The sequence below is a fragment of the Nocardioides dongkuii genome, assembly GCF_014127485.1.
GTDB lineage: Bacteria > Actinomycetota > Actinomycetes > Propionibacteriales > Nocardioidaceae > Nocardioides > Nocardioides dongkuii.
This window is the reverse complement of record NZ_CP059903.1, coordinates 3,215,836-3,326,606: the sequence shown is the minus strand read 5'-3', so window position 1 is coordinate 3,326,606 and position 110,771 is coordinate 3,215,836. Positions and strand designations below refer to the sequence as shown.

Annotated in this window: 116 protein-coding genes, 1 tRNA gene and 1 other RNA gene (2 of these 118 only partly in view); 76 read left to right on the top strand and 42 right to left on the bottom strand. The window is 72.1% G+C overall.

Annotation, left to right across the window (positions count from 1 at the left end):
• The 5 genes in view from H4O22_RS16070 to H4O22_RS16050 are tightly spaced (at most 16 nt apart) and all read right to left on the bottom strand, a layout consistent with a single transcriptional unit that may run on beyond the window.
• On the bottom strand, positions 1 to 258 hold the 5' portion of the coding sequence (locus H4O22_RS16070) for a PH domain-containing protein (protein WP_182524348.1). 219 nt of this gene lie to the left of the window's left edge; only the first 258 of its 477 coding nucleotides appear in the window; the start codon lies at positions 256 to 258; the stop codon falls past the left edge of the window.
• A gap of 16 nt (positions 259 to 274) precedes the next feature.
• Positions 275 to 1,453, bottom strand: a complete 1,179-nt coding sequence (locus H4O22_RS16065; RefSeq protein WP_182524347.1) for a hypothetical protein — start codon at positions 1,451 to 1,453, stop codon at positions 275 to 277.
• The gene (locus tag H4O22_RS16060; protein WP_182524346.1) at positions 1,444 to 2,109 is read right to left on the bottom strand and encodes a hypothetical protein; all 666 of its coding nucleotides are present in this window, start codon (positions 2,107 to 2,109) and stop codon (positions 1,444 to 1,446) included. The genes H4O22_RS16065 and H4O22_RS16060 overlap by 10 nt, the downstream gene beginning before the upstream one ends.
• On the bottom strand, positions 2,106 to 3,284 hold the full coding sequence (locus H4O22_RS16055) for a hypothetical protein (RefSeq protein WP_182524345.1): 1,179 nt from the start codon (positions 3,282 to 3,284) through the stop codon (positions 2,106 to 2,108). The genes H4O22_RS16060 and H4O22_RS16055 overlap by 4 nt, the downstream gene beginning before the upstream one ends.
• Entirely contained in the window at positions 3,281 to 5,071 is a 1,791-nt protein-coding gene (locus H4O22_RS16050; protein WP_182524344.1) for an acetyl/propionyl/methylcrotonyl-CoA carboxylase subunit alpha, read from the bottom strand. The genes H4O22_RS16055 and H4O22_RS16050 overlap by 4 nt, the downstream gene beginning before the upstream one ends.
• A gap of 133 nt (positions 5,072 to 5,204) precedes the next feature.
• Between H4O22_RS16050 and H4O22_RS16045 the strand changes: the two genes are divergently transcribed.
• From H4O22_RS16045 to H4O22_RS16035, 3 genes are read left to right on the top strand one after another with little or no spacing between them, the layout of a single operon-like run.
• Positions 5,205 to 6,404, top strand: a complete 1,200-nt coding sequence (locus H4O22_RS16045) for an acyl-CoA dehydrogenase family protein (protein WP_182524343.1) — start codon at positions 5,205 to 5,207, stop codon at positions 6,402 to 6,404.
• A gap of 39 nt (positions 6,405 to 6,443) precedes the next feature.
• Positions 6,444 to 7,688, top strand: a complete 1,245-nt coding sequence (locus H4O22_RS16040) for a glucose-1-phosphate adenylyltransferase family protein (protein WP_182524342.1) — start codon at positions 6,444 to 6,446, stop codon at positions 7,686 to 7,688.
• A gap of 37 nt (positions 7,689 to 7,725) precedes the next feature.
• Positions 7,726 to 8,262, top strand: a complete 537-nt coding sequence (locus H4O22_RS16035) for a GtrA family protein (RefSeq protein ID WP_182524341.1) — start codon at positions 7,726 to 7,728, stop codon at positions 8,260 to 8,262.
• On the opposite strand, the gene H4O22_RS16030 is transcribed toward H4O22_RS16035, so the two are convergent.
• Positions 8,171 to 8,806 carry a Maf family protein gene (locus H4O22_RS16030; protein ID WP_182524340.1) on the bottom strand — a complete coding sequence of 212 codons (636 nt, stop codon included), beginning with the start codon at positions 8,804 to 8,806 and terminating at the stop codon, positions 8,171 to 8,173. The two genes, H4O22_RS16035 and H4O22_RS16030, sit on opposite strands and share 92 nt — an antisense overlap.
• Before the next feature lie 9 nt (positions 8,807 to 8,815).
• Positions 8,816 to 9,517 (bottom strand): Ig-like domain-containing protein, encoded by a 702-nt coding sequence (locus H4O22_RS16025; RefSeq protein WP_182524339.1) that lies wholly within the window; start codon positions 9,515 to 9,517, stop codon positions 8,816 to 8,818.
• A 101-nt stretch (positions 9,518 to 9,618) separates the two neighbouring features.
• Between H4O22_RS16025 and H4O22_RS16020 the strand changes: the two genes are divergently transcribed.
• Entirely contained in the window at positions 9,619 to 10,653 is a 1,035-nt protein-coding gene (locus tag H4O22_RS16020; RefSeq protein ID WP_182524338.1) for a response regulator transcription factor, read from the top strand.
• Between the two features lie 235 nt (positions 10,654 to 10,888).
• On the opposite strand, the gene H4O22_RS16015 is transcribed toward H4O22_RS16020, so the two are convergent.
• Positions 10,889 to 11,107, bottom strand: a complete 219-nt coding sequence (locus H4O22_RS16015; RefSeq protein ID WP_182524337.1) for an acyl-CoA carboxylase subunit epsilon — start codon at positions 11,105 to 11,107, stop codon at positions 10,889 to 10,891.
• A complete protein-coding gene (locus H4O22_RS16010; RefSeq protein WP_182524336.1) occupies positions 11,104 to 12,732 on the bottom strand; it encodes an acyl-CoA carboxylase subunit beta in 1,629 nt (542 codons plus the stop codon). The genes H4O22_RS16015 and H4O22_RS16010 overlap by 4 nt, the downstream gene beginning before the upstream one ends.
• 55 nt (positions 12,733 to 12,787) lie before the next feature.
• Here H4O22_RS16010 and H4O22_RS16005 point away from each other — a divergent pair, with 55 nt between their 5' ends.
• The 7 genes from H4O22_RS16005 (at position 12,788) to H4O22_RS15975 (ending at position 18,388) form a co-directional block, all read left to right on the top strand.
• Positions 12,788 to 13,618, top strand: coding sequence for a biotin--[acetyl-CoA-carboxylase] ligase (locus H4O22_RS16005; protein ID WP_244962998.1), 831 nt, complete (start codon positions 12,788 to 12,790; stop codon positions 13,616 to 13,618).
• Positions 13,619 to 13,643: 25 nt separating this feature from the next.
• Entirely contained in the window at positions 13,644 to 14,150 is a 507-nt protein-coding gene (locus H4O22_RS16000; RefSeq protein ID WP_182524335.1) for a PH domain-containing protein, read from the top strand.
• Positions 14,137 to 15,123: an adenylate/guanylate cyclase domain-containing protein gene (locus H4O22_RS15995; protein WP_182524334.1), complete on the top strand. Its 987-nt coding sequence runs from the start codon at positions 14,137 to 14,139 to the stop codon at positions 15,121 to 15,123. The genes H4O22_RS16000 and H4O22_RS15995 overlap by 14 nt, the downstream gene beginning before the upstream one ends.
• Before the next feature lie 118 nt (positions 15,124 to 15,241).
• Positions 15,242 to 15,559 carry a winged helix-turn-helix domain-containing protein gene (locus tag H4O22_RS15990; protein ID WP_182524333.1) on the top strand — a complete coding sequence of 106 codons (318 nt, stop codon included), beginning with the start codon at positions 15,242 to 15,244 and terminating at the stop codon, positions 15,557 to 15,559.
• Between the two features lie 27 nt (positions 15,560 to 15,586).
• Complete coding sequence (locus tag H4O22_RS15985; RefSeq protein ID WP_182524332.1) at positions 15,587 to 16,747, top strand: 5-(carboxyamino)imidazole ribonucleotide synthase; 1,161 nt, start codon at positions 15,587 to 15,589, stop codon at positions 16,745 to 16,747.
• A 1-nt stretch (position 16,748) separates the two neighbouring features.
• The gene (gene purE, locus H4O22_RS15980; RefSeq protein ID WP_182524331.1) at positions 16,749 to 17,258 is read left to right on the top strand and encodes a 5-(carboxyamino)imidazole ribonucleotide mutase; all 510 of its coding nucleotides are present in this window, start codon (positions 16,749 to 16,751) and stop codon (positions 17,256 to 17,258) included.
• A 2-nt stretch (positions 17,259 to 17,260) separates the two neighbouring features.
• On the top strand, positions 17,261 to 18,388 hold the full coding sequence (locus tag H4O22_RS15975) for a heparan-alpha-glucosaminide N-acetyltransferase domain-containing protein (RefSeq protein ID WP_182524330.1): 1,128 nt from the start codon (positions 17,261 to 17,263) through the stop codon (positions 18,386 to 18,388).
• Positions 18,389 to 18,391: 3 nt separating this feature from the next.
• Here the strand turns inward: H4O22_RS15975 and H4O22_RS15970 are convergent, their stop codons facing one another.
• The 4 genes from H4O22_RS15970 to H4O22_RS15955 are packed head-to-tail and all read right to left on the bottom strand — an operon-like array spanning position 18,392 to position 22,474.
• A complete protein-coding gene (locus H4O22_RS15970) occupies positions 18,392 to 20,497 on the bottom strand; it encodes a xanthine dehydrogenase family protein molybdopterin-binding subunit (protein WP_182524329.1) in 2,106 nt (701 codons plus the stop codon).
• On the bottom strand, positions 20,494 to 21,498 hold the full coding sequence (locus H4O22_RS15965) for an FAD binding domain-containing protein (protein WP_182524328.1): 1,005 nt from the start codon (positions 21,496 to 21,498) through the stop codon (positions 20,494 to 20,496). Before H4O22_RS15965 ends, H4O22_RS15970 begins: the two co-directional genes overlap by 4 nt.
• Complete coding sequence (locus H4O22_RS15960) at positions 21,495 to 22,016, bottom strand: 2Fe-2S iron-sulfur cluster-binding protein (RefSeq protein WP_182524327.1); 522 nt, start codon at positions 22,014 to 22,016, stop codon at positions 21,495 to 21,497. The genes H4O22_RS15965 and H4O22_RS15960 overlap by 4 nt, the downstream gene beginning before the upstream one ends.
• A gap of 29 nt (positions 22,017 to 22,045) precedes the next feature.
• A complete protein-coding gene (locus tag H4O22_RS15955) occupies positions 22,046 to 22,474 on the bottom strand; it encodes a CoA-binding protein (protein ID WP_182524326.1) in 429 nt (142 codons plus the stop codon).
• Between the two features lie 58 nt (positions 22,475 to 22,532).
• Between H4O22_RS15955 and H4O22_RS15950 the strand changes: the two genes are divergently transcribed.
• Positions 22,533 to 23,705, top strand: coding sequence for an acyl-CoA dehydrogenase family protein (locus H4O22_RS15950; protein ID WP_182524325.1), 1,173 nt, complete (start codon positions 22,533 to 22,535; stop codon positions 23,703 to 23,705).
• Between the two features lie 107 nt (positions 23,706 to 23,812).
• Entirely contained in the window at positions 23,813 to 24,259 is a 447-nt protein-coding gene (locus H4O22_RS15945) for an acyl-CoA thioesterase (protein WP_182524324.1), read from the top strand.
• Here the strand turns inward: H4O22_RS15945 and H4O22_RS15940 are convergent.
• Entirely contained in the window at positions 24,245 to 25,006 is a 762-nt protein-coding gene (locus H4O22_RS15940) for a FadR/GntR family transcriptional regulator (protein WP_182524323.1), read from the bottom strand. The genes H4O22_RS15945 and H4O22_RS15940 overlap by 15 nt on opposite strands.
• Before the next feature lie 101 nt (positions 25,007 to 25,107).
• Between H4O22_RS15940 and H4O22_RS15935 the strand changes: the two genes are divergently transcribed.
• The 11 genes from H4O22_RS15935 (at position 25,108) to H4O22_RS15885 (ending at position 38,712) form a co-directional block, all read left to right on the top strand.
• Complete coding sequence (locus H4O22_RS15935; protein ID WP_182524322.1) at positions 25,108 to 25,935, top strand: NAD-binding protein; 828 nt, start codon at positions 25,108 to 25,110, stop codon at positions 25,933 to 25,935.
• Entirely contained in the window at positions 25,932 to 26,816 is an 885-nt protein-coding gene (locus H4O22_RS15930; protein ID WP_182524321.1) for a TIGR03619 family F420-dependent LLM class oxidoreductase, read from the top strand. The genes H4O22_RS15935 and H4O22_RS15930 overlap by 4 nt, the downstream gene beginning before the upstream one ends.
• A gap of 82 nt (positions 26,817 to 26,898) precedes the next feature.
• Complete coding sequence (locus tag H4O22_RS15925; RefSeq protein WP_182524320.1) at positions 26,899 to 28,089, top strand: ABC transporter substrate-binding protein; 1,191 nt, start codon at positions 26,899 to 26,901, stop codon at positions 28,087 to 28,089.
• Positions 28,090 to 28,140: 51 nt separating this feature from the next.
• Positions 28,141 to 29,010 (top strand): branched-chain amino acid ABC transporter permease, encoded by an 870-nt coding sequence (locus H4O22_RS15920; protein ID WP_182524319.1) that lies wholly within the window; start codon positions 28,141 to 28,143, stop codon positions 29,008 to 29,010.
• Positions 29,007 to 30,050, top strand: a complete 1,044-nt coding sequence (locus H4O22_RS15915) for a branched-chain amino acid ABC transporter permease (protein WP_182524318.1) — start codon at positions 29,007 to 29,009, stop codon at positions 30,048 to 30,050. Before H4O22_RS15920 ends, H4O22_RS15915 begins: the two co-directional genes overlap by 4 nt.
• On the top strand, positions 30,047 to 30,820 hold the full coding sequence (locus H4O22_RS15910) for an ABC transporter ATP-binding protein (protein ID WP_220451187.1): 774 nt from the start codon (positions 30,047 to 30,049) through the stop codon (positions 30,818 to 30,820). Before H4O22_RS15915 ends, H4O22_RS15910 begins: the two co-directional genes overlap by 4 nt.
• A gap of 28 nt (positions 30,821 to 30,848) precedes the next feature.
• Positions 30,849 to 31,565 (top strand): ATP-binding cassette domain-containing protein, encoded by a 717-nt coding sequence (locus tag H4O22_RS15905; protein WP_182524317.1) that lies wholly within the window; start codon positions 30,849 to 30,851, stop codon positions 31,563 to 31,565.
• A gap of 43 nt (positions 31,566 to 31,608) precedes the next feature.
• On the top strand, positions 31,609 to 33,282 hold the full coding sequence (locus H4O22_RS15900) for a class I adenylate-forming enzyme family protein (RefSeq protein WP_182524316.1): 1,674 nt from the start codon (positions 31,609 to 31,611) through the stop codon (positions 33,280 to 33,282).
• Positions 33,275 to 34,003 carry an SDR family NAD(P)-dependent oxidoreductase gene (locus H4O22_RS15895; RefSeq protein WP_182524315.1) on the top strand — a complete coding sequence of 243 codons (729 nt, stop codon included), beginning with the start codon at positions 33,275 to 33,277 and terminating at the stop codon, positions 34,001 to 34,003. The genes H4O22_RS15900 and H4O22_RS15895 overlap by 8 nt, the downstream gene beginning before the upstream one ends.
• 55 nt (positions 34,004 to 34,058) lie before the next feature.
• Positions 34,059 to 35,717, top strand: coding sequence for a class I adenylate-forming enzyme family protein (locus H4O22_RS15890; RefSeq protein WP_182524314.1), 1,659 nt, complete (start codon positions 34,059 to 34,061; stop codon positions 35,715 to 35,717).
• Between the two features lie 79 nt (positions 35,718 to 35,796).
• Positions 35,797 to 38,712, top strand: a complete 2,916-nt coding sequence (locus H4O22_RS15885; protein ID WP_244962997.1) for a DEAD/DEAH box helicase family protein — start codon at positions 35,797 to 35,799, stop codon at positions 38,710 to 38,712.
• Positions 38,713 to 38,746: 34 nt separating this feature from the next.
• Here H4O22_RS15885 and H4O22_RS15880 read toward each other — a convergent pair whose 3' ends face one another.
• On the bottom strand, positions 38,747 to 39,409 hold the full coding sequence (locus tag H4O22_RS15880; RefSeq protein ID WP_182524313.1) for a maleylpyruvate isomerase family mycothiol-dependent enzyme: 663 nt from the start codon (positions 39,407 to 39,409) through the stop codon (positions 38,747 to 38,749).
• A gap of 72 nt (positions 39,410 to 39,481) precedes the next feature.
• Between H4O22_RS15880 and H4O22_RS15875 the strand changes: the two genes are divergently transcribed.
• Positions 39,482 to 39,931 carry a MarR family winged helix-turn-helix transcriptional regulator gene (locus tag H4O22_RS15875; protein ID WP_182524312.1) on the top strand — a complete coding sequence of 150 codons (450 nt, stop codon included), beginning with the start codon at positions 39,482 to 39,484 and terminating at the stop codon, positions 39,929 to 39,931.
• 21 nt (positions 39,932 to 39,952) lie between these two features.
• On the opposite strand, the gene H4O22_RS15870 is transcribed toward H4O22_RS15875, so the two are convergent.
• From H4O22_RS15870 to H4O22_RS15850, 5 genes are all read right to left on the bottom strand, one after another.
• On the bottom strand, positions 39,953 to 41,320 hold the full coding sequence (locus H4O22_RS15870; RefSeq protein ID WP_182524311.1) for a GntP family permease: 1,368 nt from the start codon (positions 41,318 to 41,320) through the stop codon (positions 39,953 to 39,955).
• A gap of 74 nt (positions 41,321 to 41,394) precedes the next feature.
• Positions 41,395 to 42,015: a class I SAM-dependent methyltransferase gene (locus tag H4O22_RS15865; protein WP_182524310.1), complete on the bottom strand. Its 621-nt coding sequence runs from the start codon at positions 42,013 to 42,015 to the stop codon at positions 41,395 to 41,397.
• 11 nt (positions 42,016 to 42,026) lie between these two features.
• The gene (locus H4O22_RS15860) at positions 42,027 to 42,371 is read right to left on the bottom strand and encodes a cupin domain-containing protein (protein ID WP_182524309.1); all 345 of its coding nucleotides are present in this window, start codon (positions 42,369 to 42,371) and stop codon (positions 42,027 to 42,029) included.
• Between the two features lie 175 nt (positions 42,372 to 42,546).
• Positions 42,547 to 43,506 carry a TIGR03557 family F420-dependent LLM class oxidoreductase gene (locus tag H4O22_RS15855; RefSeq protein ID WP_182524308.1) on the bottom strand — a complete coding sequence of 320 codons (960 nt, stop codon included), beginning with the start codon at positions 43,504 to 43,506 and terminating at the stop codon, positions 42,547 to 42,549.
• Positions 43,503 to 43,667: a hypothetical protein gene (locus H4O22_RS15850; protein WP_182524307.1), complete on the bottom strand. Its 165-nt coding sequence runs from the start codon at positions 43,665 to 43,667 to the stop codon at positions 43,503 to 43,505. Before H4O22_RS15850 ends, H4O22_RS15855 begins: the two co-directional genes overlap by 4 nt.
• A gap of 50 nt (positions 43,668 to 43,717) precedes the next feature.
• Here H4O22_RS15850 and H4O22_RS15845 point away from each other — a divergent pair, with 50 nt between their 5' ends.
• The gene (locus H4O22_RS15845; RefSeq protein WP_182524306.1) at positions 43,718 to 44,275 is read left to right on the top strand and encodes a Dps family protein; all 558 of its coding nucleotides are present in this window, start codon (positions 43,718 to 43,720) and stop codon (positions 44,273 to 44,275) included.
• A gap of 12 nt (positions 44,276 to 44,287) precedes the next feature.
• Here H4O22_RS15845 and H4O22_RS15840 read toward each other — a convergent pair whose 3' ends face one another.
• Positions 44,288 to 44,974 carry an HAD family hydrolase gene (locus tag H4O22_RS15840; protein WP_182524305.1) on the bottom strand — a complete coding sequence of 229 codons (687 nt, stop codon included), beginning with the start codon at positions 44,972 to 44,974 and terminating at the stop codon, positions 44,288 to 44,290.
• Between the two features lie 168 nt (positions 44,975 to 45,142).
• On the opposite strand from H4O22_RS15840, the gene H4O22_RS15835 reads away from it, so the two are divergent.
• On the top strand, positions 45,143 to 45,943 hold the full coding sequence (locus H4O22_RS15835; protein ID WP_182524304.1) for a sigma-70 family RNA polymerase sigma factor: 801 nt from the start codon (positions 45,143 to 45,145) through the stop codon (positions 45,941 to 45,943).
• 34 nt (positions 45,944 to 45,977) lie between these two features.
• On the opposite strand, the gene H4O22_RS15830 is transcribed toward H4O22_RS15835, so the two are convergent.
• Together H4O22_RS15830 and H4O22_RS15825 are read right to left on the bottom strand one after the other, a co-directional pair.
• Complete coding sequence (locus H4O22_RS15830; RefSeq protein ID WP_182524303.1) at positions 45,978 to 46,850, bottom strand: crotonase/enoyl-CoA hydratase family protein; 873 nt, start codon at positions 46,848 to 46,850, stop codon at positions 45,978 to 45,980.
• Complete coding sequence (locus tag H4O22_RS15825) at positions 46,847 to 48,109, bottom strand: LCP family protein (protein ID WP_182524302.1); 1,263 nt, start codon at positions 48,107 to 48,109, stop codon at positions 46,847 to 46,849. The genes H4O22_RS15830 and H4O22_RS15825 overlap by 4 nt, the downstream gene beginning before the upstream one ends.
• Positions 48,110 to 48,133: 24 nt before the next feature.
• Here H4O22_RS15825 and H4O22_RS15820 point away from each other — a divergent pair, with 24 nt between their 5' ends.
• The 7 genes from H4O22_RS15820 to ssrA all read left to right on the top strand — a co-directional run bounded on the left by H4O22_RS15820 (position 48,134) and on the right by ssrA (position 54,494).
• Positions 48,134 to 48,643: an acyl-CoA thioesterase gene (locus H4O22_RS15820; RefSeq protein WP_182524301.1), complete on the top strand. Its 510-nt coding sequence runs from the start codon at positions 48,134 to 48,136 to the stop codon at positions 48,641 to 48,643.
• A gap of 5 nt (positions 48,644 to 48,648) precedes the next feature.
• Positions 48,649 to 49,239 (top strand): GNAT family N-acetyltransferase, encoded by a 591-nt coding sequence (locus H4O22_RS15815; RefSeq protein ID WP_182524300.1) that lies wholly within the window; start codon positions 48,649 to 48,651, stop codon positions 49,237 to 49,239.
• An 87-nt stretch (positions 49,240 to 49,326) separates the two neighbouring features.
• On the top strand, positions 49,327 to 50,790 hold the full coding sequence (locus H4O22_RS15810; protein ID WP_182524299.1) for an LCP family protein: 1,464 nt from the start codon (positions 49,327 to 49,329) through the stop codon (positions 50,788 to 50,790).
• Between the two features lie 555 nt (positions 50,791 to 51,345).
• A complete protein-coding gene (smpB, locus tag H4O22_RS15805) occupies positions 51,346 to 51,825 on the top strand; it encodes an SsrA-binding protein SmpB (RefSeq protein ID WP_182524298.1) in 480 nt (159 codons plus the stop codon).
• The gene (locus H4O22_RS15800) at positions 51,818 to 52,705 is read left to right on the top strand and encodes an amidohydrolase family protein (RefSeq protein WP_182524297.1); all 888 of its coding nucleotides are present in this window, start codon (positions 51,818 to 51,820) and stop codon (positions 52,703 to 52,705) included. Before smpB ends, H4O22_RS15800 begins: the two co-directional genes overlap by 8 nt.
• A gap of 24 nt (positions 52,706 to 52,729) precedes the next feature.
• Complete coding sequence (locus tag H4O22_RS15795; protein WP_182524296.1) at positions 52,730 to 54,028, top strand: hemolysin family protein; 1,299 nt, start codon at positions 52,730 to 52,732, stop codon at positions 54,026 to 54,028.
• 96 nt (positions 54,029 to 54,124) lie between these two features.
• Positions 54,125 to 54,494: a transfer-messenger RNA gene (gene ssrA / locus H4O22_RS15790) on the top strand.
• A 164-nt stretch (positions 54,495 to 54,658) separates the two neighbouring features.
• Here the strand turns inward: ssrA and H4O22_RS15785 are convergent.
• Positions 54,659 to 55,378 carry a transporter substrate-binding domain-containing protein gene (locus H4O22_RS15785; RefSeq protein WP_220451186.1) on the bottom strand — a complete coding sequence of 240 codons (720 nt, stop codon included), beginning with the start codon at positions 55,376 to 55,378 and terminating at the stop codon, positions 54,659 to 54,661.
• Between the two features lie 303 nt (positions 55,379 to 55,681).
• Between H4O22_RS15785 and H4O22_RS15780 the strand changes: the two genes are divergently transcribed.
• From H4O22_RS15780 to H4O22_RS15730, 11 genes are all read left to right on the top strand, one after another.
• A complete protein-coding gene (locus H4O22_RS15780; protein ID WP_182524294.1) occupies positions 55,682 to 57,139 on the top strand; it encodes a type I restriction-modification system subunit M in 1,458 nt (485 codons plus the stop codon).
• Complete coding sequence (locus H4O22_RS15775) at positions 57,136 to 58,260, top strand: restriction endonuclease subunit S (protein ID WP_182524293.1); 1,125 nt, start codon at positions 57,136 to 57,138, stop codon at positions 58,258 to 58,260. Before H4O22_RS15780 ends, H4O22_RS15775 begins: the two co-directional genes overlap by 4 nt.
• Positions 58,261 to 58,263: 3 nt before the next feature.
• Positions 58,264 to 59,346 (top strand): PDDEXK family nuclease, encoded by a 1,083-nt coding sequence (locus H4O22_RS15770; protein WP_182524292.1) that lies wholly within the window; start codon positions 58,264 to 58,266, stop codon positions 59,344 to 59,346.
• A gap of 83 nt (positions 59,347 to 59,429) precedes the next feature.
• A complete protein-coding gene (locus tag H4O22_RS15765) occupies positions 59,430 to 59,786 on the top strand; it encodes a RusA family crossover junction endodeoxyribonuclease (protein ID WP_182524291.1) in 357 nt (118 codons plus the stop codon).
• Positions 59,787 to 59,833: 47 nt separating this feature from the next.
• Positions 59,834 to 63,250: a DEAD/DEAH box helicase family protein gene (locus H4O22_RS15760; protein ID WP_182524290.1), complete on the top strand. Its 3,417-nt coding sequence runs from the start codon at positions 59,834 to 59,836 to the stop codon at positions 63,248 to 63,250.
• A gap of 328 nt (positions 63,251 to 63,578) precedes the next feature.
• Positions 63,579 to 63,845, top strand: a complete 267-nt coding sequence (locus H4O22_RS15755; protein ID WP_182524289.1) for a hypothetical protein — start codon at positions 63,579 to 63,581, stop codon at positions 63,843 to 63,845.
• 143 nt (positions 63,846 to 63,988) lie between these two features.
• Positions 63,989 to 65,872: an ATP-dependent nuclease gene (locus H4O22_RS15750; RefSeq protein ID WP_182524288.1), complete on the top strand. Its 1,884-nt coding sequence runs from the start codon at positions 63,989 to 63,991 to the stop codon at positions 65,870 to 65,872.
• Complete coding sequence (locus H4O22_RS15745; RefSeq protein WP_182524287.1) at positions 65,872 to 67,680, top strand: ATP-dependent helicase; 1,809 nt, start codon at positions 65,872 to 65,874, stop codon at positions 67,678 to 67,680. Before H4O22_RS15750 ends, H4O22_RS15745 begins: the two co-directional genes overlap by 1 nt.
• Positions 67,681 to 68,408: 728 nt before the next feature.
• Positions 68,409 to 69,545, top strand: a complete 1,137-nt coding sequence (locus H4O22_RS15740) for a threonine aldolase family protein (RefSeq protein WP_182524286.1) — start codon at positions 68,409 to 68,411, stop codon at positions 69,543 to 69,545.
• Between the two features lie 147 nt (positions 69,546 to 69,692).
• A complete protein-coding gene (locus H4O22_RS15735) occupies positions 69,693 to 69,914 on the top strand; it encodes a hypothetical protein (RefSeq protein WP_182524285.1) in 222 nt (73 codons plus the stop codon).
• Between the two features lie 20 nt (positions 69,915 to 69,934).
• Complete coding sequence (locus tag H4O22_RS15730; protein ID WP_182524284.1) at positions 69,935 to 70,270, top strand: hypothetical protein; 336 nt, start codon at positions 69,935 to 69,937, stop codon at positions 70,268 to 70,270.
• Positions 70,271 to 70,282: 12 nt separating this feature from the next.
• Here H4O22_RS15730 and H4O22_RS15725 read toward each other — a convergent pair whose 3' ends face one another.
• Positions 70,283 to 71,032, bottom strand: a complete 750-nt coding sequence (locus H4O22_RS15725; protein ID WP_182524283.1) for an alpha/beta fold hydrolase — start codon at positions 71,030 to 71,032, stop codon at positions 70,283 to 70,285.
• A 26-nt stretch (positions 71,033 to 71,058) separates the two neighbouring features.
• Complete coding sequence (locus H4O22_RS15720; protein ID WP_182524282.1) at positions 71,059 to 71,412, bottom strand: nuclear transport factor 2-like protein; 354 nt, start codon at positions 71,410 to 71,412, stop codon at positions 71,059 to 71,061.
• A 78-nt stretch (positions 71,413 to 71,490) separates the two neighbouring features.
• On the opposite strand from H4O22_RS15720, the gene H4O22_RS15715 reads away from it, so the two are divergent.
• Both H4O22_RS15715 and H4O22_RS15710 read left to right on the top strand, forming a co-directional pair.
• Positions 71,491 to 72,309 (top strand): MerR family transcriptional regulator, encoded by an 819-nt coding sequence (locus H4O22_RS15715; RefSeq protein WP_182524281.1) that lies wholly within the window; start codon positions 71,491 to 71,493, stop codon positions 72,307 to 72,309.
• A gap of 10 nt (positions 72,310 to 72,319) precedes the next feature.
• The gene (locus H4O22_RS15710; protein ID WP_182524280.1) at positions 72,320 to 73,192 is read left to right on the top strand and encodes an SDR family oxidoreductase; all 873 of its coding nucleotides are present in this window, start codon (positions 72,320 to 72,322) and stop codon (positions 73,190 to 73,192) included.
• On the opposite strand, the gene H4O22_RS15705 is transcribed toward H4O22_RS15710, so the two are convergent.
• A complete protein-coding gene (locus tag H4O22_RS15705; protein ID WP_182524279.1) occupies positions 73,179 to 74,474 on the bottom strand; it encodes a hypothetical protein in 1,296 nt (431 codons plus the stop codon). The two genes, H4O22_RS15710 and H4O22_RS15705, sit on opposite strands and share 14 nt — an antisense overlap.
• A gap of 49 nt (positions 74,475 to 74,523) precedes the next feature.
• Between H4O22_RS15705 and H4O22_RS15700 the strand changes: the two genes are divergently transcribed.
• From H4O22_RS15700 to H4O22_RS15685, 4 genes are all read left to right on the top strand, one after another.
• Positions 74,524 to 75,933: a M15 family metallopeptidase gene (locus H4O22_RS15700; protein WP_182524278.1), complete on the top strand. Its 1,410-nt coding sequence runs from the start codon at positions 74,524 to 74,526 to the stop codon at positions 75,931 to 75,933.
• Complete coding sequence (locus tag H4O22_RS15695; RefSeq protein ID WP_182524277.1) at positions 75,930 to 76,343, top strand: HIT family protein; 414 nt, start codon at positions 75,930 to 75,932, stop codon at positions 76,341 to 76,343. Before H4O22_RS15700 ends, H4O22_RS15695 begins: the two co-directional genes overlap by 4 nt.
• 35 nt (positions 76,344 to 76,378) lie before the next feature.
• A complete protein-coding gene (locus H4O22_RS15690) occupies positions 76,379 to 77,134 on the top strand; it encodes a glucose 1-dehydrogenase (protein ID WP_182524276.1) in 756 nt (251 codons plus the stop codon).
• A gap of 103 nt (positions 77,135 to 77,237) precedes the next feature.
• The gene (locus H4O22_RS15685; protein ID WP_182524275.1) at positions 77,238 to 78,248 is read left to right on the top strand and encodes a DUF3048 domain-containing protein; all 1,011 of its coding nucleotides are present in this window, start codon (positions 77,238 to 77,240) and stop codon (positions 78,246 to 78,248) included.
• Positions 78,249 to 78,585: 337 nt separating this feature from the next.
• Here H4O22_RS15685 and H4O22_RS15680 read toward each other — a convergent pair whose 3' ends face one another.
• Complete coding sequence (locus tag H4O22_RS15680; protein WP_182524274.1) at positions 78,586 to 79,299, bottom strand: TetR/AcrR family transcriptional regulator; 714 nt, start codon at positions 79,297 to 79,299, stop codon at positions 78,586 to 78,588.
• Between the two features lie 132 nt (positions 79,300 to 79,431).
• Here H4O22_RS15680 and H4O22_RS15675 point away from each other — a divergent pair, with 132 nt between their 5' ends.
• The 5 genes from H4O22_RS15675 to H4O22_RS15655 all read left to right on the top strand — a co-directional run bounded on the left by H4O22_RS15675 (position 79,432) and on the right by H4O22_RS15655 (position 83,366).
• Positions 79,432 to 79,959: a hypothetical protein gene (locus tag H4O22_RS15675; protein ID WP_182524273.1), complete on the top strand. Its 528-nt coding sequence runs from the start codon at positions 79,432 to 79,434 to the stop codon at positions 79,957 to 79,959.
• 40 nt (positions 79,960 to 79,999) lie between these two features.
• Positions 80,000 to 80,569: a YqgE/AlgH family protein gene (locus H4O22_RS15670; protein ID WP_182524272.1), complete on the top strand. Its 570-nt coding sequence runs from the start codon at positions 80,000 to 80,002 to the stop codon at positions 80,567 to 80,569.
• A 26-nt stretch (positions 80,570 to 80,595) separates the two neighbouring features.
• The gene (locus H4O22_RS15665) at positions 80,596 to 80,868 is read left to right on the top strand and encodes a DUF3039 domain-containing protein (RefSeq protein ID WP_244962996.1); all 273 of its coding nucleotides are present in this window, start codon (positions 80,596 to 80,598) and stop codon (positions 80,866 to 80,868) included.
• A 107-nt stretch (positions 80,869 to 80,975) separates the two neighbouring features.
• Positions 80,976 to 82,673, top strand: coding sequence for a DEAD/DEAH box helicase (locus tag H4O22_RS15660; protein ID WP_244963216.1), 1,698 nt, complete (start codon positions 80,976 to 80,978; stop codon positions 82,671 to 82,673).
• A gap of 48 nt (positions 82,674 to 82,721) precedes the next feature.
• A complete protein-coding gene (locus H4O22_RS15655) occupies positions 82,722 to 83,366 on the top strand; it encodes an IclR family transcriptional regulator (protein ID WP_182524270.1) in 645 nt (214 codons plus the stop codon).
• On the opposite strand, the gene H4O22_RS15650 is transcribed toward H4O22_RS15655, so the two are convergent.
• A complete protein-coding gene (locus H4O22_RS15650) occupies positions 83,363 to 83,842 on the bottom strand; it encodes an Lrp/AsnC family transcriptional regulator (protein WP_182524269.1) in 480 nt (159 codons plus the stop codon). The genes H4O22_RS15655 and H4O22_RS15650 overlap by 4 nt on opposite strands.
• A gap of 93 nt (positions 83,843 to 83,935) precedes the next feature.
• On the opposite strand from H4O22_RS15650, the gene hppD reads away from it, so the two are divergent.
• Together hppD and H4O22_RS15640 are read left to right on the top strand one after the other, a co-directional pair.
• Positions 83,936 to 85,129 (top strand): 4-hydroxyphenylpyruvate dioxygenase, encoded by a 1,194-nt coding sequence (gene hppD / locus H4O22_RS15645; protein WP_182524268.1) that lies wholly within the window; start codon positions 83,936 to 83,938, stop codon positions 85,127 to 85,129.
• A gap of 194 nt (positions 85,130 to 85,323) precedes the next feature.
• The gene (locus H4O22_RS15640; protein WP_182524267.1) at positions 85,324 to 85,848 is read left to right on the top strand and encodes a DUF1697 domain-containing protein; all 525 of its coding nucleotides are present in this window, start codon (positions 85,324 to 85,326) and stop codon (positions 85,846 to 85,848) included.
• Here H4O22_RS15640 and H4O22_RS15635 read toward each other — a convergent pair.
• The 5 genes from H4O22_RS15635 to H4O22_RS15615 form a co-directional block, all read right to left on the bottom strand.
• The gene (locus H4O22_RS15635; RefSeq protein WP_182524266.1) at positions 85,817 to 87,058 is read right to left on the bottom strand and encodes an MFS transporter; all 1,242 of its coding nucleotides are present in this window, start codon (positions 87,056 to 87,058) and stop codon (positions 85,817 to 85,819) included. The genes H4O22_RS15640 and H4O22_RS15635 overlap by 32 nt on opposite strands.
• Complete coding sequence (locus tag H4O22_RS15630) at positions 87,055 to 87,585, bottom strand: ArsR/SmtB family transcription factor (protein ID WP_182524265.1); 531 nt, start codon at positions 87,583 to 87,585, stop codon at positions 87,055 to 87,057. The genes H4O22_RS15635 and H4O22_RS15630 overlap by 4 nt, the downstream gene beginning before the upstream one ends.
• Before the next feature lie 90 nt (positions 87,586 to 87,675).
• Positions 87,676 to 88,458 (bottom strand): enoyl-CoA hydratase-related protein, encoded by a 783-nt coding sequence (locus H4O22_RS15625; protein WP_244962995.1) that lies wholly within the window; start codon positions 88,456 to 88,458, stop codon positions 87,676 to 87,678.
• Complete coding sequence (locus H4O22_RS15620; protein ID WP_182524264.1) at positions 88,448 to 89,020, bottom strand: isochorismatase family protein; 573 nt, start codon at positions 89,018 to 89,020, stop codon at positions 88,448 to 88,450. Before H4O22_RS15620 ends, H4O22_RS15625 begins: the two co-directional genes overlap by 11 nt.
• Positions 89,021 to 89,039: 19 nt before the next feature.
• On the bottom strand, positions 89,040 to 90,335 hold the full coding sequence (locus H4O22_RS15615; protein ID WP_280530164.1) for a nicotinate phosphoribosyltransferase: 1,296 nt from the start codon (positions 90,333 to 90,335) through the stop codon (positions 89,040 to 89,042).
• Positions 90,336 to 90,353: 18 nt separating this feature from the next.
• On the opposite strand from H4O22_RS15615, the gene clpS reads away from it, so the two are divergent.
• From clpS to H4O22_RS15605, 3 genes are all read left to right on the top strand, one after another.
• Positions 90,354 to 90,656, top strand: a complete 303-nt coding sequence (gene clpS / locus H4O22_RS20435) for an ATP-dependent Clp protease adapter ClpS (protein WP_220451185.1) — start codon at positions 90,354 to 90,356, stop codon at positions 90,654 to 90,656.
• Between the two features lie 7 nt (positions 90,657 to 90,663).
• On the top strand, positions 90,664 to 91,248 hold the full coding sequence (locus tag H4O22_RS15610; RefSeq protein WP_182524262.1) for a DUF2017 domain-containing protein: 585 nt from the start codon (positions 90,664 to 90,666) through the stop codon (positions 91,246 to 91,248).
• Between the two features lie 330 nt (positions 91,249 to 91,578).
• Positions 91,579 to 92,547 (top strand): esterase/lipase family protein, encoded by a 969-nt coding sequence (locus tag H4O22_RS15605; protein ID WP_182524261.1) that lies wholly within the window; start codon positions 91,579 to 91,581, stop codon positions 92,545 to 92,547.
• Between the two features lie 378 nt (positions 92,548 to 92,925).
• Here the strand turns inward: H4O22_RS15605 and gdhA are convergent, their stop codons facing one another.
• A complete protein-coding gene (gene gdhA, locus H4O22_RS15600; protein WP_220451422.1) occupies positions 92,926 to 94,263 on the bottom strand; it encodes an NADP-specific glutamate dehydrogenase in 1,338 nt (445 codons plus the stop codon).
• A gap of 67 nt (positions 94,264 to 94,330) precedes the next feature.
• On the opposite strand from gdhA, the gene H4O22_RS15595 reads away from it, so the two are divergent.
• From H4O22_RS15595 to H4O22_RS15570, 6 genes are read left to right on the top strand one after another with little or no spacing between them, the layout of a single operon-like run.
• Positions 94,331 to 94,798 carry an NUDIX hydrolase gene (locus tag H4O22_RS15595; RefSeq protein ID WP_182524259.1) on the top strand — a complete coding sequence of 156 codons (468 nt, stop codon included), beginning with the start codon at positions 94,331 to 94,333 and terminating at the stop codon, positions 94,796 to 94,798.
• A gap of 18 nt (positions 94,799 to 94,816) precedes the next feature.
• Entirely contained in the window at positions 94,817 to 95,251 is a 435-nt protein-coding gene (locus H4O22_RS15590; RefSeq protein WP_182524258.1) for a M67 family metallopeptidase, read from the top strand.
• A gap of 26 nt (positions 95,252 to 95,277) precedes the next feature.
• Complete coding sequence (locus H4O22_RS15585) at positions 95,278 to 95,550, top strand: MoaD/ThiS family protein (protein ID WP_182524257.1); 273 nt, start codon at positions 95,278 to 95,280, stop codon at positions 95,548 to 95,550.
• A 7-nt stretch (positions 95,551 to 95,557) separates the two neighbouring features.
• A complete protein-coding gene (locus tag H4O22_RS15580) occupies positions 95,558 to 96,112 on the top strand; it encodes an NYN domain-containing protein (protein ID WP_182524256.1) in 555 nt (184 codons plus the stop codon).
• Between the two features lie 21 nt (positions 96,113 to 96,133).
• Positions 96,134 to 97,081 (top strand): PLP-dependent cysteine synthase family protein, encoded by a 948-nt coding sequence (locus tag H4O22_RS15575; protein WP_182524255.1) that lies wholly within the window; start codon positions 96,134 to 96,136, stop codon positions 97,079 to 97,081.
• On the top strand, positions 97,072 to 98,181 hold the full coding sequence (locus tag H4O22_RS15570) for a DUF3152 domain-containing protein (protein WP_182524254.1): 1,110 nt from the start codon (positions 97,072 to 97,074) through the stop codon (positions 98,179 to 98,181). Before H4O22_RS15575 ends, H4O22_RS15570 begins: the two co-directional genes overlap by 10 nt.
• Here H4O22_RS15570 and H4O22_RS15565 read toward each other — a convergent pair.
• Positions 98,178 to 99,194, bottom strand: coding sequence for an alkaline phosphatase family protein (locus H4O22_RS15565; protein WP_182524253.1), 1,017 nt, complete (start codon positions 99,192 to 99,194; stop codon positions 98,178 to 98,180). The two genes, H4O22_RS15570 and H4O22_RS15565, sit on opposite strands and share 4 nt — an antisense overlap.
• Before the next feature lie 95 nt (positions 99,195 to 99,289).
• On the opposite strand from H4O22_RS15565, the gene murI reads away from it, so the two are divergent.
• The 3 genes from murI (at position 99,290) to H4O22_RS15550 (ending at position 102,139) form a co-directional block, all read left to right on the top strand.
• Positions 99,290 to 100,111 carry a glutamate racemase gene (gene murI / locus H4O22_RS15560; RefSeq protein WP_182524252.1) on the top strand — a complete coding sequence of 274 codons (822 nt, stop codon included), beginning with the start codon at positions 99,290 to 99,292 and terminating at the stop codon, positions 100,109 to 100,111.
• A complete protein-coding gene (locus tag H4O22_RS15555) occupies positions 100,108 to 100,884 on the top strand; it encodes an MBL fold metallo-hydrolase (RefSeq protein ID WP_182524251.1) in 777 nt (258 codons plus the stop codon). The genes murI and H4O22_RS15555 overlap by 4 nt, the downstream gene beginning before the upstream one ends.
• 253 nt (positions 100,885 to 101,137) lie before the next feature.
• The gene (locus H4O22_RS15550; RefSeq protein ID WP_182523469.1) at positions 101,138 to 102,139 is read left to right on the top strand and encodes an IS481 family transposase; all 1,002 of its coding nucleotides are present in this window, start codon (positions 101,138 to 101,140) and stop codon (positions 102,137 to 102,139) included.
• Positions 102,140 to 102,386: 247 nt separating this feature from the next.
• On the opposite strand, the gene H4O22_RS15545 is transcribed toward H4O22_RS15550, so the two are convergent.
• Together H4O22_RS15545 and H4O22_RS15540 are read right to left on the bottom strand one after the other, a co-directional pair.
• Entirely contained in the window at positions 102,387 to 103,040 is a 654-nt protein-coding gene (locus H4O22_RS15545) for a response regulator (protein WP_182524250.1), read from the bottom strand.
• Positions 103,037 to 104,191: a sensor histidine kinase gene (locus tag H4O22_RS15540; protein WP_182524249.1), complete on the bottom strand. Its 1,155-nt coding sequence runs from the start codon at positions 104,189 to 104,191 to the stop codon at positions 103,037 to 103,039. Before H4O22_RS15540 ends, H4O22_RS15545 begins: the two co-directional genes overlap by 4 nt.
• Before the next feature lie 130 nt (positions 104,192 to 104,321).
• Here H4O22_RS15540 and H4O22_RS15535 point away from each other — a divergent pair, with 130 nt between their 5' ends.
• The 4 genes from H4O22_RS15535 (at position 104,322) to H4O22_RS15520 (ending at position 107,482) form a co-directional block, all read left to right on the top strand.
• On the top strand, positions 104,322 to 105,254 hold the full coding sequence (locus H4O22_RS15535) for an ABC transporter ATP-binding protein (protein ID WP_182524248.1): 933 nt from the start codon (positions 104,322 to 104,324) through the stop codon (positions 105,252 to 105,254).
• The gene (locus H4O22_RS15530; RefSeq protein WP_182524247.1) at positions 105,251 to 106,060 is read left to right on the top strand and encodes an ABC transporter permease; all 810 of its coding nucleotides are present in this window, start codon (positions 105,251 to 105,253) and stop codon (positions 106,058 to 106,060) included. The genes H4O22_RS15535 and H4O22_RS15530 overlap by 4 nt, the downstream gene beginning before the upstream one ends.
• A gap of 88 nt (positions 106,061 to 106,148) precedes the next feature.
• Positions 106,149 to 106,865, top strand: a complete 717-nt coding sequence (gene rph / locus H4O22_RS15525; protein ID WP_182524246.1) for a ribonuclease PH — start codon at positions 106,149 to 106,151, stop codon at positions 106,863 to 106,865.
• Positions 106,866 to 106,918: 53 nt separating this feature from the next.
• Positions 106,919 to 107,482, top strand: coding sequence for a non-canonical purine NTP pyrophosphatase (locus H4O22_RS15520; protein WP_182527180.1), 564 nt, complete (start codon positions 106,919 to 106,921; stop codon positions 107,480 to 107,482).
• Here H4O22_RS15520 and H4O22_RS15515 read toward each other — a convergent pair.
• On the bottom strand, positions 107,433 to 108,314 hold the full coding sequence (locus H4O22_RS15515; RefSeq protein ID WP_182524245.1) for a bile acid:sodium symporter family protein: 882 nt from the start codon (positions 108,312 to 108,314) through the stop codon (positions 107,433 to 107,435). The genes H4O22_RS15520 and H4O22_RS15515 overlap by 50 nt on opposite strands.
• Before the next feature lie 40 nt (positions 108,315 to 108,354).
• Positions 108,355 to 109,152, bottom strand: a complete 798-nt coding sequence (locus H4O22_RS15510; protein ID WP_182524244.1) for an SDR family NAD(P)-dependent oxidoreductase — start codon at positions 109,150 to 109,152, stop codon at positions 108,355 to 108,357.
• Between the two features lie 51 nt (positions 109,153 to 109,203).
• Between H4O22_RS15510 and H4O22_RS15505 the strand changes: the two genes are divergently transcribed.
• On the top strand, positions 109,204 to 109,791 hold the full coding sequence (locus H4O22_RS15505; protein WP_182524243.1) for a 1-acyl-sn-glycerol-3-phosphate acyltransferase: 588 nt from the start codon (positions 109,204 to 109,206) through the stop codon (positions 109,789 to 109,791).
• 9 nt (positions 109,792 to 109,800) lie between these two features.
• On the opposite strand, the gene H4O22_RS15500 is transcribed toward H4O22_RS15505, so the two are convergent.
• Positions 109,801 to 109,882: transfer RNA gene (locus H4O22_RS15500), tRNA-Leu, on the bottom strand.
• 99 nt (positions 109,883 to 109,981) lie between these two features.
• On the bottom strand, positions 109,982 to 110,494 hold the full coding sequence (gene bcp, locus H4O22_RS15495; protein ID WP_182524242.1) for a thioredoxin-dependent thiol peroxidase: 513 nt from the start codon (positions 110,492 to 110,494) through the stop codon (positions 109,982 to 109,984).
• Positions 110,495 to 110,607: 113 nt separating this feature from the next.
• On the opposite strand from bcp, the gene H4O22_RS15490 reads away from it, so the two are divergent.
• Positions 110,608 to 110,771 carry the 5' end (the start) of an energy-coupling factor ABC transporter permease gene (locus tag H4O22_RS15490; RefSeq protein ID WP_182524241.1) on the top strand. The gene runs 523 nt beyond the window's last position, so the window shows 164 of its 687 coding nt (coding positions 1-164); the start codon lies at positions 110,608 to 110,610; its stop codon lies off the right edge, out of view.

Below are 110,771 nucleotides of genomic sequence, written 5' to 3'. Positions count from 1 at the left end.
CCACCCGGTCTGGGTGTGCACGGCCGTCTCGGTGACCTCCCACCGGTGCACGCGGTAGCGCCACGGCGGCACGACCGCGACGTACGCCGCCAGCGCGACGCCGACCAGGACCCACGCCCACCAGGGCAGGTCCAGCGGGGTGACGGCCTCGAGGAAGGCCAGCACCGCGGCCGCGGCACCGCCCTGGGCCAGGGCCGAGCCCGCCCACAGCCAGCGGGCCCGCGGGCTGACCCGCTCCGACGGCTCGCGCAGGTTCACGAGCCGACCCTAGGCCTCACCGACGCTGGTGCAGCGCGCCGACCAGCCCGGTGCCGAGGGACCCGTAGGCGGTCGAGGCCCAGGGCTCGACGCCGGAGTCGACGTAGAGCACCGCTCGCCGGCCGCGCGGGACCCGCAGGGCGTCGGGGTCCCGGTGCGCCTTCAGGTCGGCGCGGCAGGTCGAGCAGACCGGCACCGTCAGGGTCCGGCCGTGCTGCTCGAGCCGCAGCGGCGCCTTGGTCGGCGCGTCGTGCAGCGGGTTGAGGTAGCACAGCCGCAGCGGCACGAACGGGTGCCCGGAGGTCGCCGCGTCGAGGGCCGCGCGTCCCTGGCGGGCGAGCACGAGCGCCCCGACGGCGTCGAGGATCCCCAGGTCCTGGGACCGGTCCAGCACGCGGGTGGCCGCCTCGTAGTGGTCCAGGGCGGCCTGCCAGGCGCCGGCGTCGTGGTCGGCGTCCAGGTCGGAGCGGTGCACCGCCTCGCCCAGCTCCAGCACCAGGGTGCGGGCCTGCTGCTCGACCCGGTCGGCGTGCGCCTCGCGGAGCTGGTCGACCACGGAGTCGGGGAGCGTGAAGGTGCGCGGCTTGCGCCGGCGTACGACGACCGCCGCGACCAGCAGCACCGCGAGCCCGGCGCCGACGAGGCCGAGGACCGGGGGGCCGTCGTCGGGGGAGGTGGCGGTGCCGCCCGGGTCGGTGGTGGTGGTGAGCGTCGGCTGGACCTCCTCCTCCCACGCCTCCTGGGCGTCGCCGTCGGAGACCAGCCGGGCGACGTCGGCGAGGTAGGCGCCCAGGTCGTCGATGCGCCCCTCGCCGTCGCCGTGCCGGTGCTCGGCCACGGAGCCGGCCTGCCAGGCGTCGACCTCGCTGCCCCAGGCGCGGTCCACGAGGTTCACGTGATCGGGGCCGCCGAAGAACTGCGGGGCGAGGTAGACGCCGTCGGCGCCGAAGTCGTCGTGCAGCTGGGTCAGGAGCTCCGCGGGGTCGCCGCCGAACGCGTCGCCGTCGCGGAGCGGCTGGACCACGACGTAGAGCGGCACCGGCGAGTCGGCGACGGCGTCCTGGATCTCGGCCAGGTCCTCCGCCGCGACCTCGCGGGCCAGCTCGGGCGCGACCCAGACGCCCGTGGTGTCCAGGGCCGTCCAGATCGAGGTGAGCAGCTCGTCGTCCGCTCGCGCCGCGCCGGTCATCGCCATCCGCCCACCATCTGGAACCTCCGTCGCAGCGCCAGCCGCCCCAGGCCGATGAGGACCAGCGTCGCCGGGATCGTCCCGGCCGCGTGCAGCACGCCGGCCGCGACCGCACCGCCCGGCCCGCCCCAGTAGTCCCAGTCGTCCGGCGTCCCGCTCCGGGTCTCGCCCACGGCCGTCAGGATCTCCTCCAGCCGGAGGGCCGGGTCGCCGTGGAAGTCCTCGGGGATCTCGCCCTCCAGCGGGTCCTCCAGCGAGTCGTCCACCAGGCCGTCGCCGGGCCCGCGGTAGACCACGAAGACCGCCTCCTCGTCGACCAGGCGCTCGAGCTGGCCCACGGCGTCCCAGATCCCGCCGTACCCGGCGTGGCTGCTCTTCTCCCACACCGTCAGGTAGACCGGTGTCTCGGAGGCGTCGGCCAGCGCCTCGAGCCGGGTCTCCAGCTCGGGCGGCACCAGGTCGTGGGCGTCGGGGGCGACGTAGACGCGGTCGCCGGCCCGGAGGGCGTCCGCGGCGTGCTGCACCCGGTCGCCGACGGGCGCGAGGTCCGGGGCCCGCAGGTCGGTCCAGAGCTCGTGGACCGCGACGCCGCCGCCGGCCGCGAGGCCGCCGGCGAGCAGCGCGAGCACGGCGTCGCGCAGCCGACCGCCCGGGGGCGTCATCGGGTCCGCTCCGCGAGCCTGCGCCACAGGTCGGGGTCGATCGACCCCAGGCCGGTCTCGGCCCAGACCGAGTCGCCCTTCCAGTACGGCTGCCGGCCGCCGTCGACGCTCAGCGAGTCCGGCTCGCGGCCCGCCGCGACGGCCGCGGCGCAGGCAGCGCAGGCCGGCACCGACACCCCGGAGACCGTCGTGGTCCGCGCGCTGGCGCCGTGGCGGGGGTCGAAGTAGCACCGGACCGGCAGGGGCTCGCCCCGCAGCCGGGCCGTGCCCTGCTCGGCGAGCACCAGCGAGGCGACGACCTCCAGGCGGGAGCGGGACCCGACCAGGTCCTCGGCGGCCTCCAGGCAGCCGTAGACCTCGTCCGGGACCAGCTCGATGCTGCGGTCCACCTCCTCGCGCAGGGCGGACACGGACGCCGGGGCCTGGACCGCGGTCTGGTCGGCCCGAGCGACCCGGGGGCGCGGCTGCTTCTTCTGCTGTCCCTGCTTCTTCGTCTTCGTGTCCTGCTGCTCCTGCGGGCCGGCGGCCAGGGCGGCCCGGGCGCGCAGCAGCCGCCACCCGACCACGACTGCGGTCAGGCCGCAGGTGACGGCGACGACCACGGGGGTCAGCGGCTCGCCCTGGGCGTCCTCGAGCTCGTAGGGGAGCGGCTCCTCGCCGTACGCCGCGATCCAGGGGCCGCTCGTGACCAGGTCCTCGGCCTCGCCCGGCGTCAGCGTCGCGTCCTCCTTGGCCGCGGCGCTCAGCAGGATCGCGGCCTCGCCGGCGGCCGCCAGGAACTCGCCCTCGGGCAGGTCCTCCCTGACGGCGGGGACGGCGTCGTAGCGGGCCAGGCTCAGGTCCGTGGCGTCCAGCGGCACGCCGTACGTCGCGACGGCGGGCTGCCCGTCCGGCGTGCTGACGACGTAGAGCCCGGGCCGGTCGAGGTCGGCGTGGATCAGCCGGAGCAGGTCGTCGCTGGAGTCCCGGGTGGCCAGCTCGACGTTCGGCGTCTGCACGAGCGCGACGTACGCCGGGACCCCCGCGTCGGCCAGGTCGTCGACCAGGGCGACGAGCCCGTCGTGGACCTCCTCGGTCCGCCCGTTGCCCATCGACTCGTGCACGACCACGGGGTCGGCGCGCAGCGCCTCCGCGATCCCGGAGACGGTGTCCGCCTCCGGGGCGCGGTCGGTCACTTGATCTCGCAGATGACCGCTCCGTTGGTGACGGTGGCGCCGGCCTCGGCCTGCAGGCCGGTGACCGTGCCGGCCTTGTGGGCCTTGAGCGGCTGCTCCATCTTCATCGCCTCGATGACGACCACGGTGTCGCCCTCGGCGACCTCCTGGCCCTCCTCGACGACGACCTTGACGACCGTGCCCTGCATCGGGCTGGTCACCGCGTCGCCCGAGGCGGCCGCGCCGGCCGACTTGCCGGCCGTGCGCTTCGGCTTCTTCGCGCTGCCGCCGCCGGCCGCGCCGTTCGCCAGGCCGCCGAGACCCGCGGGGATCACGACGTCCAGCCGCTTGCCGCCGACCTCGACCACGACGGTCTGCCGCTCGCCGGCCTCCTCCGCCTCCGCGGAGTCCCCGGCGTACGGCGCGATCCGGTTGTCGAACTCGGTCTCGATCCACTGCGTGTAGACCTCGAAGGAGCCCTCGCCGGTGGGGGTCGAGGCGCCGACGTACGCCGGGTCGCGGACGACCACCCGGTGGAACGGGATGACCGTCGGCATGCCGTCGACGACGAACTCGTCGAGGGCCCGCCGCGAGCGCTCCAGCGCCTGGGTGCGGTCGCGGCCGGTGACGATCAGCTTGGCGATGAGGGAGTCGAACGAGCCGGGGATGGTCTCGCCGTTCTCGTAGCCGCCGTCGAGCCGGACGCCGGGACCGCCGGGCGGGCTCCACGCGGAGAGGGTGCCGGGCGCGGGCATGAAGTTGCGGCCGCCGTCCTCGGCGTTGATGCGGAACTCGATGGAGTGACCGCGGATCTCCGGGTCGGCGTACCCCAGCTCCTCGCCGGCCGCGATCCGGAACATCTCGCGGACCAGGTCGATGCCGGTGACCTCCTCGGAGACGCAGTGCTCGACCTGGAGGCGGGTGTTGACCTCGAGGAAGGAGATCGTGCCGTCCTGGGCGACCAGGAACTCGCAGGTGCCGGCGCCGTAGTAGCCGGCCTCCCGCAGGATCCGCTTGGAGGACTCGTAGAGCTCGCTGACCTGCTCCTCGCTGAGGAACGGCGCGGGCGCCTCCTCGACCAGCTTCTGGTTGCGGCGCTGCAGCGAGCAGTCGCGGGTGGAGACCACCACGACGTTGCCGTGCTGGTCTGCGAGGCACTGGGTCTCGACGTGGCGGGGCTTGTCGAGGAACTTCTCGACCAGGCACTCGCCGCGGCCGAAGGCGGTGACCGCCTCGCGGACCGCCGACTCGTAGGCGTCCGGGATCTCCTCGAGCGTGCGGGCGACCTTGAGGCCGCGGCCGCCGCCGCCGAAGACCGCCTTGATGGCGACCGGCAGCCCGTTGGCCTTGGCGAACTCGACGACCTCGTCGGCGTCCTTGACCGGGTCCTTGGTGCCGGGGGCGAGCGGCGCGTTCGCCTTGTCGGCGATGTGCTTGGCCTTGGCCTTGTCGCCCAGCGCCTCGATCGCCGCGGGCGGCGGGCCGATCCAGGTCAGCCCGGCGTCGATGACGGCCTGGGCGAACTCGGCGTTCTCGGCGAGGAAGCCGTAGCCGGGGTGCACGGAGTCGGCGCCGGCCTTCTCCGCGACCGCGATGATCTTGGCGATGTCGAGGTAGGACTCGGCCGGGGTCGCGCCCCCGAGCGAGTGCGCCTCGTCGGCGAGCCGGACGAAGAGGGCGTCGCGGTCGGGCTCGGCGTACACCGCCACGCTGCCGATGCCGGCGTCCTTGCAGGCCCGTACGACCCGGACCGCGATCTCACCGCGGTTGGCGATGAGGACCTTCTGCAGGGGCTTGCTCTCCGGCACCTTGTGACACTCCTGATGATCGTGACGCGTGGGATCTCCGCGCGGCAGGGTACCGCCTGACCGCGCGGACGCTACGTCACCCGGATCACATCGGCGGTTAACAGGTGTTAACCACGCGGCTACGATCGGCGGCATGACCACGTCGACGACCTACGAGCTGTCCCGCGAGCACGAGGAGTTCCGCCGGAGCGTGCGCGAGTTCGCCCGCGCCGAGATAGCGCCGCACGCGGCGCAGTGGGACCGCGACCACCACTTCCCGGTCGACGTGGTGCAGCGGATGGGCGCGCTCGGGCTGTTCGGCCTCACCGCCCCCGAGGAGTACGGCGGCGCGGGGGAGGACGGCGACTTCACCAGCCTCTGCGTCGCGATCGAGGAGATCGGCCGGGTCGACCAGTCGATGGGCATCACCCTCGAGGCCGCGGTGGGTCTCGGCATCAACCCGATCCTGACCTTCGGCACCGACGAGCAGCGCCGGACCTGGCTGCCCGACCTGGTCGCGGGCCGCCGGGTCGCGGGCTTCGGCCTCACCGAGCCGGGCGCCGGCTCGGACGCCGGGGCCACGCGCACCAAGGCGGTCCTCGAGGGCGGCGAGTGGGTGGTCGACGGCGCGAAGCAGTTCATCACCAACTCCGGCTCCGAGATCACCAGCGTCGTGGCCGTCACCGCGCGCACCGGCGACCGGCCCGACGGCCGCCCCGAGCTCTCGGCGATCCTGGTCCCGTCGGGCACGCCCGGATTCACCGCCGAGAAGCCGTACGACAAGCTCGGCTGGCACGCCTCCGACACCCACCCGCTCAGCTTCGCGGGGGCGCGGGTCCCCGAGGCCAACCTGCTCGGCGAGCGCGGCCGCGGCTACGCCCAGTTCCTCGCCACGCTCGACGACGGCCGGGTGGCCATCGCCGCGCTCGCGGTCGGCTGCATCCAGGCCTGCCTGGACATGAGCCTGGAGTACGCCGGGGAGCGCCAGACCTTCGGCGGCCCGATCGGCCGCAAGCAGGGCGTCGCCTTCCAGATCGCCGACCTCGAGGTGATGCTGCACGCCAGCCGGCTGCTCACCTACCGCGCCGCCGCGATGAAGGACTCGATGGCCGACGGGCACGGCGCCTCGATGAAGGAGTTCAAGCAGGCCGCCGCGGTCGCCAAGCTCTACGCCACCGAGTCCGCGGTGACCGCGACGCGCATCGCGACCCAGGTCTTCGGCGGCTACGGCTTCATGGAGGAGTACCCCGTCGCCCGGTTCTACCGGGACGCCAAGGTGCTCGAGATCGGCGAGGGCACCTCCGAGGTGCAGCGGATGCTCATCGCCCGCGGGCTCGGCCTGCCCGTCGAGTGAGGGCGCGGCGCTGCTTGGGGTCCATGTGAGACTCGCCCCATGACCCGCGAACGCGTCCTCGCCATCATCCAGGCCGGCGGCGCCGGCGGCCGCATGGACGTGCTGACCCGCGAGCGCGCCAAGCCCGCGCTGCCGTACGCCGGGGTCTTCCAGCTCGTCGACCTGCCGCTGTCCAACCTGGCGCACAGCGGCATCTCCGACGTGTGGCTCTCGGTGCAGTTCCAGGGCGCGAGCCTCGAGGAGCAGGTGGCCAACGGGCGGCCCTGGGACCTGGACCGCAACCACGGCGGGCTGCGGCTGCTGATGCCGCAGGAGGGGACCGGCAGCCTCGACGAGGACGGGTTCGCGAAGGGCAACGCCGACGAGCTCTACCGAATCCGCGACCAGGTCACGGGGCACGCACCCGACGTGCTGGTGGTCGTGAGCGCCGACCACGTCTACCGCTTCGACTTCGCCGACGCGCTCGAGACCCACCGGCGCACCGGCGCCGAGTGCACGGTCGTCACGACGACGGTGCCGGTCGGCGACCAGGCCTCGGACCACGCGGTCGTCGAGGTGGACGGCGAGGGCCGGGTCACCGGGTTCGAGTACAAGCCCGAGGAGCCGGCGAGCGACGTCATCGCCACCGAGATCTTCCTCTACGACCCCCTCGTGCTGGTCGAGGTGCTCCAGGACCTGCACCGCGAGCTCTCCGCCGACCCGGAGGCCGGCGAGGAGCCCGGCGACACCGGGCTGGGCGACTTCGGCGACCACCTGCTGCCGCGGCTGGTCGAGCGCGGCAAGGTCGTGGCCCACGTGCACGACGGCTACTGGCGCGACGTCGGCCAGCCGCACCTCTACCTGCTCGCGCACCAGGAGGTGCTGACCGACGACGTCGGCGTGCTCGGCGTACGGGAGTGGCCGGTGCTGACCCGTCAGCCGCAGCGCCAGCCCGCGCGGGTGCTCGACGGCGCCGAGGTGGTCGACAGCATGCTCAGCCCGGGCTGCCGCGTGGCCGGCACCGTGCGCCGCAGCGTGCTCGGCCCGGGCGTGGTGGTCGAGGCCGGGGCCGAGGTCGTCGACAGCGTGGTCTACGCCGACTGCGTCGTCCGGTCGGGTGCGGTCGTGGCGTGGGCCATCGTGGACGGGGAGTCCACGGTTGAGCGGGACGCCCGCGTCGGCGACCCGGGCGCACCCGCGCTCGACGACCCCGATGCCGTCACCCTCGTCGGCCAGGGCTCCGTCGTGGGCGAGGGCGTGCACCTGGCCCCCGGCAGCCGGCTGGAGCCGGGCACGACCGCCTGAATGCTCTGCCGGGCCGGCGGCGGTTAGCCTTGGCGCCGTGTCCAGCCGGAGCCAGCGCGTCCTCGCCGAAGCGGGTCGGTTCCTCGCCGTCGGCGGACTGGCCACGATGGTCGCGCTGTTCCTGTTCAACCTGATGGTGCACGGCTTCGTCCCGGGCCGCGACGCGCTGCTGGCCGACCAGCCGATCCTCGCCTACGTCCTCGCCAACACCGTGGGCATGGGGATCAGCTACCACGGCAGCCGCAACTGGGCGTTCCGCGACCGGCCGCCGCGGCACGCCGACGGCGGGCTCACGGCGTACGTCGCCATCAACGTGCTGACGATGACGCTGCCGATCGCCTGCCTGATGATCAGCCGCGACGTGCTCGGGCTCGACGACCCGGTCTCCGACAACATCGCCGCCAACGTGATCGGGCTGCTGCTCGGCCTGGGGGCGCGGTTCTACCTGTTCCGCACCTTCGTCTTCCACCGGCCGATCAACCTCAACGACCTGTACCTGCCGGAGGGTGCGGAGCCGGACGCGGCGACCACAGAGCCGTCCAGGAGTGTCCCAGCTCCGCCGTCAGCTCCCTGAGCAGCGGCAGGCTCACCCCGACCACGTTGTGGTGGTCGCCCTCGATGCCGGTCACGAACGCGCCGCCGAGGCCGTCGACGGTGAACGCGCCGGCCACCAGCAGCGGCTCGCCGGTCGCGACGTACGCCGCGATCTCGTCGTCGCTGACGTCGGCGAAGTGGACGGTGGTGGACGCGGTCGCCGAGACGGTGCGGCCGGTCGCGGTGTCGCGCAGGCAGTGGCCGGTGCGCAGCACCCCGCTGCGCCCGCGCATCGCGTGCCAGCGGCGTACCGCCTCCTCGGCGTCCGCGGGCTTCCCCAGCGCCTCGCCGTCCAGCTCGAGCACCGAGTCGCAGCCCAGGACCAGCGCGCCCTCGGGCAGGTCGTCGCGCTGCGCCACCGCGGCGCACTTGAGCTCGGCGAGGCCGCGCGCGAGGTCCGCCGGCGCGAGCCCCTCGAGCTGGGACTCGTCGACGCCGGACACGATCACGACGGGTTCGACGCCCGCGCTGCGGAGCGTCGCGAGGCGGGCGGGGGAGGCGGAGGCCAGGACGAGCGAGGTCACCGGGAGAGGCTAGTGGCGGCGCTTCTGCACGAGGATCCTGGTGCTCCTCACGGATGCTTCGGTGCTGGAGCCGGGGGCCGGCTTGAACCTCACGGTGACCTTGTAGACGCCGACCTTGCGCAGCCGGGGTAGCCGGACCTTGACCGTCTCGTCCTGGTAGTCCCGGCCGACCCGCCACCGGGTGCCCGGACCCTGCAGCCTCAGGGCGACGCGACCGGTGGCGGCGGGGGCGTTCCCCTTGATCCGCACGCTGACCTTGAGCGTCGGGCGGGCGCCCGGGGAGACCACTCTCTTGCTGCTGATCTGGAGGGACGTCGGCTGGCAGAACGACCCGCGGCAGTCGTAGGGGTGGCGGACGACCACCGTCGTCGCGGACTCGGACCCCTGGAACGCGGCGTCACCGACGTACGTCGCGACGTACGTGTGCTCGCCGACGCTCGTCGAGACCGTCGTGGCGGCGCGCCCGTCGGTGAGGACGGCCGTCGCGACGACGTCCTCGCCCTCGCGCACCTCGACCGACCCGGTGGGCACCGACCCGTCCTCGGCCCGCACCTCCATGTCGAGGGTGACCTGCAGCGGCCCGGTCACCCTCGCCGTCAGCGTGGTCGTGGTGGGCACGGCGGCCACGTCGGCTGCCTGCGCGGGCAGCACGGGGGCGACCAGCAGCAGGGACGTCAGGGAGATCACCAGGGCGAGCACGGAGCGGGGCACCGGCACATCGTGCCCGAGGATTCCGCGTCACGCTGCGACTTCCGGCAAGCAATGGCGCGGTACGGCGTCGCGGACCCGATCGCGTTGTTAGGCTCCCGCCCATGGATGCGGGCAACCAGTGGACCGCGGTCATCATCGAGGACGACCCGGACGTCCGCGACCTGATCGACATCGTGCTCACGCAATCGGGCTTCAAGACCGTCGTCGCCGAGAACGGTCCCCTCGGTGTCGACGCCGTGCGCGACCACAACCCGTTGATCACCACGCTCGACGTGAACATGCCCGGCATGGACGGCTTCGCGGTCGCCAAGCGGCTGCGGGAGTTCAGCAGCACCTACCTGATCATGATCACCGCGCTCGCCGACGAGATCGACGTCGTCCAGGGGTTCGAGGCCGGTGCCGACGACTACCTGGTCAAGCCGTTCCGCCCGCGCGAGCTGCGCGCCCGCGCCGACTCGATGCTGCGGCGCCCGCGCGCCCGGTACGACGTGCCGCCGAGCGCGCCCGAGGAGCCACCGGCCCGTGCCCCGGAGCCCGAGCCCTCGGTCGACTCCTGGGCCGCCGAGGCCGCGCGTGACCTGGAGACCGGCGAGCCGGCACTCTCGCCGTACGGCGGGGCCGGCAAGCGCCGCGGCGCGCCCGAGCCGCGGTACCCGTACCTGCCCCCGGTGGACGAGCAGCCCCTGCCCCCGGCCCCGCCCGAGCCGGCCGCCCAGCCGGTCCAGCAGCACGCGGCGACGCCGCCGCCCGCCCCCGTCCGGACCGAGGCCCCGCGGTCCGGGTCGCTCGCGGAGCGGATGGCCGTCACCAGCTGGCTGCGTCTCAACGGGCTGGCGCTCGACCGCGAGACCCGGATCGTCACCCTCGACGGCGTCACGGTCGAGCTGTCGCAGGCGGAGTTCGACCTGCTGGCCTCGTTGCTGGAGACCGGTCGCCGGGTGCGCAGCAAGGCCGACCTGGTGCTGACCATGCGCGGCCAGCAGTACGTCACGTCGTACTTCGTCAGCGAGGCCGACAAGCGCTCGGTCGAGGTGAACGTCGCCAACCTGCGCCGCAAGCTCGGCGACGAGGGCCCGACCGCGCGCTACATCGAGACGGTCAAGGGCGTCGGCTACCGGATGGCCGAGGCGGTCTGACCGCCGGCGCTCGCCCGCGCCGCGCCGCGGCGTACTGGACCGACGGACCTTCCCCTGGACCGACGAAGCTCTGTCGGTCAAGCGCAAGATTCACCGGTCGACCGGTGAATCCTCCCGCCGAGGCCGTGCCGCGGCGTACTGGACCGACAGACCTTCCGCTTGACCGACGAAGCTCCGTCGGTCAAGGGTCAGATTCACCGGTCGACCGGTGAATCTGACCCTGCCGAACCATCCCTCAGCGCGGCATCGAGCTCGCGCGCCAGCCGCCGGGGCCGTGGGGGAGGGTACGGCGGACCTGGCGGTGCGGGGCCGACCACGACGGCACGAGGCGGCTCGCGGGCGGGGCGCCGCCGCCCAGCGAGGAGAGGACGGCGACGACCGCCGCCACCTCCTCGGGGGTCGCGTCGGGGTTGACCACCCGGAGGTACGGCGCCGGGCTCGCGTCCGCGGTCACAGCGGGATGTTCCCGTGCTTCTTGGCCGGCAGCGTCTCGCGCTTGGAGCGCAGCAGGCGCAGCGCCCGGACGATGTCGAGCCGCGTCTCGTGCGGCTGGATGACGGCGTCGATGTAGCCCCGCTCGGCGGCGATGTAGGGGTTGGCGAGCGTCGTCTCGTACTCGTCGATGAGCTCGGCGCGCTTGGCCTCGACGTCCCCGCCGTCGGCCTCGATCGCGGCGAGCGTCTTGCGGTGCACGATGTTGGCGGCGCCCTGGGCGCCCATCACGGCGATCTGCGCGGTCGGCCAGGCGACGTTCATGTCGGCGCCGAGGTGCTTGGAGCCCATCACGTCGTACGCGCCGCCGTAGGCCTTGCGGGTGATCACCGTGACCAGCGGGACGGTGGCCTCCGCGTAGGCGTAGATCAGCTTCGCGCCGCGGCGGATGATGCCGTTCCACTCCTGGTCGGTGCCGGGCAGGAAGCCGGGGACGTCGACGAAGGTCAGCACCGGGATGTTGAAGGCGTCGCAGAACCGCACGAACCGCGCGGCCTTCTCGGAGGCGTCGATGTCGAGGGTGCCGGCGAACTGCATCGGCTGGTTGGCCACGACGCCGACCGAGCGGCCCTCGACCCGGCCGAAGCCGATGATCAGGTTGGGCGCGAAGAGCTCCTGGACCTCGAGGAACTCCTCGTCGTCGAGCACGGCGGTGATCACGTCGTGCATGTCGTAGGGCTGGTTCGGGCTGTCCGGGATGATCGTGTCGAGCGTGCGGTCCAGCTCGGTGATCTCGGTGACGGCGGCGTCGTCGTACGTCGGCGACTCGTCGAGGTTGTTCTGCGGCAGGAACGACAGCAGCGCCTTGACGTACTCCAGCGCGTCGTCCTCGTCGGAGGCCATGTAGTGGGCGTTGCCCGACTTGGTGTTGTGGGTGCGCGCGCCGCCGAGGTCCTCCATCGAGACGTCCTCGCCGGTGACGGTCTTGATCACGTCGGGGCCGGTGATGAACATCGCCGAGGTCTGGTCGACCATCACGGTGAAGTCGGTGACCGCGGGGGAGTAGACGTGGCCGCCCGCGCAGTTGCCCATGATCAGGCTGATCTGCGGGATGACGCCCGAGGCGTGCACGTTGCGGCGGAAGATCTCGCCGTACAGGCCGAGGGAGACCACGCCCTCCTGGATGCGGGCGCCGGCGCCCTCGTTGATGCCGATGATCGGGCAGCCGGTCTTGATGGCGAGGTCCATGACCTTGACGATCTTCTCGCCGTACACCTCGCCGAGCGAGCCGCCGAAGACCGTGAAGTCCTGGGAGAACACGCACACCTGGCGGCCGTCGATCGAGCCGTACCCGGTGATCACGCCGTCGCCGTAGGGCCGGGTCTTCTCCAGGCCGAACGCCGTGGAGCGGTGCCGGGCGAGCTCGTCGAGCTCGACGAAGGAGCCCTCGTCGAAGAGCAGCTCGATCCGCTCGCGGGCGGTCTTGCGGCCCTTCGCGTGCTGCTTCTCGACCGCCTTCGCCGAGCCCGCGTGCACCGCCTCGTCGAGGCGCCGATCGAGGTCGGCCAGCTTGCCGGCGGTGGTGTGGATGTCGGGGGCGTCGGGTCCGTCCGGGACCTCGGTGCCTTCGCCGGGCTGTGCGCTCACTGGTGCTCGTCTCCTCGTTGGCGTCCGTGCATGGCCGTGGGTCAATGTAGTGCCCGTGAACGCCGAGTCGACGTGGTGCCCGTCACCCTCCCGTCCGCCGCTCGACCCGGACCGCCTGGCCGCGGCGCCCGAGCGGGCCCCGGGCACCCGGGTCGAGGTCGTCGAGGAGGTCGCCTCCACCAACGCCACCGTCGTCGAGCGCGCCGGGTCCGGGGAGCCGGAGGGCCTGGTGGTGGCGGCCGAGCACCAGACCGCGGCGCGCGGCCGGCTGGACCGCACCTGGGAGGCCCCGGCCCGGTCGGCGCTGGTCTTCTCGGTGCTGCTCCGGCCCGCGGTGCCGGCGCGCTCCTGGCCGTGGCTCCCGCTGCTGACCGGGTACGCCGTGGGCCGGGCGCTGCGCGCACGCGGGTACGACGCCGGCGTGAAGTGGCCCAACGACGTGCTCCTCGGCGACCGGAAGGTGGCCGGGATCCTGGTGGAGCGGGTCGAGTCGCCGGTGGGCCCGGCCGCGGTCGTGGGGATCGGCCTGAACGTCTCCATGACCGCCGACGAGCTCCCCGTCCCGACCGCGACCTCGCTGCTGCTCGCGGGCGGCACCGCGCCGGACCGCACCGAGCTGCTCGTCGACCTGCTCGCCGCCCTGCGCACGGCGTACGACGGGTGGCAGGCGGGCGGCGAGCGCGGCGACGCCGAGCTGCGCGCGGCGTACACGGAGGCCTGCGTGACCGTGGGCCGGGACGTCCGTGTCCAGCTGCCCGGCGGGGCGGACCTGATCGGCCGGGCCACCGGCATCGACCCCGGCGGCCGGCTCGTGGTGGCCGGCCCCGACGGGCCGACGGCGGTGGGCGCCGGGGACGTCGTGCACGTGCGACCGGCCGGACGCTGAGCGGCATTGGTGACATGATCCGTCCGTGGCCATCTCACCGAAGCTGCTGACCGAGGGCGAGCGCGTCGTCGTCAGCACCCGCACGCACCCCAAGGCGCTCCTGCTGCCGCTGCTGGCGCTGGTCGCCTTCCTGGCCCTCGGCGTCGCGGTGCAGGTGCTCATCGACCAGGAGGTCGTCACCCTCGTCGGGTGGGTCGTGGCCGGGCTCGGGATCCTGCGTTTCACGGTCTGGCCGTTCCTGGGCTGGCTGACCGACCACTACACGTTCACCGACCGCCGGCTGATCACCCGCACCGGCGTGCTGACCCGCCGCGGCCACGACATCCCGCTGTCGCGGATCAGCGACATCGAGATCGAGCTGCACGTCATCGACCGGCTGCTCGGCTGCGGCACGCTGGTGGTCAGCGACGCCAGCACCCACGGCCGGGTCGTGCTGCCCGACATCCCGCGCGTCGAGGAGACCAAGCGACGCGTGCACCTGCTGCTCCACGACCAGGCCACGGAGGCCACGGCTCGCGATGAAGGAATCTGACCCCGACCCCGAGGGCCTCGAGCACGCGATCCTCGGGGAGGAGCCGGTCTTCGACGCCGCCGACGTGGCGGCCGAGACCGGCATCACTGTGGACCAGGCCCGCCGGCTCTGGCGGGCGCTCGGGTTCCCGGAGCACGGCGCGGCGACCGCCTTCAACAAGGCCGACACCGACGCCGTCCGGATCGTCAGCGGGCTCGTCGACAGCGGACTGATCGACTTCGACCTCGCGGTCACCCTGACCCGGGCCGTCGGCCAGACCATGGCGCGGCTCGCCGACTGGGAGACCACCGCCTTGCTGCACCGCGTCGAGCAGCTCGCCGCCGAGCAGGGCGGCGACCTCCACATCGGTCGGGTCAGCTCGGCGCTGCGGATGATCGAGGAGTTCTCCGGACCGTTCGAGGACCTGCTGGTCTACGTCTGGCGGCGCCACCTTGCCGCCTCGGTCGCCCGCGTCGAGGCGCTCGGGGCCAAGGAGGAGGACCTGCACACGACCGAGCTCACGATCGGCTTCGCCGACATCGTCGCGTTCACGGCGCTGTCCAACGAGCTCACCGAGGACCGGATCGGCGACCTCGTCGAGCTCTTCGAGTCCCGGTGCGCCGACGTGGTCGCCGCCCAGCGCGGCCGGGTGATCAAGAGCATCGGCGACTCGGTGCTGTTCGTGAACGACGACCCGATCCGCGCCTACGACACCGCCGAGGGGATCATCAACGTCGTCGGCCGCGACCCGCGGATGCCCGACGTCCGGCTCGGGCTGGCGACCGGGTCGGTCGTGATGCGGCTCGGCGACGTCTTCGGCCCGCCGGTCAACATGGCCGCCCGGCTCACCGCCGTCGCCCGGCGCAACCGGATCATCATCGACCCGCGCACCGCCGACCTGCTGCCCCCCGACCAGTTCGAGACCCGCCGGCTGCCGGCCCGCCCGGTCCGCGGCTTCGGCCTGGTCGAGCCGCTCGCCGTACGACGGCACTGAGACGGCAGGGACCGGCCGCGGCCGGTGCGGCCGCGCCGCGACCAGGTGGCAGGAAGTGGCCACTGTCATTTTCTGACATCGGCGGCGGACGCCGTCCGATCCTCGTACCGTGGTCGGGGTGTTGGAGGTGCAGGAGATCCGGGTCGACCCGGAGGCCCGTCGTGCGTGGCGGGGCGACGACGAGGTGGTGCTGTCGCGCAAGGAGTTCGACCTCGTGCACGCGCTCATCTCCCGCGCGGGCGAGGTCGTCACCCGCGACGAGCTGATGCGCGACGTGTGGGGGACGACGTTCTGGACGTCCTCGAAGACCATCGACGTGCACCTGGGCTGGGTGCGCCGCAAGCTCGGCGACGACACCCGCCACCCGCACCTGATCACCACGATCCGGGGCCAGGGCCTGCGGTTCGAGACGCAGGGTCCGGTCGCCCAGGGCTGATCGGGACCGATCCTCTAGGGTTTCGGCGTGCCCGACGCCGCTCCCACCCTCGCCGTCATCGGCGGCGGCCAGCTGGCCCGGATGATGGCCCAGCCCGCCAACGCGATGGGCCTCCCGCTCCGTCTCCTGGCCGAGGCCGAGGGCGTGTCCGCGGCGCAGGTCGTGCCCGACCACGTGGTGGGCGACTACCGCGACCTCGAGACCCTGCGGAGGGTCACCGACGGCTGCGCGGTGGTCACCTTCGACCACGAGCACGTGCCGACCGACCACCTGCACGCGCTGGAGGCCGACGGGGTCGCGGTGCGGCCCGGCCCGGGGGCGCTCGTGCACGCCCAGGACAAGGGCGTGATGCGCGAGCGGCTCGCCGAGCTCGGCGTCCCGTGCCCGCGCAACGCCCTGGTGGCCGACGTCGCCGAGGTCGAGGCGTTCGGCTTCCCCTGCGTCCTGAAGACCACGCGCGGCGGGTACGACGGCAAGGGCGTGTGGTTCGTGGGCTCCGCGGCGGAGTGCGCCGAGCCGTTCCGCGTCGCGGCGGAGTCCGGCGTGCGCCTGCTGGCCGAGGAGCGGGTCGACTTCCGCCGCGAGCTGTCCGCCCTCGTCGCGCGCTCCCCGAGCGGCCAGGCCGCGGCGTACCCCGTCGTCTGGAGCACGCAGCGCGACGGGATCTGCCACGAGGTCGTGGCGCCCGCGCCCGACCTGGACCCCGCGCTGGCGGGGCAGGCCCAGGAGGTGGCGCTGCGGATCGCCGGCGCGCTCGACGTCACCGGCATCCTCGCCGTCGAGCTGTTCGAGACCACCGACGGCCGGATCCTGGTCAACGAGCTCGCGATGCGCCCGCACAACACCGGCCACTGGACCCAGGACGGCGCGGTCACCTCGCAGTTCGAGAACCACCTGCGCGCGGTCCTGGACCTGCCGCTCGGGTCGCCGGCGCCGCGGGCCCGCTGGACGGTGATGGTCAACATCCTCGGCGGCGAGCACCCCGAGGTCGGCCGGCTCTACGACGGGTACCCGCACGCGCTGGCCCGCGACCCGTACCTCCGGGTGCACCTGTACGGCAAGGACCTGCGCCCCGGGCGCAAGGTCGGCCACGTCAACGCCTACGGCGACGACCTCGAGGACTGCCTGGAGCGGGCGCGGCACGCCGCCGCCTGGTTCCGCGGCGACCTCGGCAACGAGAGCGAGTGACATGACCAGCGTGGGCATCGTGATGGGCTCCGACTCCGACTGGCCCGTGATGCGGGCGGCGGGGGAGGCGCTGGCCGAGTTCGACATCGCCTACGAGGCCGACGTGGTCTCCGCGCACCGGATGCCGGAGGAGATGCTCGCCTACGGCAAGGAGGCCGCCGGCCGCGGGCTGTCGGTGATCATCGCGGGCGCCGGCGGCGCGGCCCACCTGCCGGGCATGCTCGCCGCGGTCACCCCGCTGCCGGTGATCGGCGTGCCGGTGCCGCTCAAGCACCTCGACGGCCTCGACTCGCTGCTCTCGATCGTGCAGATGCCGGCGGGCGTCCCGGTGGCCACCGTGGCCGTCGGCGGGGCCCGCAACGCCGGGCTGCTCGCCGTCCGCATCCTGGCCGCCACGGACCCGGCGCTGCAGCAGCGGATGACCGACTTCCAGGCCGAGCTCAAGGCCACCGCCCAGGAGAAGGGCGCGACGGTCCGGCGGGACGCCGCGCCGCGCCGACTCGGGTTCTGACCGTGGCGGGGCCGAGCAGCCGGGTACGGCTCGTCGGCCTCGACGTCGCGCGCTGCGTGGCCCTGCTCGGGATGGTCGCCACCCACGTCCTCGACGAGCGCGACCCCGACGGGACGCTGACTCTGGGTCAGTGGCTCGCGGGCGGCCGGGCCTCGGCCCTCTTCGCGGTGCTCGCCGGCGTCACCCTCGCGCTCTCCACGGGGGGTCGTACGCCGGTCGCGGGGCGCGAGCGCGCGGCCCGCACCGTCGGGATCGTGGTCCGCGCGCTGCTGGTCGCCGTCCTCGGGCTGGCCCTGGCGCTCGCCGACTCCGGCCTGGCGGTGATCCTGACCTACTACGGCCTGCTCTTCTGCGTCGGCGCCGTCTTCGTCGGGCTGCGGACGCGGGCGCTGCTGGTGCTGGCCGCGGCCTGGGTCGTGGTGGTCCCGGTGCTCTCGCACGCGGTGCGCCCGCACCTGCCCGAGCGCGGGTACGACAGCCCGGCGTTCGACCAGCTCGCCGAGCCCGGGCAGCTGGCCTCGGAGCTGCTGCTGACCGGCTACTACCCGGTGCTGCCGTGGGTCGCCTACCTGCTGGTCGGCATGGCCCTGGGCCGCGCCGACCTCGGCTCCCGGCGGGTGCAGGCGACGCTCGCCGGGTCCGGCCTGGCGCTGGCGGTGGTCGCCACCCAGGTCTCGCACGCGCTCACCGACCGGTGGCCCGCGATCCCGGGGCTGCCGGACGAGGTCGCCACCGGCACCGGCGGGACGACGCCGGCCGACGGTCCGTGGTCCTGGCTGCTGGTGGTGGCGCCGCACAGCGCGACGCCGTTCGACCTCGTGCAGACGATCGGCAGCGCGCTGCTGGTGATCGGGGGCTGCCTGCTGCTCGTCGGGGCGCTGCCCGCGGTCCCGCGCGAGGCGGTGCGGGTCTTCTTCGGCGCCGGCACGATGACGCTCACGCTCTACAGCCTGCACGTGCTGCTGCGCACCGAGCGGCTCTGGCCGCCCGAGGAGCCCTCGGCGTACGTCTGGCACGTGCTGGTGCTGCTCGGCATCGGCTCGGCGTACGCCGCCCTCCGGCGTCCCGGGCCGCTGGAGCGCGCGGTCAGCGCCGCGTCCCGCGAGACCGCCGCCCTGGTGCCTCGCTAGCGCTCAGGACACGAAGTGGTCGGGGCTGAGCGGCAGCTCACGGACCCGGACGCCGGTGGCGTGGTACGTCGCGTTGGCGATCGCCGCGGCGGTGCCGACGATGCCGATCTCGCCCACCCCGCGCGAGCCCATCGGGGTGACCAAGTGGTCCTCCTCGTCGAGCCACTCCGCCTCGATCCCGCGGACGTCGGCGTGCGTCGCGACGTGGTAGGTCGCGAGGTCCTGGGTGACGACGTGGCCGAAGCGCGGGTCCCGGTGGGACTCCTCGTGCAGCGCCGCCGACAGCCCCATGACCAGCGCGCCGAGGAACTGCGAGCGCGCGGTCGCCGGGTTGATCACGCGACCCACGGAGTAGAGGCCGTAGAGCCTCGACATCCGGACCTCGCCGGTCCAGCGGTTGACCCGCGTCTCGGCGAAGACCGCGCCGAAGGAGTGCAGCGCGTGGGTCTCGGCGTGCGGGTTGGCGGCGGGGGAGGCCAGCGTGTGCAGGCCCGGGTCGGGGTCCTCGCCGTGGTCGGCGCGGAACTGCTGGGCTGCGGCCGCGATGGCCGACCCCCACGAGCTGGTGCCGGACGAGCCGCCCGCCGTCGAGGCGGACGGCAGCGTGGAGTCGGCGATCAGCAGCTCGATCCGCGCGGTCTCCACCGCGAGCGCGTCGGCGGCGATCTGGGTGAGCACGGTGCGCGCCCCGGTGCCGATGTCGACGGCGCCGATCGCCACCTCGTAGCGGTCGCCGTCGAGCGAGCGCACCCGGGCGGTGTTGCCCGGCATCCGCATGGCGGGGTACGTCGCGGCGGCCACGCCGGTGCCGACCCACCAGTCGCCGTCGAGGGTCGCCCGCGGCTCCGCCGGTCGGTCCGCCCAGCCGAACCGCTCTGCTCCGCTGCGCAGGCACTCGAGCAGCCGCCGGTCGTTCCACGGGTTCCCCGTCTCGGGGTCGATCGCGGGCTCGTTGCGCTCGCGCAGCACGATCGGGTCGATCCCGCAGGCCTCCGCGAGCTCGTCCATGGCGACCTCGTGGGCGTACATCCCGGGCATCTCGCCCGGCGCGCGCATCCACGACGGCACGGCGACGTCGAGCCGGGCCAGCCGGTGGCTGGTGCGGCGGTGCGGGGCGGCGTACATCATCCGGGTCGGGGACGCGGTCTGCTCGGCGAACTCGCGCGCCTTCGAGGTCTGCTCCTGCACGGCGTGCTCGATCGCGAGCAGCGTGCCGTCGGCCCGCGCCCCGAGCCGGAAGTGGGAGATGGTCGCGGTGCGGTAGCCGGTGAGCGAGAACATCTGCTGCCGGGTCACGGCCAGCACGACCGGACGCCCGGGCATGCTCAGCGCCGCGAGCGCGGCCGCCATCTCGGGGCTGTGCACCTCGCCCTTGCTGCCGAAGCCGCCGCCGACGTACGCCGCCCGGACCCGGATCTGCGCGGGCTCCAGGCCCAGCATCGGGGCCAGCGCGGAGACCACGCCGAACACGCCCTGGGTCGAGTCGTCGAGGGTGAGCAGCTCCGCGTCGGGGTCCCAGTGGGCGACCAGGGCGTGCGGCTCCATCGGGTTGTTGTGCTCGTACGGCGTGCGGTAGGTCGCCTCGAGGACCACGTCGGCCTCGGCCAGGGCGGCGTCGACGTCGCCCTCCTCGGTGTCGGTCTCCATCCCCGCGTTGACCTCGTCGGGGCGGTAGGTCGCGTTGTCCTCGCGGAGCTCGGCCTCGTGCGGCTCCTCGGCGTAGGCGACCTCGACCAGCGCCGCCCCCTCCCGTGCGGACTCCGAGGACTCGGCGAGGACGACGGCGACGATCTGGCCGCGGTACTGCACGACGTCGTCCTGCAGGATCGCCAGCTCGCCGTTGTCGGTCTGCGCGAGCCGGGGCGCGCTGGTGTGGTCGAGCACCGAGACCACGCCCGGGTGCGCCAGCGCGGCCCGGGCGTCGATCGCGGTCACCCGGCCGCGGGCGATCCGGGAGGTGACCAGCGCGAGGTGCAGGGGGTCGGTCGCGGCGGCCGCGTGCTCGGCGGCGTACACCGCCCGGCCGGTGACCTTCTCCCGGCCGTCGACGCGGCCGAGGTCGCGGCCCATCGCGCGGGCGGTGATCGGCTCGGGGCGCAGCTCGGTCATCGGGTGGCCTCCCGGGCCAGTCGGGTCAGCACCATGGCGGTCGCGTTGCGGACCATCGGCACCTTGTAGGCGGCGCCGGCGCTGGCGTCCGCGTCGGCGAGCTCCTCCTCGGCGGCCGCGCGCACGGCGTCCTCGGTGAGCGGCCGGCCGCGCAGCGCGTCCTCCGCCCGGCGGGCGCGCCAGGGCTTGTGGGCCACGCCGCCCCACGCGATCCGCACGTCGGCGACGGTCCCGTCCTCGGCGAGCTCGAGGGCGGCGCCGACCGAGACCAGCGCGAAGGCGTACGACGCCCGGTCGCGCGCCTTGTAGTACGTCGAGGCCCGCACCATCGGGGACGCGGTCAGCTCGACCGCGGTGATCAGGTCGCCGTGGTGGAGCGTGGTGTCCTCGTCGGGGCGGTCGTCGGGCAGCCGGTGCAGGTCGGTCAGCGGGAGGCGGCGCTCCCCGTGCGGGCCGAGGACCACCACCGTCGCGTCCACCGCGGCCAGGCCGACCGCGAGGTCGGAGGGGTGCACGGTCACGCACTCCTCGCTGGCGCCGAGGATCGCGTTGTAGCGGTCGTAGCCGCCGATCGCCGAGCAGCCGGTGCCGGGCTCGCGCTTGTTGCAGGGCGTCGTGACGTCCTGGAAGTACACGCAGCGGGTGCGCTGCAGCAGGTTGCCGGCGGTGGTGGCCTGGTGACGGATCTGCCCCGAGGCGCCGGAGAGCAGGGCCCGCGAGACCGCGGGGAAAAGGGAGCGCACCCGCCGGTCGGCGGCCAGGTCGCTGTTGCGGACGTTGGCGCCGATCCGCAGGCCGGGCCCGTCCGGCGTCTCGACCTCCTCGACCTGGTCGAGGGGGAGCCGGCGCACGTCGACGAGCAGCTCCGGCGTCGCGACGCCGAGCCGGAGGTGGTCGACGAGGTTGGTGCCCCCGGCCAGGAAGCGGGCGCCCGGGTGACCGGTGACAGCCGCGACCGCCTCGGCGGCGTCGGTCGGGCGGAGGTACTCCAGCTCCCTCATGCCGAGTGCCCCGCAGTCTCCTGGGCAGCCTGGTGGACGGCGGCCAGGATGCCGGCGTACGCGCCGCAGCGGCACAGGTTGCCGCTCATCCGCTCGCGGACCTCGTCGTCGGTCAGCTCGGGGTCCGTGTCCAGGTCCTCGGTGACGTGGCTCGGATGCCCCTGGCGCACCTCGTCGAGGACACCGACCGCCGAGCACACCTGGCCCGGGGTGCAGTAGCCGCACTGGTAGCCGTCGTGGTCGAGGAAGGCCTGCTGCACCGGGTGCAGGTCGTCGCCCGCCAGCCCCGACGCGGTGACCACCTCCGCGCCGTCGTACGACACCGCGAGCGCGAGGCAGGTGAGGTGGCGGCGGCCGTCGAGCAGCACCGTGCACGCCCCGCACTGCCCGTGGTCGCAGCCCTTCTTCGGCGAGATGACGCCGAGGCGCTCGCGCATCGCGTCGAGCAGCGTGGTGCGGGTGTCGACGGTGACGGTCCGCCGTTCGCCATCGAGGGTGAGGGTGATCTCGGCGTCCATGCGAGGCCGGTACCCCTCGGCAAGCGCAGCTACCGGCGCCACTCCATCGCGGGGCAGGTGTCCATCACCATCGGGACGCCGGCGGCGGTCGTCCGCGCGAACGCCTCCTCGTCGATGACGCCGAGCTGGAACCACACCGCCCTGGCGCCCACCGCGACCGCCTGGTCGGCGAACTCGCCGGCCGCCTCCGAGCGCCGGAAGACGTCGACGACGTCGATGGGGAAGGGGACGTCGGCGAGCGTGGCGTACCCCTGCTCGCCCAGGACCGTGGGCGCCTTCGGGTGCACCGGGACGATCCGCTTGCCGCGCTGCTGGAGCAGCGAGGCGATGGAGTACGCCGTACGGCTGGGGTCGTCGGAGAGGCCGACGACGGCCCAGGTCTCGCACTCGTCCAGCATGAAGCGGACGGCGTCGGGGTCCTGCCAGTCGGTGGTGCTCACGGTGCTCGGGGCGGCCATGCCTGCACGGTAGCCAGGTGCCCCACGCCGTGGGGTTACTCATCAGTACGATCGCCGCATGAGCACCGATTTCCCGCTGTACGGGCTGTCCGAGGAGCACCAGGCGATCCGCGCGGCAGTCCGTGCGGTCGCGGAGGCCAAGATCGCGCCGTACGCCGCCGAGGTGGACGAGCAGGCGCGGTACCCCCAGGAGGCCGCCGACGCGCTGCGGGCGCTCGACTTCCACGCCCCGCACGTCCCCGAGGAGTACGGCGGCGCCGGGGCGGACGCGCTCGCGACCTGCCTGGTCATCGAGGAGGTCGCCCGCGTCGACGTGTCGGCCTCGCTGATCCCCGCGGTCAACAAGCTCGGCTCGCTCCCGGTGCAGATCGGCGGCGGCGAGCAGATCAAGAAGACCTACCTGACCCGCCTCGCCGCCGGCGTCGGCGGGTTCTCCTACTGCCTCTCCGAGCCCGAGGCCGGCTCGGACGCCGTGGCGATGCGCACCCGTGCCGTCCGCGACGGCGACGACTGGGTGCTCGACGGCACCAAGCGCTGGATCACCAACGCCGGCGTCTCGGAGTACTACACGGTGCTCGCCGTCACCGACCCCACGCAGCGCTCGCGCGGCATCTCGGCGTTCGTCGTGGAGAAGTCGGACCCGGGCGTCTCCTTCGGCGCCCCCGAGAAGAAGCTCGGCATCAAGGGCTCCCCGACCCGCGAGGTCTACCTCGACCGGGTCCGGATCCCCGGCGACCGGCTGATCGGCGAGGTGGGCCGCGGGTTCGAGTACGCCATGAAGACCCTCGACCACACCCGCGTGACCATCGCCGCCCAGGCGGTCGGCGTCGCGCAGGGCGCGCTCGACCACGCGCTCGCCTACGCGCAGGAGCGCCAGCAGTTCGGCAAGCCGATCAGCGACTTCCAGGGCCTGCAGTTCCTGCTCGCCGACATGGGCATGAAGGTCGAGGCCGCCCGCCAGATGACGTACGCCGCGGCGGGGCGCTCCGAGCGCGGCGACGCCGACCTGACCTTCTTCGGCGCGGCCGCGAAGTGCTTCGCCTCCGACGTCGCCATGGAGGTCACCACGAACGCCGTCCAGGTGCTCGGTGGCTACGGCTACACCCGCGACTACCCGCTGGAGCGGATGATGCGCGACGCCAAGATCACCCAGATCTACGAGGGCACCAACCAGGTGCAGCGGATCGTGATGGCCCGCCAGTTGCTGGCGGGGGTGCAGAGCGAGCTCTAGGTCGCTCCCGATATCGGTGCCCGGCAGGAGGGAACGACGTCGTCGCCGCTCCGGATAAGGTGTGCGCCGATCGGACGCCGTCCGGCCGCACGCCTGAGGAGATCTTGGTGACCGTGACCCCCGGCACGCCGGCCCTGCACTCGCTGACCTTCCGGCTCAGCTATGCCGACACCGACCCGGCCGGGATCCTCTACTACGGCGCGTGGTTCCCGTGGATGGAGCGGATGCAGAGCGAGTGGTTCTACCTCAACGGCCTGCGGCAGGACCAGCTCCTGGAGAGGCACGGCTTCTGGTCGGTCACCTGCCACACCGAGTGCGACTACCTGGTGCCGGTGGGTCTCTTCGACGAGATCCGCATCGAGCTGCGACTGGGCCGGGTGGGCGGGGGCTCCTTCGACATGGTGCACCAGATGGTGCGCACGGAGGACGAGGTCGTCGTCGCCCGGGCGCTCATCACCCTGGTGACCGTGTCCTCGGACGGCTCCGCGACACCGATTCCCGACGTGCTGCGCGAGCACCTGGACCGCTGGGCCGGTGCTTCAGCCGCGTCGTGAGAACGACAGCTCGACCACCCGGTCGGTGCCCGAGTCCAGCTGGTAGAGGCGACTGGCGGCCAGGTGCCGCCGCGCCTGTCGCTGTGCGTCGTCGACGCTGCCGGCCTCGATGAAGTCGAGCAGGTTGTCGTGGGCCTTGACGCCCTTCTCCCGTTCCGCGCGGCTGGGGAACTCTCCGGTGTCGGTCGCGTCGCGTGCCCAGGCCAGCTCCTGGGTGGACCAGAGCGTGACCAGGGAGCCGGCGATCGCGATCAGGGTCTCGTTGCCGCAGTTCTTGACCATCAGCTCGTGGAACTCCCGCGAGGTCTCGGTGAAGAGGTACTCGTCGTCCAGTGACTCCACGATCCGGGCCTGCGCCGCCCTGAGCACGGGAAGCACGACCTCGTGCCGGTCCTCGCGCGCAGCGCAGAGCCCGACGCACACCGGCTCGATCCCGGTCACGGCATTGCGCAGGTCGCGGACCGTCACGTTGCGCGACTGCAGGATCATCCCGACCGCGTAGGCCGCGTTGCGCTCGTGCGGGGCGTGCACGGTCGCCCCGCCCTGGTTGCCGCGCCGGATGGTGAGCAGGCCCTCGGCCTCGAGCACCCGGAGCGCCTCGCGCAGGGCGGGCTTGCCGACGCCGAACTGCTCCATGAGCAGCTCCTGCCGGGGGAGCTCGCTGTTCGGCGGCAGGTCCCCGGACAGGATCCGGTCCCGCAGGCTCGCCGCGACGATCTCAGCGAGGCGCGGCTGATGGATCGCCATGGGCGTCCCCTTCGTGTCTATCTTGCATCTCTTAGTCATCTTGATGCTAACGTGCCGGTCGTCACATTACCGGCGAACGCCGGAATCGGAGGGAGACGCGGATGGAGCGGAGCGCAGCCGTCATCGGTCTGGGGAACCTCGGGCACGCGTGGGCGAGCCGGGTCCTGGGCACGCGCCCCCTGCTGCTCGTCGAGCCCGACGCCTCCCGACGGGCCGACTTCGCCGACGCGGGGGACACCGTCGCGATGGCCACCCTCCCTGCCGCTGGGGCTGCCGACAGCAGCCACTGGGCCCAGGTCGAGCGGGTGCACGTCCTGGTCCGCACCACCGACCAGGCGATGACGGTCCTGGCCCAGCTCGAGCAGCTCGTCGGCAGCGGGACCCCGGTCCACCTGCACACGACGCTGTCCGCGGCCGGTGCCTCCGCCCTCGCCGACCGGGCGACCGCGCTGCGGGTGCTGGAGCAGCCGGTCACCGGGGGAGCCGCAGGCATCCACGACGGCCGGTTCGCGGTGCTGACCGCCGGGCCCGCCACCGACGAGGACCACGCCTGGCTCGCCGACCTGGGTGCCAGGGTGATCCCCTTCGCGGCGTACGGCGACCCGACCGCCGCCAAGCTGGTCAACAACGTGCTGGCCGCCTGCACCACCGGGGCCACCGCCGCCCTGCTGCTGCTCGCGCGCGAGCTGGGCATCGACCTGACGCAGATGCGCGAGGTGCTGCGTCACGGCTCCGGCGGCAGCTGGATGGCCGAGGCGCTCCCCGATCTCCAGGACGACCAGGTGCAGCTGCTCGTGAAGGACGTGGGCCTGCTCGCCGAGCTGGCGGGCCGCGTCCCGTCGGTGGACCCGGCCGACGGTGCCGCCCTCCTGCGCGACGTCTCCGCGGCCCGCGCCGCGATGCTGGCGACCCCCGGGACGCGTCCATGACGACCGTGTCGCTGCAGATGTTCGGCCTGCCGCTCGCCGACTACCTGCCCGTGGCGCAGCTCGCGGACTCCCTCGGCTTCGAGACGCTGTGGCTCTCCGACCACGTGGTGACCCCCGCGGACTACGCGAAGCTCTACCCCTACTCCGGTGACGGGGACCCGGGCTACCGGCAGGACACCCCGCTGGCCGACGTCGCCGTCACCCTCGCGCACCTCGCCGCGGGGACGACGCGGATCAAGCTCGGGGTCGGGGTGATGGTCCTGCCCCTGCGCAACGTCTTCCACGTCGCCCGCTCCTGGGCCACCCTGCAGGAGCTCTCCGGTGGCCGCGCGGTGCTCGGCGTGGGTGCCGGCTGGATGCGCGAGGAGTTCGACGTCCTCGGTCTCGACTTCGCCGTGCGCGGCGAGCTCCTGGACGAGCAGCTCGAGGTGCTCGACCTGCTGTGGAGCGGCCGTCCCGCCTCCTACGCGGGGCGTCACCACCGCTTCGCCGAGGTGTACCCCTCGGGCTCGCCGAGCAGCCCGATCCCGGTCGTGGTCGGCGGGCACGGCCCGGCGGCCCTCCGCCGGGCGGCGCGCAGCTCCGGCTGGCTGGGGCCCGCCGTCCCCCTCGAGGAGTCGGTGCGCCTCGTCAGCCGGCTGACCGAGCTCCGCACGGCAGCAGGTCTCGGCGACCGGCCGTTCCGGTCGTACGTCCGGCTCGTCGGTGAGGTCTCCCCGGCCACCGTGCGCCGCTACGCCGACGCGGGCTTCGAGGACCTGGTCGCCTCGCCGTTCGGCGGCGCCGGACGGGACCTCCCGCTGCCCGAACGCCTGCGGGCGCTGGAGGAGCTCGCGGCCGAGGTGGAGATCACGCCACCCCCCAGCCGCGACCCGACGTGACCCGAGCCGCCCCGGACCCACCGACGCCGCTGCACCCGCCGCACGTCGCCCCCTGCTCAGCAAGTCGATCGAGGAGAACACTGTGAAGCTCACGAAGTCCCTGGCCGCCCTGGCGTCAGCGAGCCTGCTGCTCACCGCGTGCGGGGGCGGTGACTCCGGCGCCTCCGAGAACGAGATCGTCCTGGGCATCGTCACCGACAGCTCCGGCGGCGCCTCGGCGTACTCGCCCTTCACCGAGGCGGGGATCCAGCTGGCCGTCGACGAGATCAACGACGCCGGCGGGATCGACGGCAAGAAGATCCGGGTGGTCGAGGAGAGCGACGGCAGCGACACCACGCAGACCCCGACCATCGCCCGCCGCCTCATCGACGACGGCGCCCAGGTGCTGGTGCTCAACTCCGGCTCCGCGTCCGCGATCGCCGCGAAGGTCGTCTGTGTCGAGGAGGACATCCTCTGCGTCGCTCCGACGAACCTGAGCTCCTCGATCGTCGAGGAGCCCGACAACGAGAACATCTTCATTCTGGGCCCGACCAGCACCGGCATCGGTGACGCCTTCGCCGAGGGCATGAGCGCCGCGGGCTACGAGAAGGTCGCCGTGATCGCCGACGACGTCGCCACCATCCAGGACTACGTGCCCGCCATCGTCGGCCCGATCGAGGAGGCCGGCGTCAGCGAGGTCGCCGAGGAGAAGGTGGCCGCCGACGCCTCCGACGTGAGCGCACAGATCGCCCGCGTCAAGGACTCCGACCCCGACGTCGTCCTGGTGATGTCGCTGGGCGGCCAGACCGAGGCGGTCGTGCAGAACGCGCTCCACCGGGCCATGCCCGACGTGCCCCGCTTCTCCCTCGCCTCCATCGGCAACCAGCCCGCGACCTGGGAGCTCGCCGACGAGGGCGCGCTCGAGGGCGTCGTCTTCGCCGGCAGCATCGACCCCGCCAACAAGCGCACCGCCGAGTTCGCCGACAAGCTCGCCGAGGTCGGGGGCGAGCACAGCGAGCTCACCGCGTACGGACCGCAGGGCTACGACGCCGTCCAGCTGATCTCCCAGGCCATCGAGGCCGCGGGTGGCGCCAGCGACAAGGGCGCCGTCACCGACGCCTTCATGGAGCTGAGCGGCTACCAGGCGCACTACGGCCAGGACGCCTACACGATGTCCTTCGCCGAGGACAAGCACGTCGGTGCGGACGGCAACTGCGGCCTGGTCCTGGCGCAGTTCGGGGCCGACAACAAGCCGGGCGAGGCCTGGGCCGAGTACCAGCCCTCCTGCGACTGACCTGCCAACGATCGCGCCACGCTGACTGATTTTCACGACTGAGGAGGGACGATGCCAGCCCAGCTATGGGTCTCGGTGATCGAGCTCGGGTGCTTCGCGGGCCTCTTGGGGCTCGGGTACTACCTGGTGCTCAGGGGAGCGGACATCTTCTTGTTCATCCTCGGGTCGCTCGGGATGTTCGCTGCCATGTTCGGCTCGCACCTGATGAGTGCGAACGGGTGGCCCTGGCCGCTCGCCATCGGGGTGGGGGTGCTCGCCTCGGTCGTGATCGCGGTGCTCACCGAGCGCCTGATCGTGCGGCCGATCCACCAGCGGACGAACGGGGAGGAGACCCCGTCGATCATCGCGGTCGTCGCCATCCTCTTCGCGCTCGAGCAGCTGGCGGGGACGCTTTTCGGGCGTACGCCCCGGGCCGGGCACACCCTGTGGGACGCCGAGTTCACCGTCGCGGGCGCCCGGGTGACGGGGCAGTCCGTGCTCCTGGTCGGCGCCACGCTCGTCGCCTTCGTGGCGGTGGGCTGGTGGATGCGCAACACCGCCTCGGGACGGATGCTGCGTGCCGTCGGTGACAACGAGCACGCCGCCCAGATGATGGGGGTCCCGGTCGAGCGCATCCGCCTCACGGCGTTCGCGCTGGCCGGTCTGCTCGGCGGGATCGCGGGCACGCTGTTCGCGGCCAAGGCGGGCGTGGCCTACACCAGCGGGCTCCAGTGGACCCTGGTCGGCTTCCTCGCCGTGATCGTCGGGGGCCTGGGCCGCGTCTGGGCCCCCCTCGTGGGCGCGCTGATCGTGGCGGCCCTGCAGACGTGGACGGTCTACCAGTTCGGGCACGCGGTCCGGGACTACACGACCCTGGGCCTCGCGCTGGTCTTCTTCGCGCTCCGGCCCGAGGGAATCTTCCAGACGAAGGTGCGGCTATGACGGCGACATCGCTCGGCAGGGACGAGAAGCAGCAGCCCCGGAAGCAGGCCGGTATCGGGGCCGCGTTGGCCCGACACCGGTGGAAGCTGGAGGCGGCCGGGAGCGCGGTGTTCGTGCTGCTGGCCCTGTCCTACAGCACCGGAGCGAGCTACAAGCAGGACTACGTGGTGCTGATCTGCACCTACGCCCTGCTCGCCCTGGGCATGTACATCCCCTTCATCATGAGCGGCTCGCTGTCGCTCGCCTACAACGCCTACCTCGGCATCGGTGCCTACGCCTGCGCGATGGTCAGCACCGAGTACGGGTGGTCCTCGCTCTGGGGCATCCCGATCGCCGTGGCGCTCTCGGCAGCCATCGCCTGGTTGCTGGGCATGGCGACGAAGCGGCTGCGCGGGTTCTACCTCGCGGGCGTGACGCTGCTCTTCGGCATGGCCTTCCAGGTCTTCCTGCTCGACGAGGAGGGGCTGACCGGCGGGGCCACCGGCATGGCGGTACGCCGCCCGACCTTCCTCGACCACGACTTCGACCGGACCCAGATCATGGTGGCCGGCCTGGTGGTGGTGTGGGTGGTGGCACTGCTGATGTCGCGCCTGCGCCAGTCGCCGTTCGGCATCGTGGTCAGGCTCCGCAAGGACGTGCCCGAGGTGGTGGAGTCCAGCGGCGTCAACACCGGCACCATCTCGCTGGTCTCCCTCGCGGTCGGCGCCGGCATCGCCGCCCTCGGCGGCTCGCTCTTCGGCCTGATGAGCGGCGTCGCGCAGCCGGGGTCCTTCAACCTGCACATCATCTTCCTGGCGATCTTCATGCCGCTGCTGGGCGGCCAGGCCTCCCCGTGGGGCGCCGTGATCGGCGCCGTCATCGTGGTCGTCTTCACCTTCGAGCTCGACGTGCTGGCGGAGTCCGGGACGCTCGTGTTCGCGATCGCCATCCTGCTGGTGCTGAGGTTCGCCCCGCACGGCCTGCTGGGTCTGCTGGGCATGTTGGGGGAGCTCGTGCGAAGAACGACAGGACGTCGACACCCTGAGGAGGGACGGTCGTGAGCACGGCACTGCTGACCTGCGTCGGGGTCAACAAGAGCTACGGCGGGGTGCAGGCGGTCAAGGACGTCGCGATCAGCGTCGCCGCCGGCGAGATCGTCGGCCTCGTCGGGCCCAACGGCGCCGGCAAGACCACGCTCGTCGACGTGATCACCGGGCAGCAGCAGGCCGACACCGGGGACATCCGGATCTCCGGCACCCGGCTGACCGGTCCGCCCTCCGTGCGGGCCCGGCGTGCCGGGTTCGCCCGGACCTTCCAGCACCCGCAGCTGGCCCTGGACATGACCATCCGGGAGAACCTGCTCATCGGCGCGGTCGGCGGCTCCATGGGCCGGCTGCCCGGAGTCCTGCGCAGGGTCGCCACCGGCATGTTCGTGCCCACCGCGGGCGCGGACGAGCAGCGGGTGCGCGACGTCGCCGCGGACTTCGGCCTCACCGGCCTGCACCGGCTGGTGGCGGACCTGACCCTCGGCGAGCAGCGCCTCGTGGAGGTGGCGCGGGCGATGCTCCGCGTGCCGCAGGTGCTGCTGCTCGACGAGCCGTTCGCGGGCGGGGACCTGCGCGGGGTCGGGGCGATGACCCGCGGCCTCGAGCGGGTGCTCGACCGCGGGTGCGGCGTGCTCCTGGTCGACCACAACATCGACATCGTGGCCGGGCTCGTCCACCGGATGGTCCTCATGGACCAGGGCGCCGTCGTCTTCGAGGGGCCGCCGGACGTGGCTCTGGCCAGCCAGGAAATGCGTGACGTCTACTTCGGAGGACACAGTGCCTGAGTCAGGGAGCACCGCAACGCCGTCGTCCGTGGGGACCGACGCCGTCGGGAACCGGCTGTCGGTCTCGGGGCTCACCGTCCGCTACGGGCCCGTCACCGCGCTCAACAGCGTCGACCTGGTGTTCGCGCCCGGCAAGGTGACCGCCGTCGTGGGGCCCAACAGCGCCGGCAAGAGCAGCCTTCTCCAGGCGATCGCCGGAGCCGTGCCGAGCAGCGGTGTCGTCACGCTCGGCGACCAGGACCTCTCCGGCGCCAAGCCTGCGGTCCGGGCGCGCACCGGCATCGGCCTGGTGCCGCAGGGGCGCCAGATCTTCCCGACGCTGACGGTGCGGGAGAACCTGGCGGTCTACGCCGAGGTCCTCTCCCAGGGCTCCGACGCCGTGGAGTCCGCACTCGAGCGCTTCCCCAGGCTGATGGAGCGCCGCGACACCTACGCCGGCAACCTGAGCGGCGGGGAGCAGCAGATGCTGGCGGTGACGCGGGCGATGATGACGGACTGCAAGGTCCTGCTCTTCGACGAGATGACCACCGGCCTGGCCCCGCTGATCGTGCAGCAGCTGCTGCGCGTCGCCCGGGACCTGGCGTCCCGCGGAGCGGCGGTGGTCCTGGCCGAGGCCTCGAGCACCGTGATCCGGGGAGAGGTCGACCACGGGGTGGTGCTGCTGCGCGGCCAGGTCGTCGACCAGGTCGAGGGGGGCGCCGACCTCGACCGCGCGTACCGGACCGCCATGGGCATGGGTTCGTGACCCGCAGTCGTCCCGCACCCACTGACACCAGACAGGGCACACGATGAGCACGAACACACTGACACCCCGCACGACCTTCCCGCAGGGCGCCGCCCCGGAGCCCGGATCGCCGCATGAGGAGTACGTCGCGGAGCGGCTGACCGAGGTCGGCACCTGGGGCACCGACAGCCTCTCCGACCACGTCCGCCGGCACGCGGTCGAGCGCCCCGACCGGATCGCCTACGTCGAGGGCGACCTGCGCACGACGTGGCGCGAGTTCGACGCGATGGCCGACCACTACGCACGGGTGCTCGTGTCGGCCGGCGTCGCCGTGGACGACCGCGTCGCGGTGCTCTTCCCCGACGGCCCCACGGTCCACGCGCTCTACGTCGGCGTCGAGCGGGCCGGCGCGATCATCGTCGGCATCGGACCCCGGGCCGGGCTCATGGAGGTCCGGCACCTGCTGCAGGTCTCGGGCGCGACGACCCTGGTCACCGCGGCCGACCTGCACGGCAAGGACATGGTGGAGATGGCCGCCACCCTGGTCTCCGAGGGACTCGAGCTGGCCCGCCACGTGGTCGTGCAGCCGCACGCGCCGTTCGACGTCCTCGTCGACGGCACCCCGGTGGCGACGGACGGGCCCGGCCTGGCCGAGGTGTCTCCCGCACGGCAGCGGGGGATCGGCGAGCTCTTCATGCTCAACTCGACCTCGGGCACCACGGGGATGCCCAAGTGCGTGACCCACAACCAGAACCGCTGGTTCTACTACCACGAGCAGGTCCTGGCGGCGGGGGAGTTCTCGGCGGACGACGTGTTCCTGGCGCTGATCCCCGCCCCGTTCGGCTTCGGGCTGTGGACCAGCCACTTCACGCCGATCATCCTCGGCGCCACCACCGTGGTGATGTCGCGGTTCAACGCCGACGAGGCGATGCGGCTCGTCGAACGCGAGGGCGCCACGGTCCTGACCTGCGTCTCGACGCAGTTCATCATGATGCTGAACTCCGAGGCGATGGGCCAGGCCGACACCTCCTCGCTGCGCTGCATGTTCACCGGCGGGGAGGCCATCCCGTTCGACCGCGCCGCGCGGTTCGAGGACTCGGCCGGGGCGACCGTCCTGAACTTCTACGGGTCCAACGAGACCGGCACCCTCAGCTACACCACGTTCGACGACAGCCGCGAGCTGCGGCTGACCACCGGCGGGCGGGTGGTGGGCGAGATGCAGGTGCGGTTGTTCGACGAGCACGGTGCGGACGTCACCGCGACGGGAGGACCCGGGCAGGCGGCCTGCCGGGGACCGGCGACGTCCTGGGGCTACTACGCCGACCGGGGCGCCAACGAGTCGCTCTTCACGGCTGACGGCTGGATGCTCACCGGCGACATCTGCACCATCGACGCGGACGGCTACCTCAGGGTCGTGGACCGCAAGGCCGACTTCATCATCCGCGGGGGCAAGAACATCTCCGCGGCCGCCGTCGAGGAGCAGGTGGGCCGGCATCCCGCCGTGAGCATGGTGGCCGCCGTCCCCGTGGCCGACGAGGTCTTCGGCGAGCGGGTGTGCGCCGTGATCGTGCTGCGCGCCGGTCACGAGCTCGACCTGGCCGACCTGCAACGCGTCCTGGCGGCCAACGACGTCTCCAAGGAGCTCTGGCCCGAGCGTCTCGTCTTCGTCGACGAGCTGCCGCGCGCCTCCGGTGGCAAGGTCGCCAAGTCCGTGCTGAAGAAGAGCCTGCGTGGGTGAGGCACCCGTCGCGGTCGTGACCGGCGCGGCCGGGGGCATCGGCCGTGCCGTCGTACGGAACCTGCTCGACCGCGGCCACCGGGTGCTCGCGGTGGACCGTGACCCTGTCGGGCTGGAGGCGGTGCGAGAGCATCAGGTCGAGACCCTGGTCCTCGATCTCGCAACGCCCTCCTCGGCGGGCGCGATCGTCCAGCGAGCCCTCGCGTGGGCGGGCCGCATCGACACCCTCGCCCTGGTGGCGGGCGTCGCCCAGCTGGGCCGGACGGAGACCGTCACCGTCGCGCAGTGGGACGAGGTGATGGAGGTCAACCTGCGGGCTCCGTTCCTCCTCGCCCAGGCGGCCATGCCGGAGCTGGTCCGGTCCCGCGGCAGCATCGTGGCGGTCGCGTCGGTCGCCGGCCTCCAGGGCTGGGCGTACGGCGCCGCGTACGCCGCCTCGAAGGCCGGGCTCGTCGGCGTCATGCGCTCGCTGGCCCAGGAGTACGGCGGACTCGGCGTGCGGGTCAACGTGGTGGCCCCCGGCGGAGTGGAGACCGACATGGCCAGCGACCGCCGCCTGACCGACGATCTCGACCCGACCGTGCGCAAGCGGTCCACCGGGCTCGAGGGTCGGCGCGCACGACCCGCCGAGGTGGCTGACGTGATCTGCTACCTGGCCTCGCCCGAGGCCGGCTTCGTCAACGGAGCCGTCGTCCCCGTGGACGGCGGGGCCTTTGCATGACACGTCTCTCCGGATCAGGAGAGGACCGTCCCGAGACGCCCCCCAGGAGCAACCCGTGAAGACCGATCCCGCCGTCGCCGAGGACTACCGTCGCCAGGGCTGGTGGTCCACCCGGACCGTCGGGGAGCTGGTGCGGGGCCTGGCGGGCACCCGGCCCGACGCGATCGCCTACGTGGACGACCACCGCCGGTGGAGCTGGCGCGACTACGACGCCACCGCGGACCGCATCGCCGCCTTCCTCACCGGCCTGGGCGTGGGCCCGGGCGAGCGCGTCGCCGTGCATCTTCCGGACGGCGGTCTGCTCCACGCCACGTACACCGCGTGCGAACGAGCAGGCGTGATCGCGGTCGGCGTCCCGGCACGGGCCGGCGACAAGGAGGTCGCCCAGCTGCTGGTGCGGACCGGTGCCCGGGTCATCCTGATGCCCCCGGAGCTCCGGGGCCGACCCGGCCGCGAGGTCGTCGCTGCCGTGCTGGCCCAGCAGGCGGAGCTCGACGTGGCCGTCGAGGTGCAGGTGGACGGCCACGCGCAGGCGTACCGCTGGTCGACCGGGCGGACCGGTCAGCAGGGCGAGCCGGTCGAGGTGGTCCCCGAGACGGATCCCGCCCGCGCGCTGGGACCGGAGGACGTGTGGCTCCTCAACTCGACCTCCGGGACGACGGGTCTGCCGAAGGCCGTGATGCAGACCCAGAACCGGTGGTTCTACCTCGCTCGAGCTGCCGCGGACGGCGCCCGGGTGACGGGGGAGGACGTGGTGCTCTCGGCGATCCCAGGTCCCTACGGGTTCGGGCTCTGGACCGCGCACATGCTGCCGGCCATGCTCGGCGCCCGGTGCTGCCTCACGGAGCGCTTCTCGCCGGACGACACCCTGCGCATGATCGAGCGCGAGCGAGTCACCGTGCTCGCCTGTGTGACCACCCAGCTGGTGATGATGATGAGGAGTCCGTTGTTCGGGCTGCTCGACCTGTCGTCGCTGCGTGCCGTCTTCACCGGCGGCGAGCGCGTTCCCACGGAGAAGGCGGACCTGTGGGAGCGGTCGACGGGCTCCACGGTGCTCCAGTTCTACGGGTCCAACGAGGCGGGGCCGTTCTCGTGCACCCGGCTCGACGACGACCGCGACACCCGCCTCACCACCGCCGGACGGGTCCTGGACGGCGTCGTCTGGCAGCTCCTGGACCGCACCGACGAGGAGGTCGAGGTCGGCGGATCCGGGGTGATCGCCCGGGGACAGGCCACTCTGAAGAGTCCCGGGGCCCACGGCGGCTACTGGGAGGACCCGGCCGCCAACCAGGAGCTCTACACCGACGACGGCTTCCTCGTCCTGCCCGACGTCGTGACGATCGACCCCGACGACCGGGTGTGCGTGGTCGGGCGGAAGTCGGACTTCATCATCCGCGGGGGGAAGAACATCAGCGCCTCGGTCGTGGAGGAGGAGGTCACCGCGCACCCCGCCGTGCACCTGGCCGTGGCCGTGGCCGTGCCGGACGAGACGTTCGGCGAGCGGGTGGGCGTCGCCGTCGCCCTGGAGGACGCCGCGTCGTCCCTGACCCTGGATCAGGTGGTGCGCTTCCTGCGGGACCGTGGCGTGAGCATGGAGTACCTGCCCGAGCACCTGCTCGTCCTCGAGGAGATCCCGATGTCCTTGGGGGCCAAGGCCGACAAGCGGCGGATCAAGACCCTCTTCGAGGAGGCGCAGCCCCACGCTGCGCGGTGAGGCCGACACTGGCACCCGACCTTGCCCCTCCCTGCGGCCACCCTCGGGCTGGAGGACAGCCCTGACGAAGGAGCGGAACGTGGCAGCCACCGCCCCCGCCCCCGCGGAGCCGCGCCGCCAGCTCCTCGGTCCGCCGCCGCTGCGCACCCACCAGGCCCGCGCCCTGGAGGCGCTCGGGAGAGCGTGGGCCGCCGGCCGGTCCCGCTCGTGGGTGGTGCTGCCGCCCGGTGCCGGGAAGACCCGCGTCGGGTTGGAGACGATCGCGGAGGCGCTCGCGGGCGGCGGCGCCTCCCGTGCGGTGGTGCTCTCCCCGAACACCGCGATCCAGGCGCAGTGGGCCGCTGCCGCCACCGCCCACGGCCTCGAGGCCGGCACCGACCGCGACCTCTCCTCCCAGGTGACGAGCCTGACCTACCAGTCGATCGCCGTCTTCGAGACCGACACCGACGTCGACGGCGACCTCGACCGCACGCGCAAGCGCCCGGCGCCGACCGAGGCCGGCGCCCTGATGGACCGCCTCCACCCGAACGGACGCGCCCTGGTCGAGACGCTGCGCGACGTCGACGGGCTCGTCCTCGTGCTCGACGAGTGCCACCACCTGCTGGAGGTGTGGGGCCGGCTGCTCGGCGAGCTGCTGCACACCGTGGAGGACGCCCAGGTCCTCGGCCTCACCGCGACACCCCCCGACGCGCTGACCCCCGACCAGGCGGAGCTCGTCGAGGAGCTCTTCTCCGACGTCGTGTTCCGAGCAGGCGTCCCCGCCGTCGTCAAGGAAGGACACCTCGCCCCGTTCGCGGAGCTCGCGTGGCTCACCACGCCTACCGCGCACGAGAACGAGTGGCTCGCCGCCGAGGCCTCCCGGTGGCGCGAGCTCACCACGTTCCTCAGCGACCCGACGTTCGGGACCGTGCCGTTCCTGTCCTGGGTGACCAGCCGCTTCGTGGCCCCGGTCCCGACGGTGCGCAGCTGGGCCGAGCTCGCCAAGGCCGAACCGGCGCTCGCCGACGCCGCCCTGCGCCTGTGCCACAGCGGGCTCCTCGAGCTGCCCGAGGGCGCCCGGCTCCTCGAGCAGCACCGCCGCGACCCTGACGCCGACGACTGGGTCGCGCTCCTCGACGACTGGGCCACCACCCACCTGATGCCCTCCACCGACCCCGCGGACGCGGCCGTGGTCGAGACGATCAGGGCCGCGCTGCCCTCGGTCGGCCACGTCCTGACCCGCCGCGGCGTCCGCCGCGGCCGTACGCCGGTCGACCGGGTCCTGGCCCGCTCCCACGCCAAGACCGTCGCCGCCGCCGAGATCGTCAGCCACGAGCACGCGACCCTGGGCGACCGGACCCGGATGCTGGTGCTCTGCGACTACGAACGCGCGTCGGCAACCCTGCCGACCGGGCTCGAGGGCGTCCTCGACGCCCAGTCCGGGTCCGCGTGCTCCACGGTGGAGACCCTCGTCGCGGACCCGGCGACCGCCGGCCTGTCCCCGCTGATGGTCACCGGCTCCACCGTCGCCGGTGCGCCGGCGACCCTCTCCGCGCTCGCCACCTGGGTGTACGAGACGCACCCGAGGCTCGCCGGGAGGCTCACCGTCACCGGGGACGGGCCGGTCGCGACCCTGACCGGGCCGTGGAGCTCCCGCCACTGGGTGGCGCCGATCACCTCGTTCTTCGAGGCCGGCCACAGCCAGGTCCTCGTGGGCACCCGGGGACTGCTGGGGGAGGGGTGGGACGCGCGCCGCATCACCGGGCTCGTCGACCTCACCACCGCCACCACTCTCACCGCCGTCGTCCAGACCCGCGGCCGCGCGCTGCGCACCGACCCGAGCTGGGCCGAGAAGGTCGCCGTGAACTGGTCGGTGGTGTGCGTCTCCGACGCCCACCCCAAGGGCGGAAACGACTGGGCGCGGCTGGTCCGCAAGCACACCGGGTTCCACGGGGTCGACGACGACGGCGACATCGTCGACGGCGTCTCCCACATCGACCCCGCCTTCTCGCCGTACGCACCACCCCCGACCTCGACGTTCGAGGCGATCAACGCCCGGATGCGCGCACGCGCGGCGGACCGTGACCAGATCCGGTCCGCGTGGCGGGTCGGCGAGCCGTACCGCGACGAGGTCGCCGCGACGCTGCGCGTCGTGCTCCGCGCCGAGAGGACGGAGGACGAGGCCGTGGCCGACGGTGCCGCGACCTCGATGCCGCTGGAGATCGTGCCGGCACCGCTGGTGCTGCACCGGCACGGCATCGAGGTCCGCGACGGCACCATCCGACCACCGAGCACCGTCACCTGGGTCGACACGGTCGCGGCCGTCGGCACCCTCGGCGGCGTCGTCGGCACCGCCTCCGGGCCGGTGACCGGCTGGTACCTGGCCGCCGGCGGCGTCGCTGCCGTCGCCGGCGGGGTGGCCGGGACCCGCTCCCGCGCCCGTGGCCGGACCCGGGTGCTGAGCGAGTGGGTCAGCGCGCAGGCGAGGCGAGCGGCCGCCGCCCCGAGCGTCGGGCAGGTGGCCGCCGCCGTCGCCGACGCCCTGCACCGGGCCGGGCTGACGGTCGTCGGCGCGGAGGCGGTCGTCGTGGAGATCCACCCGGGTGGGGAGCACCGGTGCCTGCTCGACTCCACCGAGGCTGACGCGGCCCTGTTCGCCGGGGTGCTCGACGAGGCCCTGGCCCCCATCGGCACGCAACGCTACGTGCTGTCCCGCTACACGATGACCGCTGCGCCGACCCTGACCCCGCGACAGGTCAGGAAGCTGCGCAGCTCACGGGCAGCAGTGCGGGCCTTGGCGGGGTTCCGCGCGAACGGCGAGGCCTGGCACCCGGTCCCCTCCGTCCTCGGCGCGAACGCCTCCCGGGCCGCCGGCTACCTGGCGGCCTGGCACCGGTGGGTCGCCGACGGCGACCTCCTCTACACGAGCACGCCCGAGGGCGCCGGGGTCCTGGCGGCCCAGCAGGGGTACGACCCGTTCGACGCGACCACCGTCGTCCGCCGGCACTGGCGGTGACCTGCCCCGGTCCGGCCCCCGGGGTCCAGAGCAGTCACGCGCTCAAGAGTCGGTCGGCCAGGACGGCGACGCCGTCCCCCCGCACTTGCGCCAGCGCCGCGTCGGTGCGGGCGGTCATGAGCAGCGCCAGCGCGCCCGCCGACCCGGTCACCTCGGGCCCCTCTCCTGCCTCCCACACCGTGCCGGCGCCGTCAGCGCTCTCGCAGCGCAGGCGGACGCCGAGCAACCGACGTCGGGGGTGGAAGGGCCAGCCCATCCGCCACGCGCGCTCGAGGGCGACCCGCGCGGTGGCGTCCGGTACCGGGCGCGGGACGCCGAGGGGCACCGCGACGTCCTGCCCGTGCACGACCACATCGAGCAGGATGTTGTCGTCGACCACGAAGACCGGCTTGGTGCGCGCCCCGGCCAGCTCGTCCAGCCGGGCGACGAGCTGCCCCGGTGTCCGGGTCCGCGCGTAGGCACGGACGACGTCGCGGCCGGCGTTCCACAAGCGGCCGCGCGCTCGGACCATCGCCCGTGCCATGCCGGCCAGCGTGGGCTCACCGGCGGGCGTCATGACGACGTGCGCCACGACGTCGTGCACGGTCCACTCGGTGCACAGCGACGTCGTCGCCCACTGCGCCGCGGTGAGGGAGGAGGCCAGCTCGGCCAGGCTCGCACGCTCCTCGCGGACCATCTGCCACACCGACTCGTCCATGTCGCGCTCCCGATAGTCAAAGCATTTGACTACTGTGCGCCTGTCCCGTCGTCCACGCAAGGGGTCGGTTCCATGACGGTCATCGAGCCCGAGGGCACGCCGATCAGCGTCGGCGTCCTGCTGTTCATCCCGTACCGCCACCTCGAGCAGCGCATCCTCGCGGCGGTCAACGAGGCGGGGTTCGCCATCACGCTGCCCCAGGCACGTCTCGTGCAGCGCCTCGACCCCGCCGGGTCCCGCCTCACCGACCTCGCCGCCGCCGCCCAGGTGAGCAAGCAGGCCGCGGGCTACCTCGTCGACGAGCTCGAGCGCGCCCGGTTCGTCACCCGGACGCCGGACCCCGATGATCGCCGTGCCCGGCTGATCGTCATCGCGGAGCGGGGGCGCGCCGCCGCCGCCGTGGCCCTGCGCGAGCAGCAGCGCGCCGAGGGCGAGTGGGAGGCGCACGTCGGCGCCGAGCGGATGGCCGAGCTGCGCCGCATCCTGGAGGACCTGCGCACGATCACGGACCCCTGGCGGTGACGGAACACCTGGGACCCCCGGTCAGAGGACCGAGGACACCACGCTGGCCAGCAGCACCAGGGGCAGCGAGACGACGGCGCCCAGCGACGTCGCCACCGTGAGGGTCTTCAGGCTGCCCTTGGTGGACAGGTCGAGGAGGGTGCTGAACATCCAGAAGAAGTTGCTGTTCACGTGGAGCGCGAACATGGCGCCCGAGGCGATGGCCAGCGCGATGACGACGGGGTCGACGGAGAGCGAGCCGGCAATCGGCGAGATGATCCCCGCGGCCGTGATCGCCCCGACCGAGACCGATCCGATCGCGAAGTGCAGGACCGCGGCGATCAGCCAGGCGAGCAGGATGCTGACGATGACCGGGGCGCCCTCGTCGACGGAGAACAGGCTCTCCAGCCTCTCCTCCATGCCGCTCTCGGCGATGACCGCACCGAGGGACCCGCCGACCCCGGTGACGAGCAGGATCTCGCCGGTCGTGTGGAAGCCGGCGCCGAGGACCTTCCCGACCCCGTCGGCGCCCAGGGACCACCGGACCAGCGCGAAGGCGATCAGCAGTCCGAGGAAGAGTGCGATGTTGGCGTCGCCGAGGAAGACGAGCACCGGGGTGGTGTCCCCGGCCACGTCGACGATGGCTGCGGTGGCGATGAGCACCAGCGGGACCAGGATCGGCAGCAGCCGCACCCACAGCGGGAGTCCGGCGGCGCGCTCGGCGACAGGCACGTCCTCGGTCTCGTCGTGGGGGCGGCCGTCCTCGAGAACCACGTCCGGGTCGAAGTCGGACTCCTCGTTCCAGTAGCCCCGGGTCAGCAGCAGCCGGAACAGCAGCGTCGTGATCAGGGCGGTCGCCAGCCCGATCGGCAGCCCGTAGAGGAGATAGGTCCCGAGGGGCACGTCCATCAGCCCGGCGATGGCGACCGCCGCGAGCCCGGGCACCACGAAGACGTACCCGGAGAAGATGCCGATGCCCATGGCGCCGGCCAGCCAGGGCAGGCCGATGCGCCGGTCGACCGCCGGCGCGGACTCCTTGGCCATGGGCGCCGCCAGCACCACCTGCACGTCGACGTAGATGGAGGGGAAGATCGTGGAGAGCGTGCCGGCCATCGCGTACGGCAGGCCGCGCCCCACCCGCCGGGCCAGGATCCCGACCACGTCCCCGAAGGTGCCCATCGAGTGCAGCAGGGCGCCGATCAGCACGCCGAAGCCGATCAGCAGACCGACCTCGGCCATGATCTCGCCGAAGCCCCCGGTGATCTGGGCGACGGTGCCCTCGGCGCCCATCCCGGTGGCGAGTCCCAGGTAGACGCAGGCGAGCAGCAGCGAGATGACCGGGTCGACCTTGAGCGCGATGATCAGCGCGATCGCGCCGAGGATCGCGATGGCCGAGTGCAGGATCTCCACGGGGGGCTCCGATCGGTCCGGAAGTGAGCGACGCCACGCTAGTGCACCCGCCGGGGCTACGGGCTGACCGACGCTCAGGGAGCGGTGGCGAGCCCCCGGGACAGGTAGCCCCACGGCTTGGCGGGGCCGGGCGCCAGGTAGCCGTGCTCGACGTCGGTGACCACGAAACCGGCGTCGCGCACCATCGCGGCCGGGTCGCGCACCAGGTGGCAGCCGCCGGCCAGCGCCGCCTGCACCGGGTTCAGTCGGCGCTGCCAGACCCGGACCCGGGCGTCGGGCGCGATCCCGTGCTCGACGAAGTGCAGCCGCCCGCCGGGGACCAGCACCCGCCGCAGCTCGGCGAGCGCCCGCCCGGGGTCCGGGATGGTGCACAGCGAGAACGTGCACAGCGCCGCGTCGTACGTCGCGTCGGCGGCGGCCAGGTCCTGCCCGTCGAGCCCGGCACGTCCGACCGGTACGTCGGCCCGCGCCCGCCGGTCCGCGGACCGGGACCAGGCCAGCTCCGACGGCTCGACCGCGTCGACGGCGGTCACCTCGGCGGGCAGGTGCGGCAGGTTCAGGCCGCTGCCGAAGCCCACCTCGACGACGCGTCCGTGCAGGCCCGCGCACACCTCCCGGCGCAGCTCGCCGACGGGAGCCTGCGACAGGGAGGCGTCGACGAGCCGCGGCACCACGTGCTCGGTCCACCACGCCACGGCGAGGCCCCTCAGGTCCCGGGCACGCCGTGCAGGGCGACGGTCAGCAGCACCACGGCGTCGTCGACCGCCTCGAGGTCGTGACGGACCAGCGGGACCACCGCGTGGTCGCCGGCGGATCCCTCCCAGGTGTCGTCGCCGGCGTGCAGGCGGACCGAGCCGCGCAACACCTGCAGCGTCGCCTCGCCGGGACTGTCGTGCTCGCCGAGCCGGCGACCCGCCGCGAGCGCGATCAGGGTCTGCCGCAGGGCGTTGCCCTGCCCGCCGTACAGGGTGTGCGCGCTGCGTCCGGCGCTGTGCTCGCGCGCCACGGCGAGCTGCTCGTCGGCGAGCGTGCCCAGGGAGGTGCTTTCCATCGGGGTCTCCTGATTCTCGGCGTGCTGACCAGTTAAGCGGCGCCTGCCGGTCCAGACCAGGGCATAGAGCCCGGTCCTCGGGGTACGTCGCCCCCGGGCCGGGACCGCCCACGTCCCCCCACTCAGGGCGGTCCCGGCCCCGTCGCGTCCGCGACGGGGCCGGCCGGGCGGTCGCTCAGGAGCCGCTGCGGATCGCGGGCAGCACGTCGCGGCCGTAGGCCTCGATCATCGCGAGGTACTCGGGGCCGATGTTGGCGACGTACACCTCGTCGAAGCCGGCCTCGACGTACTCGCGCATTCCGGCGATGTGCGCCTCGACGTCCGAGCCCGCGGTGATGCTCTCCGCGGTGGACTCCCGGGTCACCAGCTGGGAGACCTGCTCGAAGTGCTGCGGCGAGGGCAGCACCTGCGCGAGCTCGCCGGGCACGCCGGCGTTCGCCCAGAGGCGGTGGGCGTGGTCGACGCCCTCGTCCTCGGTCGCGGCCCAGGCGACCTTGTAGCCGACCTGCGCCGGCTTGCCGCCGGTGCGCTCCTTGAACGTGGCGACCGACTCGGCGTCCGGCTGGGTGGTGATGAAGCCGTCACCGAAGCGGGCGGCCGCCTCGAGCGCCTTCGGACCGAAGGCCGAGACGTAGACCTCCGGGGGCGTCTCCGGCAGCGTGTAGAGGCGCGCGGTGTCGACGGTGTAGTGCGTGCCGCGGGTGGTGACCACCTCGCCGGTCCAGAGCCGCCGCATCACCTCGACGGCCTCCTCGAGCATCTCCAGGCGTACGTCGGCCGAGGGCCACGGCCCGCCGAGGATGTGCTCGTTGAGCGCCTCGCCGGTGCCGACGCCCAGCACGAACTTCCCGCCGAGCATCACCGAGGCGGTCGCGGCGGCCTGGGCGACGATGGCGGGGTGGATCCGCACCGTCGGGCAGGTGACGGCCGTGGTGACCGGCAGGTCGGTGGCCTGGGAGATCGCGCCGATGACCGACCAGACGAACGGGCTCTGGCCCTGCTCGTCGTTCCAGGGGTGGTAGTGGTCGCTGATCCAGAGCGCCTCGAAGCCCGCTCGCTCAGCGGCGACGGCCTGCTCGACGAGCTCGGCCGGCGTCCAGTCCTCGCAGGAGAGGAAGTAGCCGAAGCGCGTCACTCGTCGTCCGCCAGGTCGACCTCGGGGCGCTGCTCCTGGTTGCGGCTGATGTCGTCGGGGTCCTCCTGGAGCCGTTCGGCGGCGTCCGCGGCGCTCACGGCCTCCTCGGACGGGACGCCGCCCAGCTCGACGGGACGGTCTTCTCCTCGCGGGGTCGTCATGGGCGGGTGGTACCCGTTTCTCCTTCCGGCAGGCCGGTTACCGGGGCGCCATGACGACTTCGAGCAAGCTGCACTACACGGTTCCCGGCATGACCCAGAAGGACGCCAAGCGCGTGGTCGAGCTGCTCCAGGGGCGCCTGGATGCCTGCAACGACCTGCACCTCACGCTGAAGCACGTGCACTGGAACGTCGTGGGCCCCCACTTCATCTCCGTCCACGAGATGCTCGACCCCCAGGTCGAGGCCGTCCGCGGCTTCGCCGACGACCTGGCCGAGCGGATCGCGACCCTCGGCGGCTCCCCGGTCGGGACCCCGGGCCGGCTCGTCAAGAGCCGGACCTGGGACGAGTACAGCCTCGGCCGCGCGACCACCCAGGAGCACCTCGGCGCGCTCGACCTCGTGTACCAGGGGGTCATCGGCGACTACCGGGAGGGCATGCAGGAGCTCGACGAGCTCGACATGGTCACCCAGGACATGTTCGTCGCCCAGACCGAGCAGCTCGAGCTGTTCCACTGGTTCATCCGCGCCCACCTCGAGGACAAGGGCGGGCACCTCTCGACCGCCGACGCGACCACCGAGGCCGAGGCCGCGAAGGCCGCGATCAGCTGACCCGTACGACCGCTACGACCGAGCCCGCGCGGCCTGGGCGAGTGCCTCCTCGAGGTGCTCGGCCAGGTCGCGCGGGTCGTCGTACACCGTGACCGCGCCGGCCTCGAGCAGCTCGGCCTCGCCGAAGCCGCCGCTGCGCAGCCCGATGGTGGGGATGCCGCGCTGGTTCGCCGCCACCACGTCCCACACCGAGTCGCCGATCATCACCGGGCGCTGACCCTCGGCCTGGTCGAGCTGGTCCAGCGCCGCGTCGAGCAGCTCGGGGTCCGGCTTGGTCTCCTCGGCGTCCTCCGCGGTGGTCGCGGCGTCGGTGCGCGCGCCGGCGTCGAGCAGCGTCATCGCGTGCTCGGCGTGCCGGGGGATGGCGGAGCTGGCGAGCGCCACCGACAGGCCGGCCTCCCGCAGCGCGTCGAGCAGCTCGCGGGCCCCGTCGAGGAGTCCGGTCTCGTCGATGATCGCGTCGAACTCCTCCTCCCACCGGTCGCGCACCGCGTCCCCGACCTGCTCCTCGGCCTCGTCGCCCGCGACCGCGGCCACCAGGCGGTCGCCGCCCATGCCGAGGTGCCGGTGGATCCGCCAGGCCGGGACGTCCCGCCCGACGTGGGCGAACGCCCGGGTCCAGGCGAGGGTGTGGTGGTAGTTGGAGTCGAGCAGGGTGCCGTCGATGTCGACGACGGCGGTGTCGATGCCGTGGCTCATGCGCTTTCTTTACCCGGCGGGTGTCGCCACATGCGACGCCGGGGCCGCGGATACCCTCCCCGGCGTCCGCCGTTCTGCTGCCGGGCGCCGACCGTGCGTGCGACCATCGAGACGCGCGTGGCCCGGCCCGGGCCTCTCCGAGCGCATCGGTCGAGAGGGCGGTCCGCCATGGGATCGGAGTCGGACGTCCGGGGGCTCCCGGCGCTCACCGACTCCCTCCGGCGAGCCGAGACCACGCGGCTCCTGGCCCGCGCTCACGCCAGCCGCGGCGCGTCCCGGTCGCGGTACGAGAACGAGGTCGTCGGCCTCAACATGGTCGTCGCGGCCGAGGTCGCCCGTCGCTACCACGGCCGCGGGATCAGCGGCGACGACCTCGACCAGGTCGCGTTCCTCGGGCTGGTCAAGGCCGTCCGGCGGTTCGACCCGACGCGGGGGGAGGAGTTCCTCGCCTTCGCGGTCCCGACCGTGCGCGGCGAGGTCCGGCGGTACTTCCGCGACGCGGGCTGGGCGGTCCGTCCGCCGCGCTCGGTCCAGGACGCCCAGCGCCGGATCCGCGACGCCGAGTCCGACCTCGCCCAGCGGCTCGGCCGGGACCCGCGTCCCCCCGAGGTCGCCGGGCACCTCGGCGTACCGCTCTCGCTGGTGCTGGACGCGCAGGGCGCGGCGGGCTGCTTCTTCCCGACCTCGCTGGACGCCCCCGCCGGCAGCGGCGACAGCGGCGACCTCGCGTCCCCGGCGGAGTGGATGGGCGACCTCGACCCGGCGTACGCCGTCGCCGAGGCGCGGTTGGCGGTCCAGCCGCTGCTGCGCGACCTCGACGCGCGCGACCGCACGATCATCGAGCTGCGCTACTTCGAGAACCGCACCCAGGCCGAGATCGGCGCCGCCGTCGGCGTCAGCCAGGTGCAGGTCTCCCGCCTGATCGCCCAGATCCTGCGCCGGCTCCGGGCCCGGCTCGCTGTCGCCTGAGGTCCCGCCGAGTCGGCGCTCGTGTTCGGTCGCGCTAGGGGAAGATCCGCGGCAGCGACGAGGCCCGACCCACGAACTCGGGGGCGCGCTTCTCGCGGAAGGCGGCCACGCCCTCCTTGCCGTCGCCGATCGAGGTGTGGAACATCGCCAGCGAGTCGGAGAGGTGCGCCTCGAGCGGGTCGGCGACGGCGCCGTTGCGGTAGAGCATCTGCTTGGCCAGGCCGAGGGCGACCGGCGAGCGGCCGACGACGAACGAGCGCGCCAGGTCGTACGCCGCGGGCAGCAGGTCGTCGGGCTCGTGCACCGACCGCAGCAGCCGGCCGGCGTGGGCCTGCTCGGCGGTGAGGATGTCGGCGGCGTACACCCACTCCAGCGCCTGCTGGATGCCGACGATGCGCGGGAGGAACCAGGTCGAGGCCGCCTCCGGGACGATGCCGAGCCGGCCGAAGACGAACCCGACCCGCGCCTTGGTCGACGCCATCCGGATGTCCATGGCGAGCGTCATGGTGGCGCCGATGCCGACCGCGGCGCCGTTGATCGCCGCGATGACCGGCTTCGGCAGCGCGTGGATCGCGAGGGTGACGCGGCCGCCGGTGTCGCGCACGCCGTCGTGGTACGGCGGCTCCGTGAGGTGGGCGCGCAGGTCCTCCGGCGTGGGGTCGACGGTCTCGTCGAGACCGAAGACGTTGCCCTCGGCGGAGAGGTCCATGCCGGCGCAGAACGCGCGACCGGCGCCGGTGACCACGACCGCGCGGACGGCGTCGTCGCGGGCGTCGGTGAGGAAGACCTGCTCCAGCTCGCGCGCCATGGTGAGGTCGAAGGCGTTCAGCGCGTCGGGCCGGTCGAGGGTCAGCGTCGCGATCCCGTCGGCGTCGACGTCCCAGCGCAGGGTCTCGTAGCCGCTCATCCGGTGATCTCCTTCGGCAGGCCGGTGGGGGAGCAGAGCCCCTTCGGCATCTCGTCGACCTTGTCCTCGCGGATCGCCTCGAACATCTGCTCCGCGCGCTCGTCGTCCCAGTTGACCGTCAGGTCGGAGATCGGCACGCCGCAGGTGAGCCCGGCGTCGCCGTTCACCCGGGTCATCGCCATCGCCCACATCGCCGCGCGGACCGGGCTGGTGCCCTCGCCGAAGCCGAAGAAGTCGGGGACGGCGTTGTTCAGCCGCCAGTAGCGGACCGGGTTGACGAAGGTCCACGGCGAGAGCACCTTCTTGCCGACCGCGGCGACCACCTCGCGCTGCGCCTGCGCCCGCTGCACGTCGCCGAACCGCGTGTAGGTCTTGCGCGACCGGGCGTAGCCCAGCGCGGTCGCGCCGTCCACCTCCTGGCAGCCACGCTTGATGTTCAGCTTGGCCTGCGGGTCCTTCATCGCCGTCTTCGGGCAGATCTCGATGCCGCCGACCGCGTCCACGACGCCGGCCAGCCCGCCCATGCCGATCTCGACGTAGTCGTCGATGCGGATGCCGGTCGCGTCCTCGATCGTGCGGGTCAGCAGCTTGGCCTGGCCGAAGGCGTAGGCGCCGTTGATCTTGCCGACGCCGTGCCCGGGGATCTCGACGTTGGAGTCGCGGGGGATCGACATCAGCAGGTTGGGGCCGGAGCCGGTGTGCAGCAGCATGATCGTGTCGGTGCGGGCGCCGGCGACGTCGCCGGTGCCGAGCTCCTTGCGCTCCTCCGCGCTGAGGTCGCCGCGGGTGTCGCTGCCGACGAGGAGGTACGTCGTGCCCGGCTGGTCGGCGGGACGGTCGCCGTCGGGCTCCCAGTCGATCTTGTCGACCTTCGTCCAGGCGTAGAACGGCACCGCGACCAGGAAGACCACCCAGGCCAGCAGCACGATCAGGAGGTAGCGGGCCCGGAACCTCGGGCGCGGCACCCGGACGCCGCGACCGCCGCCGCGCGAGGGCGGGACGGGGGCGGGCGCCGGGCGGGGAGCCTGGGGCGGGGCGCCTCCGGAGCCGGCGGGGCGGGGCTGGTCGCGGGGCTGGTCCCGCGGCTGGACGCGCATCACCCGGGTCTCGTCGGGGCGGGGCTCACGGGGCGGCCGGGGCTGCTGGGGGACCGGCCGGGTGGGGTCGGGTCCGCCGGTGCCGGGCTTCTTCTTGCCGTAGAGCCAGCCGTACTCGGGGGTCCCGTCCCCGGAGCCGTCGGATCGGGGACGGTCTGCCATGGCAGTGAACGCTACCGTGCGGTCATGAGCCCCGACGCGCACGGCCGACCCCCGTCGTACGCCCGCGTGTCGCTCGCGATCATGACCTCCGGCCGGGAGGCGAACCTCCTCGGCAACATCCACGGCGGGGAGATCGTCAAGCTCGCGGACTCCACGGCCGGGGCGGTCGCGCAGCGGCACAGCGGCGGTCCCGCGGTCACCGCGGCCCTCGACGAGATGGCCTTCCTCGAGCCGGTGCACGTCGGCGACATCGTCCGCACCTTCGGGCAGGTGAACTGGGCGGGCCGGTCCTCGATGGAGATCGGGGTCCGGGTCGAGGCGCAGCCGTGGAACGACCCCTCGACGACGGGCCTGCACGTCGCCTCGGCGTACTTCGTCTTCGTGGCGATCGACGAGGACGGCCACGCGCGGGAGGTGCCGGCGCTGCTGCCAGAGACGCCCAAGGAGGTACGCCGGATGCGGGAGGCCGAGATCCGGCGGGCGCACCGGCTCGCACGACGCGCGGAGATCGAGTCGGGGAGAGCGGGTACCTGACCCGCGTGGACGACTGGCGGCACGTGCGCACCGAGCGGCTCTGGCTCGACGTGGCGACGGTGGCCGACGTCCCCGACCTGCACGCGATCCACGCCGACCCGCAGTCGTGGGAGCACTTCCCGGCCGGGCGGCACGCCGACCGGCTGATGTCGGAGCAGATGGTGGTCAACGGCGAGCGGCAGTGGCGCGAGCACCGGCTCGGCTACTGGTCGGTGCGCGACCGTGAGGGCGGCTCGATCGTGGGTCGCGGGGGCTGCGCGGTGCCGCCGGGGTGCCCGTGGTGGAACCTCTACTACCGGTTCGCCTCGTCGGTGCACCGGCGCGGCTACGCCTCGGAGATGGCGCGGGCCGCGATCGAGGCGGCGAACGACGTCGAGCCCGAGCGGCCCGTGCTGGCCTACCTGCTCGAGCACAACGTCGCCTCGCGGCGTACGGCGGAGCGCATCGGGCTCCGGCTGGTCTGGCGCGGGCCGGACGTCGGCAACCCCGACCGCGACGCGATCCGGCTGGTGTACGTCGACCGGGAGCCGGACGAGGACCTGGCCGCCGCGATCGCGAGGCAGTGCGAGCCGATCGGCGCGTCTGACGCCGTGTGACGGGTGTGGCTGGTGATACTTGCCGGGCAGCACTGACCTTCCCCTTCAGTACTCACCCGCAGTACGCAGCACAGAGAGGCATCTCGCATGCCTGCCGTTCCTTCCCCCGGCCCGCTCCACGACGGTCCGGTCCGCACCACCGCGACGGAGCGGGCGGCACGCGTCCGCTTCCGTCGAGCGCTCTCGCTGATGGTGATGACGCTCGTGGTGCCCGGCTCGGCACAGCTGACCGCCGGCAACCGGCGGGTCGGGCTGATCGCCGTCCGCATCTGGCTGGGGGTCCTCGCCGTCGGGCTGGTGACGCTGCTGGCGCTGCTCGTGCACCCCGGGCTCGCGTTCACGATGGCGTTCAGCCCCGCGCTGCTGCTGCTCGTGCGGCTGCTGCTCATCGCCGCCGCGATCGGCTGGGCGCTGCTCTTCATGGACGCCTGGCGGATCGGCCAGCCGCTCTCGCTCGGGCTCGCGCACCGGCGCGCGGTCGTCGGCGTGAACGGCATCCTGTGCTTCAGCGTGATGGGCACGCTCCTCTTCGGCGCGCACCTGGCCGGCGTGCACCGCGACCTGATCTTCGCGCTGTCCGGCGACGGCACCGCCAGCGGCGCCACCGACGGCCGCTACAACGTGCTGCTCATGGGCGGCGACTCCGGCGCGGGTCGCTGGGGGCTGCGCCCGGACTCGATGACGGTCGCCTCCATCGACGCCGAGACCGGTCGTACGGTCCTGATCGGCCTGCCGCGCAACATGGCGAACTTCCCGTTCGAGCGCGGGTCGATCATGCACGAGCAGTTCCCCGAGGGCTTCGACTGCGACGGCTGCTACCTCAACGGCGTCTCGACGTGGGCCGAGGACAACACCGAGCTGTTCCCCGGCTCGAAGCACCCCGGCGCGGACGCCACCGTGATGGCCGTCGAGGGCATCACCGGCCTCGAGGTCAACTACTGGGCGATGGTCAACCTGCAGGGGTTCAAGGACCTCGTCGACGCCGTCGGCGGCGTGACGCTCACCGTGCGTTCACCGATCCCGGTGGGCGGCCTCGGCGACGACGTCACCGGCTACATCGACCCCGGCACGCGGAAGCTCGACGGCTTCGAGACGCTCTGGTACGCCCGGGCCCGCGAGGGCTCCGACGACTACTCGCGGATGGCGCGCCAGAAGTGCGTGATGGCCGCGATGCTCGAGCAGATCAGCCCGCAGTCCGCCGTACGCAACTTCGAGTCGATCGCCTCCGCGTCGGCCGACATGATCTCGACCAGCCTCCCGGTCTCGGAGTTCGACACGTTCATGTCGCTGGCGCTGAAGGCGCGCAGCCAGAAGGTCTCGACGCTCTCGCTCGTGCCGCCGCTGGTGAACACCGCCGACCCCGACATCCGGAAGGTGCAGGCGAAGGTCACCGAGGCGCTCGACCGGGCCGAGGGCAACGCGCCGCCGCGCTCCGGCTCGGCCGCGCCGAAGAAGCCCGCCGGCGAGGCGCCGGTGACCGGCGGCTCGATCGGCTCGCTCTCCGAGGGGTACGCCGCCAACCAGGCCGAGGACCTCGGCGCCGCCTGCTGACCACTTAAGTCGCGTTTCGCGATGGACTTTGTGGGCCAATTGGTCCACCCTGGGTTAATGTTCGCGCGCTGGGGCTGGGACGCCGAGGACGTCGGCGTCGTCGTGGCCTGGCTGCAGCTCTGGACGGTCATCTACGTCTGGTGGTCCTAGCCCACGCCGCCGGTGGTTGAGCAGCGAAGCCGCGCTAGCGGGTGAGCGTGTCGAAACCCCCGCAGCCGACGTGGGGCGGTGGGCTGGTCTCCGGTGGTTGAGCAGCGAGGAGCGCCAGCGACGAGCGTTGTCGAAACCCCCGCAACCGACGTAGGGCGGTGGGCTGCGGGGGTCTCGACATCGCTCAGGCCCGGGGGCCTTCGCTGCTCGACCACCGGTGGTTGGGCTTCCGGTGGTTGAGCAGCGAGGAGCGCCAGCGACGAGCGTTGTCGAAACCCCCGCAGCTGACGTAGGTCGGTGGGTTGCGGGGGTCTCGACATCGCTCAGGCCCGGGGAGCCTTCGCTGCTCGACCACCGACGGCCCGGGAAGCCCTATCCGGTTGCCACCTCTGGGAGACTGGTGACGTGGCGAAGGAACAGGGGCAGAAGATAGTCGCGCAGAACAAGAAGGCGCGGCACGACTACGCCATCGAGGACACCTTCGAGGCCGGGCTGGTCCTCCAGGGGACCGAGGTGAAGTCGCTGCGCCAGGGGCGCGCGTCGCTGGTCGACGGGTTCGTCGACATCGACCGCGGCGAGGCGTGGCTGCTCGGCGTGCACATCCCGGAGTACACCCAGGGCACCTGGACCAACCACTCCGCGCGCCGCAAGCGCAAGCTGCTGCTCAACCGCGTCGAGATCGACAAGATCGAGCGCCGCGTCAACGAGAAGGGGCTGACCGTCGTCCCGCTCTCGCTGTACTTCAAGGACGGCCGCGCGAAGGTCGAGATCGCCCTCGCCAAGGGCAAGAAGTCGTGGGACAAGCGCAACGCCATCGCCGAGCGCACCGCCGACCGCGAGAAGCAGCAGGCGCTCGGGCGCCACCTGAAGGGCATGAGTGACTGAGGCGGACGTCGCCCCGGTCCGCGCGTTCTGGGAGCGCCTCGGCCTGCCGGGTCTCGTCGACGTCCACGTGCACTTCCTGCCGCCGCCGATCCAGCGTGCGGTCTGGGCGGTCTTCGACGCCGCCGGCCCGTCGCTCGGCCGCGAGTGGCCGATCCGCTACCGGGCCTCCCACGAGGACCGGGTCGCGCTGCTGCGCGCGATGGGCGTACGCCGCTTCCCGACGCTGCCGTACGCCCACAAGCCCGGCGTCGCGGCGTACCTCAACGACTGGGCGCGCGACTTCTCCGCCGACGTCCCCGAGTCGCTGTGGTCGGCGACCTTCTACCCGGAGCCCGAGGCCGCGGCGTACGTCGCCGACCTGGTCGCCGGCGGGGTCGAGGTGTTCAAGGTGCACCTGCAGGTGGGGGAGTTCCTCGCCGACGACCCGCTGCTGGACCCGGTCTGGGGCGTCCTCGAGGACGCCGGGACCCCGGTCGTCCTGCACGCCGGCTCCGGCCCCGTCGGCAACGACTTCACCGGACCCGCGTCGGTGCAGCGGCTGCTGGCCCGGTTCCCGCGGCTGACGCTGGTGATCGCCCACCTCGGCGCCCCGGAGTACGCCGAGTTCCTGGCGCTCGCGGAGACCCACGAGCGGGTGCACCTGGACACCACGATGGTGTTCACCGACTTCTTCGAGGCGGACGGGCCGTACCCGCGCGAGCTCCTCCCGCGGCTGCGCGACCTGCAGGAGCGGATCCTCCTCGGCAGCGACTTCCCGACGATCCCGTACCCCTACGCCCACCAGCTGGAGTCGCTGGCCCGCCTGGACCTGGGCGACGACTGGCTGCGGGCGGTGTGCTGGGAGAACGGGGCGCGGCTGCTGGGAGCGCCCGGCGCGTAGCGACCCGCTGGATACCGTGGCTGCATGGACTCCGGCACCGCGGTGGACATCCTGCTGGTCATCGCCTTCATCTTGATGGGCGGCGTCTTCGCCGCCACCGAGATCGCCCTGGTGTCGCTGCGGGTCGGCCAGGTCGACCGGCTCGAGACGCAGGGTGGCCGTGGCCTCGCGGTGGCCCGGCTGGCCCGGGACCCCAACCGGTTCCTCTCCGCGGTGCAGATCGGCGTGACCGTGGCCGGGTTCTTCTCGGCGGCGTTCGGCGCCTCGACACTGGCGCCGCAGTTCGCGCCGGCGTTCGAGAGCCTCGGCCTGCCGGCCCCCGAGACCGTCTCGCTGGTGGTCACGACGCTTGTCGTGTCCTACCTGTCGCTGGTGCTGGGCGAGCTGGTCCCCAAGCGGCTGGCGCTGCAGCGGTCGGTCGGGTTCGCGCGGATCCTCGCCCCGCCGCTGGGGAAGTTCGCGACCGTGATGACCCCGGTCATTTGGCTACTCTCCCTCTCCACGAACGCCCTGGTCCGGCTGCTCGGCGGGAACCCGGACGCGACCAGCGAGGAGATCGACGAGCAGGAGCTGCGCGGCCTGATCAGCGGCCACCAGGGCATCCCCGCCGAGGAGCGGAAGATCGTCGAGGACGTCTTCGAGGCCGGCGACCGCTCGGTGAAGGAGGCGATGCGCCCGCGCGGCGACGTGGTCTTCCTGGAGGCGGCAATGACGCTGGCCGAGGCCGTCGAGGTGCTCACCCACCAGCCGTACACGCGCTACCCGGTCACCGGCCGCGACTTCGACGACATCGTGGGCTACCTGCACCTGCGCGACGTGCTCGGCCACCGCGACGACCACGACAACACGGTCGGCGACCTGTGCCGCGAGGTGCTGCTGCTGCCCGCGACGAACCGGGTGCTGCCGTCGCTGAACCGGATGCGCCGCGAGGGCGTCCACCTCGCCGTCGTGGTCGACGAGTACGGCGGCACCGACGGCATCGTCACCCTCGAGGACCTGGTGGAGGAGCTGGTCGGCGACATCCGCGACGAGTACGACGCGTCGGCGCCGCCGTCGCTGGGGCCGGGGGAGGAGGTCTCCGTCGAGGGCGGCCTGACCATCGAGGAGTTCGCCGACCGCACCGGCATCGAGCTGGCGGACGGCCCGTACGAGACCGTCGCCGGCTACGTCCTGAACCGCCTGGAGCGGATGGCGGTCCCGGGGGACCGGGTCCCGGTCGACGGCGGCGTCCTGGAGGTCGCCGAGGTCGTCGACCACCGGATCACCCGGGTCGCGGTCGGGTCGGCGCCGGCTCCCAGCGCCGAGCGGGAGGCCCCGGCGTGAGCGCGCGCGGCCGGTCCTAGGGAATGGCGGGTGCGGCTCGCTGGTTGAACCCCCTAGACTGAGGCGCAGGCGGCCTCGGTCGTCCACAACTCAAGAGGGGCTGATCGGTTTCGACTTGGGACGTTAGTTCCAGGGGAAGCGGGTCGAGGAGCCAGCGACATCTCGTAAACGACCGCTGGAAAACACAACTGCCAACGCTAAGCGCAGTTCCTTCGCTCTCGCCGCCTGAGCGGTGATCGAAGCGTCAGTCCGGGCATCTGTCTCCGTCCCGGGTCCTGGCGTCATCTAGGAGACTTGCTGGTCACTCCCTGTCAGGAGGGGTGATCGGGACTCTTTCCTGACTGAGCCTGTCGACGACGTGTCCGTGCGAGCGTCGGGGCCGAGAAAAGCGACATCACGGACTGCACCCGGAGAAGACCTGGTTCGACGCTCGAGGACCGGGGTTCGATTCCCCGCAGCTCCACGACGGGGTCTTCGCAGAATAAGGGCGAAGACTTCGCAGAATTGCCGGTCCCGGCGGGTCGCACCGCCGAGACGCAGCCCTCTTGAACGTGAGCCGCTCCGACACCGTCGGAGCGGCTCACGTGCGTGTTCTGGCAGTCCGTCACAAGCAATATGTCTGCGCCGACCTCACGCGGCGGGCGGGGCGACTGTCGCGTCGTGCCTACCTGATCGGACGAGCGCCTCGGCGATGAAGCCGGTGACTTTCAGGTCCTCGACGAAGGTATGCAGGAATCCGACCGCCTGGGGGCTCCGGGTCCGCGTGGTGCCCACGGCCTGCTGGATCTCCATGAAGCACGGCTCGAGCAGCCGAGTCCCTGGATGGGTGGCGACGAAGTCGACGACCGGCTGCCTGATGCCCGCGGCGACCTCCAGTTGCTGCTCGGCGAACGTCGCGGTGCCCTCGCTGCCACGCACCACCTCTGCGTGAGCCAGGGTGCGGGTGAGGAACAGGTCGTAGGCCGACCCCTTCTTGACCCCGACCCGGACGCCCGGGCGGTCCACGTCGGCGGCAGAGGTGAGAGGCGAGTCGTCGGGGACCGCGAAGACCCCCTCGATGAGGGCGTACGGCGCGGTGAAGGCGACTGTCTCCTCGCGGGCAGGATCGACGGCGAGGAAGCAGATGTCGGCCCGACCAGCGGCCATCGCCTCGAACGAGTCGCGCGCGGCGTCGAAACAGATCAGCTCGACCGGGATCCCGAGCCGGGAGCCGAGCTCACGGGCGATGTCGACCGTGACGCCGGCGGGAGCGTCGTGTGTGCCCTGGGCGAGCACGGGGTTGCCGAGGTTGATCGACGCACGCAGGGTGCCGGACGGTGCTAGATCGTTGGTGATGTCCACGAGCCGCATGGTGCCAGCCGTGTCGCTCGGGGCAGAGGGTGACGTTCCGGTCCGGGTGCTGTTTCCGGCGGTCTGGGGTGCGGACATCCGTCCCTGCTCGCAGAACAGGTCGGCTGGCCTGGAGGTTCGAGATCTGCGAACACCCCACGACGGGGTCTTCGCAGAATTGGCGGAGATTCTTCGCAGAATTGCCGGTCCCGGTGGGTCACCCCGCCGAGAGCCAGCCCTCTTGAACGAGAGCCGCTCCGACGCCAGTCGGAGCGGCTCTCGTGCTCTGTCTGCGGCGTCGGAGGTGCCGCCTAGAGTTCGGGTGTGATCACCGGGGACCTCAAGAGCAAGATCGACAACATCTGGAACGCGTTCTGGTCCGGCGGCATCGCGAACCCCCTCGAGGTGATCGAGCAGATCACCTACCTCCTGTTCATCCGTCGCCTCGACGACCTCCAGATACTGGCCGAGAAGAAGGCCAACCGGACCGGCCGGCCGATCGAGAACCCGCTCTTCCAGCCCGGTCAGGCTGACCTCCGGTGGTCGAAGTTCAAGGATCTCGAGCCGGGGGTCATGCACCAGGTGGTGGGCGAAGGCGTCTTCCCGTTCCTGCGCAAGCTCGGCGGTGACGGGTCGACCTACTCCGCCCACATGAAGGACGCCCGCTACACCATCCCGACACCGGCCCTGCTGTCGAAGGTCGTCGACCTGCTCGACGAGATCCCGATGAACGACCGCGACACCAGCGGTGACCTGTACGAGTACATGCTCAGCAAGATCGCGTCGGCCGGACAGAACGGACAGTTCCGGACGCCGCGCCACATCATCGACCTCATGGTCGCGATGACCGCGCCACAACCCTCCGACGAGATCTGCGATCCAGCCGCGGGCACGTCGGGGTTTTTGGTCTCGGCGGCTCGGCACGTCCGCGAGCACTACCCGTCCGTGATGACTGACGCCGCCCAGCGTCAGCACTTCCACCAGAGCATGTTCCACGGCTACGACTTCGACTCCACCATGCTCCGCATCGGCAGCATGAACATGCTGCTTCACGGCGTCGAGCAGCCCGACATCCGCTACCGCGACTCCCTTTCCGAGGGCGCGTCAGGTGAGGAAGGGACGTACTCACTGATCCTGGCGAACCCGCCCTTCGCCGGCAGCCTTGACTACGAGTCGACCTCCAAGGACCTGCAGCGGGTCGTCAAGACGAAGAAGACGGAGCTCCTGTTCCTCGCGCTCTTCCTCCGGCTGCTCAGCGCGGGAGGTCGGGCTGCCGTCATCGTTCCGGATGGCGTGCTCTTCGGGTCCTCGACGGCGCACAAGGCGCTTCGCAAGACCCTGGTCGAGGACCAGAAGCTTGGCGCCGTCGTCAAGCTCCCCTCCGGCGTATTCCGTCCGTACGCCGGGGTGTCCACCGCGATCTTGTTCTTCACCAAGACCAACTCCGGTGGCACCGACCACGTCTGGTTCTACGACGTCCGCGCCGACGGCTTCTCGTTGGATGACAGGCGCAACCCCATCGATTCCAGCGACCTCCCCGACGTACTAGCCCGCTGGCAGCACCTCGTCGCCGAGAAGGACCGTGCGCGCACCGAGCAGTCCTTCCTTGTCCCCAAGGCAGACATCGTCGCCCAGGGCTACGACCTGTCGCTGAACCGCTACAAGGAGATCGTCCACGACGAGCTCGAGCACCGTGCGCCGTTGGAGATCATCGGCGACATCGAACTTCTCGAGGACGAGATCGCCAAGGGCCTCGCCGAACTGAAGGCGATGCTCTCGTGACCACGACCCTCGCAGACGTCTGCACGATCACGATGGGCCAGGCTCCCACGGGCGACTCATACAACGTTCGCGGCGAGGGTCTGCCCCTGATCGCTGGCGCTGGGGATTTCAACGGGCAGACACTCGCGCCAACGAAGTTCACGACGAAGCCTGGAAAGGTCTCCAAAGCGGGCGACATCGTCCTCAGCATCCGCGCCTCCATCGGGGCGAAGGTCTGGTCAGACGGCGAGTACTGCCTCGGCCGTGGTGTTGCCGGACTACGACCGGGTTCCCAGCTCGACGACAAGTACCTGTGGCACTGGCTCACACGTTACGAACGTGAACTTTCTTCGAAGGGGCGCGGCGCGACCTTCCTCCAGGTCAACAAGACCGACATCGGCAAGATGCCAATCCAACTCCCACCCCTTCCTGAGCAGCGCCGCATCGCCGCGATCCTCGACCACGCCGACGCCCTCCGCGCCAGGCGCCGCCAGGTCCTCACCCACGTCGATGCGCTCGGATCAGCGGCATTCGTGGAGCGTTTCGGCTCGCACGCTGAACTGCTCCCCCTCGGGGAGAGCCTCACCTTCCTAACGAGCGGTGGTCGAGGTTGGGCGAAGTACTACTCCGACCAAGGCGACCGGTTCATCCAGTCCCTGGACGTACAAATGGGTTCGATCAGTGCTCGCGACCCGGTGTTCGTCGTGCCGCCGGACAACGCCGAGGCGCAACGGACACGAACGGCCGTCGGGGATGTGCTGCTCACGATTACCGGTTCAAGGATCGGTCGCGTGGCTGCCCTGCCTGCCGCACTCGCAGGCTCATTCGTGAGCCAGCACGTTGCGATCCTCCGTCCAGACCGGCAGGTGATGCTGCCCGAGTTCCTTGCCGCAATGCTTGCTCTTCCTTCTCTCGGGCAGCACCTGATCGCGGGAGCGCAGTACGGTCAGACCAAGCCCGGTCTCAACTTCGAGCAGATTCGAGGATTCGCGCTGCCGAGGCAGCCACTCCCAGAGCAGCGGCGGTTCGTGGACCGCCTCCACCGGATTGCAAGCCAGCGAGTTGCTATGACTCATGCCGAGACCAGCATCGCGGAGCTCTTCGCTTCCCTTCAGTCCCGCGCCTTTCGAGGGGAGTTGTGACGGATGCCCGTCGAGATGAGGATGTGGCGGATCGACGGCGACGAGCCGAAGCCGCTGACGACCTCGGTACTCCCCGCAGAGAAGGACCTGCACGAGTTCCTCAAGCGCGACCCGTCCCTGCTTGGCGAGCGCTTGTTGGTCATCGGCAGCGAGGTGATCACGCCATACGGGTCACGTCTCGACCTGTTGGCGATCGACGACGAGGGCAATCTCAACCTGCTGGAGCTCAAGCGCGACAAGACTCCACGGGAGGTTGTCGCCCAGGTGCTCGACTACGGCTCGTGGGCCGCGACGCTATCCCGCGACGACATCATCGACATCGCAACCAAGCATCTCGACCAGCCGTTCGAGGCGGCGTTCGAGGACGTCTTCGGAACCGCACCGCCCGACGAGCTAAACGGTGAACTCAGCCTCACCATTGTGGCTGCCGATCTCGACGCCAGCTCGGAGCGGATCGTCAACTACCTTCGCGACTTCGGTGTGCCAGTCAACGCGGTCTTCTTCTCCTACCTCGAGGACGACGGCCGTCGCTACCTGGCCCGCTCCTGGCTGACCGCGTCGGATGACGAGACACCGACCGCCACCACGGGAAGCAAGAAGAGCAAGCGCGCCGCGTGGAACGGCAAGGACTGGTACATCTCCTTCGGCGGCGGTGACCGCGTGTGGGACGACGCCCGCCGGTTCGGCTTCCTCTCGGGTGGCGGCGCCAAGATGTTCTCGCAGGACATGCGGGCCCTGCCGAAGGACGCCCGCGTCTGGGTGAACGTCCCACCGATGCGCTACGTGGCGGTGGGACGGGTCTTGGCCCCTGCATGGCGCTTCGAGGATGCCCAGGTCCGCGTGGCCGGCAACTGGATGCCGCTGGCCGTCCAGTCGCTGCAAGGGTCCTACCCGGGCGATCCGGCGACCGAAGATGACAACGCCGAATGGGTCGTGCCGGTCGAGTGGATCGACGCTCGGCCCCTCGAGGCTGGGTTCTGGGAGAAGGGCATGTTCGCCAGCCAGCACAGCGCTTGCAAACTCCGCCAGGAGTTCACCCTCGCGCGACTCGCTGAGCACTTCGACCTCGACGGGGACGAGGAATGATCGGGTTCGATCAGTCCGGGTCCCATGCGGCGAAGGGGACGCCCCGTTCCGCGTCCAAACCAGTCTCCGCGTTCGCTCGCACTGTGGCGGGCCGGCCCACCGGCTACTCCGCAGGCGCCAACGAGCAGGTCTGGAAGCAGGCCACTCGGGCGGTGTTCGAGGGTTGCGTGTTGCCCGAGGGCTGCCGGGTGCAGGTCGAGATCGACTTCCTCCTGGCGCAAGACCAATTCGGGCGGGTCGAGCCCGACCTGGACAACCTCATCAAGTCCACGGTCGATGCGCTGGAGGGTGTGCTCGGTGTCCGGCCCGGCACCGGTTCCCGTACGGAGACCGACGACGTCCGCGTAGACCGGATCGTTGCCTCGAAGCGACCGGCCCGCAGCGGGGAGCACCCCGGCGCCCGGATCGTGGTCTCCGAACTGCCCGAAATTCCCCTCTGAGCGTGTCGGGACCGACATGATGGGCGGCGACTCAGCGGGGGAGAGGCGTGACCAGCAACTTCGACTTCATCCAGGGCGAGTGGCCGCAGACGCACGCTGACTGTGCGCGGGCAGAGGGCTACCTGACCTCGGATCCGCGTACCGCGTGCATCTACGCGCGACGCGCTGCCGAGCAGTTGGTCGGCTTGATCTACGACGTGGATCGCCTGCCGATGCCGTACAAGAACGACCTCGCCGCTCGGATCAACCAGGCAGAGTTCCGCAACCGGGTCGGTGTGGGGATCGGGCAGAAGCTCAACCTGATCCGCAGTCTCGGCAACAAGGCTGTGCACGACACCCAGCCGATCCCGGCGAAGGCGGCTGTCGACGTCCTGAGGGAGCTCCACCACGTCGTGTTGTGGACTGCGTTCCGCTACTCCACGAACCCTGCCTCTGTGCCCACCGGCGCAGTGTTCGACCTGTCGGCGGCCGGGAAGTACGCGCCACTGAGCCGCTCCGACGTCGTCAAGCTCGCGGAGAAGTTCAGGGCCCAGGACGACGCACACGCGACGGCGTTGGCTGAGCGCGACGACCTGGCCGCGGCCAAGGACGTCGAGATCGAGAAGCTGCGGGCGCAGATCAAGGCGGCACAGGCTGCCAACACGTTGCCGGACACCCGGGATTACTCCGAGGCCAAGACCCGCGAGCTGATCATCGACGAGCTGCTCCGCGAGGCGGGGTGGCTACTTACCGAGGACCGGGACCGCGAGTTCGAGGTCATGGGCATGCCGAACGAGAAGAACACCGGCTATGTCGACTACGTGCTCTGGGGTGCAGACGGTCTGCCGCTGGCGGTGGTGGAGGCGAAGCGCACCACGATTGAGCCGGCGGTCGGCCAGCAGCAGGCCAAGCTCTACGCCGACTGCCTCGAGCAGATGACCGGCCGGCGCCCGGTGGTCTTCTACACCAACGGCTACCAGACCTGGCTCTGGGACGACGCCGCCGGCTACCCGCCCCGCAAGGTCGAGGGCTTCTTCACCGCAGCCGAGCTCGAGCTCATGGTGGGACGCCGCACCGGTCGTCTCCCACTGGTCACCGCGACGATCAGCAAGGAGATCGTCGGACGGCACTACCAACAGCGCGCCATCCGGGCCGTCGGGGACGCCTTGACCGCCAAGCAGCGCGACGCCCTGCTCGTGATGGCCACCGGGTCGGGGAAGACCCGCGTCACGATCGCGCTGGTCGACCAGCTCATGCGAGCCGGCTGGGTGAAGCGAGTGCTGTTCCTCGCCGACCGCACCGCGTTGGTCCGCCAGGCAGCGAATGCGTTCAAGACCCATCTGCCCAACGTCACGACCGTCAACCTGGTCACCGAGAAGAACAACGACGGCCGGGTCTACGTCTCGACCTACCCGACGATGCTCAACCTCATCAACGACATCGACAGCGGCCGACGCATGTTCGGACCCGGCTACTTCGACCTGGTCGTGATCGATGAGGCCCACCGGTCGGTTTACCAGAAGTACGGCGCGATCTTCTCCTGGTTCGACTCGCTCCTGGTGGGCCTGACCGCCACCCCCAAGGACGAGGTCGACCGCAACACCTACGGCCTGTTCAACCTCGAGGACGGCGTCCCCACCGACGCCTACAGCCTCGACGAGGCCGTGGCCGAGGGCTACCTCGTGCCCCCGGTGGGGGTGTCCATGTCCACCAAGTTCCTGCGCCAGGGGATCCGCTACGACGAGCTCTCCGAGGAGGAGAAGGACGACTGGGACTCCTACGAGTGGAGCGAGGACGGGGAGATCCCGGACGCGGTCAGCGCCGACGAGCTGAACCGGTTCCTGTTCAACGCCGACACCGTCGACAAGGTCTTGGCGGCCGTGATGAAGGACGGTCACAAGGTCGCCGGCGGCGACCGCCTGGGCAAGACCATCATCTTCGCCAAGAACCAGAAGCACGCGGAGTTCATCGAGCAGCGCTTCAACCTCGCCTATCCCCACTACGCCGGCGACTTCGCCCGCGTGATCACCCACTCGGTCACGTATGCCCAAACCCTGATCGAGAAGTTCTCGATGAAGGACGAGGCTCCGCACATCGCGATCTCCGTCGACATGCTCGACACCGGCATCGACGTCCCGGAGGTCGTCAACCTCGTTTTCTTCAAGGCCGTCCGGTCCAAGAGCAAGTTCTGGCAGATGATCGGGCGCGGCACCCGCCTGTGCCCCGACCTGTACGGGCCTAGCGAGGACAAGAAGAACTTCTACGTCTTCGACGTCTGCGGCAACCTCGAGTACTTCAGCCAAGACCTCCCCGAAGTCGGCGGCTCGGTGCAGAAGTCCCTCGCCGAGCGCCTCTTCGAGGCCCGCCTCGGACTGGTCGCGGCCCTCGACCACACCTCCGGTGACACCGAGGACGAGCCGGAGGTGGGGGAGGGCGAGACGTCTGAGCGCGGGCTTCGCGTCGACATCGCCTGGTCGCTCCACGAGGTGGTCGCCGGCATGAACGTCGACAACTTCCTGGTCCGCCCCGCTCGGGAGTGGGTCGAGACCTACGCGGAGTGGCCTTCGTGGAAGCGTCTCGACACCGACAGGGCCGGTGACATCGCCCGCCACCTGGCCGGGTTGCCCTCCGCCCACCGCGACGAGGACGAGGACGCCAAACGCTTCGACCTGATCCTGCTGCGTCTCCAACTCGCCCGCCTTGAGAGCGACGCCCTCACCTACGAACGACTGCGCAAGCAGGTCCAGGACATCAGCTCGGCCCTGCTCGGCCAGACCACCATCCCGTCGGTCAAGGCCCAAGAACAGCTCCTCGATCAGCTGGCCGGTGACGAGTGGTGGGTCGATGCGACCCTGCCGATGCTCGAGCTGGCCCGTCGACGGGTCCGGGGGCTGGTGCGGTTCGTCGACTCGACCAAACGTGCCATCGTCTACTCCGACTTCCAGGACGAGCTCGGCGACGCCAGCATCGTCGATCTCCCCGGTGTTCTGCCCGGCACCAACTGGGAACGTTTCCGCGCCAAGGCACGGGCCTACCTGCGCGATCACGAGGACCACCTCGCGTTGCAGCGTCTGCGCCGCAACCTCCAGCTCACCGCCGATGACCTCACCTCGCTGGAGACGATGCTGCTGGAGTCCGGCGCCGGCACCGAGACCGACATCGCCAAAGCTCGCGAGGAGGCCCACGGTCTCGGCCTCTTCGTCCGGTCCCTGGTGGGGCTGGACCGTGAAGCCGCGACCGCCGCGTTCGACCGCTACCTCTCCGACACCTCGTTCTCGACCAACCAGCTCCGCTTCGTTCAGCTGATCGTGGAGCACCTGACCGCCAACGGCGTGATGGAAGTCGCGAGGCTCTACGAGTCGCCGTTCACCGACCACGCCCCGCACGGCCCAGACACGCTCTTCACCGACGACCAGGTCGACGACATCGTGGCCATCCTCGACGATGTCAGAACGCACGCGCTGCCCGATGTCACCGTGGCCTGAGACTCCTGCCCGTGCCTGGTCGCACCTTCAGCGGTTGACTTTTCAAAGTTCCGCGTCAGTGCTCTGCACGGCGGAGCCGATGCTGGTCAGGCCAAAAAGGCTGCGGGCCGCATGGACGACGGATCCGAGACTCATCAGGAGCACGTGCAGGCGTGGGTGGAGATGAGGGCGGAGATCCTGAGTCGATTCCCTGGCTCGACTAAGGAGACCCCGGCAAGGGTCTGCTGGGCGGCGAGTCCTTCCCTGCACCCCAGGCGGCCGTCTCGCAAATGCACGACCTTCTCGCCAACAACAACGCGTCCGCATCGACGGCGACGTTGCAAAGGCGATGTACGACTATCTCTCGATCGTCACGCATCCCACGCTGTACCCGAGCCGCCAGATGACCGAGTGGCTGCCGCACCCGGAACATCTTGGCGAGCTGTTCGCCCAGCTGACGCTCGACGTTTCGGACGTCGAGAAGGAGGTGAGCGCCGCAGTCCTCGCGTTCTACCAAGCACTGTCGTACGTGACATCCTTCTACGGCTGGGACCTAAGTGTGTTCGGGAGGTTCCGCGCCGAGGTAGAACGCTCGCTCCCTAATGCCTTCATGTGATGTGGGGGACTCCGGAAACTCCGGGGCGGCTCAGGCCGGAGTGGGCTGCAAGGTGATTCACGCGTTTGCCCAACCAAGCCTGTATCGCCGGTCCAGCGTGGCTATGGTTCGTGTGAACCACTCCCAGCCGAGACGAGGAACGCTTGCACATCAGTGCGCTCCGTATATCGAACTTCCGGAACTTTCAGAACCTCGTGATCGATCCGTTTCCGCGAAACGCAATCGTTGTTGGTGAAAACGGCGCCGGCAAGAGCAACCTGCTCGCGGCACTCCAGCTCGTTCTTGATCCGACGCTTCCCCGGAACACGCGCCGGCTGAGAGAGACGGATGTCTGCGCGGCCACACTCGCGTCAACACCGCTTGTCGACGTCGAAGTTCGAGTCGAGGTCGAGCTTCAAGGTTTTGAGGACTCGACAGGCGCGATGAGTCAGTTCGACGGCTGGATCGTATCCAAAAGCCCCTTGACCGCCCGTGTCACATACGTGTGGCGCATCGAGGACGGCCCCGATAAGGCTGACGACGATGCGACTGAAGCAACCGCGCACGACTTCGTTTGGCGAATCTTCGGCGGGTCGGACGAGGCGCGGGATGCAAGCCGGATCGTCGACGAGCTGCCCTTGACCGTTGTTCCGGCGCTCCGAGACGCTGCCCGAGATCTCGCAAGCTGGCGCACGAGCCCGCTCGCCGCCATCGTTGAAATGCGCCCACCGTCTCGGACAGTCATCGACACAGCGCTTGCCACAATCGGTGAGGCGACGGACAAGATCGCAGCCGACACGGCGCTGCTGGCCACTGGGACCAGTCTCAAGACTCGCCTCGACGATATGAGCGGCAAGCACCTCAGTATCGAACCCACTATGGGCGTCGCAGCGAGCCGAGGTGAACAACTAGTCCGAAGTCTCCGACTCTTCATCGACGGCTCGCGGAGCAGGGACGTTAGCGACACAAGCACCGGTGGTGCCAACGTCGTGTACCTAGCACTTCTGCTCGAACGGCTGGCACTCCGAACGGAGGATGACGCACAACTCGACTTCGTCCTTGGGGTCGAAGAGCCAGAGGCACATCTCCATCCCACCCTTCAACGGAAGCTCTTTGGTTTCCTGCTACGGGCCTACACGAAACTAGTGCTCACTACGCACAGTCCGAACATCGCCGCAGTTGCGGACCTAGCGTCCCTCGTCCTACTTCGATCGGACCAGTCCACGGGAGTCACAGCGGCGCGGACCATCCCGACCGCTGATCTCACTCCAGAGGAACTGGCGGACCTCGATCGGTATCTCGACACCAGTCGAGCTGATTTCTTGTTCGCGAAGGCAGTCGTCCTGGTCGAGGGAATCGCCGACGTCTACATCGTGCGCAGCCTGGCAGAACGTCTCGGGTTCGACCTCGACGCTTGGGGGGTTGTCGTCGCCAGCGTTCAGGGAACCGACTTTGGGCCGTACCGGAAACTCCTGGGGCCGGGGGGATTCGACATCCCGCACCTAGTGATGACTGACGGCGACCAAGACGTGAAGGTGGCGCTGAGTGGTCTGGTGCGAGCTGCCCGGCTGATCGGAGGCGTCGATGGCACGGCCCTTGAGGCGAAGGTTGTTGCGTTTCGAGGCGGTGACACGACGATTGACCCCGAGGCCCTCTACTCCGAGGCTGCGAGTGCCGGGATCTACGTGGGCCACCACACCCTTGAAGTAGATATGTGTCCGCTCTTGGGCACCGAGCTCGCGACTGCCATCTCCTTCCTCCTCAGTCCAGATGCCACGACGGATCCGGCTCAGCGAGTCAACGACCTCCTGAGCAGCAACACGCCGGAGAACCGCCATTCGCTACTCCTGGCAGTCGACAACGTGAGCAAGGGACGTCTCGGGCAGCGGGTCGCCAACGAGATCCTCGCCCTGCACGAGAGTCACCCGGTCGTGCTGTTGTCTGGCAAGGACCTTTCTAGCAATCCGTTGCGCTACATGATTGACGCGATCAGCGCGGCTGCCGCGATGGTTGGGGCGCCAGTGGTCATTCCGACGGAAGCCAGCTGATGACTCTCTCGCCCGAGTCTGTGCGGCTGGCCGAGGCGCTGGCTGCACTGAACGACCGCCAGCGAGAAGCGGCTATCCACGACGGCGACGTGGTAGTTCTCGCAGGTCCCGGTAGCGGGAAGACTCGCGTCCTCACCGTCCGTGCCGCGCATCTGCTTGCTACCTCGGTACCGCGCCGGTCGGCACTTGCGGCGATCACCTTTACCAACGCCGCAGCCGACGAGATGCGGGAACGCCTCGGACGCCTAGGGCTTCCGCAATCACGGCGAGTCTCAATTGGTACCGCCCACGCATTCTGTCTCAACGAAATCCTTCTTACCCACCGAGACCTCCTGCCGCGAACGCTCCCCGACGGTGTCAAAATCCTGTCCGAGAGGGCCGCGGCGAGGGTGGAATCGAACGTCCTGACCGAGCACGGAATCGCGGACAGCTTCGATGCAAAGCTCGCGCTGACCCGGGCACGCCGCGGAATTGCAACTGACGGGAGTCTTGCTAAAGGAGATGAGCCCCTTCGAGCAGTTGCGGAGGCCTATTCGCAGACCCTCCGCGAACGTGGGGTGCTTGATTTCGAAGAAGTCATCATTCGAGCCTTGGAGGCTCTGAAAGATCCGACCATCCTCAGTCTGGTAGCGAACAGGTTCACCCATCTCCTCGTTGACGAGTATCAGGACCTAGGAGTGGCGCTGCACTCGGTCGTCACCGCGCTGCATGCTGCTGGCACAGAGATCTCAGCCGTGGGCGACCCGAACCAGAGTGTCTTGGGTTTTGCCGGAGCTAGCCCTGCCTTCCTGCTCGAACTTTGCGAACGCCCAGACTTTGAAGCCGTCCAGTTGGATCTGAACTATCGCTCGGCAGCATCGCTGGTTGCGGCAGCCGCAGCCTTCGTTGCCTCGACGGCACCAGCACAGCGGCACGTGCGAGATGTTGAGGGCGTAATTCATCACGTCTCGGTTGAGGGGGATCAATTGGCGCACGCTTCGCGAGCTGTTTCCTTGGTGGAGGACCAACTGTCGGCCGGTGTGCCCCCTGGGGAGATCGCGCTGCTCTATCCCAGAAAGGGGGCGTTCCTGACGGCTCTTCTCCTAGAGCTTGACCGTCAAGGTGTCCAGTACTTCCACGACCGCGCCGACGTGATCCCGAAAGGACCGCTTGCGCGATGGGTCTCACGCTGTGCGTTGCGAAGCGCGCTGTCAGATACGCCAGGAGCGAATCTTCCCATTGATCTCACGATCCCCGCGCTGGCGTACGAGCTCGGGAGGCTGTCACAGAACAGGACCCGAGAGTTCCGGCGTAGCCGCGGTCGCCAGCTCGCCGAGTTCCTTTCGTCGCACGGCGAGCCCGAACTGGCCGCGAATGAGTTCACCGAGGCACTCGCCGATGCCGTCGGCATCCGAGAGTTGATTGACGCCTTACCAGACGAGACGGACCAGGAGGATTTTTGGAGGCTCCTCGAGCTGACAGATGTGCCGGTCTCGGGCCTGGCGTCGAGCATTAGCCCGACTGCCGTCACCGTGACCACGTATCAGTCGGCGAAGGGGCGGGAGTTTGATGTAGTCATCATGCCGGGTCTGGTTGAGGGCAGCGTCCCGCTGTGGCCACCTACCGGTCCTCCCGCCTGGGACCGCGAACCTCCCGACGAGGAATCCGTCGCCGAGGAGAGGCGGGGGTTCTACGTGGCGGTCACACGTGCCCGCAACGAGCTGTACCTGATCACTGGCAGTGGCTGGACGAACAAGGGCGGCTTCTGGGAACTCCAGCACGAAGGGCCAAGCAGGTACGTCCTGGAACTCTTGGAGCACGTCGAATAGACCGCCAGCCAAAGCCTGAAAGTGGCCAGCGCGACCGCGGGCAAGTGCAAGGTCTGAGGACGCCGGCGGCTGGTCTCATGCGAAGACGCGCCAACTGTGGCTCGAGTTTCATCTCCGCTGGACTGCCTTGACCTGACTTGCGGCCCTTCGGTCGCACGTCGATGGGTGCTGATTTCGGCGGCCATGGGTGCAGGCCTCGGACGCTCTTCGCAGATTTGATCATGCGACCTCAGATCAGGCGCGTCCTGAGCGTGGATTCTAGGAGCGAAGACCGAAATTCGGGGCCATCGTCAATGTACGAACACCCCACGACGGGGTCCACGCAGAGCACGCGAGGACCCTTCGCAGAATTGCAGCTCCCGATGGGTCGCCCCACCGCGAGCCAGCCCTTTTGAACGAGAGCCGCCCCGGCGGGTGACCTCCCCCGCCGGAGGGCTGCGAGTCATGAACGCGCTGATGGGCGCGCAGCGTCCGACGGTGGAGCCTCGTGAGGCGATCGCGACCCTTATCGGCTACGACAGACTCACCATTGACTGGCTGCAAGGACTTGCAAAGCGGCGTGACTAAACCAGCCGTTCTGTGGCCGTGCGTCGATTGCGGTGGAATGCGCGTGCCGGATCGGACTTGATGGGTGCTGACAGAGTCTGGGACTCACGTGCGCAGCCCCTCTCGCGTGCTCTGGCGGGTTCCCGGCGCAGGCGGGGTCTTCCGCACGGTTGACTGAGCGCGTGACTGACGACCTCGCTGCCCGGTTCCGCTCCGCGATGCTCGACTGCCCGGTGGTGGGCTGGCGCCGGCGCGAGACCCCCGCGGAGACGTTCGCCGCCCTCGCCCGGGCGAGCGCCGAGCTGGGCCTCGACCGCTGGGACGGGTACGGCGCGGGCGGCCCGGTCGAGCGGCTGGAAGCCGAGGTGGCCGCGCTGCTCGGCAAGCCCGCCGCGGTGTTCTTCGTGAGCGGCGGGATGGCCCAGCAGGCCGCGCTGCGCACCTGGTGCGACCGCCGCGGGTCGACCCGGGTCGCCCTCCCGGACCTGTCCCACCAGCTGCGCCACGAGCAGGACGGGCCGCGGCTGCTGCAGGGGTTCCGCTTCGAGTGGCTGACCCAGGGCCGGGAGGCGCCGACGGCCGAGCACGTGCGCGCCCTCCCGACCGGGCTCGGGGCGGTCCAGGTCGAGCTCCCGCTGCGCGAGGCCGGGTGCCTGCTGCCGTCGTGGGACGAGCTCGTCGGGGTGTCCCAGGCCTGCCGCGACCTCGGCGTACCCCTGCATTTCGACGGGGCCCGGCTTTGGGAGGCGCAGCCGTACTGGGACCGGCCGCTGGCCGAGATCGCCGGGCTGGCCGACAGCGTTTACGTCTCCTTCTACAAGGGGCTCGGCGGCCTCGCGGGCGCGGCCGTGGTCGCCGAGGCGGACGTGGCGGACGAGCTGCGGCTCTGGCGGACCCGGATGGGCGGCACGCTCTACCGGATGACGCCGTACGCCGTCGGTGCGCTGGTCGGGCTGCGCGACCGGCTCCCCGAGATGGCCGCGGTCGCCGGCTGGGCGCGAGACCTCGCCGCGGCGCTAGTCGGGCGGGGCCTGCGGGTGACCCCCGACCCGCCGCACACCGCCACCTTCCAGGTCGCGGCCGAGGTCGAGCCCGACCTGGTCACCGAGCGGTTGATCGAGCTGATGGCTCGCGAGGGCGTGCTGCCCTGCTTCCCGTTCTCGGCCTCCGCCGACGTGCCCGGGTTCGCGTTCACTGAGGTGGCAGTGCACGAGGAGGCGCTGCGCCACGACCCCGAGGTGGTCGCCGGTTGGTTCGCCGAGCTGGTCGCCCCGCGTCGTGCGCCGCGGGGCGACGCGGCGTCGGCGCAACCTACGTGAAGGGTGCCTGGCGGTCCTGGGCTTCGTGGCGGCCAGCGCCGTGCTGGTCCTTGGGTTCACGATCGCGCTGGAGCGTAGGGGTGCCGAGCGGACGAGCCGCTCACGTCGCGCCGAGCCGGTGGGTCCGTGCGTGGCTACAGTCGTCGGATGGGCGGTCCGGCAGACGGATTCGAATACGTACGTCGCGCCGACGGCAGCGTGATCATCACGCACCACGGCCGGGTGGCCGCGACGCTGCGGGGCGGCCGTGCTGCCGAGTTCCTCGCCGAGGTCGATGACGATCCCCAGCTGGTGATGGCCCGCTGGACCGGGAACTACCGGCACGGCAACGAGCGGGTGGCTCGCCAACACCCCCGCAACAAGGGCTGAACGAGCCTAGGCTCCCCGGCGTGAGAGACCCGGGCCACTGCTCCTGCTGCGACGAGGTCGCGGTGCGATCCGGCGACCGGCTCGACCTGCTCGCGACGCAGGCCAACGTTGAGGCAAGGCTGGCCGCCGGCCGCCTCCGCGTGCTGAGGGCAGACGTGCCGGTCGACCAGATGGTCGCCCTGCTCGAGCGCGACACGAAGTACACGATCGTCTCGTACCTGGCCTGCGTCACGTGCGGCGCGACGTACTTCTGGGGCCTCTGCATCCGGGGCGAGCCGATCTGGCGCCGCGTCGAGCCGGACGCCCACCTGACCCACCCGTGGTCCCCGGGCTACCCGACCGTGGTCGGTGCGTAGTCAGCCTTCCCCTCACCCGGCGGTGGTCGCGCGGGCGGCCTCCTCGATCATCCGGGCGACGGCGCCCGGCTGCGAGACGGTCACGGCGTGGGAGGCGTCGACCTCCACGCTGCGCGACCCGGCCCGCTCGCCCATGAACCGCTGGGCCTCCGCCGGGATGGCGAGGTCCTTCAGCGTCACCAGGTTCCACGACGGGATGGTCTTCCAGGCCGTCCTCGTGGCCTTCGCCTCCAGGGCGTCAGCGACGATCGGCCGCTGCGTGGCGGCCAGCAGGTCGGTGACCTCCTCCGGCACGTCCGCGGCGAAGACCCCTCGGAACTGCTCCTGGTCGATGTAGAGGTCGTCGACCGGCCCCTCGCCGCTGGGAGCGGTGACCGGCACGCGGCGCAGCGAGCCGGCGAGCTGGGCCCCCGGGAACTTCGCTGCGAGCTCGCCGGCGCTCTCGCCCTCCTCGAGGATGAAGCCGGCGACGTACACCAGCGCGCGCACCTGGGGGTTGCCGTCGGCGGCCTCGCTGATCACGACACCGCCGTAGGAGTGCCCGGCGAGGACGACCGGGCCGTCCACGCTGTTCAGGATCGAGCGCAGGTAGTCGACGTCGGCGTCGAGACCGCGCAGCGGGTTCGCCGCGGTGAGGACCGGGTAGCCGTCGCGACGGAGCTCGGCGAGCACGCCGTTCCAGCTCGAGGAATCGACGAAGGCTCCGTGGACGAGCACGACCGTGGGTTTCGTGGAGGCATCTGGGGTGGTGTTCTGGGACATGGTGTTTCCTCTCTCTGGTGGTGCCCTCAGGGGGCGATGGTCAGCTCGGCGATGAGGTCGCCGGCCAGGGTGAAGCGGTAGCTCAGGTAGGCGACGCCGCCGGGGAAGTCGCCCTCGAGGCGGACGGCGGCCACCCAGTGCTCGTCGTCGATGCGCTGCGCGCCGACGAGCTCGGTGGTGTAGGTGAACTCGGCCCCGGCGCCGCGCAGGAAGTCGAGGACCTCCTGGGTCCCGCGGAAGGTCTGGCCCTGGTCCACGACCACGGCGGCCGCGGAGAAGGTGCGCAGTGCGGCGTCCGCCTTCTGCGCCCCGTGTGCGGCGAGGTAGGCGCGGATCGTGGCGGGGAGCTGCGTGGTCTGGACGGTCGTCGGGGTGGTCATGACGCCACCGTGCGGCCTGCCCCGCGAGGAGGGTCAAGCACTGGACCCTCTCCCCGGGGGAGAGTGCAGACTGCACCCATGCTGGCGATCGGCGAGTTCTCGCGGCTCACGCACCTGAGCGTGCGGACCTTGCGCCGCTACCACGACGCCGGCCTCCTCGTGCCCGCGACCGTGGACGACGCGTCCGGCTACCGCTACTACAGCCCCGACCAGATCCCGACCGCCCAGGTCATCCACCGCCTGCGCGAGCTCGACGTGCCCCTGCCGGACGTCCAGCGGATCCTGGGGACGCCCGATCCCGGCGCCCGGGCGGACCTCGTCGCCAGCCACCTGCGGCGTCTCGAGTCGGAGCTGGACCGGACCCGCTCCGCCGTGGCGTCGCTGCGCCGGCTGCTGGCGCCGGAGCCAGCGCCGGTGCAGGTCGAGCTGCGCGCGGTCCCGACGACCACGGTGGCCGCCGTCGAGGGCGACGTCGTGCAGGACGACGTGTTCTCCTGGTACGCCGGAGCCATGGCCGAGCTGGACGCGGCGGTCCACGAGCCGACCGGCGCCCCGGGTGGGCTGTACGACAACGCCCTGTTCGAGGTCTGCCAGGGGCACGTGCTCGTCTACCGCCCGACGACCCGGCCCCCGCGCCGCGGCCGGGTGCACCCGGTGACCCTCCCGGCCGTCGAGCTGGCCGTCGCCACCCACGTCGGCGAGCACGACGACATCGACGTCACCTACGGCGAGGTCGGCAGCTGGGTCGTGGCCAACGCGCTGGCGGTGGCCGGACCGGTCCGGGAGACCTACCTGGTGGGTCCCCGCGACACCCCCGACCCCGCCGCCTGGCGCACCGAGATCGGCTGGCCGGTCTTCCGCGTGGATCACCCTGCGGGGGCGGCCCGCCGTCGGTAGGTTGCCCGCCATGGGTACCTACGCCGTCACCGGCGCCGCCTCCGGGATGGGACGCGAGGTGGTCGACCGGCTCCGCGCCGCGGGCCACACCACGATCACCGTCGACCTGCGCGACGCCGACGTCGTCGCCGACCTGGCCACGCCGGCCGGTCGGCGTACCGCCGTCGCCGGGGTGCTCGCCCGGGCGGCGGGCTCGCTCGACGGCGCCGTCCTCGCGGCCGGCGTCGGGCCGGTGCGGGGCCGCGAGGAGCTGATCGCGCAGGTCAACTACGTCGCGCCGACCGAGCTGCTGCTCGCCTGGCGCGACACGCTTGCGGCGACCGCGGCCGGGACCGGGGTGTCCAGCAAGGTCGTCGTCTTCGGGTCCAACTCCGCGAGCGTCACCCCGGGCATCCCCGGCGCCCTGGTCGCCGCGCACCTGCACGACCGGCCGGGGGTCCGCGCCCGGCTGCTCAAGGTCTTCGGGCCCAACGCGGCCGCCTTCGCGTACGGCGGGTCGAAGCTCGCGCTGAGCCGGTGGGTACGCCGTACCGCCGTCGCACCGGAGTGGGCCGGCAGCGGGATCCGGCTCAACGCGATCGCCCCCGGCGCGATCATGACCCCGCTGCTGCAGACCCAGCTCGACGGTCCCGACCGCGATCGGATCGAGTCCTTCCCGGTGCCGGTGGGCGGCCTCGGCGACGCCGGCCAGATCGCCGAGTGGGCGGTGTTCATGCTCTCCCCGGCGGCGGACTTCCTCTGCGGCAGCGTGGTGTACGTCGACGGCGGCACCGACGCCTACTTCCGCGGCAGCGCGTGGCCCGCGTCGTCCTCGATGCTGTCCGTCCCGCGCTGGCTGCTGCGCTCCCGGGCCTTCGCGAAGCGAGCGGTCAGCGGGTCGTGAACCCGTCCTCGGGCGTCCAGGTGGTCCCGCCGACGCGGACGGCGTCGTCGTCGATCACCGGTTCACGGCGTACGCCGGGGACGAAGGCGGTCTCCCACGTGCGCAGGTCGGTCGTGGCCGCGATCGCGTAGGCGTCGCCGTCGAACTCGTCGCGGCTGCGGCCGGAGTTGCAGGTCGCGACGATCACGTAGCCGGTGTCGCCGACCTCGTAGGCGTCCAGCCAGGTGCACTCGTGGCCCGGCCCGGCCATCGGGAGCAGCTGCGGCTCGCTCCACGTCTCCTCGCCGAGCAGGTGGGTCTGCACGCGGAGCCGCCGGCCGTCGGGCGAGCCGTAGGCCACGTCGTTCCAGTGCACGAAGCCGTTGACGAACGTGTCGCAGCAGCCCCGCTTGCGGTCGTCGAGCACCAGGCCGCTGGGGTCGTCGTGGGTGGTGGTCCACGCCTCCCCGTCGCGCACGAACCAGAAGTCCGCCGCGATGTCGCGGTCGCTGGCCAGGACGTGGACCCAGTCGTCGCTGTAGGTCATGAGGGAGGTCCGGCAGTCCGACCGGCCGCCCCGCACGCGCGCCGGGGCCGAGGCGACCGGGCTCAGGTCGGCGGTGCCGGGCTCGGAGACCAGCAGCTCCAGCCGGCAGGTACGGCGGGCCGGTGCCGCGCTCACCACGCGCAGCGAGCCGTCCGGCGCGAGCAGCGGCTCGGAGGGCGCGGCCCCGTCGTACCCGGGGTGGCCCGACCAGCGGTGCCGCTGGATGCCGCCGTCCTCGGTCCAGAGGTGGACGCCGCGCTCGTCCTGCCCCAGGTAGGCGGTGCTCCCGTCCGGCGTCACCTGCGGCTCGCCCCCGAACCCGGGGTCGCGGCGGGTCTCGCACACCAGGTCGCGGCAGACGATGCCGACGGTGATGTCGTCGTGGTCGTCCTCGCTGCCGGGCGGTGAGAAGGTCTCCAGGATCGCGACCGTGCCGCCGCCGTACCGCACGGTGTTGTCGATCGCCAGGTTCTCCTCGTCGGTCCACACCGTCTCCGGCGCCGTCCACCCCGTGCCGTCGGGGTCGCGCCACTGCACCACGACGCGGTGGCGGTCGGGCGAGCCGATCGAGAGCTGCGCCTCGCCGTCCTCGAGGTCGACGTAGCGGTTGGCCTCGCCGTCCTCGCCGCCGTACTTCTCCAGTGCGTGGCGGTACGTCGAGGCGTCGTCGCCCCAGACCGCCCAGCCGATCCCGGCGCCGGCCAAGGAGACGAGCACGGCGGCCCCGATCGCGAGGGCGACCCGGGTGCGCGTCATGGCGGCAGGCTACGGCGGATCGTCCCCGGCGGCGTGCACACTGTGGCGCATGATTCTCGGGCGCCACCTGTTCCTCGTCCTCCTCGGCCTCGTGGTCGCCGTCGGCGGGCTCGCCGCCCCGGCGAGCGCTGCGACGCCGACGGTGCTGACCCTCGCCGCGCCCGGCGCGTACGCCGACGCCACCACGACGCTCGCGCTCGACCTGCGGACCTCGACGGGCGAGCCGGTCGCCGGCGCCCCCGTGACCGTGGAGCGGCGGGTCGCGGGGGAGTGGCGGCCGGTCACGGCCCTGACCACCGACGCGGCCGGGCACGCCACGGCGAGCGTGCCGGTCAGCCGCACGCCCCAGGACAACGCGTTCCGCGCGTCGTACGCCGGGGACACGACGTACGCGCCCGCGACCGGCGCCATCGACGTCCCGGTCGTGCGCCGCGCCGCGACCGTGCGGCTGCAGGCGCCGAAGAAGGTCGTCGACGAGCAGGAGGTCACGCTCGCCGTGCGCTGGGCGACCGACCAGGGCACCCCGGTGAGCGGCACCGTGCGGCTGCAGAGCCGCGACGAGGGACAGCGCCGGTGGCGGCGCGTCGGCAGCCTGGTGACCGACGCCGAGGGTCGCGCCGAGCTGCCGGTGCGCCCGCGGGTCGACACCGAGTGGCGCGCCAAGGTGCCGGCGACCGCCTGGACCCGCGCCGCCACCAGCCCGGTCCGCCGCATCGACAACCGCCCGCCCCGCACGCCGGTGACGCTGCCCGCCGGGGCGCCCCGGCCGCGGGTCCGCCTGCCCCGGCAGGAGCGCGCGGTCGGCGAGGGCGCCCACGTCGCGATCACCGCCATCCCCGACGGCGTCTGGCGCCGGATGACCGGCCGCTCCTGGCGCGCCGGCTGCCCGGTCGGTCGGGCCGGCCTGCGGCTGGTGCGCGTCAACTACTGGGGGTACGACGGCTACCGCTACCGCGGCGAGCTGGTCGCGGCGACCGACGCCGCCGACAACATGGCCGGCGCCCTGGCCGAGATGTACCGCCGCGGCTTCCCGATCCGCGCGATGCACCGCGTCGACCGGTTCGGCTGGTCGAAGCGGCTGCAGGGCGCCGACGACTACGCCTCGATGGCGGCCGGCAACACCTCGGCGTTCAACTGCCGCTCGGTGGTCGGCCGCCCCGGCGTACGGTCCCCGCACAGCTACGGGCGCGCGCTCGACGTGAACACCTGGGAGAACCCGTACCACGCCTCCCACGGCGTGGTGCCCAACCGCTACTGGGTCAGCCGCTCGCACGCGCGGGTCGCCTGGCGCTCGCGCTCGCACGCGGTGGTGCGGCTGATGGCCCGCCACGGCCTCCGCTGGACCTACGGCACCCACGACAGCCACCACTTCGATGTCGTCGGCGGGTCCGGTCGCGCCGCCGCCCGGATCAGCCCGCGCGAGCTGCACCCGCAGTGCGACGGGTTCGTGTGCGAATGAGCGCCTGCGTCTTCTGCGCGATCGTCGCCGGCACCGCCGAGGCCGACCTGGTGCTGGAGGAGGACGACTTCGTCGCGTTCCTCGACCGCCGCCCGGTCTTCAAGGGCCACGTGCTGCTGGTCCCGCGCGAGCACGTGGTCACCCTCCCCGACCTCCCGGCCGGCCTGCGTGACGGCTTCCTCGGCGCCGCGCAGCGGCTCGCGACCGCGGTGGTCGACGGGCTGGGCGCGCAGGGCAGCTTCGTCGCGATGAACAACGTCGTGAGCCAGTCGGTCGCCCACCTGCACCTCCACGTCGTGCCGCGCACCAAGGGCGACGGGCTCCGCGGGTTCTTCTGGCCGCGCACGACGTACGCCGACGCCGACGAGCGGGCCCAGTACGCCGCGCGGTTGCGCGCGGTCCTAGAGTGACCGGCGTCCACGGCACGAACGAGGAGGAGCTCATCATGGGTCGGTTCGACGGGCGGGTCGCCGTCATCACCGGTGCGGGACGAGGCATCGGGTTCGGCACCGCGACGCGGTTCTCCGAGGAGGGCGCGGCGGTCGCCGTGATCGACCTCGACGAGGCCGCGGCCAGCGACGCCGCGAGCCGCCTCCCCGGCAAGGCCGTGGGCATCGGCGCCGACGTCAGCAACGCCGCGTCGGTCGACGCCGCGGTGGCGCGGGTCGTCGAGGAGCTCGGCGGGATCCACATCCTCGTCAACAACGCCGGCATCACCCGCGACAACCTGCTGTTCAAGATGTCCGAGGACGACTGGGACCTGGTCATGAACGTGCACCTCAAGGGCGCCTTCCTGATGACCAAGGCCGCGCAGAAGCACTTCGTCGAGCAGCGCTACGGCAAGATCCTCAACCTCTCGAGCGTCTCCGCGCTCGGCAACCGCGGCCAGGCCAACTACTCCGCCGCCAAGATGGGCGTCCAGGGGTTCACCCGGACCCTCGGCATCGAGCTCGGCCCGTTCGGCATCAACGCCAACGCGATCGCGCCCGGCTTCATCGCCACCGAGATGACCGACGCCACCGCCGCCCGCCTGAAGATGGACGTCGAGGAGTTCCGCGCGCTCAACGCCGAGGCCGCGCCGGTCCGCCGCGTGGGCTTCCCCGAGGACATTGCGGCCGCGGCCGCGTTCCTGTGCAGCGACGAGGCGTCGTACATCACCGGCCAGACGCTGTACGTCGACGGCGGCGCCAAGCTCGGCTGACCGTCGGCGCCTCCGGGCGCGCCTCCGACGGGTGCGCCCGGTCGCGCCGCACACTGAAGTGAACCGAGTCAGTACACCTTCCGACCTGAACCGGAGCTCTCCCGTGCGCCGTGCCCACCTGCTCGCCTCCTGCCTCGTGGCCCTCGGGCTCACCCTCAGTGCGTGCGGGGGCGACGACGACGGCGGGGACGACACTCCGGGCGCCCAGGACGTCGCCGGCGGCGAGACCCTCGCCGCCACGTGGCCGCTGACCGGGCTCCCGGTCAAGGGCGACGCGAGCTCGGCGAAGAAGCACCCGGTGATGGTGCTCAAGCTCGACAACACCGCGGCCAGCGCGCCCCAGGAGGGGCTCGGCAGCGCCGACCTGGTGGTCGAGGAGCTCGTCGAGGGCGGGATGACGCGGCTCGCGGCGTTCTTCTACTCCGAGCTGCCCGACAACGCCGGCCCGGTCCGGTCGATGCGCGCCAGCGACATCGGCATCGTGAAGCCGGCCGACGCGACGATGGTGACCAGCGGCGCGGCCCCGGTGACGATCCAGCGGATCAAGGACTCGGGCATCCACTTCTTCGCCGAGGGCGGGCCCGGGTTCTACCGCGACTCCGCCCGCAGCGCGCCGTACAACCTCTTCACGGACATGGGCGCGACCGCCAAGGCCGCGGCGCTCGACGAGGAGCAGCGTCCCGACGACTACCTGCCCTGGGGCGAGGCGAAGGACCTCCCGAAGGGCCAGCCCGCCCGGACGGTCTCGGCGAAGTTCTCCGGCGGCCACACGACCAACTGGGTCTTCGAGGACGGCGACTACGTCAACCAGAACACCTACGCCGCCGACGGCGACGAGTTCCTGGCCGACACCGTGCTCGCGCTGCGGGTGCAGGTCGGCGACGCCGGCTACACGGACCCGGCCGGCAACCCGGTGCCCGAGACCAAGTTCGAGGGCAGCGGCGCGGCCCTGCTCTTCCACGACGGCCGGCTCGTGCGCGGCACCTGGAAGAAGGCCGGCGTCGCCGCCCCGCTCAAGCTCTCGACCAAGGCCGGCGAGCTGACCGTGCCCGCCGGGCGCACCTGGATCGAGCTGGTGCCCGCCCAGGACGGCGACGTCACCTTCGGGAAGTAGCCCCACCGTCGTTGGTCGAGCAGGGAAGGCGCGCAGCGCCTGACCGTTGTCGAGACCGGGTGGGCCGACGTACGGCGGTGGTCGACGCTCTGCGTTCGTTGCGGGGGTCTCGACACCGCTCGTCGCTGGCGCTCCTCGCTGCTCGACCACCGGGGGTCGGGGGTCGAGCAGGGAAGGCGCGCAGCGCCTGACCGTTGTCGAGACCGGGTGGGCCGACGTACGGCGGTGGGTGGGGGCCCTGCCTTCGTTGCGGGGGTCTCGACATCGCTCGTCGCTGGCGCTCCTCGCTGCTCGACCACCGGGGTGGCGGCGCTCCTCGCTGCTCGACCACCGCGGATCAGGGGGTCGGGGCGCCGGGCTCCTCGATGTCCGGGGCGCCGGTGGGCAGCTCGACGCCCGCGTCGGCGAGGGCCTGGAAGCCCTGCAGGATGAAGGCGATCGCGGTCTCGACCCGCTGGGCGGAGGCGATCGGGTCGGCGGAGCTGGCGACCGACTCGCCCGCCGACGACATCGCGCCGAAGAAGATCCGCGCGAAGGTCTGGAGCATGTCCTCGTCGAGCTCCCACGTGCCGGCGGAGATCACGGCGCGGACGATGTCGACGACGTTGGCGAACGTCGAGCGCTCCTCCTGCTCGCGGTAGCGCTCGTAGCCGAGCACCGAGGGGCCCTCCTGGATCACCACCCGGCGGTAGCGCGGCTCCTGCACGACGGAGAGGAACGCGCGCAGGCCGGCGAGCGCCTTCTCCCACGGGTCCCGCCGGCCGCGCAGCGCCTTCTGGATGCTCTTGGCGGCGTCGGTCTCCACGCGGTCGAAGACCGCCTCGAAGAGCGCCTGCTTGCCGCTGAAGTGGTGGTAGAGCGCGCCCTTGGTGACCCGGGCGCCGGCGACGATCGCGTCGAGCGACGTCGCGGCGTACCCGTGCTCGGTGAAGAGCTCCTCCGCGACATCGACCAGGGCGCGCTTGGTCGAGGCGGAGTACTGCTGCCGGCGGCTGGTGCCGGGCACCGCGGGGACCTTCGGCACCAGCTTGGAGACGGAGGGCTTCGGCATCCCGACAGTCTAGGACCGACCGCCGGTACGGGTGGCGAGCATCACCCGACGCAGGTTTGCATACCGACGGTATGGCTTCGTACTCTGAGTACGTACTCGCGGTATGCGAGATCCGTCCCGAAGGAGCCGACCATGACCCGGAACACCTTCCACCACCGCGGCGAGGTCCTGCGCGCCGTGACCGCCGAGGCCGACCGGCGTCTCGACGGCCGCCTGCCCCTGGACGTCGAGGGCGTGGCCGAGACCTTCGGCGACGAGCTGACCCTGCTCGGCGCCCTCCAGCTGCGCTGGCACGCCCGGCTCTCGGGCCGGATCGAGCGCGAGCTGCTGCTGAACCAGCCGACCGACCTCGAGGCCGCGGTCGTGGACGCCTGGCGCGCCACCGCCGAGGAGCTGCCGGGCACCCGCGCGGTCATCGACCACCACCGTGAGCACCCGCTCGACGAGCAGATGGCGACCGCGGTCGCGAAGGCGACCGCCAAGGAGCACACGGTGCTCGCCGTCGCCGCCGGCCTGGCCAGCGCGCAGGACGCCGCGGCCGCCCGGACCGGTGCCCGCATCGAGGCCGAGGCGCGCGCGACGTACGCCGTCCCGCAGCGGGTGCGGCCCCCGCAGCGCGCCACGTTCCTGGACCGGGTGCGCTCGGCGCTCGTCGCGTGACCTCTGCCGGGCCCATCGGTCCGGTGCGAGGATGGGTCCCATGGTGGGCAAGGACGCGGGGCTGGGCGCGGGGATGCTGCTGGTGGCGACGCCCGCGCTGATGGACCCGAACTTCGCCGACTCCGTCATCCTGCTGCTCGACGCCGACGAGGAGGGCGCGCTCGGCGTCGTCCTCAACCGGCCCTCGCCGGTCCCGGTCGGCGAGGTGCTCAAGCCGTGGGACGACGTGGTCAGCGAGCCGGGCGTGCTCTTCCTCGGCGGCCCGGTCAGCACCGAGGGCGCGCTCGCCGTGGCCCTGCTGCGCGACGGCGAGGACCCGCCGGTCGGCTTCCGCGAGGTCGTCGGCCGCCTCGGCCTGCTCGACCTCGACACGCCCGTCGAGCTCGTCGACGGCACCGTCTCCCGGATGCGCATCTTCGCCGGGTACGCCGGGTGGGGCGCCGGCCAGCTCGACGCCGAGATCGAGGAGGGCAGCTGGTACGTCGTGCCCGCGCAGGCCCCCGACGTGTTCCGTGCGGACCCGGTCGAGCTGTGGCGCGACGTGCTCCGCCGCCAGCCCGGGCACCTCGCCTGGAACTCCACCAGGCCCGCCGACCCCGGCCTGAACTGACCGCCGCATCCCGTACCCTGGGACGCGTGAGCACCATCGGATTCGGGACCGGCACCGCCGTCGACGAGAAGGTTCGCGAGGACCGTCACACCGTCCCCACGGACGACGGTGACCACGAGAAGTTCTCGCACTACGTCGACAAGGACAAGCTCACCGAGGCGATGGTCATGGGCACCCCCGTGGTCGCCCTGTGCGGCAAGGTCTGGGTGCCCAGCCGGGCGCCGGAGAAGTTCCCGGTGTGCCCCGACTGCAAGGACGTCTGGGAGTCGCTCAAGGACGACGCGGGCTCCGACGCGTGACCGGGCGTCACGACGACGCCCCCCTGCCCACCGCGCTGACCCCGGCCTGGCCGGAGCGGGCCGCGTGGGGCACGGCGAGCTCGCTGCGCGCCTGGCAGGCGGCGGCGATGGAGCAGTACTTCGCCCGGCAGCCCCGCGACTTCCTCGCCGTGGCCACGCCCGGCGCCGGCAAGACGACGTTCGCGCTGTCGGTGGCCGCCGAGCTGCTGGGCCGCCGGATCATCGACCGGATCATCGTGGTCGCCCCCACCGAGCACCTCAAGCTGCAGTGGGCCGAGGCCGCCGCGCGCGCCGGCATCCCGATCGACCCGACGTACGCCGCGGGCAAGGGCCGCACGTCGGGTGACTACGTCGGCGTCGCGGTGACGTACGCCGGGGTCGCGGTCAACCCGCTCGCGATGCGGATCCGTGCGGAGCGGTTCAAGACGCTGGTGATCCTCGACGAGGTGCACCACGCCGGCGACGCGCTCTCGTGGGGCGAGGGGGTGCGCGAGGCGTTCGAGCCCGCCGCCCGCCGGCTCGCGCTGACCGGCACGCCGTTCCGCTCCGACATCAACCCGATCCCGTTCGTCACCTACGCGCCCGGCCCCGACGGCGTCCCGCGCTCGGTGGCCGACTTCACCTACGGCTACGCGCACGCGCTGGCCGACCACGTCGTCCGCCCGGTGCTGTTCATGGCCTACTCCGGCGAGATGACCTGGCGGACCCGCGCCGGCGACGAGATCGCGGCGCGGCTGGGGGAGCCGCTCACCCAGGACCTCACGAACCAGGCGCTGCGCACCGCGCTGGACCCCTCCGGGTCGTGGATCCCGTCGGTGCTGGCCGCGGCCGACAGCCGGCTCACCGAGGTGCGCCGCCACGTCCCCGACGCGGGCGGCCTGGTGATCGCCACCGACCAGGACTCGGCCCGCGCGTACGCCAAGACGCTGCGCCAGATCAGCGGCGAGGCGCCCACCGTCGTGCTCTCCGACGAGAAGGCCGCCTCCAAGAAGATCACGGAGTTCGCCGCCGGCGAGGCCCGCTGGATGGTCGCGGTCCGGATGGTCTCCGAGGGCGTCGACGTGCCCCGCCTCGCCGTGGGCGTCTACGCGACGACGACCTCGACCCCGCTGTTCTTCGCCCAGGCCGTCGGCCGCTTCGTGCGCGCCCGTACCCGCGGCGAGACCGCGTCGGTCTTCCTGCCCAGCGTGCCGCGGCTGCTCGCGTACGCCGGCGAGATGGAGGTGGAGCGCGACCACGTGCTCAGCCGCCGGGTCAACGACGAGGGCAACATCTTCGCCGCCGAGGACGACCTGCTCGCCCAGGCCAACGCCACCGAGTCGGCGTCCGGCGAGCTGGAGATGTCCTTCGAGGCGCTGGGCTCCGAGGCCCGCTTCGACCGGGTGCTCTTCGACGGCGGCGAGTTCGGGCACGCCGGCGAGGTGCACGTCGGGTCCGAGGAGGAGATGGACTTCCTCGGCATCCCCGGCCTGCTCGAGCCCGGCCAGATGCGCGAGCTGCTGCAGTCGCGGCAGAGCGAGCGGGCCCGCAAGCAGAAGTCGGCCCGGGCCGCCGCGGTCGACGACGCGGCCGGCGCCGCCGACCCGGTCGCCGAGGTGGCCACCCACGAGCAGCTCGCGGTGCTGCGCCGCGAGCTCAACGGCCTGGTCGCCGCGTGGCACCACCGCACCGGGCAGGCGCACGGCATCACGCACGCCGCGCTGCGCCGGGAGTGCGGTGGCCCGCCCGCCGCGGTCGCCAACGCCGCGCAGCTCGCCGCCCGGATCGACCGGGTGCGCGAGTGGGCGATGCGCCGCTCCTCCTGACGCCCTGCTGACCTCGGGCGATACCGGCGGTATGCCTAGACTTCGAGCATGGCGGCGGAGACCTCGCAGACCCTCGATCGCGGACTCCGTGTGCTGGAGGTGCTCTCCGACGCGCCGGGCGGGCTGACCGTCACCGAGCTGGCCGGCCGGCTCGGGGTCAACCGCACCGTGGTCTACCGCCTGGTCAGCACGCTCGAGCAGCACGCGCTGGTCCGCAAGGACGCCCGCGGCCGGCTGCACGTCGGGCTCGGCGTCCTGCACCTCGCCTCGGCGGTCCAGCCGGCGCTGCGCGACGTCGCGGTCCCGGTGCTGCGGCGGCTCGCCGAGGAGGTCGGCTGCACGGCCCACCTCACGGTCGCCGACGGCGAGGAGGCGCTCGCGCTGGCCGTCGTCGAGCCGTCCTGGACCGACTACCACGTCAGCTACCGGGTCGGGTCCCGGCACCCGCTCGGCCAGGGCGCGGCGGGCAAGGCCATCCTCGCCGGGCGCGACCGCGGCCGCGAGGGGCCGGCGTACGTCGCGACGACGGGGGAGCTGCAGCCCGGGGCCCGGGGCGTGGCCGCGCCGATGCGCGGCCTGCGGGGGTTCGAGGCGAGCGTCGGGATCGTCACGCTCGGGGATCTCGATGACGCCGCGGGGGTGGGCGGCCGGGTGCTGGCCGCCGCCGACGAGCTCAGCGGCCGGCTCTCCTAGGACCCCTCCCGGGCCGCCCGCGCCAGCGGCAGCACCCGGTGCCCGACCTGGGTGGCGAGCGCGATGACGGTCGAGGAGCGCACGATCGCCGGCTCCGAGAGGACCAGGTCGATGACCCGCTGGAGGTCGGCGTTGCTGCGCGCGACCACGCGCACCCACAGGTCGCCGGCGCCGGTGATCGTGTGCGCCTCGAGCACCTCCGGGACGGCCGCGAGGTGGGCGCCGACCGCGTCGTGCCCGCCGCCGAGCGCGGGGTCCTGACGGATCTCGAGGGTCAGGAACGCGGTCACCGGGAACCCCAGCGCGGCGGGGGAGAGCTCCGGGCCCCAGCCGGTCACCACGCCGGTCGCCGCGAGCCGGTCCAGCCGGGCCTGCACGGTGCCGCGGGCCACGCCGAGCCGCCGCGACGCCTCGAGGACGCCGACCCGGGGCTCGGCGGCGAACAGCTCCAGCAGCGAGGCGTCCAGATCGTCCACTTCCGGCCTCCCGTGGCGTCCGGGACCGGACAACCTGTCCAGTCCCTCGGCGTACTGTTGCACAGAGTGCGCTGGCGCGGCCACGCTGCGAGCATGACCCTGACCCCGGACGAGCTCAAGGCCGACCTGACCCTCGAGCAGCTGCGCCAGCTGGTCGGGCTGGTGGAGTACGACGCCAGCCGCGACCCGTTCCCCGTCACCGCGATGGACTCGGTGGGCTTCGTCGTGGGCAACGCGACCCAGGCCGCGAGCTTCTACCAGCTGGCGATGGGCATGGAGCTGGTCGCCTACCGCGGCCCGGAGACCGGCACCCGCGACTCCAAGTCCTACGTGCTGCGCTCCGGCAGCGTTCGGTTCGTGCTCACCGGCGGCGTGACACCCGACAGCCCGGTCCTCGACCACCACCGCAAGCACGGCGACGGCGTCGTCGACCTGGCGCTGGAGGTGCCGGACGTCGACACCTGCGTCGCGCACGCCCGGGCGATGGGCGCGACGGTCCTGGTCGAGCCGCACGACGAGTCCGACGAGCACGGGACCGTCCGGCTGGCCGCGATCGCGACGTACGGCGAGACCCGGCACACCCTCGTCGACCGGTCGGCGTACACCGGCCCCTACCTGCCGGGGTACGTCGAGCGCCGCTCGACCGTCACCCGCCGCGAGGGCCACCCGACCCGGCTGTTCCAGGCGATCGACCACTGCGTCGGCAACGTCGAGCTCGGGCGGATGGACGAGTGGGTGGGGTTCTACAACAAGGTCATGGGCTTCACGAACATGGCGGAGTTCATCGGCGACGACATCGCGACCGACTACTCCGCGCTGATGTCGAAGGTCGTCGCGAGCGGCAACCACCGGGTGAAGTTCCCGCTGAACGAGCCGGCGATCGCCAAGAAGAAGTCGCAGATCGACGAGTACCTGGAGTTCTACGACGGCGCCGGCTGCCAGCACATCGCGCTCGCGACCAACGACATCCTGCGGACCGTCGACGTGATGCGCGACAACGGCGTGGAGTTCCTCGACACCCCGGACTCCTACTACGACGACCCGGCGCTGCGGGCCCGGATCGGCGAGGTGCGCGCCCCGATCGAGGAGCTGAAGAAGCGCGGCATCCTCGTCGACCGCGACGAGGACGGCTACCTGCTGCAGATCTTCACCAAGCCGATGGGGGACCGGCCCACGGTCTTCTACGAGCTCATCGAGCGGCACGGCTCGCTCGGCTTCGGCAAGGGCAACTTCAGGGCGCTCTTCGAGGCGATCGAGCGCGAGCAGGAGGCGCGCGGGAACCTGTGAGGGTGCGGGGCCGGGGGGTGCCGGGCGGTGGGTGCCGGTTTCCCCGGTGATCAGGGAAAACTGTCGCCGCGCCCGGGACTTCTCAGGGAGAACCTGATGTTCGGGGGCATCGCGATGGCCGGGAACATCAGGTTTCCCCGGTGATCCGGGGAAACCGGACGATCCGGACGACGCCCCTGCGGCATGATCGCAGGGTGGCGACCTGGATCGGGTTCCTGAGGGCGATCAACCTCGGGGCGAAGCGGAAGTTCCCCAAGGCGGCGATCGTCGAGGCGGTGCAGGACGCCGGATTCACCGACGTGGCGACCCACATCAACACCGGCAACGTCCGGTTCGACACCTCGATGCGGTCCCGCGCGCGGATCGAGGCGGCGCTGGAGGAGTCGTTCCTGGCCACGGCCGGGTTCGAGGTGCCGACGATCTGCTTCACGCAGGCCGAGCTGCGCGAGATCGCGGAGCGGGCGGAGTCCTTCGGGCACGGCGGCCGGCACTACGTCTCGCTGCTCAAGGGCGAGCCGTCCGCGGACGCCGTACGCCTGCTGGAGGAGCGGAGCACCGCCGAGGAGGTCGCGAAGGTCAGCGGCCGGGCCGTGCACCTGCTGCTGGGGGAGAACTACCACGAGGCGCGGCTGACCAACGCGACGGTGGAGAAGGCGCTCGGCGTCTCGACCAACCGCAACCTCACGGTCATCTCGACACTGGCGCAGAAGTGGTGCTGACCCGCTGCAGGCTGCGCACGGACCTCGACGTCAGGGCGAGGGCGGTGATCACGGCGTAGACGATGCCGCCCACGAGGATCACCCGCTGTACGCCGAAGAGCACCCCGAGCGGCCCGAACAGCAGCTGCCCCACGGGGATCGCGACGAACGATCCCAGGGCGTCGTAGGAGTAGGCGCGCGTCAGCAGGTCGTCGGGGATGTGCTCCTGCATGGCGAGGTTCCAGCCCAGGTTGAAGATCTCGGTGCCGGCGCCGGCCAGGACCATGGCGGCCATCACCACGACGACCTGGGGGTGCAGCCCCAGCGCGATCATCGGCAGGGCGAGCGCGCCGATCCCGACCATCCCGTAGAGCAGCGGTCGCTCGAGGCGCACGCGCGCCATGACCAGCGTCATCGCCAGCAGCCCCACCGCCTCGGCCGACAGGATGAGGCCCCAGCCGCGCTCGCCGATGTCGCTCTGCTTGGCGAGGACCGGCCCGAGCGTGAAGATCGCGCCGGAGTGGATCGCGTTGAGGGCCATGAACGCGAGCACGACGACCCAGAGCCAGGTGGTCGAGCGGAAGACCGTCCAGCCCTCACGGAGCTCGACCAGCATCGAGGGCTGCTCGTCCCGGCGTACCGGCGCGGGGATCCGCACCCGCAGCAGGAGCGTCGCGGCGACCAGGTAGGTCACGCCGTCGACGACCAGCGCCCAGCCCGGCCCCACCGTGACCACGAGGATGCCCGCGACCGACGGGCCGATGACCGTGAGCGTCCCGCGCATCATCGAGATCAGCACGTTGGCCTGCTGCAGCTGCTCGCGCGGGACGAGCTGCGGCAGCACGCTGGCCAGGGCGGGGAAGCTCATCGCCGACGACGTGCCGATGACCGCGGCGAGGCACACCAGCTGCCAGACCTGGGCGTGGCCGCTGAGCACCAGCGAGGCGATTGCCAGCTGGCACAGGCCGGAGACGACGTTGGACGTCTGGATCACGAGCGTGCGGCCGAACCGGTCGGCCACGACGCCGCCGACGAGCAGGAACACCACCATCGGGATGCTCATCGCGGCCAGCACCGTGCCCAGCGCGCTGGGGGAGTCGCTCACCTCGAGCACGGCGAAGGCGAGCGCGACGCTGGCCATCGTGCTGCCGACCATGTTGACCGTGCGCGCCAGGAAGTACCAGCGGAAGTTCTGCCCGCGCAGTGGGGCGAGCACGGGCGGGCGGCTCACGGCGTACCGCCCGGGGTCATCCCGAAGGCCGCGACGGTGAGGTTGGTACGCCGGGTGCCCGCCGTCCGCGGCGGCTGCGCCGCGTCGTGCACCAGGCGGCCGGCCTCCTCGACGAGCGCGAGCGCGCGCGCCCAGGTCTCCTCGTCGACCCAGAGCTCGGCGTCGCAGAAGTAGCTGTGGCCGCGCCCGGTCTCGCGCTCGGCGACCCGGCGTACCAGCTCCTGGCCCATGGTGCGCACCTCGAGTCCGATCTCGCGCGGGCGAGCGCCGGCCTCGCGGTGCCGGTCGTCCCACTCGTGCCGGTAGCGCTTGGCCGTCCCGCCGCGCACCTTCTCCTCGCCGGCCTCGACCACCTCGCCGGCGCGGGCCAGCACCCGCAGGTGGTACGACGCGTTCGCGTGCGTGATGCCCAGCTCGCGGGCCACCTCCGCCGCGCTCATCGCCGTACCGGTCAGCAGCGACAGCATCCGCAGCCGCAGCGGGTGCGCCGCCGCCCGCAGCACCTGCCGGTCGTCGTCCTCGGCCATCGCACTACCTCCCCAACAGTCATTGGGGAGTCTTCTCCCGGCGCGCAGCGACTGTCAAGCACTTCTTGGGCGGTCGGGTTCGTCCTCGGGTCAGTGGCCGCGGAAGTCCGGGCGGCGGCGGTTCAGGAAGGCGGCGATGCCCTCGGCGACGTCGGCGGTGCGCATCAGGAGCTGCTGGCCGGACTTCTCGCGGTCCAGGGCGGGCTCGAGGGCGGCGAGGGTGGCGGCGTTGATCGCGCGCTTGGTGGCGGCGAACGCGAGCGGGGGTCCGCCGGCGAGGCGGCGGGCGAGCCGGTCGACCACGTCGGCGTGCTGGTCGTCGGGGGCCAGGTGCGAGACCAGCCCGGCGTCGTACGCCGCGCGGCCGGGCAGCGGCTCGGCGAGCAGGGCCATCCGCATCGCGCGGGCCCGGCCGACGGCCGCGGCGACCGTCGCCGACGAGCCGCCGTCGGGCATCAGGCCGACGCGGGTGAACGCGAGGAGGAACGTCGCCGACTCCGCCGCGACCTGCAGGTCGGCGGCCAGCGCGAGCGAGCAGCCGATCCCGGCCGCGATGCCGGCCACCGCCGCGACGACCGGCTTGTCGCACGCGACGACCGCGCGCACCATCCGGTTGGCGAGGTCCATGGTCTGCTCGTCGAAGGGGTCGCCGCCGGAGAGGTCGGCGCCGGTCGAGAACGCCTCGCCCGCGCCGGCCAGCACCACCACGCGGACCTCGTCGCGGGCGCTCGCGCGCTCGAGCTCCGAGGCCAGCCCGACGGCCATCTCGGCGCTGAACGCGTTCAGCACGTCGGGGCGGTCCAGGGTCAGCCGCAGCACCCCGTCGCGGAGCTCGACCAGCAGCCCGGGCACCGGGGCCGGGTCAGGCGACACCGACGCCCGCCTCGAGCATCTCGCTGAGCGCGGCCTCGGTGGTCGCGGGCGCCACGCCCGCGCACAGCGCGGGCAGCAGCCGCACCGCGAACCCCTCCCGCACCGCGTCCAGCACCGTCGCCCGCACGCAGTGGTCGGTGGCGAGGCCGCACACGTCGACGTCGGTGACGCCGTGGTCGCGCAGCCAGTCGGTGAGGGGTACGCCGGCGGCGGTGCGCCCCTCGAAGCCGGAGTACGCCGCGGCGTGCTCGCCCTTGAGGAAGACGGCGTCGAACGGCTGCGGGTCCAGGTTGGGGTGGAACGCCTCGCCGTCGGTGCCGACCCGGCAGTGCACCGGCCAGGAGGTCACGAAGTCCGGGTCACGCGACCAGTGGTCGCCCGGGTCGATGTGGTGGTCCTTGGTGGCCACGACGTGCGCGTAGTCGGGGGCGTCCGGGAGCCGCTCGGCCCACGCGGTGAGCAGCCGGGTGATGTCGTGGGCGACCTGGGCACCCCCGGCGACCGGCAGCGACCCGCCCTCGCAGAAGTCGTTCTGGACGTCGACGACGATCAGGGCGCGCATGCGCCGACAGTAGCGGGGCTCAGGCGTGCACGGTCGGGATGACCGGCTCCCCGCGCGACATCTGCTTGGCCGACATCGGCAGCTCGGCGCGCGCCATCACGTGCCGCTCCCGCGCCACCTCCAGCGGCTCGCGGCCCACGACCTCGCCCTCGCGCACCAGCGGCACCAGCAGCGGCCGGTCGTCGCCGTCGTCCACCGGCGGGCTGCCGATCCCCACGACCTCGGCCTCCGCGACGCCCCCCGGCGTACGCCGCCGCATCGCCCACTTGCGGCCGCCGACGGAGACCTTGTCGATGCTCTTCTTCGCCACCGGCACCAGCGTGCCCGCGTCGTCGGCCCGCGCCACCAGCTTGTAGACGAACCCGCTGGTCGGGTGGCCGCTGCCGGTGACCAGCTGCGTGCCCACGCCGTACCCGTCGACCGGGGCCGCCGCCAGCGCCGCGATCGCGAACTCGTCGAGGTCGCTGGTCACCACGATCTTGGTGCCGGTCGCGCCGAGCGCGTCGAGCTGCTCGCGCACCTGCTGGGCGAGCACGCCGAGGTCGCCGGAGTCGAGGCGGACGGCGCCCAGCTCCGGCCCGGCGACCTCCACCGCGGCGCGTACGGCGTCGGCCACGTCGTAGGTGTCGACGAGCAGCGTCGTGCCGCTGCCCAGTGAGTCGACCTGGGCTCGGAACGCGTCGGTCTCGGTGTCGTGGAGCAGCGTGAAGCTGTGCGCGCTGGTGCCGGTCGTCGGGACGCCGTACCGGCGCCCGGCCTCGAGGTTGGAGGACGACGCGAACCCGGCGACGTACGCCGCCCGCGCCGCTGCGACCGCCGCCTCCTCGTGGGTGCGCCGCGAGCCCATCTCGATGCAGGGCCGGTCCCCGGCGGCGCAGGTCATCCGCGACGCGGCGGAGGCGATCGCGCTGTCGTGGTTGTAGATCGAGAGCAGCACCGTCTCGACCAGGACCGCCTCGGCGAAGCTCGCCTCCACGACGACCAGGGGGGAGTGGGGGAGGTAGACCTCGCCCTCGGGGTAGCCCCAGACGTCGCCGCGGAAGGACCAGGACGCGAGGTACTCGCGGGTGGGTGCGTCCACGACGTCCTCGAGGACGGCGAGCACCTCGTCGTCGAAGCGGAACGCCTCCAGGGCGTCCAGCGCCCGGCCGACGCCCGCGACCACGCCGTACCGCCGCCCCTCGGGCAGCCGCCGCGGGAACAGCTCGAAGACCGACCGCCGGTGCGCGGCCCCGGACGCCAGGGCGGCCTGGAGCATGGTCAGCTCGTAGTGGTCGGTCAGCAGTGCGGTGCTGGGTGCGGGTGCGTGGGCCACACCGAGCAGTGTGCCAACATGGACGTCGTGTCCTCCGCGCCGGTCGAGGTCGAGCCGACCATCACGCCCGACGAGATCATCCACCTCTCCAAGCCGTGGGTCACGATCGTCTGGAACGACCCGGTCAACCTGATGTCGTACGTGACCTACGTGTTCCAGAAGTACTTCGGCTACGACGTCGCGAAGGCGGAGAAGCTGATGATGGAGGTCCACGAGGATGGCCGGTCGGTGGTCAGCGCTGGCACGCGCGAGGAGATGGAGCGCGATGTGCAGGCGATGCACGAGTACGGGCTCTGGGCCACGATGGAGAAGCAGGAGTGAGGTGCGCGTGAGCGGATTCCACCGCCACCTGCGCAGCCAGCGGATCATCGCGACGTTCTCGGGTCTCGAGGCCGACCTGCTGCGCACGCTGGCCTCCCAGCTGGTCGAGCTGCTGCGCAACGAGGCGGCCGTGCCCCGCGACGACCGCGACCCGTTCGAGGCCCTGATGGACTTCAGCGGCCCGACCACCGAGCCCGAGGACCCGGTGCTCGCGCGGCTCTTCCCGACGGCCTACCCCGGCGACGAGGAGGCCTCCGCGGAGTTCCGGCGCTTCACCGAGGGCGCCCTGCGCGACGGCAAGGCGGCCGCCGCGGTCTCGATCATCGACGGGCTCGAGGAGGCCGGCCTGCCTCCCGAGCTCACCGAGGACGGCCTGGTCATCGACGTCGAGCTCGACGAGGCCGAGGCCGAGGCCTGGATGCGCTCGTTCACCGACCTGCGCCTGGCCCTCGCCACCCGCCTCGGCGTCGAGGAGGACGACGAGGACTACTGGCTCGCGCTGCCCGAGGAGGACCCGCGCTCCCAGATCCACGACATCTACGAGTGGATCGGGCTGCTCCAGGAGACCCTCGTCGAAGCGCTGATGGACTGACGGGGCGCGTCCCGATCGACGGTCGCTCGGCGAGCGGACGGTGAGGGACACTGCGTGGGTGTTCCACGAGGCGCTGGCGCTGTACTCGCCCTCTGACGGACGCGACAGAGCCGAGCTCCTACGGGCCTACCCGACTACGCCGCGTGACGCCTGACGCGCGCTGATCCGCCGCTGTCCAGGCGAGGTGTGGGAGCAGAGTTCGCAAGCGGGCGAGGGTGGTGTCGAGCACGTTGCGGGTCCGGTCCTCGTCACCGGGCCGCAGGTGCGGGGCGTGATCACCGTCCACGACGGCGACCGTGACGTCGCCGGGGGCGAGTCGTTGAGCCGGGCATGACGACGCGTCTCGGAACCTCTCGCCCCCGGTCCCTCCGGCTGGCGCTCGCGCTGGCGGTCGTGCTGGCGATGGGCGCGGCACTGCTGCCCTCGGCGCCGGCACGCGCCGATGAGAAGCTGCCGGTGCCCTACTCATTCCTGCCGGGCGCCTTCGTCGGCGCCGTGCAGGTGGGGTCGAGTGCCCCTGGCACCAACGACTGGTCGTGCAAGCCCACCAAGCGCCACCCGCGCCCGGTGGTGCTGGTGCACGGCCTGCTCGGCAGCCGCTCTTCGAACTGGCCCACCTACGGGCCGCTGCTGCACAACAAGGGCTACTGCGTCTACGCGCTCACCTACGGCAACAAGCGGCTGCCCGAGAAGTACCGGGCGTTCGGTGGCCTGGACCGCATGCAGTCCAGTGCGCGCGAGCTGAAGGCGTTCGTTGCCAAGGTGCTGCGCCGCACCGGTGCGAAGGAGGTCGACATGGTCGGCCACTCCGAGGGCACCGTCGTCCCGGCCTACTACTTCAAGTTCCTCGGGGGTGCCAAGCACGTGAAGCGGTTCGTCGGTCTCGGCGGCGCCTACGCCGGCACCGACGTCGCGGTGCTCTCGACGGTGGCGGAGGCCGGAGGTCCGCTCGGCATCACCCCGGTCCTGGTCGCCGCCCTGAAGCCGTACTTCGCCGCCGGGCCGCAACTGCTCTCCAGCAGCGCGTTCATCCGCCGGCTGAACTCCGGAGGGTCGGCCAAGGTCAAGGGCGTCGCGTACACCAACGTCATCACGCGCTACGACGAGCTCGTGTGGCCCTCCACGAGCGGCACGCTGCCGGGCACGCACAACGTCCTGCTGCAGGACGTGTGCGCCCTGGATTTCTCCGACCACCTGCAGATCGTGTCGTCCCCGATCGTGGCGCGGATCGTGCTCAACACACTCGACCCCCAGCACCGGCGTCCGGTGCCGTGCCACCTGGTGACACCACTGGGCTAAGGCACCCTGACATCGCTCGAAGAGCCCGGATCTGCCGCGCAGCACCGCCAGCTGTAACGCGGTGTCCACCATTCTTCCGCGGTGCTGCAGCACCGCGGGAGAGCAGTGGATACCGCGTTACATGTACGGCTCAGCGCTGAGGCAGCCGTCCGCTCCTTCCACGACTCGCGCGACCGCTTCTGGCACCCTCTGTGTCAAGAAGCTGCCGGGCCATGCCGATGAGCGAGCACTGCTCTGCCTGCACTCAGCGCCGAACCTTCGCCCGGGATCACCGACGTCCACCGCAAGGATCAGCGGGTCAGGTCACCTGGGTACGACGTGCGCCGCACGGTGACCACGGGAGCCGTCCGTGCAGAGGGACACCCCAGTGGGAGTCGGTCAGACCACGCCCAGCGCGAGCATCGCGTCGGCGACCTGCAGGAAGCTCGAGATGTTGGCGCCGGCGACGTAGTTGCCGGGCGCGCCGTACTCCTCGGCCGAGGTGGCGCACCGCTCGTGCACGCCGGTCATGATCTCGCGCAGCCGGTCCTCGGTGTGCGCGAAGCTCCAGGAGTCGCGCGAGGCGTTCTGCTGCATCTCCAGCGAGCTGGTCGCGACGCCGCCGGCGTTGGCCGCCTTGCCGGGTGCGAACAGGACGCCGCGCTGCTGCAGGAGCCGCACCGCCGCCGGGGTGCAGGGCATGTTGGCGCCCTCGGCGACCGCGCGCACGCCGTTCTCGACGAGCGTGCGGGCGGCGGACTCGTCGAGCTCGTTCTGGGTGGCGCAGGGCAGCGCCACCTCGCAGGGCACGTCCCACACGCTGCCGCCGGCGACGTACGTCGCGTCGGGGCGCTCGTCGGCGTACGCCGAGATCCGCAGCCGCTCGACCTCCTTGACGTGGCGCAGCAGCTCGACGTCGAGCCCGTCCTCGTCGACGACGTACCCGGAGGAGTCGGAGCAGGCCACGACCTGCGCGCCGAGCTGGGCGGCCTTCTGCGCGGCGTAGATCGCCACGTTGCCCGAGCCGGAGACGATCACCCGGCGCCCCGAGATGCTGTCGCCGGCGGCGGCGAGCATCTGCTCGGTGAAGAAGACGGTGCCGTAGCCGGTGGCCTCGCGGCGCACGCGCGACCCGCCGTACGCGAGCCCCTTGCCGGTGAGCACGCCGGACTCGTAGCGGTTGGTGATCCGCTTGTACTGGCCGAAGAGGTAGCCGATCTCCCGCTCGCCGACGCCGATGTCGCCGGCGGGGACGTCGGTGTACTCGCCGAGGTGGCGGTAGAGCTCGGTCATCATCGACTGGCAGAACCGCATCACCTCCGCGTCGCTGCGGCCCTTGGGGTCGAAGTCGGAGCCGCCCTTGCCGCCGCCGATCGGGAGCCCGGTCAGCGCGTTCTTGAAGATCTGCTCGAAGCCGAGGAACTTCACGATCCCGAGGTAGACCGACGGGTGGAAGCGCAGCCCGCCCTTGAACGGCCCGAGCGCGGAGTTGAACTCGACGCGGAAGGCGCGGTTGATCTGCACGCGGCCCCGGTCGTCGGTCCACGGCACCCGGAAGATCAGCTGGCGCTCGGGCTCGCAGATCCGCTCGATGACGGAGTGCTCGAGGTACTCCGGGTGCCGGCGGACCACCGGCGCGAGCGACTCGAGGACCTCCGCGACGGCCTGGTGGAACTCCTGCTCGCCGGGGTTGCGGTCGAGCACGGTGCGGTAGTGCTCCTCGAGGAGCGGGTCCAAGGTGGCCATGCCCCGACCCTAGGCGGAGCGTGCTGGGGGCCGGCGAGAGCCCTGTCAGACTGCCCCCATGCCGATCCCGCCCTTCGTCCTGGAGCTGCGCCGGATGGTCGGCCAGCACGAGCTCTGGCTCCCCGCCGTCACCGCCGTCGTCCTGCACGAGGGTCGGGTGCTGCTCACGAAGCGGGTCGACAACGGGCAGTGGGCCCCGGTGACCGGCATCGTCGACCCGGGGGAGGAGCCCGGGGTCGCCGCCCGTCGCGAGGCGCTCGAGGAGACCGGGGTGGAGATCACCGTCGACCGGCTCGCGTCGGTGGGCGTGAGCCCGCCGGTCACCCACGCCAACGGCGACCGCGGCCTCTACCTCGACCTGACCTTCGCCTGCTCGTGGGTCTCCGGCGAGCCGTACGCCGCCGACGACGAGAACACCGACGTCCGCTGGTGGCCGGTCGACGACCTGCCGCCGATGGACCCGTCCCTGCGCCGTCGGATCGAGGACGCGCTCGCGGGCGAGACCGCGGCCCGGTTCACCGTCTGAGGGTCGTAGGCTGGGACGGTGCTGACCATCGACCGGGCGACGTACGACGCGATCGTGGCTCACGCCAAGCGGGACCACCCCGTCGAGGCCTGCGGCGTGGTCGCCGGCCCCGAGGGCAGCGACCGGCCGGTCCGGTTCATCGAGATGGTCAACGCCGCCGGCAGCCCGACGTTCTACGAGTTCGACTCCACCGACCTCCTGCGGCTCTACCGGGAGATGGACGCGAACGACGAGGAGCCGGTGGTGATCTACCACTCGCACACCGCCACCGAGGCGCACCCGAGCCGCACGGACATCGGCCTGGCCAGCGAGCCCGGCGCCCACTACGTGCTGGTCAGCACCCGCGAGCACGGGAATAACGACGGCCCCGTGGAGTTCAGGTCCTACAGAATCGTCGACGGCGAGGTGACCGAGGAAGAGGTCGCCGTCGTCCCCGAGCCCAGCGTCAGCTGAGCAGACCCCACCGAGGAGCAGCACCCATGGCCATCGAGGTCCGGATCCCCACCATCCTGCGCACCTACACCGGCGGCGAGAAGGCCGTCGCGGGCGACGGTGCCAGCCTGAGCGCCCTGATCGACGACCTGGAGTCGCACCACCCGGGCATCAAGGACCGGCTCATCGACAACGGTGACCTGCGGCGGTTCGTCAACGTCTACATCAACGACGAGGACGTCCGCTTCATCGGCGGCCTCGAGGCCACGCTGAACGACGGCGACCAGGTCGTCGTGCTCCCCGCCGTCGCGGGGGGATAAAGCGGTCATGGCTGAGCGGCGTACGTTCGTCCTCGTCGACGGCGAGAACATCGACGCCACCCTCGGCAACTCCCTCCTCGGCCGGCGGCCGCTCCCGGAGGAGCGGCCCCGCTGGGAGCGGGTCACGGCGTACGCCCGTGAGCTCTGGGACCAGCCGGTCACCGGCCTGTTCTTCCTCAACGCCTCCAACGGGCAGCTGCCCGCGGCGTTCGTCCAGGCGCTGCTGGCCATGGACTACCGGCCGGTGCCGCTGGCCGGGCGCAGCGACGAGAAGGTCGTCGACGTCGGCATCCAGCGCACGCTCGACGCGCTGCTCGGCCGCGAGGACGACGTGCTGCTGGTCAGCCACGACGCCGACTTCGCCGACCACCTCATGCGGCTCGCCGACGGCAGTCGGCGGGTCGGCGTTCTCGCGCTGCGCGAGTACGCCAGCATCACCTACGACACCCTCGGCATCGAGGTCCACGACCTCGAGGACGAGGTCGGCGCCTTCAACGTCCCGCTCCCGCGGGTGCGGATCATCGCGCTCGAGGACTTCGACCCCGAGCGCTTCCTGCGCTGACCCGGAGAGGATCCTTCGACCATGCGCTTCGACAACCTGCTCGCCTCGGTCGGCGGCACGCCGCTGGTCGGCCTGCCGCGGCTCTCGCCCTCGGCCGACGTCCGCATCTGGGCCAAGCTCGAGGACCGCAACCCGACCGGCTCGATCAAGGACCGCCCGGCCCTGAAGATGATCGAGCAGGCCGAGAAGGACGGCACCCTGCGTCCCGGCTGCACGATCCTCGAGCCGACGTCGGGCAACACCGGCATCTCCCTGGCGATGGCGGCGAAGCTCAAGGGCTACCGGATCGTCTGCGTGATGCCGGAGAACACCTCCGAGGAACGCCGCCAGCTGCTGCGGATGTGGGGCGCCGAGATCATCTCCTCGCCCGCCGCCGGCGGCTCCAACGAGGCGGTGCGGGTCGCGAAGCGGGTCGCCGAGGAGCACCCCGACTGGGTGATGCTCTACCAGTACGGCAACGCCGCCAACGCGCTCGCGCACCAGGAGGGCACCGGTCCCGAGCTGCTCGCGGACCTGCCCTCGATCACCCACTTCGTCGCGGGTCTCGGCACCACCGGCACCCTGATGGGCGTCTCCCGGTTCTTCCGCTCCGCCAAGCCCGACGTCCGCATCGTCGCCGCCGAGCCGCGGTACGGCGAGCTGGTCTACGGCCTGCGCAACCTCGACGAGGGCTTCGTCCCCGAGCTGTACGACGCCGACCTGATCGACTCGCGCTTCTCCGTCGGCCCGCGCGACGCCGTACGCCGGGTGCGCGAGCTGCTCGAGCTCGAGGGGATCTTCGCCGGCATCTCCACCGGCGCGATCCTGCACGCCGCGCTCGGCCAGGCCGCCAAGGCGGTCAAGGCCGGGGAGAGCGCCGACATCGCGTTCGTCGTCTGCGACGGCGGCTGGAAGTACCTCTCCACCGGCGCCTACGAGGGCACCGTCGACGAGGCCGAGGACCGGCTCGAGGGCCAGCTGTGGGCCTGAGGGCCCTCGCTCTCTCCCTCGCGGTCGCCGCGGGGCTGCTGGTCCCGGCGGCGCCGGCCTCCGCGGTCGTGGTCAACACCGCCCCGCCCGTCGTCTCGGGCTCGCCCGAGCACGGCGGCACGCTGCGGGCCGGTCGGGGCTCCTGGGCGCCCGCGCCCACGGCGTACTCCTTCCAGTGGCTGCGCGACGGCTCGCCGGTGCGCGGCGCGACCGACCGTCGCTACCGGCTCGGCCTCGACGACCTCGGCGCCCGCCTTGCGGTGACGGTGACCGCCACGGACTCCGTGGGGGACAGCGCCTCGGCGACGTCCGCCGCGACCGCGCCGGTGCGCCGGGCGCGGCTGGCCAACCGGCGGCCGCCGACCATCGACGGCGAGCTGCGCTTCGGCCGGATCGTGACGGCGCGTCCCGGCCGGTGGTCCACGCGCCCCGCGCGGGTGCGCTACCAGTGGCTGCGCGGCGCCCGGCCGATCCGCGGCGCCACCGGCGCGCGCTACGCGGTCGCGCCCGCGGACGTCGGCCGGCGGCTGCGCGTGCGGGTCGAGGTCCGCGCGCCGGGGCACCGGCCGGCCGAGCGCCTCTCGGTGCGCCGGGAGGCGGTGCGGCACCGGGTCGACGTACGCCGCACGGTGACCTACCGGGTCGAGACCCGGGGGCGCGTGACCGCGAGCGTCCGGCAGTTCCGGCGGCTCGTGCAGCAGACCTACGACCACCCGCGGGGCTGGCGCGGGGCCGGCGTCCGCTTCCGTCCCGTCGCCCGCGGCGGCCAGATCTCCGTGGTGCTCGCCGAGGCGAGCCGGGTGCCGGACTTCTCCCCGGTGTGCAGCAGCACCTGGAGCTGCCGGGTGGGCCGCTACGTGATCATCAACCAGGACCGCTGGAAGCACGCGTCGCCCGCCTGGAACGCCGCCAACGGCGCGCTGCGCGGCTACCGGCACATGGTCGTCAACCACGAGACCGGCCACTGGCTCGGCTTCGGCCACGCCGGCTGCCCCGGTCGCGGGCGGCCCGCGCCGGTGATGATGCAGCAGTCCAAGGGGCTCGACGGCTGTCGGTTCAACCCGTTCCCCACGCTCGGCGAGCTGGGGCGGGCCCGCTAGCGGACGACCAGGTCCTGGCGGGCGCCGATCCCGCTGCCGGGCACGGCGCGGAGGCCGAGCAGGGAGGTCACCAGGTTGGCCAGGTCGCCGTTGCGGATCGGCTGCCGGCGCGCGGCGTACGACGGGCGGGTCCTCTCGGGCGGCTCGCGCCGGGGGTTGAGCGCGTAGAGGTTGGCGGCCCGCACGCCCGCGCCCCAGGCGAGGAACGGGATCCGGTAGTTCGCCAGCCGCGCGGGGTCCTGGTGGCCGTCCCCGCGGCCCCCGTGGTCGGCCGTGAGCACCACCACCAGGTCCTCGGCGAGGCGGCGGTGGGCGTCGATCGTGCGCACGAGCTTCCCGATCAGGGCGTCGGTGCGGCGCACCGCCTGCAGGTAGGGCGCGGTCATGAACCCCGACGCGTGGCCCGCGCTGTCGGGCAGGCGGAGGTGGAGGAAGGTCAGCTCGCGGTCGTGGCGGAGCAGGTCGCGACGAGCGGCCCGCACCAGGGCGAGCGGGCGCTCGTCGTAGGTGAACCGGTCGACCGCACGCGGCCAGGAGTGCGGGAACAGGCTGAACTTGGACTTGCCGGCGAAGACCGCCGACTCGCCGCCGCTCCGGTGGACCACGGTGAACATCGAGGCGACCCGGTGCCCGGCCGCGCCGTGCACCGTGCGCCCCGGCAGGTCGTCGTTCCAGGTCACCCCGTGCCCGCCGTGGTCGGCCGCGACGCGCCGCCCGGTCACCATCGAGGTGTGGTTGGGCAGGGTGACGGTGACCTCGTGCTCGGTCCGCGCGTTGAGCGTGGCCGCCCCCTCGTCGACCAGCCGGTGCAGGGTCGGCGTACGCCGGGGGCCGAGCCGTCGCAGGGCGGTGGGGTTCAGCCCGTCGACGGAGATGGCGAGCACCCGGCGGCCGGACGGCGCAGCGCTGCTCGTCGTCCCGTCGGGCGTCGCCTCGAGGGCGTGGACCGCCGGCGCCGGGAGCCCGAGGAGGGCGAGCAGACCGGCGAGGACGAGGGCGGTCGACGTACGCATCCGACCACGCTACGCCGCACCGCGTGACCCGGCGCACGCGTGACGTCCATCGCTGCACCGTGCGCAGAGCAGGGCGAAGGCCTACCGTTGCGTCCGTGCCGCCCGCGACCCCCGCCGATCTCGAGGCTCCCATCGGGATCTTCGACTCCGGATTCGGGGGGCTCACCGTGGCCCGCTCGGTGATCGACCAGCTGCCGCACGAGTCGATCCGCTACGTCGGCGACACCGCCCGCCAGCCGTACGGCGCCAAGCCGATCGGCGAGGTCCGCGAGTACGCCCTCGAGTGCCTCGACCACCTCGTCGCCGAGGGCGTCAAGGCGCTGGTGATCGCCTGCAACTCCGCGAGCGCGGCGATGCTCCGCGACGCCCGGGAGCGGTACGACGTGCCGGTCGTGGAGGTCATCTACCCGGCCACCCGGCGCGCGGTCGCCGCCAGCCGCACCGGCCGGATCGGGGTGATCTGCACCCGCGCCACCGCCGAGTCGCTCGCGTACGACGACGCGTTCGCCGCCGCTCCGCACGTCGAGCTCACCACCCAGGCCTGCCCGCGCTTCGTCGACTTCGTCGAGGCGGGGGTGACCGGCGGCGAGGAGCTGCTGGCGGTCGCCCACGAGTACCTCGACCCCCTGACCGCCGCCGGGGTCGACACGCTGATCCTCGGCTGCACGCACTACCCGCTGCTCACCGGCGTGGTCTCCTACGTCATGGGCGACAACGTGACGCTGGTCAGCAGTGCCGAGGAGTGCGCCAAGGACGTCTACCGGATGCTCACCGCCACCGGCCTGATGCGGACCGCGGGCGACCCGGCGTACACCTTCGTGACCACAGGCGAGCCCCACGAGTTCGAGACCATCGGCCGCCGGTTCCTCGGCCCGGAGATGGTCGCGGCCAGCCAGTTCGCGGGCGGCCTGCGATGAGGCTCACCGTCGTCGGCTGCTCGGGCTCCTACCCGGGCCCGGACTCCGCCGCCAGCTGCTACCTGCTGGAGGCCGAGCACGACGACGGCACCGGCTCCCGCACCTGGCGGGTGCTCCTCGACCTCGGCAGCGGGGCGCTCGGGTCGCTGCACCGGTACGCCGACCCGCTGACGATCGACGCGGTGCTCCTCAGCCACCTGCACGCCGACCACTGCCTGGACCTCGCCGGCTACTACGTGCTGCGCAAGTACCACCCCCGCGGCCCCCAGCCGCGGATCCCCGTGTGGGGCCCGGTGGGCACCGCCGACCGCGTCGCCCGCGCGTACGACCTGCCGCTGGACCCGGGGATGCGCCACGAGTTCGACTTCCACGAGTGGGACGGCCCGATCGAGGTCGGCCCGTTCGCGGTGGTGCCGATCGGGGTCGACCACCCGGTGCCGGCGTTCGCGCTGCGGGTCGCCGCCGACGGCGCCGTGCTGGCCTACAGCGGCGACACCGGTCCCTGCTCCGGCCTGGACCTGGTCGCCTCCGGCGCCGACCTGCTGCTCGCCGAGGCCTCCTTCCGGGAGGGCGACGACAACCCGCCGCACCTGCACCTCACCGGTGCCGACGGCGGCGACGTCGCCGCCCGCGCGGGCGTCCGGCAGCTGGTGCTCACCCACGTCCCCCCGTGGCACGACCCCGCGATCGCGCTGGCGGAGGCCCGCGGCCGGTACGCCGGCCCGCTCGAGCTCGCCGCGCCCGGCGCGACGTACGAGCTCGGCACGCCGTAGCCCCGCCGTCCGGTGGTCGAGCAGGGAAGGCGCGCAGCGCCTGACCGTTGTCGAGACCCCCGCAGTGTTGGCAGGGCGTGGGTCGCCGTCGTACGTCGGCTCACGGGGTTTCGACACGCTCACCCGCTAGCTGTGATGCCCAGCCACGTTGGTCGAGGACCTGCGACGACACGGTCTGAGGCGATGGATGGGTGAAGGCCTCCCGGTGTGGAGTGGAGCTATCTAGGAACCGCTTCACACCCAGGAGGCCTTCGTGTCCCACGCTACCCATGCCAACGCTGCGCTGACACCACGTGCTCGGCTACGTCTGGCGCGTCTGATAGTTGACCAGGGCTGGCCGATTCCGAGGGCCGCGGAACGCTACGACGTGTCCTGGCGGACCGCGAAGAAGTGGGCCGATCGGTACTGCGCCGAAGGACCCGCCGGCATGGCCGATCGGTCCTCACGCCCGCACCACCAGCCGAACCGGACACCGGCGCCGGTGGTGCGCAAGATCGTGCACCTGCGCTGGAAGCAGCGTCTCGGACCAGTCGAGATCGGCGACCGGCTTGGCATGGCGTCCTCGACCGTGCATGCGGTGCTGGTGCGGTGCCGGCTCAACCGGCTCACCCACGTCGACCGGGCGACCGGGGAGCCCATTCGCCGCTACGAGCACGAACGCCCCGGCGACCTGCTCCACGTCGACGTCAAGAAGCTCGGCAAGGTGCCCGACGGCGGCGGCTGGCGCTATGTCGGCAAGCAGCAGGGCGAGAAGAACCGGGCCGCGACGCCGAACAAGCCCCGCAACAAGTACCGCGGCCCGTTGATCGGGACTTGCTACCTACACACCGTGATCGACGACCACTCCCGCGTCGCCTACGTCGAGGCCCACGACGACGAGACCAAGGAGACCGCCGCACTGGTCCTGCGCAACGCGGTGGCCTGGTTCGGCCAGCGCGGCGTCACCGTGCAACGGGTGCTCAGCGACAACGGCAGCTGCTACAAGTCCCACCTGTGGCGCGAGACCTGCGCCGAGCTGGGAATCACACCGAAGAAGACCCGGCCCTACCGACCACAGACCAACGGCAAGATCGAACGGTTCCACCGCACCCTGGCCGAGGGCTGGGCGTTCAAGAAGTTCTACAACTCCGAAGCCGCCCGACTCGCGGCTCTGCCAGCATGGATCCACCAGTACAACCACCACCGGCCCCACTCAGCAATCGGAAAGGCTGCACCCATCACCAGGTTGAACAACCTGGCTGGGCATCACAGCTAGCGCGGCTTCGCTGCTCAACCACCGGTGGTCGAGCAGCGAGCGCCAGCGAGCGTTGTCGAGACCCCCGCAGCGTGGGCAGGGCGTGGGTCGCCGTCGTACGTCGGCTCACGGGGTCTCGACATCGCTCACCCGCTAGCGCGGCTTCGCTGCTCGACCACCGGTGACGGGCTTCGCTGGTCGACCACCGGGACGGGCTTCGCTGCTCGACCACCGGCCGGGGCGGCTTCGGTGCTCGACCGCCGCTGCGTCAGACCAGGCCGGCGTCGTGGACGCAGATCGCGATCTGCACGCGGTTGGTGACCACGAGGTTCTCGAAGAGGCGCGACACGTGCGCCTTGACCGTCGGCACCGAGAGGTAGAGCTCGGCGGCGATCTCGGCGTTGCTGAGCCCGCGGCCGACGGCGAGCGCCACGTCCCGCTCGCGCTCGGTGAGCAGCGCGAGCCGGTGCTCGGCGTCCGCGACCCGCTCCGTGGACGTGCCGGCGCGGAGCCGGTCGATCAGCGTGCGGGTGGCGGAGGGGGAGAGCATCGGGTCGCCGGCCGCCACCGTGCGGATCGCGTCGAGGATCTGCGGCGGCGGGGTGTCCTTGAGCAGGAACCCGTCGGCGCCCGCCGCGAGCGCCTCGACGACGTGGTCGTCGGCGTCGAAGGTGGTGAGCACGATGACGTGCGGGGGGCGTGCGGCGCGCTGCAGCTCGCGGGTGGCCTCCAGCCCGTTGAGGACCGGCATCCGGATGTCCATCAGCACGACGTCGGGCCGCAGGGACTCCGCCAGCGCGAGGCCCTCCCGGCCGTCGGCGGCCTCGCCGACCACCTCGACGTCCGGCTGCCCGCCGAGCATCAGCCGGAGCGCCGAGCGCACCAGCGGGTCGTCGTCGACCACCAGGACGCGTATGGTCATGCGGCCCACGGTATCCATCCTCGGAGCACGAAGGCGGACCCCTCGTGCCGGTGCTCGAGACGGCCGCCGCGCAGCACCGCCCGCTCCGCCAGCCCGACCAGGCCCAGCCCCGACCCGGGCGTGCGCGAGGGGCCGAAGCCGACCGGGTTGCGCAGCACGACAGCGATCCCGTCGTCGGGCGACCCGCTCACCCGGATCGACAGGGTCGCGCCCGGCGCGTGCTTGCGGGCGTTGGTGATGCCCTCCTGGACGATCCGGTAGAGCGTCCGCCCGACCGAGGCCGGCACGTCCTCGGCGTGCGCGACCAGGTCGTCGTACTCCACCCGGGTGCCGGCCGCCCGGGCCTCCTCGACCAGCCCCGGGAGGTCGGCGTACGTCGGCTGCGGGCTGTGCAAGAGCTCGCCGGTGTCGGTGTCGCGCAGCACGCCGAGCACGGCCCGCAGGTCGGTCAGCGCCTCGTGCGCGGCCTCCTGGACGATGCCCGCACTGGCGCGCATCTCGTCGGCGGTGAGGTCCTCGCGGAACCCGAGGGCCCCCGCGTGCAGCGAGATCTGGGAGATCCGGTGGGCGAGCACGTCGTGCATCTCCCGCGCGATCCGGGCGCGCTCGTTGTCGCGGGCGTGCACGGCGAGCAGCTCCTGCTCGGCCTCCGCGCGCTCGGCCCGCGAGCGCAGGGTGCAGATCAGCTCGCGGCGCGACCCGAGGTACATGCCCCAGGCGGTCACCGCGGCGATCACGATCAGGTTCATCGCGGTGGTGAGCCACCACGGGTCGTCCTCGGTGGTGGGATTGAGGACGGCGAAGACCTGGGCCGAGGCGAAGGCCAGCCCGGCGACCGGGACGATCCGGCTCCACCGCCGCTCGGTCGCCAGGGACACCAGGGCGAGCGTCGCGGGTCCGGCGGCGAGCGCCGAGAAGGTGCCGAGCAGGTTGGTCGCCAGCGCCACCCCGACCGGCCACCGCCGGCGGAGCAGCACCACGCCGAACGCGACCAGGCCGAGCGCCACGTCGGCGTACCGCATCGGCTCGGACTGCCGCCCGACGACCGTCGCCCAGACGGCGCCGCTGATCAGGACCGACAGCAGGGTGCGCCAGACGTGGCCCCACGGGGTCAGCCGAGGCTGGTACTCCTCGGGGGTCGGTCGGTCCACCCGCTCAGGCTAGGGGCCGCCCGGGGTCGCGCGGCACCACCGCCGGTCTCGGCGCACCCCTACCGAGGTAGGGGGTGGTGACCGCCGCGCGTCCGATGCGCCCGGCGCCGAACTCAGGCAGGCTGGACCCATGATCACAGTTGAAGGACTCACCCGGACGTACGGCGCGTTCACCGCCGTCGACGACGTGAGCTTCGTCTGCCAGCCCGGACGGGTGACCGGCTTCCTCGGTCCCAACGGCGCCGGCAAGACGACCACCATGCGCGTCATGGTGGGGCTCACCCCGCCCACCCGAGGCCGGTGCACCATCGGTGGCCACCTCTACCAGGACATCCCGAACCCCGGGCGCCACGTCGGCGTCCTGCTCGACGCCTCCGCCCAGCACGCCGGCCGCACGGGCCGCGAGATCCTCACCCTCGGTGCCCAGACGATGGGCCTGCCCTCCTCGCGCGTCGACGAGATGCTGGCGCTGGTCTCGCTGACCGACGCCGAGTCCAAGCGCCGGCTGCGCAACTACAGCCTCGGCATGCGGCAGCGCCTCGGCATCGCCCACGCGCTGCTCGGCGACCCGTCGGTGCTGATCCTCGACGAGCCCGCCAACGGCCTCGACCCGGCCGGCATCCGCTGGATGCGCGGCCTGCTGGCCTCGTACGCCGAGCGCGGCGGCACCGTGCTGCTCTCCAGCCACCTGCTGCACGAGGTGGAGCTGATCGCCGACGAGATGATCCTCATCGGTCGCGGCAAGATCGTCGCCCAGGGCGACCGGGAGTCGCTGCTGGCCGGGTCCGGAAAGGCGTCCACCCTGGTCACCTCGCTCGACAACGCGGCGCTCGCCGAGGCCCTCCGGGCCCGGGGCGTCGGGGTGACCAGCGCGGGCGACGGCCTGCGGGTGGAGGCCGAGCCGGTCCAGGTCGGCCGCGCCGCCCTGGAGCACGGCATCGTCCTCAGCGACCTCCGCACCGGGGGCGCCGGGCTCGAGGACCTGTTCCTCGAGCTCACCTCCGGCTCCCAGCGCGAGGGCCACCCCTCGGCCGCGACCCAGCAGACAGGAGCACCCGCATGAGCACGAGCGTCAGCACCCCCGGCTCGATGACCATGGACGTCTCGGGCACCCGGAAGGTCCCGCTCGCGACCCTGGTCAAGGTCGAGGTGCGCAAGGCGGTCGACACCCGCGCCGGCCTGTGGTTCACGATCGCGATCGTCGGGCTGGTCCTCGCCGTCGAGGTCATCTGGGCGCTGCTCGCGCCCGACGACAGCAAGGACTTCGAGGGCTTCCTCAGCGCCGCGGGCGGCGTCCTGGGCTACTTCCTCCCGATCCTGATCATCATGCTGGTGACCAGCGAGTCGAGCCAGCGCACGGGCCTGGTCACCTTCACCCTCGAGCCGCGCCGCCCCCGGGTGGTCGTGGCGAAGTTCCTCGCCGGCCTGGTCCTCGCCGCGGTCGTCATGGTGCTGGCCGTCGCGCTGGCCGTGTTCGGCACCCTGCTCGGGATCGCGACCGGCGCGTCGCCCGAGTGGTCGGTGGAGGGCAGCCAGCTGTTCAACGGCTTCGTGCTGGCGAACGTGATCGGGATCCTGATCGGCTTCGCGATCGCGATGCTGCTGATGAACACCCCGGCCGCGATCGTCGGCTACTTCGCCTACAGCCTGATCCTGCCGATCGCGGTCGGCATCCTCAGCGTGCTGAGCGAGGGCTTCGAGAAGGTCGCGCCGTGGATCGAGTTCAACACCGCGCAGATGCCGCTGTTCTCCGGCGACTACACCCCGACCGGGGAGGAGTGGGCCCAGATCGCGACGTCCGGCTTCATCTGGCTGGTCATCCCGCTGGTCCTCGGCACCCTGCGGCTGCTGCGGATCGAGTTCAAGTAGGCACCTGACGCCCGGCCCCGGCCCCGGCTCCGCATCCGGGGCTGGGGCCGGGGCCGGGCTGTCCCCGCCGCGCACTAGCGTGGCCCGCATGACACGTGCCGACGGTCGCGCCGACGACGAGCTCCGCCCCATCACGATCACCCGCCACTGGCTGGACCACGCCGCCGGGTCGGTGCTCGTCGAGTTCGGGCGCACCCGCGTCCTGTGCGCCGCGTCGGCGTCCGAGGGCGTCCCGCGGTGGCGCAAGGGCTCGGGGCTCGGCTGGGTCACCGCCGAGTACGCCATGCTCCCCGCCGCCACCAACACCCGCTCCGACCGCGAGTCGGTCAAGGGCCGGATCGGCGGCCGCACCCACGAGATCAGCCGGCTGATCGGGCGCTCGCTGCGCGCGGTCATCGACTACGAAGCGCTCGGCGAGAACACCATCCAGCTCGACTGCGACGTCCTCCAGGCCGACGGCGGCACCCGCACCGCGGCGATCACCGGGGCGTACGTCGCCCTCGCCGACGCCGTCTCCCACCTGCGCTCGACCGGCGCGCTCACGGGCGAGCCGCTGACCGGCTCGGTGGCGGCCGTCAGCGTCGGCATCATCGACGGCGTGCCGCGGCTCGACCTGCCCTACGAGGAGGACGTGCGCGCCGAGACCGACATGAACATCGTGATGACCGGCGGCGGGGCCTTCGTCGAGGTGCAGGGCACCGCCGAGGGCGCGGCGTTCTCGCGCGCCGAGCTCGACGCGCTGCTCGCGCTCGGCGAGAAGGGCTGCGCCGACCTGACCCGGATGCAGCAGGAGGCACTGGCGTGACGAGCGCGCCCCGCGTCTTCCTCGCCTCCCGGAACGCGAAGAAGCTCCAGGAGATGGAGCGGATCCTCGCCGAGCACCTGCCGGGGGTGAGCGTGGTCGGCCTCGACGACGTCGCGGCGTACGACGAGCCGGTCGAGGACGAGCCGACGTTCGCCGGCAACGCGCTGCTCAAGGCGCGGGCCGGGCACGCCGCGACCGGGCTGCCGTCGGTCGCCGACGACAGCGGCCTGTGCGTCGACGCGCTGAACGGCATGCCGGGGGTGCTGTCCGCGCGCTGGTCGGGGCCGCCCAAGGACGACGCGCGCAACAACGCGCTGCTGCTCGCCCAGCTCGCCGACGTGCCCGACGAGCGGCGCGGGGCGCACTTCATGTGCGCGGTCGCGTTCGTGCACGCCGGGGGCGAGGACGTCGTCCACGGACGGATGGACGGCACCATCGCCCGCGAGGTGCGGGGGAGCGGCGGGTTCGGCTACGACGTGCTGTTCGTCGCCGACGAGCGCCCCGGCCTCACGACCGCGGAGCTCTCGCGGGAGGAGAAGGACGCGATCTCCCACCGTGGCAAGGCGCTCAGGGAGCTGGCACCCGTGCTGGCCCGTCGGCTCGGATCCGCCGGCTGATCGCCGCGCCCCACAGGGCGGCGAAGACGAACATGATCACCGAGTAGACCGCCGCCGGCACCGAGATCTCCGTGGTGTCGAGCACCTCGACCGCGACGTAGATCGCCAGCGTGCCGTTGTGCACGCCGATCTCCATCGACGAGGCGATCGCCTGCTCCTCGCGGACGCCGGCGGCGCGCGGCACGACGTACCCGATGACCAGGCTGGCGGCGCAGAACAGCCCCGCGGCGAGCCCCACCTCGGCGAGGTAGTCCCCGATGCTGTCGCGCTGGTCGAGCATGATGCCGAGCACCAGGACGGCCAGGATCACCGCCGACCCGGTGCGGACCGGCCGGTCCATGCGGCGGGCGAAGTCCTCGTGGCGGGCGCGCACCAGCATGCCCAGCGCCACGGGGACCAGCACGACCGCGAAGACCTCGACCACCTTGCTGAACTGCAGGTCGACGGTGTCGCCGCGGTCGTAGTAGTCGATCGCGAGGTTGGTGATGACCGGCAGCGAGACGATCGCGATGATCGAGTTGATCGCCGTGAGCGTGACGTTGAGGGCGACGTCCCCGCGGAACAGGTGGCTGTAGAGGTTGGCGCTCGTGCCGCCGGGGGAGGCGGCGAGCAGCATCATCCCGATCGCGAGCAGCGGCGGCAGGTCGAGCAGCGTGACCAGCCCGAAGCAGAGCGCCGGGAGCAGCAGCAGCTGGCAGGCCAGCGCGACGGCGACCGCGCGCGGGTGCCGGCCGACGCGACGGAAGTCGTCGGGCGTGAGGCTGAGCCCGAGGCCGAGCATGATGATGCCGAGCGCCAGCGGCAGCCCGACGGTGGTGAGCGCGGAGTCCATGGGCGGACTCTAGTGACGGCCCTCAGGCGGGGGGGGGGTTTCAGCGGTCCTTGCGGGGCTTGGTCTGCGCGGCCATCGCCTTGGTGCCGATCCGGTCGGGCAGGTGGGTGGCCGCCTCGGCCATCACCCGGTTCTTCAGCGAGCCGGCGACCACGTGCGGCTTGCCGGCCATCATCGCCGCGAACCCGTCGCGCGCCACGTCGTTCGGGTCGTCCTTCCTGCCCTGGCCGATCGGGGTGTCGAGCATGTCGGCCCGCCGGAAGAAGTCGGTGTCGGTGGGTCCCGGCATCAGCGACGTGACGGTCACGCCGGTCCCGGACAGCTCCTCGCGGATCCCCTCCGCGAACGAGTGCCCGAAGGCCTTCGAGGCGGCGTACGTCGCGTGGTACGGGCCCGGCGCGACCGCGGCGATCGAGGCGGTGACCAGGATCCGGCCGCGGCCCTGGGCGACGAAGTGGTCCACGGCCCGCTTGGCGAGGTGGACGGTCGAGCGGACGTTGAGGTCGACGAGGTTCAGGTGCCGCTCGAGCGCGGTCTCGGCGAACCGGCCGCCGACCCCCACCCCGGCGTTGAGGACGGCGACCTCGAGGCGCCCGAGGTCGGTGACCTGCTGCCACAGGTGCTCGACCTGCTCGGGCACGGTGAGGTCGACCTGGACCGGGATCACCAGCCGCTGCCCCGCGCCCAGCGCGGCGCCGGCCTCGTGGATGCCCTGGTCCTCGGCGGCGACGACAAGGTCGAAGCCGTGGCCGACCAGCTGCCGGGCGAGCGCCAGCCCGATGCCGCTGGAGGCGCCGGTGACGAGTGCGAGCCCCTGGCTCTGGGTGGGGGAGTCCATGCGGGCGGGTACCCCTGCGACCCGCCTGCATGCCGGCGCTAGGTTCGCACCGTGAACCGACACTTCCTCGTCCGCCGTACCTTCGCGCGGGTCGCGCTCCGCCTGTCCCGGTGGCGTACGGCGGGGACGGTGCCCCCGCGGGGCGTCCTCGTCGGCGCCCCGCACACCTCCAACTGGGACTGGGTGCTCACCCTGCTCCTGGCGTGGGACAGCAGCGTGCAGATCCGGCTGCTGGTGAAGAAGGAGTTCTTCCGCGGCCCGCTCGGTCCCCTCCTGCGGTCCACCGGCGCGGTCTCGCTGGACCGGGAGAACCCCGGCGCGACCATCCGCGAGCTGATCGCGGACGCCGCCACCGACGAGTCGTTCCTGCTCGGCATCGCCGCCGAGGGCACCCGCTCGCGCTCCGACCACTGGAAGTCCGGCTTCCACCGGATCGCCCGGCAGACCGGGCTGCCCATCACGCTCGCGTACGTCGACGCGCCGAGCCGCACCGTCGGCTGGGGGCCGACCTTCGCCCCCACCGACGACCTGGTCGCCGACATGGACCGGGTCCGCGCCTTCTACGCCGACAAGCGCGGCATCCGCCCCGAGCTCGCCACCGAGCCGCGCCTGCGCGAGGAGACCCGCGGCGTCGAGTGACGTCGTACGTGCCGAAGGGGGGACTCGAACCCCCACGCCCTAGAGCACAGGTACCTAAAACCTGCGTGTCTGCCAGTTCCACCACTCCGGCCGAGTGCGGTGAGCAGTCTAGGGATGCCCGCCTGTGGATGAATCCGCCGAGTCGGCGCACATGTGCGCCGACTCGGCGATGCTCTCCACAGGCCGGGGGTCAGTTCTTGCCGGCGTGGGGCTCCTCGGGGCCGGCGGAGTTGGCCTCGAGGTCGCGGCGGAGCTTGGCGACGTGGCCGGTGGCCTTGACGTTGTACTGCGCGAGGAAGACCTTGCCGTCCTCGTCGACGACGACGGTCGAGCGGATGACGCCCTCGACGGTCTTGCCGTACAGCTTCTTCTCGCCGAACGCGCCGTACTCGCGCAGCACGGTCTTGTCGGGGTCGGAGAGCAGCCGGATCGTGAGGTGCTCCTTCTCGCGGAACTTCGCGAGCTTCTCCGGCGGGTCGGGGGAGATGCCCACGACCTCGTAGCCCTCGGCACGGAGCGAGTCGAGCGAGTCGGTGAAGTCGCACGCCTGCTTGGTGCAGCCGGGCGTCATCGCCGAGGGGTAGAAGTACACGATCACCTTGCGGCCGAGGAAGTCCGAGAGCCCGACCTCGGTGCCGGTGTCGTCGGTGAGCGTGAACTCCGGGGCGGTGTCGCCCGGGGCGAGGCGCGAGGGAAGGGTCACGGGGGTCTCCTGCTGCTGAGCGCTTGTTGCAACCAATGTGCAATAGCGTATGGTCGAGAGGTCGGGGTCGTCCCCGAACCTACCCACCGACCTCCACCCCGCAGGAGCCCCCCGTGCACGTGCCTGACGGCTTCCTCGACGTCCCGACGTCGGCCGCGACCGGCGTGGTCGCCGTCGCCGCCGTCGGCATCGCCCTCCGCCGGGCGCGCCACGAGCTCGACGACCGGACCGCGCCGATGGCCGGCCTGGTCGCGGCGTTCGTCTTCGCCGCCCAGAT

Excerpts from the sequence above, each read along its gene's own strand:
- H4O22_RS15920 (WP_182524319.1), top strand. The coding sequence starts at position 28,141 with ATGCCAGCCCAGCTATGGGTCTCGGTGATCGAGCTCGGGTGCTTCGCG.
- H4O22_RS15705 (WP_182524279.1), bottom strand. The coding sequence starts at position 74,474 with ATGACGCGCACCCGGGTCGCCCTCGCGATCGGGGCCGCCGTGCTCGTC.
- H4O22_RS15710 (WP_182524280.1), top strand. The coding sequence starts at position 72,320 with ATGGGTACCTACGCCGTCACCGGCGCCGCCTCCGGGATGGGACGCGAG.
- H4O22_RS15755 (WP_182524289.1), top strand. The coding sequence starts at position 63,579 with ATGTACGACTATCTCTCGATCGTCACGCATCCCACGCTGTACCCGAGC.
- clpS (WP_220451185.1), top strand. The coding sequence starts at position 90,354 with ATGGACGTCGTGTCCTCCGCGCCGGTCGAGGTCGAGCCGACCATCACG.
- H4O22_RS15585 (WP_182524257.1), top strand. The coding sequence starts at position 95,278 with ATGGCCATCGAGGTCCGGATCCCCACCATCCTGCGCACCTACACCGGC.
- H4O22_RS15675 (WP_182524273.1), top strand. The coding sequence starts at position 79,432 with ATGACCCGGAACACCTTCCACCACCGCGGCGAGGTCCTGCGCGCCGTG.
- H4O22_RS15735 (WP_182524285.1), top strand. The coding sequence starts at position 69,693 with ATGGGCGGTCCGGCAGACGGATTCGAATACGTACGTCGCGCCGACGGC.
- H4O22_RS15620 (WP_182524264.1), bottom strand. The coding sequence starts at position 89,020 with ATGCGCGCCCTGATCGTCGTCGACGTCCAGAACGACTTCTGCGAGGGC.
- H4O22_RS15915 (WP_182524318.1), top strand. The coding sequence starts at position 29,007 with ATGACGGCGACATCGCTCGGCAGGGACGAGAAGCAGCAGCCCCGGAAG.
- H4O22_RS15605 (WP_182524261.1), top strand. The coding sequence starts at position 91,579 with ATGACGACGCGTCTCGGAACCTCTCGCCCCCGGTCCCTCCGGCTGGCG.
- H4O22_RS15930 (WP_182524321.1), top strand. The coding sequence starts at position 25,932 with ATGACGACCGTGTCGCTGCAGATGTTCGGCCTGCCGCTCGCCGACTAC.
- H4O22_RS15555 (WP_182524251.1), top strand. The coding sequence starts at position 100,108 with ATGAGGCTCACCGTCGTCGGCTGCTCGGGCTCCTACCCGGGCCCGGAC.
- H4O22_RS15795 (WP_182524296.1), top strand. The coding sequence starts at position 52,730 with ATGGACTCCGGCACCGCGGTGGACATCCTGCTGGTCATCGCCTTCATC.
- H4O22_RS15835 (WP_182524304.1), top strand. The coding sequence starts at position 45,143 with ATGGGATCGGAGTCGGACGTCCGGGGGCTCCCGGCGCTCACCGACTCC.
- H4O22_RS15515 (WP_182524245.1), bottom strand. The coding sequence starts at position 108,314 with ATGGACTCCGCGCTCACCACCGTCGGGCTGCCGCTGGCGCTCGGCATC.
- H4O22_RS15510 (WP_182524244.1), bottom strand. The coding sequence starts at position 109,152 with ATGGACTCCCCCACCCAGAGCCAGGGGCTCGCACTCGTCACCGGCGCC.
- H4O22_RS15595 (WP_182524259.1), top strand. The coding sequence starts at position 94,331 with ATGCCGATCCCGCCCTTCGTCCTGGAGCTGCGCCGGATGGTCGGCCAG.
- H4O22_RS15715 (WP_182524281.1), top strand. The coding sequence starts at position 71,491 with ATGCTGGCGATCGGCGAGTTCTCGCGGCTCACGCACCTGAGCGTGCGG.
- hppD (WP_182524268.1), top strand. The coding sequence starts at position 83,936 with ATGACCCTGACCCCGGACGAGCTCAAGGCCGACCTGACCCTCGAGCAG.
- H4O22_RS15825 (WP_182524302.1), bottom strand. The coding sequence starts at position 48,109 with ATGGCAGACCGTCCCCGATCCGACGGCTCCGGGGACGGGACCCCCGAG.
- H4O22_RS15670 (WP_182524272.1), top strand. The coding sequence starts at position 80,000 with ATGGTGGGCAAGGACGCGGGGCTGGGCGCGGGGATGCTGCTGGTGGCG.
- H4O22_RS16040 (WP_182524342.1), top strand. The coding sequence starts at position 6,444 with ATGACCCGCGAACGCGTCCTCGCCATCATCCAGGCCGGCGGCGCCGGC.
- purE (WP_182524331.1), top strand. The coding sequence starts at position 16,749 with ATGACCAGCGTGGGCATCGTGATGGGCTCCGACTCCGACTGGCCCGTG.
- H4O22_RS15810 (WP_182524299.1), top strand. The coding sequence starts at position 49,327 with ATGCCTGCCGTTCCTTCCCCCGGCCCGCTCCACGACGGTCCGGTCCGC.
- H4O22_RS15535 (WP_182524248.1), top strand. The coding sequence starts at position 104,322 with ATGATCACAGTTGAAGGACTCACCCGGACGTACGGCGCGTTCACCGCC.
- H4O22_RS15935 (WP_182524322.1), top strand. The coding sequence starts at position 25,108 with ATGGAGCGGAGCGCAGCCGTCATCGGTCTGGGGAACCTCGGGCACGCG.
- H4O22_RS15725 (WP_182524283.1), bottom strand. The coding sequence starts at position 71,032 with ATGTCCCAGAACACCACCCCAGATGCCTCCACGAAACCCACGGTCGTG.
- H4O22_RS15690 (WP_182524276.1), top strand. The coding sequence starts at position 76,379 with ATGGGTCGGTTCGACGGGCGGGTCGCCGTCATCACCGGTGCGGGACGA.
- H4O22_RS15530 (WP_182524247.1), top strand. The coding sequence starts at position 105,251 with ATGAGCACGAGCGTCAGCACCCCCGGCTCGATGACCATGGACGTCTCG.
- H4O22_RS15575 (WP_182524255.1), top strand. The coding sequence starts at position 96,134 with ATGCGCTTCGACAACCTGCTCGCCTCGGTCGGCGGCACGCCGCTGGTC.
- H4O22_RS15950 (WP_182524325.1), top strand. The coding sequence starts at position 22,533 with ATGAGCACCGATTTCCCGCTGTACGGGCTGTCCGAGGAGCACCAGGCG.
- H4O22_RS15970 (WP_182524329.1), bottom strand. The coding sequence starts at position 20,497 with ATGACCGAGCTGCGCCCCGAGCCGATCACCGCCCGCGCGATGGGCCGC.
- H4O22_RS16065 (WP_182524347.1), bottom strand. The coding sequence starts at position 1,453 with ATGGCGATGACCGGCGCGGCGCGAGCGGACGACGAGCTGCTCACCTCG.
- H4O22_RS15695 (WP_182524277.1), top strand. The coding sequence starts at position 75,930 with ATGAGCGCCTGCGTCTTCTGCGCGATCGTCGCCGGCACCGCCGAGGCC.
- H4O22_RS15745 (WP_182524287.1), top strand. The coding sequence starts at position 65,872 with ATGACTCTCTCGCCCGAGTCTGTGCGGCTGGCCGAGGCGCTGGCTGCA.
- H4O22_RS15520 (WP_182527180.1), top strand. The coding sequence starts at position 106,919 with ATGGAGCGGATCCTCGCCGAGCACCTGCCGGGGGTGAGCGTGGTCGGC.
- H4O22_RS15845 (WP_182524306.1), top strand. The coding sequence starts at position 43,718 with ATGACGACTTCGAGCAAGCTGCACTACACGGTTCCCGGCATGACCCAG.
- H4O22_RS15955 (WP_182524326.1), bottom strand. The coding sequence starts at position 22,474 with ATGGCCGCCCCGAGCACCGTGAGCACCACCGACTGGCAGGACCCCGAC.
- H4O22_RS15820 (WP_182524301.1), top strand. The coding sequence starts at position 48,134 with ATGAGCCCCGACGCGCACGGCCGACCCCCGTCGTACGCCCGCGTGTCG.
- H4O22_RS15720 (WP_182524282.1), bottom strand. The coding sequence starts at position 71,412 with ATGACCACCCCGACGACCGTCCAGACCACGCAGCTCCCCGCCACGATC.
- H4O22_RS15900 (WP_182524316.1), top strand. The coding sequence starts at position 31,609 with ATGAGCACGAACACACTGACACCCCGCACGACCTTCCCGCAGGGCGCC.
- H4O22_RS15545 (WP_182524250.1), bottom strand. The coding sequence starts at position 103,040 with ATGACCATACGCGTCCTGGTGGTCGACGACGACCCGCTGGTGCGCTCG.
- H4O22_RS15565 (WP_182524253.1), bottom strand. The coding sequence starts at position 99,194 with ATGCGTACGTCGACCGCCCTCGTCCTCGCCGGTCTGCTCGCCCTCCTC.
- rph (WP_182524246.1), top strand. The coding sequence starts at position 106,149 with ATGACACGTGCCGACGGTCGCGCCGACGACGAGCTCCGCCCCATCACG.
- H4O22_RS15660 (WP_244963216.1), top strand. The coding sequence starts at position 80,976 with ATGGAGCAGTACTTCGCCCGGCAGCCCCGCGACTTCCTCGCCGTGGCC.
- H4O22_RS15785 (WP_220451186.1), bottom strand. The coding sequence starts at position 55,378 with ATGCGGCTCGTGGACATCACCAACGATCTAGCACCGTCCGGCACCCTG.
- H4O22_RS15655 (WP_182524270.1), top strand. The coding sequence starts at position 82,722 with ATGGCGGCGGAGACCTCGCAGACCCTCGATCGCGGACTCCGTGTGCTG.
- H4O22_RS15875 (WP_182524312.1), top strand. The coding sequence starts at position 39,482 with ATGACGGTCATCGAGCCCGAGGGCACGCCGATCAGCGTCGGCGTCCTG.
- H4O22_RS15630 (WP_182524265.1), bottom strand. The coding sequence starts at position 87,585 with ATGGCCGAGGACGACGACCGGCAGGTGCTGCGGGCGGCGGCGCACCCG.
- H4O22_RS15680 (WP_182524274.1), bottom strand. The coding sequence starts at position 79,299 with ATGCCGAAGCCCTCCGTCTCCAAGCTGGTGCCGAAGGTCCCCGCGGTG.
- H4O22_RS16060 (WP_182524346.1), bottom strand. The coding sequence starts at position 2,109 with ATGACGCCCCCGGGCGGTCGGCTGCGCGACGCCGTGCTCGCGCTGCTC.
- H4O22_RS15940 (WP_182524323.1), bottom strand. The coding sequence starts at position 25,006 with ATGGCGATCCATCAGCCGCGCCTCGCTGAGATCGTCGCGGCGAGCCTG.
- H4O22_RS15995 (WP_182524334.1), top strand. The coding sequence starts at position 14,137 with ATGAAGGAATCTGACCCCGACCCCGAGGGCCTCGAGCACGCGATCCTC.
- H4O22_RS15830 (WP_182524303.1), bottom strand. The coding sequence starts at position 46,850 with ATGAGCGGCTACGAGACCCTGCGCTGGGACGTCGACGCCGACGGGATC.
- H4O22_RS15880 (WP_182524313.1), bottom strand. The coding sequence starts at position 39,409 with ATGGACGAGTCGGTGTGGCAGATGGTCCGCGAGGAGCGTGCGAGCCTG.
- H4O22_RS16045 (WP_182524343.1), top strand. The coding sequence starts at position 5,205 with ATGACCACGTCGACGACCTACGAGCTGTCCCGCGAGCACGAGGAGTTC.
- H4O22_RS16020 (WP_182524338.1), top strand. The coding sequence starts at position 9,619 with ATGGATGCGGGCAACCAGTGGACCGCGGTCATCATCGAGGACGACCCG.
- H4O22_RS15860 (WP_182524309.1), bottom strand. The coding sequence starts at position 42,371 with ATGGAAAGCACCTCCCTGGGCACGCTCGCCGACGAGCAGCTCGCCGTG.
- H4O22_RS15960 (WP_182524327.1), bottom strand. The coding sequence starts at position 22,016 with ATGGACGCCGAGATCACCCTCACCCTCGATGGCGAACGGCGGACCGTC.
- H4O22_RS15850 (WP_182524307.1), bottom strand. The coding sequence starts at position 43,667 with ATGACGACCCCGCGAGGAGAAGACCGTCCCGTCGAGCTGGGCGGCGTC.
- H4O22_RS15965 (WP_182524328.1), bottom strand. The coding sequence starts at position 21,498 with ATGAGGGAGCTGGAGTACCTCCGCCCGACCGACGCCGCCGAGGCGGTC.
- H4O22_RS15840 (WP_182524305.1), bottom strand. The coding sequence starts at position 44,974 with ATGAGCCACGGCATCGACACCGCCGTCGTCGACATCGACGGCACCCTG.
- H4O22_RS15580 (WP_182524256.1), top strand. The coding sequence starts at position 95,558 with ATGGCTGAGCGGCGTACGTTCGTCCTCGTCGACGGCGAGAACATCGAC.
- H4O22_RS15700 (WP_182524278.1), top strand. The coding sequence starts at position 74,524 with ATGATTCTCGGGCGCCACCTGTTCCTCGTCCTCCTCGGCCTCGTGGTC.
- H4O22_RS15770 (WP_182524292.1), top strand. The coding sequence starts at position 58,264 with ATGCCCGTCGAGATGAGGATGTGGCGGATCGACGGCGACGAGCCGAAG.